Here is a 114,080-nt window from a genome sequence, read left to right on the forward strand (position 1 = left end):
CAGGCGGCGGACACGACGGTCTCCTCCGCGAACGCGGCGACGTTCAGCCCGGGGTGCAGGTCCGTGCCGTCCGCGCGGTGCGCGTACACGTTCGCCGCGCCGGACAGCGCGTCGGCGCACAGCCAGACCTCGCCGAGCGAGCAGGCGTGGCATGTCCCGCAGGAGGGCGCCCAGTTGAGGACGACGCCGTCACCGGGGGCGATGTGGGTGACGCCCTCGCCGACGGAGACGACGGTGCCGGCGCCCTCGTGGCCGAGGACGGCCGGGACCGGCACCCGCATCGTGCCGTCGGACAGGGAGAGGTCGGAGTGGCACACCCCGGCGGCGGCGAGCCGCACGCGGACCTGGCCGGGTCCGGGGTCGGGCAGCTCGATCTCGGTGATCTCCAGCGGAGCACCCACGGCGGGCAGTACAGCGGCGCGGACCATGATGAGGAAGGCTCCCGGATCTCGGCTAGAACTGCAGGGACTTGGTCTGGAGGTACTCGGACAGCCCGTGCGCGCCCAGTTCGCGGCCCACTCCAGACTGCTTGTAACCGCCGAAGGGCGCGAGGGGGTTGAAGCGTCCGCCGTTGATGTCGACCTGGCCGGTGTCGAGGCGGCGGGCGAAGGCGACGGCCTCCGACTCCTCGCCGGCCCAGACCGCGCCCGCGAGGCCGTACACCGTGCCGTTGGCGATCCGCAGGGCGTCCGCCTCGTCCTCGTACCGCAGGACGGTGAGCACCGGCCCGAAGATCTCCTCCTGCGCGACGGTCATGTCGGGGGTGACGTCGGCGAAGACGGTGGGCTGGACGAAGTAGCCCTGCTCACGCGGGGATTCGGGGCCGCCCGCGACGAGCCGCGCGCCCTCAGCGACGCCCTTCTCGATGTAACCGCGCACGCGCTCCTGCTGCTTGGCGTTGACGACGGGGCCGATGCGGTCGCCGTACTTCGCGGCGGCGGCCGCGGCCAGCTCGACGGCCTCCTCGTACTGGGAGGTGTGCACGAGCATGCGGGTCCAGGCGCTGCACGTCTGGCCGGAGTTGGACATCACGTTGGCGACGCCGACGTTGACGGCCTTGGCGAGGTCGGCGCTCGGCAGGATGACGTTGGCGGACTTGCCGCCGAGTTCCAGGGCGACCCGCTTCACCGCCGCGCCCGCGATGGCGCCGATGCGCCGGCCGACGGCCGTGGAGCCGGTGAAGGACACGAGGTCCACCCCCGGGTGCTCGGCGAGGGCCTGGCCCGCCACGGGACCCAGTCCGGTGACGAGGTTGAAGACGCCGGCCGGTACGCCCGCCTCGTGGACGGCCTCGGCGAAGAGCTGGGCGGTGAGCGGGGTGTCCTCGGCGGGCTTCAGCACCACGGTGCAGCCCGCGGCGAGCGCCGGGGCGACCTTGGCGACGATCTGGTGCAGCGGGTAGTTCCAGGGGGTGATGGCGCCGACGACGCCGACCGGCTCCTGGTAGACGGTCGAGTTCCCGACCTTCTCCTCGAAGGCGTACGTGGCGGCCAGCTCGGCGTACGAGCCGGCGACGAGGATCGGCACGGAGGCGTGCACCGCCTGCGAGAACGCCAGGGGCGAGCCCAGCTCGGCCGTCACGGTCTCGGCGATCTCGTCCTTGCGGGCCACGAGCACGTCGCGCAGGGCCGCGAGGCGGGCCGCCCGCTCGGCCGGTGGCGTCGCCGCCCAGTCCGGGAAGGCGGCACGCGCGGCCCGTACGGCGGCGTCGACGTCCTCGACGGTGCCCGCCGGGACCCGGCCGACGACCTGTTCGTCGGCGGGGTTCACGACCTCGATCGTGTCCGATCCGGCGGCGGGGCGCCAGGCACCGTCGATGTACATGTCGTCATGTGCCTTCATCGTGTTCCTCCCGGGAGGGGCCGCGTCGTCCGCACCCTAAACTAGCGATGATAGTTTTCGGGCGCCAGAGGGATCAGGCTCCGGGACACCTCGGACCCCACAGGCATCCTCGGCCGCGAGAGCCCGGAAGTCGACCCGTACCCGTCCACCCCGGCACACGACGGCGCCCCGCGCGCACTCCTCGCACGGGGCGGGCGCCGGCGGATCCGCTCGGCGCGGGGATCGCGGGACCCCGATGGGGTTCCCATGTGTGGACGTGCCGGGACCGGACACGGCTCCCGTGTACGGGCGGGGCATCCCCCGGCGGACTCACTCCTCCAGGTCGGGCAGCCGCGCCGGGGCGGGGCAGATGCGCTCGCCGTGCTGGTCGAAGACGAACAGGTGCGCGAGGTCCACCAGGAGCGGCACCTGCATGCCGTGCCGGAGCTCGATGTCCGGGGTGGTGCGGACGACGAGGTCGCCGGGCAGCCGTCCGTCCGGCGGCACGGGCTCGGCGGTCACGGGATCCGCGTCCCGGGGGTGTTCCAGGACCACGACGGGCCCGGCGCGCAGTGAACCGGCCCGCTCCCGCAGCCGGTTCAGGACGGTGCCGTCCCGGCGGCGGCGCCGCACCGGCCGCAGCGGACGCGGCGCCTCCAGCTCGGGTACGACGGCGGGCCGGGAGCCGGTGTTGAAGTGGACGAGGACCTCGTGGCCCTGGAACTCGACGTGCTCGACAAGCCCGGTGATCGCCACCTCGCCGGGGCGTGCCGCCGCGGGCTTGGCGATCCGTACGGCCTCGGAGCGCAGCCCGACGATGACCTCGCGCCCCTGCTGCACGCGCAGCAACTGGTGATCCAGGGAGAGGGGTTCGGGCAGCCGCAGGTACTGCCGGCCGAGGCTGATCGACATGGCGCCGTCGAGCGGGGCCCGCACGAAGCCGCGCAGCAGATTGATCCGGGGGGTGCCGATGAAGGCGGCCACGAAGACGTTGGCGGGCAGCGCGTAGACGTCGCGCGGTGTGCTCAGCTGCTGGAGGACACCGCCGCGCAGGACGGCGACCCGGTCGCCGAGCGACATCGCCTCGGCCTGGTCGTGGGTGACGTAGACGGTGGTGACGCCCAGGTCCCGGGTGAGCTTGGCGATCTCGGCGCGCAGGTGGTTGCGGAGTTTGGCGTCGAGGTTGGACAGCGGCTCGTCCATCAGGAAGGCGGAGGGGTGCCGGGCGATCGCGCGGCCCATGGCGACCCGCTGGCGTTCGCCGCCGGAGAGCTGGCTCGGGAAGCGGTCGAGCAGGTCCTCGATGCCGAGCATGCGGGCGGTGGCGTCGACGCGCGGACGGGGGTCGGCGCCGGGGCTCTCGATGCGCAGCGGGAAGCCGATGTTGTCGCGGCTGGTCATGCTCGGATAGAGGGCGAAGTTCTGGAAGACCATCGCCATGTCCCGTCCGGAGGGCGGCAGTTCGTTGGCGTACTCGCCGTCCAGCCGGATCTCGCCCTCGGTAACCTCCTCGAGCCCGGCGATCATCCTCAGGACCGTCGACTTGCCGCAGCCGGACGGGCCGAGCAGGACGAGGAACTCGCCGGGCCGGATGTCGAGCGACAGCCGTTCCACCACGCGGACGCCGCGGGTGTACGACTTGCTGACCTGGTGCAGGGAGATGGCGCGTGTCATGACTGGTGCCCCCGGGGGCTCACAGGGCGCTGGTGCTCCGCGGTGGAACGTCCCGTGCGGGTCGTACGGGACGTATGAGTCACGGAAGTTAACGGACCGCACACGCCCAGGGGAAGACGTGCGCCGGATCTGACGGACCGTCCGGCGTACGAGAAACCGGACGCTCCGGTTCGCCGGCCCCTGAGCGCCCTGCCCCGCCGTCGGCACACCGGCCGCCGGCCCGTCCCCGGCCGGGGCGCGGGCGGCCGGTTCCGAGGTCTCCCGGGAGCGGTCAGCGCGTCGCGGTGAGGTGGGCGAAGACCACGACGTTGCTCGCGTAGCCGGTCTTCGCGCTGTACGTGCCGCCGCAGGTGATCAGGCGCAGCTCCGGACGCCTGCTCGGCCCGTAGACCTTGCGGTCGGGAAAGCGCGACTTCTCGTACGTCCGCACCTCGTCGACCGTGTAGACGGCCGTCCGCCCGTCGGCGCGGCGGACCTCGACGACCTTGCCCGGCCGGAGCGCGGCGAGTCCGGCGAAGACGGCGGCGCCGGTCCTGGTGTCGCGGTGGCCGACGACGACGGAGGTGCCGGGTTCGCCGGGCGAGGGTCCGCCCGCGTACCAACCGACGAGTTTCGGGTTGTCGACCGGCGGGGTGCCGAGCTGCCCCCGGCGGTCGAGATGCAGGTCCATGACCGGCGCGTGCAGCCGCAGGTACCTGATGTCGAGCGTGGTCGGCCGGGACCGGGGCAGCGGCCGCGGTGCGGGCGCCGGCCGGGGGGCGACGGTGCGTTTCGGGGTGGGCTTGGGTGCGGGCGTCCGGGTGGGGGTGGGCTTGGGTGCGGGGGGCCGCCGGGTCTGCCGGGGCTGCTCGGGACGAGGCCGGGCCGCGCCGCGCGCGTCCGGGACGGCCGGGGCGGGGCGGGAGGACGCCTCGGCGCCTCCGTGCCCCGCCGCGCCGACGGTGGCCGGTTCCGTGGGCTCGTCGTCCTGAGCGCACTGGATGCCGACCGTCGCCAGGACGACGGTGAGCACCGTCGTCCTGGCGAGACGGTACGCGCGCGTCCGGTACCAGGGCCTGCGGCGCCTACGCCGCACCATCGGGGCGACGGCGCAGCAGGCGGAAGTACACGACTCCACCGGCGACGACCAACCCGACGGCCGCGGCACCGGCGAACGGCGAGATCGCGCTGGACTCGGCGAGACCGCCGCCGCCCGCGTGGACACCGCCGTGCGGGGCCTTGGACGGTGCCGCGGACGCGTCCTTGTCGCAGTCCACGCGGAACACCTTCTCCTTGGGTGCGCCGGTGCCGCCCGTCACCGTGACCTTGTACTGACCGTCCGGCAGCGCCAGCGGGTCGCTGTGACCGCCGCCCGAGGCGAGCGCGACGGTGCCGTTCAGGGTGGCGCCGCTCGCCGACGGGGGCTGCGACTGGATGGTGTAGGTGAGGCTCGGGGCCACGTCGAAGTTCGTGGCGTCGAGGTAGAACTCACACACCTTCGGCTCGTCGCGCGGGTCGCTGAAGGGCGTGCCCACCTTGTGGATCTTGACGTCACCGGCGGCACCGGGGACGGCCGGGGCGGGGGCGGCGATGGCGATCTGCGTCCCGGCCAGGGCGGTGCCGGCAAGGGTCAGCGCCGCGACGACGGCGGCACGGCGTGGAACGGTCGTGGTGGGCATGCGATTCCTCCGAGTCAGACGAGACGATTTTCATACAAATCGCTCTTTCACCTGACTCTCTTTCACATCCGCACCACCGGACACGTGAGCAGCGCCGGACGGCGCGTCAGATATCCCTCGCCCGGCCCAATCGCGCCCGGACCCGCCGTGGCGCGCCGTCCGGGTCCGGAGGCGGCGCGGGCCTGCCCGGCGCCCGTAGCGCGATCCCCGACGACAGCAGCAGCAGCGCGCCGAGCATCACGAACGGCGCGGCGACCCCCGCGAGGCCGGCGACCAGGCCCGCGGCGGCGGGCGCGGCGACCTGGCCGAGCCGGTTGCCGGTCAGCCGCAGGGCGAGGGCGGTGGAGCGGGCTCCGTCGGGGGCGGCCTGGACGACGGTCGTCATCGACAGGGGCTGCCCGACGCCGAGGCAGAAGCCGAGCACCGCGAGCATCACGGCGAGGGTCCACACCGGCACCGGCAGGGCGATGCCCGCGCACAGCACACCGGCGAGCAGGCAGGTCGCGGTGAGCAGCGCGGTCCTGCCGAGCAGGCGCAGCATCGGCGTCATGACCAGGCGGCAGGCGATGGTCGCCGCTGCGCGCAGGCTCAGCAGCAGACCGATCACCGACGGCGCGATGCCCCGGTGCTCGCCGACGACCGGCAGGTACGCGGTGAGGATGTCCGTCGCCGACAGCACTGCGAGGCTGATGAAGATGCCGGCGGGCACCCCCCGGGCGCCCAGGATGCGCCGGACCGGGACGCGATCCCCTTGTCCGGTACGGGACCTGGGCGTCGTACGGTGCTCGATGCGCCAGAGCGAGGCGCAGGAGACGGCCGCGACCGCCCCGGCGACCAGCAGGGCCAGCGCGCTGCTGCCCGCCCTGTCGTGGCCGCTGATCAGGGCGCCCGCGGCGATCGGCCCGACCATCTGGCCCAGGGACGCGCCGATGGTGAAGTGGCCGAAGTTGCGGTCCTGTTCGTGCGGCGCGGACTGGCGGGCGACGATCGACTGGGCGCCGATGACGAAGCAGAGATGACCGAGTCCCATCACGCCGCTCCAAACCGCCATCACCGTCGCCGAGTTCGCCGTACCGCTCAGGGCGCAGCCGCCGGCGATCAGGACCACCCCGAGGGGCAGCAGGGGCGCGCAACGGCCGTGGTCGGTGCGGCGGCCGAGCGGCACCGCGGCGAAGAGCGGGAGCAGCGCGTACACGCCCGCGATGACGCCGACGGCGCGCTCGTCGGCGCCCAGGGCGAGCGCCCGGTAGGAGACGGCGGGCCGCGCCATCGACACCGCCCCCTGCGCGAACCCGAAGGCGATGACGAGGCGCAGCAGCCAACTCCTGCCGGGCCGCACCTGACCGGAGGCGCCGGGCATCAGATGATGCCGAAGAGGATTCCGGCCGCGAGCACCACCAGCGAGGTGAGCGCCGCCCACTTGACCACGAAGCGGGTGTGGTCGCCGAACTCGACCTTGGCCATGCCCACGAGGACGTACACGGCGGGCACGAGCGGGCTCGACATGTGCAGCGGCTGGCCGACGATCGAGGCGCGGGCGATCTCCAGGGACGAGACGCCGTGGGCCTGGCCCGCCTCGGCGAGGACGGGGAGGATGCCGAAGTAGAAGCCGTCGTTGGACATGAAGTACGTGAGCGGGATGCTCAGGAGACCGGTGACGAAGGCCATGTGCGGACCCATGCCGTCGGGGATGTTGCCGACGAGCCACTCGGCCATGTGGTCGACCATGCCGGTGCCCTGGAGGACGCCGGTGAAGACGGCGGCGGCGAAGACCATGCCGGCGACGTTCAGGACGTTCTCGGCGTGGGCGCCGAGACGGGCCTTCTGCTCCGGCATCCTGGGGAAGTTGACGGTCAGGGCGAGCGCGGCGCCGAGCAGGAACAGCACCGGTATCGGCAGCCACTCCATGATCATGGCGGTGAGCAGGACGACCGTGAGCAGCGCGTTGAACCAGTAGAGACGGGGGCGCAGGGTGGTCCGGGTCGGGTCGAGGACCTGGAGTCCCTTGTCGTCCTCGTCGTCGGTCACGGAGTTCGGGTTCTCGGGACGCGCGGGACCGTCGGCGTCCGTGCCGGTCCCAGCGCCGCCGCTCGTCCCGGCCGGGCGGGTCGCGTCGGCGGAGCCGCCGGAACCGACCAGCACGGTCTGCGAGTTCGGCTCCTTCTCCTCGACGAGCACCTCGTCCAGGCTGAGCACACCGAGCCGGGTGCGCTCCCGGCGGCCGAGGACGTAGGCGAGGACGAAGACGCCGAGCAGTCCGACGGCGAGGGCCGGGATCATCGGCACGAAGATGTCGGCGGCGTCGACCTTCAGGGCGGTGGCGGCGCGGGCGGTCGGGCCGCCCCAGGGCAGGGTGTTCATCACGCCGTTGGCCATCGCGGCGACACCCGTCATCACGACCAGGCTCATCTTCAGGCGCTTGTACAGCGGGTACATCGCCGAGACCGTGATCATGAAGGTGGTCGAGCCGTCGCCGTCGAGCGAGACGATCGCGGCGAGCACGGCCGTCCCGACCACGATCCGCAGCGGATCGGCCTTGCAGAAGCGCAGGATACCCCGCACGATCGGGTCGAAGAGCCCGACGTCGATCATCACCCCGAAGTAGACGATCGCGAACATCAGCATCGCCGCCGTGGGGGCGAGGCTCGTGACGCCGTCGATGACGTAGTCACCGAGCTTGGCGCCCTTTCCGACGAAGACACAGAAGAGTGCCGGGATCAGCACGAGCGCCGCGATCGGCGACATCTTCTTCAGCATGATCAGGACCAGGAAGGTCGCGATCATGGCGAAGCCGAGGATGGTCAGCATGGATGGACACCTAACGTTCGCCCTTGAACTCCCGCCAGAGGCGGCGGTGCGAGCGACGTTAGGTCGGTTCCGCGAGCGTTAACAAGATGTTGACGCGCGAGCAATAAGCGCAAAACTCCAGGTCACAGCTTTGCTCAGGTCACGGGCGTCAGCTCGACCGCGATGCCGTTGAGGACGGCGGTCCCCGACAGCGGGTCGAGCAGGCTGCCGTCGATCAGCTGGTTGACGTTGACGCCCGGGTCCAGCGCGGCGTGGCCGAGGCGGGTGCCCGGCCGGTCGTGTCCCCAGCCGTGCGGCAGGCTGACCACACCGCGCCGGACCCCGTCGGTGATCTCCGCGGGGGCGGTGACCTCTCCCCCGGCGCCCTTGACGCGTACGGGCGCTCCGTCCGCGATCCCCAGACGTGCCGCGTCCTCGGGGTGGACGTGCAGCGAGCAGCGGTTGGAACCGCCGGTGAGCGCGGGGACGTTGTGCATCCAGCTGTTGTTGGACCGCAGATGACGGCGGCCGACGAGCACCAGTCCGTCCGGGCGCTCGCGCAGCGCGTCCCGCAACCTCGGCAGGTCGCCGGCGATGGGGCCCGGCAGCAGTTCGACGCGGCCGCTGCGGGTCTTCAGCACCTGCGGCAGGCGCGGGCGCAGCGGGCCGAGGTCGATGCCGTGCGGGTGGGCGAGCAGCTTCTCCAGGTTCAGGCCGTCGGGCCGGGCGCCGAAGCCGTCGCCGTACGGGCCGAGGCGCAGCATCATGTCCAGCCTCCGCTCGGGACCGGTCAGCCCCGTCAGCACGGCGGCGAGTTCGCCCGGATCGCGGCCGTGCACGGGCGAGTTCGGGTCGTCGACGGCCTTGGCGAGGGTGCCGTCGACGACCATCGTGTCGACGGCGGACGGGTCGGCGCCGTGCATGCCGGTCGCGGCGAGGACGAGCCGGGCGAGGATCTCGGTCTCGGCCATGCGGCCCGGCTCCAGCGGGACGGCCGCGCGGGTGTAGCGCACCTGGTTGTGCACGGCGAACGCGTTGAAGGCGAAGTCGTGGTGCGCGCTCTGCGAGGGCGGGGGCGGCGGCAGGACGACGTGCGCGTGGCGCGAGGTCTCGTTCAGGTACGGGTCGACGCTGACCATGAAGTCGAGCGTGCCGAGGGCCTTGTCGAGGCGGTCGCCGTCCGGGGCGGAGAGTACGGGGTTGGTGGCGACGGCGATGACGGCGCGGACCGGGGTGCCCTCGTCCGTGGCGGTGTCGATCTCCTCGGCCAGGGCGGACAGCGGCAGCTCGCCCTTGGCCTCGGGGTGACGGCTCACCCGGCTGTGCCAGCGTCCGAGGGCGAACCCGCGGCCGGGTCCGGCGGGCCGGGGCGCGCGGTCGGTGGCCGCCTGGGGGAAGAGGGCCCCGCCGGGCCGGTCGAGGTTGCCGGTGAGGATGTTCAGGACGTCGACGAGCCAGCTCGCGAGGGTGCCGTGCGGGACGGTGCAGCTGCCGATGCGGCCGTAGACGGCGGCGGTGGGCGCGGCGGCGAGTTCCCGGGCGAGCGCCCTGATGGTGTCGGCCGGTACGTCGCAGGCCTCGCTCGCCGCTTCGGGCGTGAAGTCCCGGAGGGCGGAGCCGAGTTCGTCGGTTCCCTCGACCCGGTCGGCCAGGTCGCCCAGGTCGACGAGCTTCTCCTCGAAGAGGACGTGGGCCACGGCGGCGAGCAGCAGGGCGTCGGTTCCGGGCCGGATGGCCACGTGCCGGTCGGCGAGCCGGGCGGTGCGCGTGCGCCGGGGGTCGATGACGGTGAGGGTGCCGCCGCGCGCCCGCAGCGCCTTGAGCTTGCCGGGGAAGTCGGGGGCGGTGCACAGACTCCCGTTGGACTCCAGGGGGTTGGCGCCGATGAGCAGCAGATGGTCGGTGCGGTCCAGGTCCGGTACGGGGATGGCCAGGGCGTCGCCGTACAGGAGGCCGCTCGACACGTGCTTGGGCATCTGGTCGACGGTGGACGCGGTGAAGAGGCTGTGGGTGCCCAGCGCGGAGAGCAGGACGGGCGGGTAGAGGGCCCCGGCCATGGTGTGCACGTTCGGGTTGCCGAGGACGACGCCGACGGCGTGCGGGCCGTGCCGTTCGACCACGGGGCGCAGTCCGGCGGCCACGGCGTCGAAGGCCTCCTCCCAGGTGGCCTCCCGCAGCTCGCCGTCCCGGCGCACCAGCGGCGTACGCAGCCGGTCGGGGTCCGCGTCGACCGCGCCGAACGAGGCGCCCTTCGGGCAGATGAACCCCTGACTGAAGACGTCCTCGCGGTCACCGCGCGCGCCGGTCACCCGGGTGCCCTCGATGGTGAGCGTCAGCCCGCAGGTCGCCTCGCAGAGCGGGCAGATCCGCAGGGCGGTGCGCGAGTCTGAGGTGGTTCCGGTGGTGCGGGACACGGGGTCCTCCCGGGTTGCGGCGGCAGCGGTGACGCACGGGCTGCGCCGAGCATACCGACCGGTATGCATCTCCGGGAGGGGCTGTCGGGGGTCAGGTCGGAAATCCGCGGGACGGCGACGGGGCCGACCCGGGCGCACGCGACCGCGACCGCGACCGCGGAGGAACGGACCGGGGCGCCCCGCCGGGAGGTTCACCGACGCACAGGGCGGCCGGTGTCAGTCCAGTACGCGGGACAGGTAGGCGCGCAGGAGGGCCCGGATCTCCTCGACGATCCGCTCGTCGCCGGCCGGGTCTAGGCGGAAGGCGAGGTGGACGAGTGTGTCGGCGGTCTCCACGGCGACCAGGAACGCCCGGCGCAGGTCCTCGTCGGGTTCGCGTACGAGGAACGCCGAGAGCAGGTCGGTGAGGCGGTCGGCGACGCGGGTGTTGGGCTCCGCGCACCCGGAGCCCACCGGGATCTGGTTGCCGAAGTCGACCAGCGTGAACCCCGGCGCGGTGCGCTTCATGGCGAGGAACTCGTCGAGCACGGCGTCCATGGCCGCGCGCCAGCCGCCCCCGGCCGGGGCCCCGGAGTCGCCCGCGCCCTCGCCTGGGGCACGGGCCGCGCCCGCCTCCTTGAGACGCGCCGTCACGCGCTCGACATAGCGGTCGAGGTTGCGCTGGGCCAGCGCGTCGGCCATGGCCCGCTTGTTGCCGAAGAAGCGGTAGACGGAGCCGATCGGGACGCCCGCGCGCTGGGCCACCGCCCGGGTGCTGAGGCCGTCGTAGCCGACCTCGTCGAGCAGCTCGGCGCAGGCGTCGAGGATCCTGGTCAGTCGTTCGGCACTGCGCCGCTGGACGGGCGCACGGCGCAGCGGGGTCGCTTGGGGCACGGTGTTCATGATGCCTTTCCGCCGGGGTCCGGTGAACCTTGCCCGTCTGTACGCGGATCGGTGCCCCTGCCACTCACCGCCGGGGGCTCGCAACCGGTCCGGCCGTCCGCTTTCGGCACCCTCCGGCCGGGCGGGCCCGGCCTCGCCGGCCGGCCTCAGCGCGCGCCCGACGCGGTGATGTCCGCCGTGCACTGCACGGGCCTGCCGTCGACCGCCCACACCGTGCGGTCGTCCGCGTACAGGCGGGCCGTGAGGTGGTGGGTGCCCCGGGGGATCAGGTCGCCGGAGAGGTGGTAGGTGAAGGCGCGGAGCCGGGTGAGGGTGCGCCCGTCCAGGAAGAGCACCGCGCTGCCGCGTCCGGGCAGCGCGACCGGGCGCGCGTCGCCGGGCGAGAACCGGAAGTTCCGTAAGGTCAGCCGGACGTCCCAGCCCTCGTCGGGGGCCGGCTGCACCTCGATGCCGACCCGCGGCGCGCCGCCCTCGCCGATCTCACGGTAGTGCCGTCCCTTCTCGTCGGTGTCGTCCAGCACCTTGCCCACGGGTGAGGCCGAGACCTCACCTTCACGCCCGTGCGCGTCGTCGGTGCCGCAGCTCGCGGATCCGCCGAGCAGCGCGCAGACCGCGAGCGCGGCGAGCAGTCCACGCGTCCACGACATGCCGGGAGGTTAGAACACGCGCTCCGTCCGCCGGATCCCCCTGAAGTCGGGTTCTCGAGTCGTCCGCAGGTCCCAGGACGTACTCCCTCCGGACGCCCGGCGCCCGCCCGGACCGGGCGCGGCTGCGGAGTGCGTCCCCCGCGCCGGGCGCCCGTCGCCTCTTGCGCGGGGAAACAGTGAATCCTACGGTGATGCATAGGAATCGGGAACGAGGGAGCGATCATGAGCGATGGGGGCACCGCCCGAGAGGGCGGGTTCGAGCGTGGGGAAGCACGGACGACCGCCGAGGGGCTGGCGTATCTCTCCGGATTCGGCAACGAGCACAGCTCGGAGGCGGTGCCGGGCGCGCTGCCGCACGGCCGCAACTCACCCCAGCGGGCACCGCTCGGGCTCTACGCGGAGCAGCTGAGCGGTACGGCCTTCACCGAGCCGCGGGCGCACAACCGGCGCTCGTGGCTGTACCGGATCCGGCCCTCGGCCGCGCACCCCGCGTTCACCCGCACGGACAACGGCACGATCCGCTCCGCCCCCTTCACGGAGACCGTCCCCGATCCCAACCGGCTGCGCTGGAACCCCCTGCCGGCGCCCGCCGCGGGCACCGACTTCCTCGCCGGCCTGTGGACCCTCGGCGGCAACGGCGACGCGGCCCAGCGCACCGGCATGGCCGTGCACCTCTACCACGCCGACGCCTCGATGGAGCGGGTGTTCAGCGACGCCGACGGCGAGCTTTTGATCGTCCCGGAGCACGGCGGACTCCTGCTGCGCACCGAGTTCGGGCTGCTGCATGTGGAGCCCGGCCATGTCGCGCTGATCCCTCGTGGTGTCCGCTTCCGTGTGGAGCTGCTGGACGGTTCCGCGCGCGGTTATGTGTGCGAGAACTATGGGGCGCCCTTCCAGCTGCCCGACCTCGGCCCGATCGGCGCCAACGGCCTGGCGAACGCCCGGGACTTCCTCGCCCCCGTCGCCGCGTACGAGGACGTGGAGGGGCCGGTGGAGGTGGTCAACAAGTTCTGCGGCAACCTCTGGACGGCGACGTACACCCACTCCCCGCTGGACGTGGTCGCCTGGCACGGCACCCATGTGCCGTACGTCTACGACCTGCGTCGTTTCAATGTGATCGGCACCATCAGCTACGACCACCCGGACCCCTCGATCTTCACGGTGCTGACCTCGCCGACCGACACGGCGGGCCTGGCCAACGTGGACTTCGTGGTCTTCGCGCCCCGCTGGCTGGTGGGCGAGGACACGTTCCGGCCGCCGTACTTCCACCGGAACGTGATGAGCGAGTACATGGGGCTCGTGGAGGGCGCCTACGACGCGAAGGCCGAGGGCTTCGTGCCGGGCGGCGGTTCGCTGCACAACATGATGTCGGCGCACGGCCCGGACCGGGAGACCTTCGACCGGGCCGGCGCCGCCGAGCTGCGCCCGCAGAAGATCGACGACGGTCTCGCCTTCATGTTCGAGACGCGCTGGCCGGTGACCGCGACGGCACAGGCGGCCCGCGCGGAACACCTGCAACACGGCTACGACGACGTGTGGCAGGGCCTCGAACGTCACTTCCGCCCGGCGGACTGACCGTCACCGCCCGTTGCACTGAACGCCCGCGACCGGTACGGATACCCTCGTGACCTCCTTCGCCCCGGACTCGATCGTCCTGAACCGCAAACTGCCGCTCTGGTATCAGGTGTCGCAGTCCCTGCGCGCCTCGATACTGGGGCGCTCCGCGCAGGACCCGCTCCGGCTGCCCACCGAGGAGCAGCTCGCGGTGCACTACGGGGTGAGCGTGCTGACCATGCGCCAGGCGCTCAAGGAGCTGGAGACCGAGGGGCTCATCACCCGGCACCGCAGGCGGGGCACGTTCATCGAGCCGAGCGCGCAGCGGGGCGCTCCCGTGCGGCTGCTCGGCTCGGTGGACGCGATCGTGGCCCAGCAGTCGGGGATGCGGACGGAGCTGCTGGCCCACGGCACGGAGGCCGTGCCGGCCGAACTCGCCGAGCACTTCCCGGATCTGGCCGAGGTGACGGCGTACCACCGGCTGCGCAGCGACGAGAAGACGGACGAGCCGACCAACCACGCCCGCAACTACGTCCGTCCGGAGCTGGCGGCCCTCATCGACCCCGAGGACCTGGTCCGCTGGCCGATGACGAAGGTGCTGCGCGACGTGGTGGGCGTGCGCATCAGCCGGATCACCGACACCGTCGAGGCCCGGCTCGCGGACCCGGAGACGGCACGGCTGCTGCGCGTGCCGCTGCTGAGCCCGATCCTGCACTACACGGGCGTCGTCCACGGTGAGGACGGGCGCGCCCTGGACGTGGCCCGCATCCACTACCGGGGCGACCGCTTCTCCTTCACCGTGACCCTGGACGCCCACTGACCGGCGCCGTCCTCCGTGCCCGGACGGCGCTGTGGACCCACGTCGTACGATGCGGTGCGTGACGCACGACGACGCTCCGCTGCTCGCGGACCTCATGCCGTGGTCGGTCGCACCCGTGCGGCCGGGCCGGGGGTGGCCGACGGCGCCCGACCCCGCGTCCCTGAAGGCCCGGTGGAACGCCCTGCTGAAGGCGCAAGGGCCGGACCGCGAGGCGTTGTTCGGGCCCACCCGCTCGCGCACCCTGCACTCGGCGGTGGCCCAGCTGCCGGGGCAGTCCAGCGGGACGGGCCGGCTGGCACGGGAGTCGGGGCCCTGCCCCGAGCCCGTACGGGTGCTCAGCGGTCCCTTCGACGAGCAGTGGCTGATACCGGACCACCGGCTGATCGACGCGGCGCGTCCGGAGCTGTGGCGGGTGGCCGACGAACGGCAGATGTTCGCGGTCGAGCAGCCGCTCGTGCCCGAGCCGTCGGGTCCGGCGCTGCTGGTGTCCTCCGTGCTGCCGGTGGGCGCCGGACGCGGCGGGCGCGTCCGCCCGCTGTTCCGCCGCCCCGGCGGTCTCGAACCGAACCTGGCGCCGGGCCTGCTGGACCACCTCGCCTCCCGCCTCGGTCACTCCCCCGGCGCCCTCGACGTCCTCGCCTGGTCGGTGGCGGTGGCCCGTCCCGGCCGGGACGGCTGCGCGGTGCCGCTCACCGGTGACGCCGATGTGTGGGAGCGGGGCGTGGAGCTGGGGCGCCGGATGCTGTGGCTGATGCGCCGCGACGGCGAGCGCCCCCGGCTCCCCGGCGGCCGTCGTCCCTACGTGCGCGCCCCCCTTCCCGGGCTGCCCCGCGCCCGGGTCCGCTCGGGCGCACCTGCTCCCGCCCTCGACCTGCGCTACGACCGCGACGAGGAGGTCCTGCACGTGGACGAGGGCCGGATCTCCCCCGTCCCGCCCGAGGCCTGGGACTTCGAGGCGGGCGGTGTGCGGGTGCTGGAGCGGTGGTTCACCGTCAGGACCGAACCGCCCGAGCCGGGCACCCTGGAGGCGATCCGGCCCACCGCCTGGCCGCAGGCCTGGACGTCCGAGGTGCTGGAGCTCGTCACGGTCCTGGCGCTGCTCGCGGAACTGCGGCCGCAGCTGGCCGAGTTGACCGTTCGGTCGCCGGTCACCCGGAGCGAGCTGCGCGGGGCGGGCGTGCTCCCCGTGCCGGACGCGGCCCGCAGACCCGCGTCGGTCCTGGACCACCACGAGGAGGGCCCCGACGGGCAGTTCGCGTTGATCTAGCGGGTGTGCCGGCGTTCCCCGGATGAAGGCGGCGGCGAGCCGCGGTAGGCGGCCACGTACGGCTCCGGCCACACCGCGCATGACAAAGGCGTCGCGGCCGGGACATGATCCGCGGCATGCAGCCACTTCCCCTGCCTCTGGAAGGCATCACCGTCGTCGCCGTCGAGCAGGCCGTCTCGGCCCCCTTCGCGACCCGTCAGCTGGCCGATCTCGGCGCCCGGGTGATCAAGGTCGAGCGGATCGACGGCGGGGACTTCGCCCGTGGTTACGACACCGCGGCGGCCGGTCTCGCCTCGCACTTCGTGTGGTGCAACCGGGGCAAGGAGTCCATCGCCCTCGACCTGAAGGACCCACGGGGTCTCGACGTGGTGCGGCGGCTGGTCGCGGACGCGGACGTCTTCGTGCAGAACCTCGCCCAGGGAGCGGCGGCCCGGCTCGGCCTGGACGCCGCCACCCTGTGCGCGGCGCACCCGCGGCTGGTCGCCGTGGACATCTCGGGGTACGGGTCGTCGGGTCCGTACGCGGACAAGCGCGCCTACGACATGCTCGTGCAGTGCGAGGCGGGCCTCGTGTCGGTGACGGGGACGCCGGAGCAGCCCGTGAAGGCGGGGATCCCGGCCGCCGACATCGCGGCGGCCATGTACGCCTTCTCCGGGGTGCTGGCGGCGCTGGTGCGGCGCGGCACGACGGGACGCGGCGGTCCGGTCCAGGTGTCGATGCTGGAGGCGCTCGCGGAGTGGATGGGACACCCGCTGCACCACGCGATGCACGGCGGCACGCCCCCGGCGCGCAGCGGTCTGGCGCACGCCGTCATCGCCCCCTACGACGCCTATCCGACGGCGGACGGGGGGCGGGTGCTGCTGTCGGTGCAGAACGACCGGGAGTGGCGCAGGCTGGCGGAACAGGTCCTGGGGAAGCCTGAGTTGGGGACCGATCCGGCGTACGCGACGAACGCGGCGCGGGTCGCGCACCGGGAGGGGACCGACGCGCTGGTCGGCACGGCGCTGGCCGCGCTGACGGCCGACGCGGCGGTGGCCCGGCTGGAGGAGGCGGGCATCGCGTGCGCACGCCTCAGGGACGTACGGGAGCTGGCGGAGCATCCGCAGCTGGCGGCCAGGGACCGGTGGCGGGAAGTGGAGTCACCGGTGGGGCCGTTGCGGGCGCTGCTGCCGCCGATCGATCTGCCGGGCGGGGACGACGCACGGATGGGAGCCGTACCCGCGCTCGGGGAGCACACCGAGGCGCTGCTGCGTGCCGTGGGGATGACGGACGATGAGATCGCAGCACTGCGCCGGGACGGTGTGACCGCCTGAGCGCGGGTCGGGAACTGCCTGACCCGCGCTGCTCAGCGACCGCCGAACAGGGAACGGCTGAGCCGCCGCAGCGGGGCGAAGAGCGAGACCCGCCTCACCCGTGCACCCAGACCACTGCGGTCGTGCGCGGTGTCACGCGCGGTGAGTTCACGCATCAGCGACGTCGCCTCGAGCGTCTCGCGCTGCGGGATGGCAGGACCACCCAGCACCGCCAGATGGCGGTCGAGGCGCGAGCTGGTCGCGCTGCTCCCACACGTGATCGCAGGGACTCGAGCCCTGCTGCGCACTGTTATCTGTTCCATGTCACTCCCCACCCATACGAGGGCACCCGGCCCGGGCAGGCTAACCCTATCGCTCCCTCATGGCACTCGTGTATCGCGGGCACAGGATTCACCTACCCCGTAAGGGCGTTGACGATTACTCTCCGAATCCGACAGATTCCAGGGCGAGTTGGACAACTGGCGTGGTTGTGGGCTGCGGTGAGCCCCCGTCGGGTTCGACGGTCACAGCGAGTGAGGAGGCCGCCGTGTTCAGACCGCTCGCCACCAAGGGCGTGTCGCCTTGCAGCAGGCCGAGGGAGCGTGGTTGCACGCCGGGGCGCATGAGCCACAGTTGATGCACGCGCCCCCCGGACGGCGTGCCGAGACCGCTCACGGTGACGACCGCGCGCCGTTGCGCGGCGGAGGCGACCACGCCGATGCCGCGTCCCCGTCCGTCCCGGTCACCCGTCGCACGGGCGTCCGGAGCGGCGAGAACGTGCGCGATCTCACGTGCCTGGGCGCGTTCCTGGTCCAGTTCGTCCTGGGTCCGCGTCGCCTGGACCGCGAAGAGGGAGGCGACGACGAGCGCGGCGGCGGCCGTGGCGGTGGCGAACGGGGCGAGCAGCGGGCGGAAACCGGGGGTCCGCGCCCGAGTGGGGCGGCGGGCCGCACGCGCGCGCTGCGGGCCGGGGTCCGCGTGCCCGCCGGGCGGCTCCTGCGGGGTCGTGCGTACGGCCGTGAGGACCCGGTCCCGCAGCGCGGGCGGCGCCGGGGCCGCCGTCGACCAGGCGAGGCGGACGGCGTCCTCGGTCAGCGCACGCACCTCGGCGGAGCAGCGGTCGCAGTGCCGCAGATGGCGTTCGAAGCGGCGCCGTTCGTCGGGTTCGAGGGCGTCCAGCGCGTAGGGCGCGGCGAGTGAGTGCAGGTCGCGGCGGAACAGCCGGTCGAGGAGGCTCATGCGACGCCTCCCGGACGGGCCGGGGCGTCGCCGGCGGGTATCGGGACGCTCACGCGGCACCTCCCAGGCAGTCGCGCAGCCGGGTCAGTCCGTCGCGCATACGGGTCTTGACGGTGCCGAGCGGCAGGGAGAGCCGTTCGGCGACCTCACGGTAGGTGTAGCCGTCGTAGTAGGCGAGGGTCACGGACTGGCGCTGCAGGGCGGTGAGCCGGTCGAGACAGCGGCGCACCCACTCCCGTTCGAGTCCAGCCTCGACCTCCTCGGCGACCTGGTCGAAGGCGGGCGCGTGCGCGCGCCGTCCCTCGCGCTGCTCGCGCTCGGTGGCGGCCCGGGCGCTGCGCACCCGGTCGACCGCGCGGCGGTGCGCGAGCGTGAGGATCCACGACAGGGCACTGCCCCGGCGGCGGTCGAACCGTGCGGCGGAGCGCCAGAGTTCGAGCAGCACCTCCTGCGCGACCTCCTCGGTCTGGGCCGGGTCCCGCACCACCCGGCGCACCAGACCGAACACCGGCCCGGACACCAGTCCGTACAGCTCCTCGAAAGCCTTCTGATCACCTCCGGCCACGAGCACCAGAAGTTCGTCCGCCTCCACCCCTCCCCCTCTCCGGCCGCGTACGGCCCGTGACTTCACCCATGTGTTCGCGGCGCGCGCGCCTCCGGATGGGTTACGGATCGCCGCGGTGAAAACGCGGGTCCCCGGGCGACGAAACCTGCGCGATGCGTGGGCGGCCCGCTGAGTCGTGCGGCGAAAGCCCACGTAAGAACGTTTGGGATTCGACCAATCCACCCCGGCGACCGCTCCGAATGGCGTGCGTCAGGCAAGTTGGACTTGAGGACGGACGGCATGACACCTATCTCCAGGAGTGGCGTGGGACGCAGGAGTTTCGCGACCCTCGTCTGTGGCGCGCTGGCAGCCGGGGGGCTCACAGCCGCCGGTGTGAGCGTGCTGGAACCGGGGGCGGCCGCCGCCTCCAGCCACCGGGAGGCCCCCCTGATCTCGGGGCAGCCGCAGTACGACAACACGGACGTGTACGCGTTCGTGAGCCCGGACAAGCCCGATACGACGACGATCGTGGCGAACTGGATCCCCTTCGAGGAACCGGCCGGCGGACCCAACTTCTTCACCTTCGCCGAGGACGCCCAGTACGACCTGCACATCGACAGCGACGGTGACGCGCAGGGCGAACTGGTCTACCGCTACACCTTCAAGACGCACCGCAAGAACGGCGACACCTTCCTCTACAACACGGGTCCGGTCACCAGTCTCGACGACCCCGACCTGAACATCACGCAGACGTACGACATCGACCTGCTGCGGCTGCACGACCAGAAGCTGGTCTCCCGCACCAAGGTCGCCGACGACATACCGGTGGCGCCGTCGAACGTCGGCAAGGCGTCCATGCCGGACTACGGCAAGCTGCGCGACCAGGCGGTCTACAAGCTCGCGGGCGGTTCCACCACGTTCGCCGGTCAGGCGGACGACCCGTTCTTCCTGGACCTGCGCGTCTTCGACCTGCTCTACGGCGGCGACCTGTCCGAGGTGGGCCGGGACACGCTCAAGGGCTACAACGTCAACTCCATCGCCCTCCAGGTGCCGACGGAGATGATCCAGGAGTCGGCCGAGCAGCCGATCGTCGGCATCTGGTCCACCACGCAGCGCAGGGACGCCCGCGGGCACTGGACCCAGGTCTCCCGGCTCGGCATGCCGCTGGTGAACGAGGTCGTCAACCCGCAGAAGGACAAGGACCGGTTCAACGCGTCCGCGCCCTGGAACGACGCCGACTTCCTGAAGAACGTCACCAACCCCGAACTGCCCAAGCTCATCGAGGCGATCTACAAGATCAAGGCGCCGGCCGAGCCGAGGAACGACCTGGTCGACGTGTTCCTGAAGGGCGTCGAGGGCCTCAACCAGCCCCCGCACGTCCGGCCCGCGGAGGAGCTGCGGCTCAACACGTCGATCAAGCCGGCCGAGCACCCCAAGCGGCTCGGTGTGCTCGACGGCGACAACGCGGGCTTCCCGAACGGGCGCCGGCTCACCGACGACGTGATCGACGCCTCGCTCCAGGTCGTCGAGGGCGAGCTGGTCGGCTCCAAGAACGATCTGGGCGACGCGGTCGACAAGAACGACAAGAAGTTCGGGCACTCCTTCCCGTACCTGGCCAAGCCGACGTCGGGCTCACGCGGGGCGACCGCCAAGAGCGGCAACAGCGTGCGCAACCAGCTCGGCGGCGGGCTGGTCCCGGCGGGCGCGGACGGCGGCACCGACACCGTGCTGATCGCGGGGTCGGCGGCGGCCGGTGCGGCCGGCTTCCTGCTCATCGGCACCGGGCTGATGTGGTGGCGCCGGCGCATGCACAACCGGGCCTACTGACCCGGCACACCGACCGGCGCGGCCCGCGTGAGCCCATCCCCCACGGCGCGGGCCGCGCCCTCCCACCCCCACGACGACCGTCACGGCCACGGACTCCTAGGAGAGGGCATGTCCCCGGGTACGAACGAGAGCGCGCCGACGGACGTCGGCGACGACGGCCTCCCCGCGAGCGGCGGCACCACCGGTGCCCCGGCGGGCCCGACCCCGGGGGCCGGCGAGGCGACGGGTACGGGTACGGGTACCGAGACCGGTACCGAGGCTGATGCCGGTACTGAGGCCAGTACCGGTGTCGGTACCGAGACTGATACCGGTACCGAGGCCAGTAGCGGTGCCGGTACCGAGGCCGATACCGGTACCAACGCTGATGCCGGTACTGACGCTGGTACCGGTACCGAGGCCAGTACAGGTGCCGGTGCCGAGGCCGGTGCCGGTACTGACGCTGATGCCGGTACCGAGACTGGTACCGCGACCGACGCTGGTACCGCTACCGGCGTCGGTACCGCTACCGGCGTCGGTGCCGCTACCGGCGTCGGTGCCGGTGCCGGTACCGGTACCGGTACCGACGCCGGTGACGGCGACTCGCACGCTGCGGATACCGGTACCGCGGCCGGCGACACGGCCCCTGCCGACGGCGACGGCGGTGTGCGGGCCGTGCCGGCGGGCGTCCCCTCGGGGGCCGCCGGGGTGGCCGACGGCCGGGTGGTGGCCGTGCGGCGGGTGGCCGCGGCGGGACGGCGGTGGCGGGCGGCGCAGCTCACCGGCTGCGTCGTCGCCCTGGCCGTGGCCCTCACCGCGGGCGGCGTGGTCCTGGGCGCCCGCGACGACCGTACGGCGCCCGTGGCGGCCGTACCCGGCACCGGGGTCTCGCCCCAGCTGCTCGCGAGCGCGGACCTCGACGCGGGCATCCGCTCCCTCCAGGCCCATCTCCGGTCGCAGCCAAGGGACTTCGGGTCCTGGGCGACCCTGGGACTCGCCTACGTGGAGCAGGCCCGCACGAAGGGCGACCCCTCCCGCTACCCGCAGGCCGAGCGCGCGCTGGACCGCTCCCTGCGGCTGCGCCCCGACAACGACCCGGCGCTCGCGGGCCACGCCGCCCTCGCCGCCGCCCGGCACCGGTTCCCGGAAGCCCTGAAGTGGGCCGACCGGGCGCTCGCCGAGAACCCGTACAGCGAGCGCGCGCTGTCCTCCCGGATCGACGCGCTGGTCGAACTCGGCCGCTACGACGAGGCGTCCGAGGCCGCCGACCTGGCCGACTCCCGGCGTCCGGGAGTACCGGTGTTCACGCGGTACGCGTACGTGCACGAGCTGCGCGGCGACGTGAAGACCGCCCGCCGGGTCCTCGAACAGGCCCTGGGCACGGCGACGTCCCGCGGCGACGTGGCGTACGTGGCCACGGCGCTTGCGCAACTCGCCTGGAACCAGGGCGAGTACGGCCCGGCGCTGACCTACTACGACCGGGCGCTGGCCGCCGACGAGGCGTACCTGCCCGCGCTGGAGGGCCGGGCCCGCACCCAGGCGGCCACGGGCGAGAACGCGAAGGCGATCCGCGGCATGGAGGACATCGTCTCCCGCTCCCCGCTGCCCCAAGCCCTCACCCTGCTGGGCGAGTTGTACGAGGCGCGCGGCGGGAAGGGCGACGCGCGCCGGGCCCGCGACCAGTACGCCCTCGTCGACGCCTGGACCGCGCTGGCCCGCGCCAACGGCGTCAACGCCGACCTGGACACCGCCCTCGCCGCCGCCGACCACGGCGACCGCGCCGCCGCCCTCACCGCCGCCCGCGCCGAGTGGTCCCGCCGCCGCACCGTGCACACCGCGGACGCCCTCGCCTGGGCCCTGCACGTCAACGGCCGTGACGAGGAGGCGCTTCCGTACGCCCGCCGGGCCACCGCCACCGGCTACCGCAACGCCGCCTTCCTCCAGCACCGCGGCACGATCGAGCGTGCGACCGGCCACCCCGGACAGGCCAGGTCCGCGCTGTCCCGGGCCCTGGAGCTCAACCCCGGCTTCTCGCCGTCGGGCGCCCGCGCGGCCCGTGCGGACCTGAAGGCTCTCGGGGAGGCCCGGTGAGCTCCCGTACGGCCCTGCGCCGCGCGTTCGCCTCCGGCGCGGCCGTCCTGGCCGCCGCCTCCGCGCTGGTGCTCGCGGGCGGCGCGAGCGCGAGCGCGCACCCGCTGGGCAACTTCACCGTCAACCGCTACGACGGTCTCGTCACCGCCCCCGGCCTGCTGCGGATCGACCACGTCGAGGACCTGGCTGAGATCCCCGCGACCCAGGCCGGGCCGGACATCGAGCGGCTGGGCAGGACGACCTGGGCCCGGCAGCGGTGCGCGACGGCGGCCCGGGGCAGCCGCGTCACCGTCGGCGGACGCGCGGTCCCGCTCACCGTCGGGGCGAGCGAGGCACGGGTGCGGCCCGGGCAGGCGGGGCTCGACACCCTGCGCGTGGAGTGCCGGCTGACGGCGCCCCTTCCCGGGCGGGCGGTCGCCGTGCGCTTCCGCGCCGCCGTCGACTCCGGGCCCGGCTGGCGCGAGGTCACCGCGCGCGGCGACCGCACGACGCTCACCCGGTCCGACGTGCCCACGCGGTCCGTGTCCCGGCGGCTGACCGAGTACCCGAAGCGGCTGCTGTCCTCGCCCGCGGACACCGCGTCCGCGTCCCTGCGGGTCCGTCCGGGCGGCCCGGCGCTCGCCGGGGGCGAGGAGCGGGACGCGCCCGCCGCCTCCGTGCTGCCGCGTGGGGCCGACCGCTGGACGCGGGCCCTGGACGGGCTGGTGGCCCGGCACGACCTCACCCTCGGCTTCGCCGCGCTCGCCCTGGTCGTCGCGCTCGCCCTCGGCGCGCTGCACGCGCTGGCGCCCGGGCACGGCAAGACGCTGATGGCCGCGACCGCCGCCGCGCGCGGACGGGCCACCCTGCGTGACGTGCTGCCGCTCGCGGCGTCGGTGACGGTCACCCACACCCTGGGCGTGGTGGCCCTGGGGCTCCTGATCACCGCGGGCTCGGCCGCGGCGCCGTCCGTGATCGCCTGGCTCGGCGTCACCAGCGGCGTGCTGGTGACCCTCGCGGGCGCCTCCCTCGTACGCCGCGCCTGGCGCAACCGCGTACCCGCACACGACCACGGGCCCCACGACTCCCCGCATCACGCGCACTCGGAGGGCCACGCCCACGGGCACCACCACGCGCACGACGACTCCCCTGAACACGGGCACGGGCACGCCCACGGCCACGAGCACACCCACGGCGGCTTCACCCACACCCACCCCACGGCCCCCACCCTGCGCGGCACGATCCTCCTCGGCTTCGCCGGCGGCCTGGTGCCCAGTCCTTCTGCCGTCGTCGTGCTCGTGGGCGCGGCGGCGCTGGGCCAGGCCTGGTTCGGCTTCCTGCTCGTCCTGGCCTACGGCGCCGGGCTCGCCCTCACGCTGACCGCCGCGGGCTTCGCCGTGGTCAGGCTCGGCGGCGGGGTGGCCCGGATGCTGGCACGGCGCCCGCGGTGGACGGGCGGGCCGGTGGCGGCCCTGATGCGCAGGGCGGCACCCTTCGGTTCGGCGTGCGTCGTCGTGGCCCTCGGTGCCGGATTGGTGTTCAAGGGGGCGGCATCCGCACTCGGCTGAGCTACTTTTGGGAGGAGATCGCGCGGATGCGAAGGGGGGACGCCCGTGTCCGAGGTGTCCGGCGGTGAACGGGTGATCGCGGGTCGCTACCGACTGCTGTCCCCCCTGGGCGAGGGCGGGATGGGCACCGTCTGGCGGGCCCGCGACGAGGTGCTGCACCGCGAGGTCGCCGTCAAGGAGGTGCGCGCCCCGGCCGGGATCCCGTCGAGCGACGTCGAGCGGATGTACGCCCGCCTGGAGCGGGAGGCCTGGGCCGCGGCGCGGGTCGCGAACCGCAACGTGGTGACGGTCTACGACGTGGCGACGCAGGACGGCCGCCCTTGGATCGTCATGGAGCTGATCCGGGGTCTGGCCCTCTCGGACCTCCTGGACGCCGAGGGCCCGATCCCGCCGCGGCGGGCCGCGTTCATCGGCGCCGAGGTGCTGTCCGCGCTGCGTGCCGCCCACGCGGCCGGGGTCCTGCACCGCGACGTGAAACCGGGGAACGTGCTGCTGTCGAACGACGGCCGGGTCGTCCTCACCGACTTCGGTATCGCCACGGTCGAGGGCAGTTCCGCGCTGACCATGACGGGCGAGGTCATCGGATCGCCCGAATTCCTCGCCCCCGAGCGGGCGTTGGGCCGCACCCCCGGGCCCGAGTCCGATCTGTGGTCCCTCGGGGTGCTGCTGTACGCGGCGGTGGAGGGCAACTCGCCCTTCCGCCACGACACTCCGCTGAGCACCCTGCGAGCCGTCGTGGACGAGGAGCTGCCGCCGCCGCGCCGCGCGGGTCCGCTGGCCCCCGTGATCGAGCAACTGCTGCGCAAGGACCCGGCGGACCGTATGCCCGCCGAGCGCGCCGAACAGGAGCTGCGGCTGGTCGGCGCGGGCGGCACGCCGCGGACCGGCTCGTCACCGGCGCCCTACGCGCCGACCGTCGCGACCCTGCCGCACGAGACGCCGACCACGCCACCCCGGCCGGTGCCCGCCTATACGGCCGGTACCCCGACGGCGTCCACGACCGGTACGAGGCGGCCCGACCGAAGCCGCCGGGCCGCCTACGCCGTGATCGCCGGACTGGCCGCGCTGGCGCTGGCCCTGGCCGGTCTGCTGTACGCGCTGACCCAGCGCGACGACGCAGGCGGGGGCGGCGGCTCGGCCGGGGCGAGCAGCGACGCCGGGGGTTCCGGCGGCTCGAGCGGGCAGAGCGGGGAGGACGACGGCGGCAGCGGCGACGGCGAGGGTGAGGGCGGCACGGGCGGGACCGACTCCTCCGGTGGCACGCCGAGCAGCGAGCACACGACCACGCCGCCCACCCAGTCGGTGAAGGTGACCGTCACCGGCGCGCACACCGACTACTCCGGGTCCTGCCCGCCGCCCGTGGGGCAGGCGCCCACGTTCACCGCGACGTTCACGGTGGGCGTCGTGCCGGTGGAGGTCGACTACCGGTGGGTGACGCGCAAGGGCGAGGTGTCCGATCCCGGCTGGAAGACGCTGTCGTTCCCCGCGGACGGCGGGAAGACCCGGCAGAGGTCGGTGGTGGTGACGACGTACGAGGCCGGGGGCACGTACGAGAACGGGATCAGGGTGGAGGTCCGCGACCCCGTGCGCACGACGTCCGGCTGGGTGCCGTTCTCGGTGACGTGCGAAACGGAGACCCCGACGGGCGGGGCCTCCACTTCCGCTTCTCCCTAGGACGGCGCCGGGCGGCGCGGCCGGGCCGGACGCCGGGGGTCAGGCCCCGGCGGTGAAGACCGGCAGGTAGCCACCGGAGTGGCCGGCCGCGGTCGGGTGGTACGACTCGCCGATGTTCAGCCAGTTGACGCTGTGCAGCCAGGCGCTGCCGGAGCAGATCTCATGGCCGGTGAAGGTGGTCCTGACATCGCCGAACGTGAAGCCGTGGGCGGCGGCACGCTTGGCGATCGCGCTGTCCAGGTAGTCGGCGGCACCGTTGATCGCGGACCGCTCCGTCTCGGAGAGGCCGGCGATGCAGCTGCCGCTCAGCTGGTAGAAGCGGGGGTAGCCGAGGACGACCACGTGGGCCGACGGGGCCCTGGAGGTGATCGCCGAGTAGACGCTGTCGAGTTTGCCGGGGAGCGTGGAGTCGACGTAGGCGCGGGCCGTGGCGATCCGCGACAGGCAGGAGCTCTCGGACTGGAGCACACAGGTCGTCATGACGTCGGAGAATCCCGCGTCGTTGCCGCCGATACTGATCGAGACGAGCCCCGTGCCGGCGTTGAGGGGGCTCAGCTGGTTGGCCAGAACATCACCCGTACGGGCGCCGGAACAGGCCGTGAAGTCGAAGGACGAGGGTGAGTGGGAGGCCGCCCAGAGGTAGGGGTAGGCCTTCGTGCTGCGCTTGCAGTCGCCGCTGGAGCTGATGTAACTGCCCGCGCCGACGCCGGAGGAGTAGGAGTCGCCGAGGGCCACATACCCGGTGGCCGCAGCGGTCTGGGACGCCTGCGCCGTCGCTGCCCCGGTGAGGGCGAGACCGACGGCGAGGAGGAGTGAGGTCACGTATGCCGTAATTCGGGAACGTCTCATGGAACCTCCGTTTAGCAGGATCTCTGCCATAACTTTGGTAGCAGCTACGCGTGTTGACAGGAAGTGTTCATGCCAATGCTTTTCGGCCCTTGCGGGAACCGGCACCGGTCGTTCATCTGACGGGCAATCAAGGGCGCCTGCGCGGACACCTCGCAGCCCGGCGCCCTTGGGCCGGGCGGGTGACGGGGGTGACGGGGTCCGGGAGAACGCATGTTTGAAGACAGCGGGGAGCGCGGGCGTGTCCTGGGAGCGGGACAGAGCCTCCTGAGTGACCGTCAGCATGCACCACCACGGCGAGCCGAGGGCCGCTGTGGCCGGGCGGCTTGAACCGCTCCGCGGCCGAAGGCGCACTCGGTGCTCCTCGGTCCGGCGAACCCCCGCTCCTGTCACCCGAGTTCACGCTCACCATGGACCGGCCGGAGCGGTCGGCTGATCGGGATCGCCGGGGGGGGAGGGCGAGCGGCCGCCCGTCGCCCTCGTCGGCACCGAAAGGGGTGTGGGTGAACCCCCGGCCCCACGCCGGGTTCCGGCGCGCCGGACGCAACGGCGGGGATCGGCGGGGGGACAGGACTCCTCGGCGCACAGCCTGGCAGGACGGAGGGGACACACCGGAAGGAGCGGGCAGAGCCGACACACGGGGCGCACTGCGGAAACCGGGTGCACGGCGGGTCCGCGTGACGGATCATGGCGGCATGTCCGCGAACCCATACGACGCTCTGCCGATCCGGCTCAACGTCGACGACAGCGACTCGCCGTCGGACGTCGTCGACGCGCTGTTCCTCGGCCGCTTCGCTACGGGCGAGCAGCCCCACTCGCACGCGGTGAACATCGACCGCGTCCGCTCCGGGGCGACCCTGCTCCCGCCGGGGTCCCGGGTGCTGCGCTCCGCCCGCGACGACGACCGCAGCGCGACCCTCGCCGAGGGCGACGGCTGGACCCTGCTGGTGTCCCGCTGGAACCGCGGCGCCGACGTCACCGTCACCGCCACCAGCCCCGAGCTGGCCGAGAAGATCCTCGGCCAGGCCACGGACGGCGCCGCCGACGAGCCCGAGCCGCAGCCGGAGAACGTGACCATGGGCTTCTGGTACGTGTCCCCGAGGCGGGGCCCGCACCGCACCACCCGCCAGATCTCCGCGGGCACGTGGGAGGAGGTGCGGCCGAACTACACCGCGCCGGTGGCGGACGCGATGGACCAGCTGATGAAGACGACACCGGAGGACATCGCGGGGCGCCTGCTGCTGCTCCACGGCCCGCCCGGCACGGGGAAGACGTCCGCGCTGCGCACGCTGGCGCGTTCCTGGCGCGACTGGTGCCAGGTCGACTGCGTCCTGGACCCGGAGCGCCTGTTCAGCGACGTCGGCTATCTGATGGACATCGCGATCGGCGAGGAGGACGGCACCGGCAAGGGCCGCTGGCGACTGCTCCTGCTGGAGGACTGCGACGAACTGATCCGCGGCGAGGCCAAGCACACCGCGGGCCAGGCCCTCTCGCGGCTGCTCAATCTGACCGACGGCCTGCTCGGCCAGGGCCGCAACGTGCTGGTGGGCGTCACCACGAACGAGGACCTGGAGCGCCTGCACCCCGCCGTCGTCCGCCCCGGCCGCTGCCTCGCCCGTATCGAGGTCGGCCCGCTGACCCGCCGGGAGGCCGTGGGCTGGCTGGGCACCGAGGAGGGCGTCGGACGCGAGGGCTCGACACTGGCCGAGCTGTACGCACTGCGCCGGGGGACGTCACCGACATCGGTACCGGACCAGCGGGAGGGCACGGACGCGGGCCTGTATCTGTGACGCGGGGTTGGGGCCGTGCGCCTGGCCGGGGCGCGGACGCGGGCCGGTGACTGCGACGCGGACGTGGGGCCTGTACACCTCACTGGGCTGCGGACATGGGCCTGCGTCCGTGACGCGGGCCCGGCAGCCCTCGCCAGGGTGCGGACGCAGGCCTGGACCCGTGACGCTCACGCGGGCCCGCAGTCCTCGCCGGGGCGCGGACGCAGGCCGGTGACTGCTACGCGGCCGCGGGTCGGTATCCCTCACCGGCGCCCGGGGCCGGTGCTCCGCCCGGACGCCTCACGGGGCCGGGCGGCGTACGGGTCGGCCGTACCGGCAGGTGCTTTCATGGGGGTATGACCGTGTTCCTGGGCACGTCCGGCTGGCAGTACAAGGACTGGCGTGACGTCCTCTACCCGGCCGGGCTGCCCACGCGGCTCTGGCTGGAGGCGTACGCGGCCCGCTTCGCCACCGTCGAGATCAACAACGCCTTCTACCGGCTGCCGGCCCGCGAGACCTTCGAGAACTGGCGGGACCGCACCCCGCAGGACTTCGTCGTCGCCGTCAAGGCGAGCCGTTTCCTCACCCACATCAAGCGGCTGCGCGAGCCGGAGGAACCGGTCCACCGGCTGATGAGTCACGCCGCCGGACTCGGCGACCGGCTCGGCCCCGTGCTGCTCCAGCTGCCGCCCACACTGCGCTGTGACGCCGGCCTCCTGGACGACTGCCTCGCCCGGTTCCCGGCCGGCACTCGCGTCGCGGTCGAACCGCGTCACGACTCCTGGTGGACACCCGCCGTGCGCGAGGTCCTGGAGTCACGGGGCGCCGCGCTCTGCTGGGCCGACGTGCTGGCCCGGCCGGTCACGCCGCTGTGGCGGACCACCGACTGGGGCTACGTGCGCTTCCACGTCGGACGCACCCGTCAATGGCCGCACTACGGACGGCAGTCCCTGATGACGTGGGCACGGCGGATCGCGGAGACCTGGAGCGACGGCGACGACGTGTTCGCGTACTTCAACAACGACCCGCACGCCGCCGCTGTCATGGACGCGGTGGTCTTCGCCAGGGCGGCGACGGCGGCGGGCCTGACGGTCACGCGGACGCCCAGACAGTTGCCGGCCCCGCCGGTCCCGAGCCGGTGACAGGTCTCCGGCGCCCGGACCCCGGCGCGACCGGGCGACGACCCCGGTTCCGCTCCGAGCGACCCGGGCGGGCAGCCGCACCCGACCAGCGACCGCCCGAGCGGGCTCGCGCGCCTGCCCCGACCGGGATCCGAGGGAACCCGGCGGACACGAATCCGGCTCCGCCGGCGCCCGGCCTCGGACTCCCGCTAGGCCCGCTCGGCGTACGACGCGCGCAGGGCGTCCCGTACGGCGGCGAGGGCGGCGTCCTCGGGGAGACCGAGGCGGTGGACGCGCTCGGCGTAGGACTGCGCCGCCGCGGCGGCCTCCCGCTCGGCGGCGGACCCCGCGGCGGCCACGACGGTGCCGTTGCGCCCGCGGGTCTCGATCACCCCGTCCGCCTCCAGGGCCCGGTACGCCTTGGCGACCGTGTTGGCCGCGAGGCCGAGGGACTCGGCGAGTCCGCGCACCGTGGGCAGCCGGTAGCCGACCGGCAGCGCGCCCGACCTGGCCTGCTCGGAGATCTGGGCGCGCACCTGCTCGTAGGGCGCGGCCCCCGCATCGATATGGATCTTCAAGGTCACGGGGTGATTGTCCCGCACGGGCGCGGAGTACGGGTCGGGCCGCCCCGGCGTGCGACCGGCGGCCGCCCTTCGAGGCACCCTCGCCGTGTGTCGTCCCCAGCGGGTGGCGTTCCCGAGGCGCGGCGTCCCCGGCGTACGGCGTCCCTGACGCACGGCGTTCCCGGCGCACTGAAAATGAGAGGCACCCCGGGCCGCCCGCGCGTAGCGTGCGGCTCCATGACAGTGATCGTTCGCGATGTCCGCCCGGACGACCGACGGGACACCGGGGCCTTCGCCCGGATCCGCAGCCTCGCGCTCCCCTACATGTTGTCCACCGCCGAATCCGTCGCGCACGACGCCGTCCACATGCATCCCGACGCGCGCTTCCGGCCCCTGCTCGCCGAACTCGACGGCGAACCGGTCGGCACGGCCCAGGTCGGCCTCGTGCACGACAGCCCGCAGCCGGGCCAGGGCTACGTCAACGTGTACGTGGACCCGGCACACGTCCGGCACGGCGCGGGCTCCCTGCTGGTGCGCACCGCCGAGGAGTACCTGGCGTCCCTGGGAGCCACCCGGCTGTTCGCCTGGGTGCTGGACGAACCGGCGAACCGCGCGTTCGCCGAGCGCCACGGCTACCGCGCGAGCCGCTCGGCGCACTTCCTCCGTCTCGACCTGGCGAAGGCCCCTCTGCCGCCGCTCCAGGAGCCCCCGCCGGACGTCGAACTGCGCACGGGCGCCGACTACGCCGACGACCCGCGCCCTCTCTTCCTGCTGGACGCGGAGACGATGACCGACGAACCGGGCGACATCGCGCACGAGTTCACGGACTACGAGGCCTGGCTCGCGGAGACCTGGAACCACCCGCTGTTCAGTCCCGAGCTGACCTCGGTCGCCGTCGTCGACGGCCGCCCGGCGGCGTTCAGCGCGGCGCGCACCGACGGAGACGTCCGCTACGGGACCGTGATGACGGGGACCGGCCGCGCCCACCGCGGGCGCGGACTGGCCAAGCTCGCCAAGAACGACTCGCTGCACCGCGCCCGCGCCGCCGGCTTCACCCAGGCGTTCACGGGCAACGACAGCGGCAACGAACCCATGCTGGCCATCAACAGGTGGTTCGGGTACGAGATCTGCGCGACGGAGGTGCGCCATGTCCGCGAACTCCTCTGACCCCCGCCCCGCGGCGCCGGGACGCGAGGTGGAGGTCGTCCTGGTCAAGTCCGGCCGGGTGAAGATCCGTTACCCGGCCGAGCTGCTCGGTGACGACGGCACCCGCGTCACCGTGCGCGCTCCCTGGGCGGGCGACGGCGTACGCGACTTCGGCTTCGTACGGTTCGAGCCGGGCGACGTCTTCACCGAGTACTACTGGCGGGACCGGTGGTACGCGGTGAAGGAGGTGCGCGACGCCGGGGGCGCCCTGAAGGGCTGGTACTGCGACGTCACGCGCCCGGCGGTGGTCCGCGAGGGCGAGCTGGTCGTGGAGGATCTCGACCTGGACCTGTGGCGCTCGGCCGACGGGACGGCCGTACTGCGCCTGGACGAGGACGAGTTCGCGGCGAGCGGTCTGACGACGACGGACCCGGGGGCCGCGGCGGCGGCTGAGGAGGCCCTCGACGAACTCGAACGCCGCGCCCGCCAAGGGGACTTCGAGCTGCTGCTCACGGAAGTGTGACGCCCCCTGGCCGTCTCCACGACTGTGCGCCGCCCTGCCGTAGGGAATGACTCGACGGCGACTCGGGCGTCGCTCGACGCATCCCGGCAGAACCACCGGAGGAACCACCCGAGAATCACTCGACACCCACTCGAAGCCCCCTCGAAGTCCGCTCGAAGTCCGCTGGAAAATCCCTCTGGGCGCGCCTTGGGGCTAGAGGGGCACCGCCACCACCGCGTACCGCTCGTCGTCGACCTCGCGGCCCCACAGCCGTGCGTCCTCGGACAGCCGCTCGACGCGGATGTCCTCGGCGAGCGAAGCGAGCAGGGCGGTCAGCCGGTCGACGGGTATCCCGACGGGGCTGACCGTGCCCCACACGCCCTCGACCAGCACGAGTCGGCCGCCGGGACGCAGCAGGCCACGCCAGTGACGCAGCACCCGGCCGGGCTCGGACAGGGTCCACAGCACGTGGCGTACTAGGACGACGTCGAACCGCTCTTCACCGACCGGCGGGTACGCGGCGTCACCGACCAGGAACACCGCGTCACGTCCCGCGAGTTTCGCGCGGGCATGGGAGACCATGGACGGAGAGAGGTCGACGCCGGTGACCCGGTGCCCCTGCTCGGACGCCAGCAGTGACAGGCTGCCCGTGCCACAGCCCAGATCGAGGACGTCCGAGGCCCGCTCCGGCAGCCACCCCCGCAGCCGGGCGGCCCAGGATTCGCGCACCAGGGGATCGCGCAAACCGTGATCCGGCTCGTCGTCGAAGGTGGAGGACTCCGCTTCCCAATCGACGCCTGACGTTTGGCTGTCGCTGTTACTGGTCATGTGGCCAGGGTGACACCCACCACTGACAGTCCGACGGACCGTCGGATCGTGACCACCGCCACTGACAGATCCCGACCGATGAGGAACGCTCCCCAGAAGGGTCTACCTCCGTGGAATCACGGAACCCGGTAGGCACAAGGAGGCAGCCATGCGCCGCGTGACCGTGCAGAAGCCCCTGAAGAGGTCGGACTCCCGTCGTGTGCGGGACGAGGCCGACGAGCGCCCGCGAGAGCGCCCGGAGGTCCGCAAGGACATCCATCGCACTTGGTGGCCGGACGGCTGAGCCGCGCCGACGCTCCCGTCCGATCCTCCAGCCACCCAGCCTCGACCGCCCCACCGACTCCGCAGAGCGTCAGAGCAGCCGCTTTCGGTAGTGGACGCGGTCATAGGGACCGTCGACACGGCGCTCCACCACCTCGTAGCCGAACTTCGGATAGATCTTCTGGTTCTCCCACATCATGGCGTTGGTGTAGAGCCTGACCTCGGACAGCCCGAGCGCACGCGCGTGTGCGTCGACGAAGGCGAGCAGCCGTCCCCCCACGCCCCTCCCATGGGCGTCGGGGTGGACGGCGATGCTGTCGAGGAAGAGATGGTCCGCGCGTGCCTCGACCACGACGAGTCCCGTGACGGGCTCCCCGGTGACGAAGACCCGCCCGGCCGCCACCTGTGCCGCGTGATCCGCCCGCATGGGCACGGGCACGACGCCGATGCGCTCGATGTACGGCCGGTACGCGGCGTCGGTCACGGCCTCGACGGCCCCCACGTCCGCGTCCCCGGCCCGACGGATCCCCCACGCCCCGGCACCGTTCACGTCATCGGTCATACCGGAAACGGTACCTACCTGAGCGCAGCCTGAGCACTCCCTTAACCGCACCATAAAGATCGCCGTCCCCCGCTCCCAGCAGGCGATTTCGTCGATTCCTCGGGCTAGCTTGCTGATCGCCCCAGCGTTCAGGAACCGTTTCGAGGAGTGCTCCATGCCCGCTCGCCGCAAGGCCGCCGTGTTCGCCGCCGTCGGTGCCGTCCCGCTCGCCCTGACCGCGCTGGGCACGGCGCCGGCCGTCGCGCACGGCACGATGGGCGATCCGGTGAGCCGGGTGTCGCAGTGCTACGCGGAGGGTCCGGAGAGCCCGAGGTCGGCCGCGTGCAAGGCGGCGGTAGCGGCGGGCGGCACGCAGGCCCTGTACGACTGGAACGGCATCCGGATCGGCGACGCGAACGGCCGGCACCGGGAGCTGATCGCGGACGGCGAGCTGTGCAGCGCGGGCAACGAGGAGTTCAAGGGCCTGGACCTGGTCCGGGCCGACTGGCCGGCGACGAGCGTGAGCAGCGGCTCGTACACGTTCCGATACCGGGTGACCGCCCCGCACAAGGGGACGTTCAAGGTCTACATCACGAAGGCCGGTTACGACCCGTCGAAGCCGCTGGCCTGGGACGACCTGGACCTGGCGCACCCGGTGGCGACGAAGACCGACCCGGCGGCGGAGAACGGCTTCTACACGTTCTCCGGGTCGCTTCCGCAGCGCTCCGGCAAGCAGGTGCTGTACGCGGTCTGGCAGCGTTCGGACAGCCCGGAGGCCTTCTACTCCTGCTCGGACGTCGCCTTCGGCGGTGGCGGTGGCGGTGGCACCGGTAGCGGCAGCGGCAGCGGCAGCGGGGGAAGCGGCGGCGAGGGCGACGGCTCCGCCGGCAGCGGCGGCTCCGCTCCCGCCCCGAGCGCCTCCTCGCCTTCCGAGGAGCAGATCGAGGACGGTGCCGACAAGTCGACCGTCGAGCACGACGGACACGGCGACGACGACGCCAGTACGTCGGCGGAGCCCACCGCGGCCGCGGGCGCGGACGACGCCGAGCCCGTCGCGGACACGGCCAACACCCCTGCCGCGAACGGCGCTTCGGAGAACCTCGCCGAGACCGGTGGCGACGCCGGCACCGCGTACGTCGCGATCGGCGGGGCGTCGGCCCTGGCCGTCGGCGCCGCGGCGCTGTTCGCCTCGGTCCGGCGCCGGGCGGCCGGCGGCGCTCGCCACGGCCGCTGACGGCGGGTCGCCCGGAGACGGCGGGCCGGGGTCCGTCCGGCGGCTCAGGCCGGACGGACCCCGCCCGCGGGTCAGTCGAACACGGACGCGCAGGTGGTGGTGGTGGCGTGTGCCGGATCGAGTGCGTTCGCCACCTCGTGATAGGCGACCCGGTCCAGGAGACCGATCGCCACGTGCCCGGAGAAGTCCGCGGCGCACAGGCTCTGCACCAGCACGTTGCGCACGCCCGTGCCGCTGAGGAACTGCGAGCCGTACGGGGTGACCACCTCGTCGTACTTGGTGGCGATGACGGTGTAGCGGACGCCGGGGACGGTGTCGCCGCCGGCGTTCAGCTTGGTGAGGAAGGCGGATCCGGCCACTTGGTCGGCGAGTCCCGGCGTGCTCGCGGACAGCAGGTCCTCGGCGCCCGGGAAGTACGGCAGCAGTTTGGTCAGTCCGTTCAGGGTGGTGCCGTGGTTGTCGGGCGCGATGCCGACGAGGGCGTTCACCTTGGCGGCACCGCCGAGGAACTTGAGGTAGTAGCGGGGCATCATCCCGCCCTGCGAGTGGCCGACGAGGTCGGTCTCGGCGGCGCCGGTCGCGGCGAGCACCTTGTCGACGAAGACCTGGAGCTGTCCGGCGGACTTGTCGATGGGCCCGAGTCCGTGGAAGAGCGGGACGCCCGGGAGCTGGCCGTAGTCGAGGGAGTAGACGCAGTAGCCCCGGTTCACCAGATAGGGCGCGAGGGCCAGCCAGTTGTCGACGGAGTTGCCGAGGGTGCCGTGAACGAGGACGACGGGGCGCGGGTGGGACGCGGAGGGCTTGCAGGAGTAGTTGTTCCAGCCCCGACTGGGGGCGGTGTCGGCCTGGGCGGTGGCGGCGGGGACGGCGGTGACGGCGGCGGCCAGCAGCACGGCGGCCAGGGGTCTGAGTGCACGCTTCCAGGGCAGCATCGTGTGATCTCCTTGCGGCTCAAGGGAGTTGCGACGGAGTACGCCCTGTGATCCGGATCACGAGGATGCTGTTCACTCGTCAAGTTACGAACGAGTAGCGCAAGTGTGAAGTTACGCGTCAGTAAAAACTTGCACTGGTAACCGGGGCTGCCGGTACGGCGTCACCAGGTGGGACGGATGGGACCCCGCGGCGCGATACGCGTCAACTGCTCCCGCAGGACGTCGACTTCGCGTTCGCCGAGCAGGTCCGCCCAGGGCCGTACGGCCTCCGCCGCCGCCTCCTCCGCGGCCCGCGTGCAGGCCCGGCCGCGCTCGGTCAGGACCAGCAGCCGGGCGCGCGCGTCCCCGGGATGCGGCAGGCGTTCGACGTAGCCCTTGCGGACCAGTTCGTCGACGAGCTGGCTCGCGGCCTGCTTGGTGATCCCGAGATGGACGGCGAGGTCGCCGGCCGTCGCCCCGTCCGGGGAGAGCCGGGCGAACGCGAAGCCGTGGGCGGGCCGCAGCCCCTCGAAGCCGCGGGCGACGACCCCGGCATGGATGCGTTGCGTCAGCTCGCCGGCGACGGCGAGCAGGGCGGCCGACAGGGCCATGGCCTCGGAGTTCTGCACAGGAGCATTGAAACACCCTTGACGAGATGGTCAAGCTGCCTGACTATATGGTCAAGCAACTTGACCATATTCCGGTGGAGGTTCCCCATGCCCGTCGTCCGTTCGTCCGAAGCCGTCGTCCACGAGATGCACGGCGCCCGTTTCGTCTCCTACGCCTCTCCCCGCAGCGGGAGCACGGAGCTGTGCGCCTGGCGGGGCGAGATCCCCGCAGGCACCGAAGCCCCGCCGCACAGCGTGAGCCGCGAGGAAATCTTCCACCTGCTCTCCGGCGAACTGCTGGTCACGCTCGACGGCCGCACCGAGCGGATCACGGAGGGCGACGTCCTGATCATCAGCCCGGGTGCGGTGTTCGGCGTCGAGAACCCCACCGGGCAGCCGGCGACCGCGTGGGTCACCACCTCCATCGGCCTGGAGGCGGAGCTGGCCGACGGCACCCGGATCGCTCCCCCGTGGGCCAACTGAGCCCGCGGCAAACGGAAAACGGAAACGGGTACGCCGGGGCCACCGCGGACAAGGGCGCGGGCTCCGGGCCACGGCGGCCAAGCCACCGGACTCCCCCACCGCGCCTCGGACGGTCACGCCGCCAGTGTCCCCGGCACGATCACATGCGCCCCGAATCTGGCCCGCGCCCGGTCCGCCGCCTCCTCGACCCGGCGGACCTTCTCGTCCACGGGGTCGAACGTGAGCTGGTGGGAGGCCAGTTCGGCGGGGGTCAGCCCCTCGGCGCGCAGGGCCATCGCACGGACGCGGGCGCGTTGCAGCCCGAGCGCCTCGTACATGCGGTACGCCGCCGAGGTGAGGGCCGAGGTATGGGCGGTCGGCTCCTCCAGCGTGCGGCTGCGGACCGTCGCGGAGCGGTCGGCGTAGCGCACGGTGAGCGTCAGCGTGCGGCACACCTGCTCCAGGGAGCGCAGCCGGGTGCCCAGTTCCTCGGTGGCGGACAGCAGGGCCCTGCGATGCAGGTCGGGGTCCAACTCGTCGCGTGAGAAGGGGCGTTCGGTGGCCAGGGAACGTGAGGCCGCGTTCGGCACGACCCGGCCGCGGTCGATCCCGGAGGCCTTCTCGTGCAGTTCGCGGCCCGCGCGGGCGGTGGTGAGCCGTTGCAGGGTGGACAGGGGCGCGGCGGCGACCTTGCCGACGGTGTCGAGGCCGTACTCGCCCAGGGTGCGGGCGGTCGCGGCGCCGACGCCGGGCAGCGCGGCGACCGGCTGGTCCGCGAGGAACTCCCCGACGGAGGCGGGATCGCCGGGCATTACACGGACGCTTCCGCGCGCGGCCTCCCGCAGGGCCATGCGGGCCAGCATCGGTCCGGGGCCGGCCCCGATCACGCAGTCCACCCCGTGATGGGCGAGGGCCCGCACCCGTATCACCGAGGCGAGTTCCACGACGCCCCGGCCGAAGTACCGTTCGGCGCCCCGCAGGTCCACCAGCGCGCCGTCGGGCGGCAGGGCCTCGACGACGGGGGTGAACTCCTCGAGCATGACGAGGAGTCGGGGCAGGGCCGCCTCGCACGTCGGAGGCAGCTGGAAACGTACGCAGAGGATGGTCATCCCGCACTCCCCGGACTCTGGTGCCACAACTTCTTTCCTCCCGCGGGCCCTTCGCCCGCGGGACGCAGATCCGCCCAGGGGTGCATCTGGAACCCCGTGGGCAGGCGGATGCTCCGGCTCCTCATCGGGTCCTCGGCCGCGGAACCGGTCGGGCGGGGCTGCCCGTCGGAACCCGCGACCCTGGCCCGGGACGGACCGTCGCCGTCCGACGGAGGGCCGGTGGAGCCGTCGCGGGCGGCGCCGTCCGCCTCGGCCAGCCGGGCGGCCACCCCCTCCAGGCCCTCCTCGCGGCGCACCTCCAGCAGGTCCGCGAGGTTCCAGGCGGCGGCCCCCACCACGCTGAAGCCGCGCGAGCCGCGGCGCTGGACCACTCCGCGCACGAGCAGCAGCCAGGAGTGGAAGACGGTGTGCGCGCAGGTGTCGTGGGAGTCGTCGAAGAAGGCGAGGTCGACCAGGCCCGTGCCGTCGTCCAGCGTGGAGAAGATGACGCGCTTGCCGGAGCGGATCGGCGGGGTCTGGGTGGCCGCCTTGGCGCCCGCGACCAGGACCGTCTCGCCGTTGCGCGCCTGCCGCAGCCGGCGGGCCGTGACCACGCCCAGCTCCTGGAGGAACTGCCGGTGGTCGTCCATCAGGTTGCGGGAGGTGTCCATGGAGAGGATGCCCAGCTCGGCGCTGAGCTTCTCCGCCTCGTCGAGGTCCGGCAGGCCCGCCGAGGCCGTGCGCCGGCCGCCGGCCAGCGGGAGCTGGTCGCCGCGTCCGCCGCGCGCGCCCCGGTGGAGTTCCGTCAAGTGCAGTTGCAGATCACGGCGGTTGGCGCCGAACGCGTCGAGGGCGCCGACCTGCGCCAGCCGCTGGGCGAGCGGCCGGCTCGGCCGGGCGCGCTCCCAGAAGTCGAGCAGTGAGGCATACGGCTGCCCGTCCGCGATCCGTGCGGCCTCGGCCTCGCTGATGCCGTGCACGTCGGAGAGGGCCAGGCGTACCCCCCACACGTTCCTGACACCCCTGTATTCAGACACCAGTTCGATACGGTGGGCGACCGCCGAGCGGTTCACGTCCAGCGGCAGGATCGGCACCCCTCTGCGCCGCGCATCCGCGAGCAGCAGCCGCTTCGGGTACATCCCGGGGTCGTGGGTGAGCAGCCCCGCGTAGAAGGCGGCCGGGTGATGGGCCTTCAGCCACGCCGACTGGTACGTCGGGACGGCGAAGGCGACGGCGTGCGCCTTGCAGAAGCCGTACGACCCGAACGCCTCGACGATCTCCCAGGTGCGTGCGATCGTCTCGGCGTCGTACCCCTTGGCCGCCGCGTGCTGGGCGAACCAGAAGCGGATCCGCCCCTGCGACTCCGGGTCGGACAGCCCGCGCCGCACCCGGTCCGCCTCGTCGCGCCCGCAGCCGGTCATGATGTCGACGATGTCGATGATCTGCTCGTGGAAGACGACGACCCCGTACGTCCCCTTCAGCGGTTCCTCCAGGTCCGGGTGGGGATAGCGGGCAGGTGCCCGGCCGTGCCGCGCCTCGATGAACGGCCGCACCATGTCGGCGGCGACCGGACCCGGCCGGAAGAGCGAGATGTCGACGACGAGATCGTGGAAGGTCGCGGGCTGGAGGCGTCCGACCAGGTCCCGCTGGCCCGGCGACTCGATCTGGAAGCAGCCCAGCGTCTCGGTGGACTGCACGAGCCGGTACGTCGCCGGGTCGCCCTGCGGTACGGCGTCCAGGTCCACGGCGTCCCCCGTCGCCCGCTCCACCTCGGCCACGGCGTGCGCCATCGCGGACTGCATCCGCACGCCGAGGACATCGAGCTTGAGCAGCCCGAGGTCCTCGACGTCCTCCTTGTCGAACTGCGACATGGGCAGGCCCTCGCCGCTGGTCGGCACGACCGGTGTACGGGCGAGGAGGGAGGCGTCGGACAGGAGCACCCCGCACGGGTGCATGGCGACGCCGCGCGGCAGGGCGTCGAGGGCCTCGACCAGTTCCCACAGGCGCCCGTACTTCTCCTTCTCCCCCGCCAGCTGCCGCAGTTCGGGCAGCTCGTCCAGCGCGGCACGGGCGTCGCGGGCGCGGATGTGCGGGAAGGACTTGGCGATCCGGTCGATGTCGGCCGGGTCCATGGACAGGGCGGCGCCCACGTCGCGGATGGCGTGCCGGACCCGGTAGGTCTCGGGCATCGCGACGGTCGCCACCCGCTCGGTGCCGAACCGGCCGATGATCGCGCGGTAGACCTCGATCCGGCGGGCGGACTCCACGTCGATGTCGATGTCGGGCAGCACCGGGCGGCGCTTGGACAGGAAGCGCTCCATCAGCAGCCCGTGCTCGACGGGGTCGGCGTGCGCGATGCCGAGGAGGTGGTTGACCAGCGAGCCGGCGCCGGAGCCACGCGCGGCGACCCGGATCCCCATCCCCCGTACGTCGTCCACGACCTGAGCGACCGTCAGGAAGTACGAGGCGAAGTTGTGGTGGGCGATGATGTCCAGCTCCCGGTGCATCCGCTCCCAGTAGTCCCGGCGTCCGGCGTAGCCGCGCAGCACCATGCCCGCCGCCGCCCGGGAGGCCAGGGCGCGCTGCGCGGTGCGCCGGCCGGCGCCGACGAGGTGCGGCTCGGGGAAGTGGACGGCGCCGATGCCGAGGTCTTCCTCGGGGTCGACGCGGCATTCGGCGGCGGTGGCCTGCGTCTGTTCGAGCAGCCGGTGCGCCGTCTCACGGCGGAAGCCGGCGGCCTCGACGATCCGCTCGGCGGCGCCCAGCATGGCGCCCGGGTCCTTGAGCCAGGCCTCGCCGCTGTCCAGCCCGCGCCGGGGGTCGACGGGGACGAGACGGCGGGCGGAGTCCAGGACGTCGGCGACCGGGCCGAGGCCGGGGTCGGCGTACCGGACGGCGTTGCTGAGCACCGGCCGCACACCCTGCTCGGCGGCGAAGCCGACGGTGCGCGCGGCCAGCCGCAGGGAGCCGGGGCCGGTGCCCTCGCGCCCGTGCCAGACGGCCTCCAGGCGCAGGGCGTCGCCGTACCCCTCCCGCCAGGGCACGAGCAGTTCCGCGGCCCGGTCGGGGCGCCCGGCGGCGAGGGCGCGGCCGACGTCCGAGGCGGGGCCGAGCAGGACGGTCAGGCCCTCGGCGTGGTTGTCCGCCCGGGGCAGCACGGCCGGGCCCTCGCCGGCCTGTGATGCCGTAACGATTCTGCAGAGGTCGGCCCAGCCGGCCGCCCCGTCCCGGGCGAGGAAGGTCACGCGCGGCGCCGACTCGTCGACGAAGGCACCGCCGCGGACCGGGGTGCGCCGCTTCTCCCCGCGCTCGGGCTCCCCCACCGCCAGCTCCGCGCCGAACAGGGGACGGACGCCCGCCTTCGCGCAGGCCTTGGCGAACCGGACCACGCCCGCGACGGTGTCCCGGTCGGTGAGCGCGAGGGTGTCCATGCCCCGCTCGGCGGCACGCTCGGCCAGCCGCTCCGGGTGCGAGGCCCCGTACCGCACGGAGAACCCGGAGACGGTGTGCAGATGCGTGAACCCCGGCACACGCACCTCCCGTACCCGTGAGCCCCTGGCCGGACCCTCGAACATTAGTTCCCAACTGCCTCACCACCACCATAGACCAATTTTCGAACAAGCGTGCTACATCCGTTCGGACCCGTCCCACCTGCGCAAACACCGTGCGCCCCGGAGCGTGAGGGCATGACGCAGAGAGCCGGAGCCGACGCGCCGCGTACGTCCTTTCTCGACGAGGTGAGGGACGCGGTCACCCCGCGGGCCACACTCCTGGTCATCGGTGTGATCGCCCTCCAGCTGCTCTTCATCGCCTCCTACGTGGGAGCGCTGCACGACCCGAAGCCCAAGGACGTGCCCTTCGGGGTCGTCGCACCGCAGGGGGCGGCCGAGCAGGCCGTCGACCGGCTGCGGCAGCTTCCGGGCGAGCCGCTGGATCCCCGGACGGTCGAGGACGCGGCCGAGGCCCGCCGACAGATCCTGAACCGCGACATCGACGGCGCCCTGGTCGTCGACCCGTCCGGCACCACCGACACCCTGCTGGTCGCCTCCGGCGGCGGGAGCGCCCTCGCCAACACCCTGGGGGCGCTCACCACCTCCCTGGAGAGGGGCGAGCGGCGCGACCTCAGGGTCGTCGATCTGGCGCCCGCCTCGGACCAGGACTTCGACGGGCTCTCGTCCTTCTACCTGGTCGTCGGCTGGTGCGTCGGCGGCTACCTCTCGGCGTCGATCCTGGCGATCAGCTCGGGCGCGCGGCCGGCCAACACGCGCCGCGCGACGATCCGGCTCGTCGTGATGGCCCTCATCGCGATCGTCGGCGGGCTCGGCGGCGCGGTCATCATCGGGCCGGTCCTCGGCGCCCTGCCGGGCAGTGTCTGGGCCCTGTGGGGTCTGGGCGCCCTGACCACCTTCGCGGTCGGCGCCGCCACGCTCGCCCTCCAGGGCGTCTTCGGGATCGTCGGCATCGGGCTCGCCATCCTGCTGATCGTGATCGCGGGCAACCCGAGCGCGGGCGGGGCCTTCCCGCTGCCCATGCTGCCGCCCTTCTGGAAGGCGATCGGACCGGCCCTGCCGCCCGGCGCCGGCACCTGGGCGGCCCGCTCGATCGCCTACTTCAAGGGCAACGACGTGACCGTCTCCCTGCTGGTGCTCTCGGCCTGGGCGGTGGTGGGCAGCGCGGTGACCCTGCTGGCCGCGGCCCTGCGCAGGAAGCACCACGCACCGGGGGAAGCCTCTCCCCGACCTGTCTAGGCCTTCGGCGAGCGCGGCTCTGGACGGGCGCCGACGACCGGACACGCGAAACGCCGAGGTCCCGCCCCCACAACCGGTGGGGGCGGGACCTCCGGACGGACGGTGCCGAGCCGTCAGCCGATCTGGGCGCCGAACACCGAGAGGGCCTCGGTGACCGGCTGGAAGAAGGTCTCGCCGCCCGAGGTGCAGTCACCGCTGCCGCCCGAGGTGAGGCCGATCGCGGTGTCGCCCGAGAAGAGCGAGCCGCCGCTGTCGCCGGGCTCGGCGCAGACGTCGGTCTGGATGAGGCCGTTGACGATGTCGCCGTTGCCGTAGTTCACGGTGGCGTCCAGGCCGGTGACCGTGCCGTCGTGCACCTGGGTCGTGGAGCCGCTGCGGGTCACCTTCTGGCCCACGGTGGCGTCGCCCGCCTTGGTGATGGCCTGCGCGGAGCCGTTGTAGAGGTCCACCTCGCTCGGGTGGGCGACGTCCGCGGTGTACTTCACCAGACCGAAGTCGTTGTCCGGGAAGCCGGACTGCTCGTTGGTGCCGATCTGGTTGCCGGCGGAGTCCGACCAGGTCGAGATCGACTCCGTGCAGTGCCCGGCGGTGATGAAGTACGGCCGGCCGTCCTTGACCACGTTGAAGCCGAGCGAGCAGCGTCCGCCGCCTCCGGTGATCGCGTCGCCGCCGGCGATGAAGGGTTTGAACTCCCCCTTCGTGCGCTGCAGTTCGGCCTTTCCGCCGAGTCCGTCGACGACCTCGGACAGCTTGGCCCACTCGGCCGCGGAGACCGTGCGGTCCGCGGTGACTACGACCTTGTTGGTGGCCGGGTCGGTGGCCCACGAGGTGCCGGGGATGCTCGCGTCCTGCTTCAGCGTCGTACGGGCGCCCTTCAGCTCGGCGAGGGAGTTCTCGACGACTCTGGCCTTCGCGCCGGCCGCCCGCGCGGCCTTCGCCGCGCTCTCGTCGAGCACGTTGACGACGAGGTGCTCGCCCTTCGCGTCGTAATACGTTCCCGCCGCGTCGGCGCCCAGGTCCTTGCCGAGGACCGAGGCGAGCTTTCCGGCCGCCGCGACCGAGAGCGTCCGCGGCTCGGACGACTTCGCGGTCTCGCTCGCGTTCGCAGTCTGGAAGGTGACTCCCGCGGTGACCAGTGCGGCGATGCCCGCACCTGCCACGGCGGCGCGCCGCCCGGATATGCGTCGGTGCTTCAACTGACGTCCTCCTGTGGGGGGTCGGTCGAGGAGGTTGTGGGGACCTCCGGGACCGGAAGGCGTACGGACATGAACCCGGCACACCGTAAAAAGCCGCGTTCATGCCAACGGTGCGGCGCCCACTATTCCGACGTCGGCGGGGCGCACACAAGGTCGACTTCCGGACGCGCCTACGCCAACGGTCGTGCGCCCTCTACGTCCTGACCGGCCGTGATCGGCCCCATGGATTCGCACTGCAAACACTGCGTGCGAGCACCGCCTGTGCAGCCTGTGAGGACTAGTCCTGTCCGGATATCGCCCCTGAACCGTCCGGCTTCTCGCGGGCCTCGACGAGCGGACGTTGCTCCCGCACCGGTTGCGGAGCGACCTCGGACGCCGGCGGCTCCGCGGGCTCCCGGGCCTCCGCGGGCGGCTGCGGCACGGCCGGCGCGGGCTGCTGCGCGGGCTGCTGCGCACCCGTCTGGGCGCGTTCGAGGAAGCGCAGGAGTTCGACGGGGAAGGGCAGGACGAGGGTGGAGTTCTTCTCGGCGGCGACGGCCACCACGGTCTGCAGGAGGCGCAGTTGGAGGGCGGCGGGCTGCTCGGACATGACACCGGCGGCCTCCGCGAGTTTCTTGGACGCCTGGAGTTCGGCGTCGGCGTTGATGATGCGGGCGCGGCGTTCGCGGTCGGCCTCGGCCTGGCGGGCCATGGAGCGTTTCATGGTCTCGGGCAGGGAGACGTCCTTGATCTCGACGCGGTCGATCTGCACGCCCCAGCCGATGGAGGGGCTGTCGATCATCAACTCCAGTCCCTGGTTGAGCTTTTCGCGGTTGGAGAGCAGGTCGTCCAGGTCGCTCTTGCCGATGATGGAGCGCAGGGAGGTCTGGGCCATCTGGGAGACCGCGAAGCGGTAGTCCTCGACCTGGACGACCGCGTCGGCGGCGTCGACGACCTTGAAGTAGATGACGGCGTCCACCCGGACCGTGACGTTGTCCCGGGTGATGCCGTCCTGCGCGGGCACCGGCATCGTGACGATCTGCATGTTCACCTTGCGAAGCCGGTCCACGAACGGAACGATCAGCGTGAACCCGGGCCCGCGCACCCCGGGCCTGAGCCGGCCGAGGCGCAGCACCACACCGCGTTCGTACTGCTTGACGACACGGGCCGCCGCCATCACGTAGACCGCTCCCACGGACGCGACGGACACTCCCGCGGCCACCAGTTCCTCGACCATCACGGCCCCCCAGGGTCCGGTGTGGGCGCATCAGGCATGTAGCTCGACGGTAACCCCGCCGCCGGGCAAGGGCGAGCCCCCGCACGCCGGTTGCGTGCGGGGGCTCTCCTGTGGCCGCGGGAGCGACCGTCGCGGTGGGGCGCGCCGGTCTCCGTGACGTGGGCCGGTCTAGTAGACGTGGACCCCGTAGGCGCTCAGGGCCTCGGTGACCGGCTGGAAGAAGGTCGTACCGCCGGAGGAGCAGTTGCCGCTGCCGCCGGAGGTCAGACCGTAGGCGGTGGTGCCGCCGTACAGCGGGCCGCCGGAGTCGCCGGGCTCGGCGCAGACCGTGGTCTGGATCATGCCGTAGACGACGTCGCCGCCGCCGTAGTTGACCGTCGCGTTGAGCGCGGTGACCCGGCCGCTGTGCGTGCCGGTCGTGGAGCCGCGGCGGTAGACGGTGGTGCCGACGGACGGGGTGGCGGCGCTGGTGATGTCCTGGCTGCCCACCGCGCCGGACTTGGTGCCGGTGTAGCTGGTGGAGTACCGGACGATGCCGTAGTCGTTCGTCGGGAAGCTGGAGCCCGCGGTCGAGCCGAGCGTGGTGGTGTGCCCGGAGTTCGACCACCAGGTGCCCGCGCCGTCGGTGCAGTGACCGGCGGTCAGGAAGTAGTAGTTCCCGCTGTTGTCCTGGACGTTGAAGCCCAGCGAGCAGCGCCAGCTACTCGCATAGATGGCGTCGCCGCCGGAGATCAGCTTGTTGAACTTGCCCGGGGTGCGCTTGATGGTGAGGGCGTCGGCGTTGCTGCCGGCGTCCCGCTTGATCTGCGCGATCTCGGCCTTCGACACCGTGCTGTCGACGGTGACGACGACGCGGTTGGTCTTCTGGTCGACAGCCCAGGCGGTGCCCGCGATGTCGGATTGGAGCACCGACTTGTTCACCTTGCTCAGCTGGGTGGCGCTGAAGGTGTGCACGTCGGACGCGCTCGCGTTGGGGACCGCGAACGATGCGGCGGCCACGAGTCCGGTGCTCACGGCGATCAGCCGAGTCCGTCTCGATATGCCGCTACGGGGGGTGGTGCGCTTGATCCTCACGTGTCGTTCCTCCGAAGGGAAGTCGGGGGCCCGCGTGGGGTCGGGGCCCGTGAGGCGCAGCCAGGGTTCTGTCCGGATTCCGAACAAGACGTGCCCCTGACAAGCGCTGAGGGGGAGTATTCGGCCGCACGGCCGACCGGCGCAAGGGCGCCTTTCGGCCGTGCAGCGTTCAACTTGCGCTCATCCCACGGGTGTTGATCACGGACCCTCCCTCGGTCCGCCGTCTCCCGGGCGGGTTCAGAGCAGCCTGCGCTCCCCCGCCTCGACCGCCGCGTGCAGCGTGTTCCCGGGCGGCGGGAAGGGGCAGATGAAGTGGTCCGCGAAGGCGCACGGGGGCAGCAGCGAACGGTTGAAGTCCACCGTCGTGGAGCCCTCGGCGTCGGGCGCCGCCGGGCGCAGGAAGCGGAAGCGGTAGCTGCTGTTCCCGCTGGTGGTGTCGGCGAAGACGGCCCAGAGCGAACCGTCGTCCTCCACCGACACCTGGAGGGTCAGGTCCTGCCCGTCGAGGGTGAAGGCGAGCACCCCGCCGAGCCCCAGACCGCGGGAACGCCCGTCCACGTTCTCGACCCGTACGGTGCGGCTCTCTCCGTACGGCGTGAAGTGTCCCGGCACCGACCAGCGCGCGTCGTACGGGGTGGCGTCGATGCCCTGGAAGGCCCGCCGCGCGGGGGCCGCCGGGTCGAAGTCGCGTACCCCCCAGACGCCTTCGCGGACCAGGACGACGAGGCGGCGCTCCCCGTACCCGACCCGGGCCGAGTCGGCCGGTCCCGAGTCGGCGACCAGCCGGACCTCCCCGGCGAAGGGCTCGCCGTCGAGGGTCAGACCGTCGTCGTCCCCTGCCGTCAGCACGACCGCGTCGCCCTCGGCGGCCCATCGCCCGGGGATGTCCGGAAGTCGACCCTCCGGATAGTCCTCCAGCCAGTGCGTGCCCGTGAGGGAGAGCGGGCCGTAGGGCGCGGCCACCGTCTCGGTGCGCTGCTCGTGCCAGTGCTTCCAGTCCTGGGATGCGTCCGTCGTCATGTGATCAACCTTTCCATACCGGATCCGGCAACCCGAGGTGCGAGCGCAGCGTCGTCCCGCCGTATTCCGTGCGGAACGCCCCCCGCTCCTGGAGCAGCGGGACCACCCGGTCCACGAACTCGTCGAGCCCGCCCGGCGTGAGATGCGGGACGAGGATGAAGCCGTCGGCGGCGTCGGTCTGCACGAACTCGTCCAGATCGGCGGCGACCGCCTCCGGGGTGCCGATGAAGGACTGCCGGCCGGTCGCCTCGATCACGGTCTCCCGGATGGACAGCCCCTTCTGACGCGACAGGGAGCGCCATCTCGCCGCGATGGCGAAGGGGTCGCCGAGCCGGGTCCTGCCCTGGGTGAGCCCGGAGTCCGGCACCGGGTCGATGTCGGGCAGCGGCCCGTCCGGGTCGTACGAGGACAGGTCGACGCCCCAGATCTGCTCCAGCGCGAGGATCGCGTTCTGCGGGGAGACCTGAAGGCGGCGGATCTCGGCCGCCTTCTCCTGGGCCTCGGCCGCCGTGTCGCCGAGTACGACCGTGACGCCGGGCATGATCTTCAGGTCCTCGGGGGCGCGCCCGTACCCCGCGAGCCGCCCCTTCACGTCGGCGTAGAACGCGCGGCCGGCCTCCAGCGTGCCGTGCCGGGTGAAGATGACGTCGGCGGCCGAGGCGGCGAACTCGCGTCCCTCCGGCGAGTCCCCGGCCTGGATGACGACGGGGTGCCCCTGCGGGGAGCGCGGGACGGTGAACTCACCCGCGATGTCGAAGTGCCGGCCCCGGTGGGCGAACGGGCGCGGCACGCCGTCCGGGGTCCAGGAGTCCCACAGCTCCCGTGCCGTCGCGACGAACTCGGCGGCCCGCGTGTACCGCTCGGCCCGGTCGAGGTAGCCGCCGCGCCGGAAGTTCTCGCCGGTGAACGCGTCGGAGGAGGTGACCACGTTCCAGGCCGCCCGGCCGCCGCTCAGGTGGTCCAGCGTGGCGAGCCTGCGGGCGAGTTCGTACGGCTCGTTGAAGGTGGCGTTGACCGTCGCGGCGAGTCCGAGCCGCTCGGTGACGCCGGCGAGGGCGTTCAGGACGGTGAGGGACTCGGGGCGGCCCACGACGTCGAGATCGTGGACGCGCCCCTTGTGCTCACGCAGCCGCAGCCCCTCGGCGAGGAAGAAGAAGTCGAACAGGCCGCGTTCGGCGGTGCGTGCGAGGTGTTCGAAGGAGCTGAAGTCGATCTGCGACCTCGACCGCGGATCGGCCCACACCGTCGTGTTGTTGACGCCCGGGAAGTGGGCGGCCAGGTGGATCTGTCTGCGCGCGGACGGACGGACGGTCATGACGCTCCCCCTGCCACGGCGTACTGGTTGGCGGGCCGCGCGAGGCCCAGGTGCTCCCTGAGCGTGCTGCCCGGATAGAAGGTGCGGAACAGGCCGCGGTGCTGGAGCAGCGCGACCGTGCCGTTCACGAGCCGCTCCAGGTCCCGGCGCGGCTCGACGGGCGTGAGGTGGAAGCCGTCGGCGGCCCCGGCCCCGTGCCAGTCGGCGATCAGCTCGGCGAGGTCCACGGGTCCGCCGCGGTACAGCGGGCCCTGGGCACTCGGCCGGGGTCCCCCGCCGCCGTGGCCCCGGTCCGCCGCGTGCTCGCCGTCCCCGAGGTCGACGACCAGGCCGGCGAGGACGCGCAGCGTGTCGGGGTCGCGTCCGGACCGTGCCGCCGCGTCCCGCAGTTCGGCGCGTACGGCACGGGCCTGGGCGGCGTCCACGGCCCGCACGAGCGCCACGTCGGCGTGGCGTGCCGCGACCCGCCGGGCGTGGCCCTCGGTGGCGTCGACGACCCGGACGGGGTGGCCCTGCGGGGGCCGCGGCACGATCGAGGGGCCCTTCACCGAGAAGGAGGTCCCCCGGAAGTCGACGTAGTGCAGCTTGTCCCGGTCGATGAAGCGGCCGGTCGCCTCGTCGCGTATCTCGGCGTCGTCCTCCCAGCTGTCCCAGAGCCGGGCGGCCACGTCGGCGACCTCGGCGGCCTCCTGCCACAGCGCCTCGGCGGGTGCTGCGTGGCGGCGCCCGAACAGCCGGGCCTCGCCCTCGGTCGTCGACACGTCGATCCGCCAGCCCGCCCGGCCGCGGCTGACCCAGTCGAGGGTCGCCACCGCCGCCTGGACGTGGAAGGGCTCGGTGTGCGTGGTCGTCACCGTCGGCACCAGGCCGATACGGGTCGTGGCGGGCGCGACGCGGGACAGGACGGAGAGCGCGTCGGGCCCGGGGCGCGCGAAGGTGTCGCCGAGCGTCACGAAGTCGAGGGCACCGCGCTCCGCGAGCCGGGCCAGTTCCACCGGGGGGCCGGCGTCGTAGGCCGCCTCCTGGTCGATGGCGGCGGCCAGGTGCAGGAGCCCCCGGCCGTTCGGTGCGGTCATGGGTCGAGCCTTTCCGGTGGGGGGACAGCCGGCCGCCGTGGCGGCCGGCTGAGGGGTGAGGGGACCGGCGGCCGCGCGGGGTGCGCGGCCGCCGGGGCGGGCTCAGGTCTTCGGGAGACCGGGCGGGTTGATCTCGGACTTCTTCACGGCCTCGCTGCTCAGTCCCCAGCGCTTGAGGACCTTGGCGTAGGAGCCGTTCTCGATGACGTGGTCGAGGGCCGCCGCGTAGGCGTCGACGAGGCCGCTGTCCTTCTTGGTGGTGGCGGCGATCTTGCCCTGGAGCTTGTCCCCGGCTCCGGAGAGCGTGCCGACGATCTCGCTCTGGCCGGCGGAGGCCACGTGGTACGCGGCGGACGGGCTGGGGCCGAGATAGGCGTCGATACGGCCCGACTGGAGCGCCAGGTAGTAGTCCGTGTCCTTCTGGAAGTACTTGATGGAGACCGGCTCACGTCCGGCCTTCTCGTTCTGTCTGCTCCAGTCGACGAGGATCTTCTCCTGGTTGGTCCCCGAGGACACGGCGATGGTCTTGCCCGCCACGTCCTCGGGCTTGTCGACCCGCCAGGACGTCCCCTTCTTCGCCTCGAACGCGATGTTGTCGAGGCGGTAGGTGGCGAAGTCGTACTTCTCCTTGCGCTCCTCGGTGACGGTCACGTTGGAGAAGACGGCGTCGAACTTGCCGCTGTCGAGGCCGACGAAGAGGTTCTCCCAGGAGACCTCGTCGTTGTCGAGCTTCAGGCCGAGGGTGTCGGCGACCAGGGTCGCGAGGTCGATCTCGGAGCCGATGCGGGTCTTGTCGTCGGTCGCGTAGAAGCCGAGCGGCGGCGAGGCGTCGGCGCTCTGGCCCAGCTTCAGCGTGCCGCGCTCACGGATCGCCGCCGGTACGAGCGCGGCGATGCTGTCGACCTTCTCGCCGCGGACACGGTGCTGGTCCGGGCCGATGTTGATGTCGCCGACCTTCTTGGTACCGGAGGCGCCCGTCCCGGTCGCCGCGTCGCTGTCACCGCCGCAGGCGCTGAGCAGCGGCGCGGCGACGAGCGCGGCGAGGGAGGCGGCGAGGACGCGTCGGGACAGCATGGTGGAACTCCTCATGGATGTGGGTGACTTGGTGGTGAGAGAGGTCAGGACGGTCAGAGGACCTTGGAGAGGAACGCGCGGGTGCGTTCGTGCCGCGGGTGGTCCAGTACGTCGCCGGGGGTGCCCTGTTCGACGATGCGGCCGTCGTCCATGAAGACGACGGTGTCGGCGACCTCCCGGGCGAAGCCGATCTCGTGGGTGACGACGATCATCGTGGTGCCCTGGTGGGCCAGGTCCTTGATGACGTCGAGCACCTCGCCGACCAGTTCGGGGTCGAGGGCCGAGGTCGGCTCGTCGAAGAGCAGCAGCCTCGGTTCCAGGGCGAGCGCGCGGGCGATGGCGACACGCTGCTGCTGGCCGCCCGAGAGCTGCTTCGGGTAGGCGTCGGCCTTGTCGGCGAGGCCGACGCGGTCGAGCAGGGCGCGCGCGGTCTCGACGACGGCCCGGCGCGGGCGCTTCAGCGCGGACACCGGGGCCTCGACGATGTTGTCCAGCACGGTGAGGTGCGGGAAGAGGTTGAAGTTCTGGAAGACGAAGCCGATCCGGGTGCGCTGCCGCAGGATCTCGCGTTCGCGCAGCTCGTACAGCTTGTCGCCGGAGCGCCGGTAGCCGACGAGTGTGCCGTCGACGCTGATCCAGCCCTGGTCGACCTTCTCCAGGTGGTTGATGGTGCGCAGCAGGGTCGACTTGCCGGAACCGGAGGGGCCGAGGATCACGGTGACCTCTCCCGCCCGTACCGCGAGGTCGACGCCCTTGAGCACCTCCAGCGAACCGAAGCTCTTGTGGACGGACTTGATGTCGACCATGGCGGTGGCCGTGCCGGCGGGTCCGGTGGGCGCGCTCATCGGGCGGTTCCCTTCGCGAAGTGGCGTTCGACGTAGTGCTGGAGGACGGAGAGCGCGGTGGTCAGGAGGATGTACCAGGCGGTGGCGACCATGAGCAGGGGGACGACGCGGCCGTTGCGCCCGTAGATCACCTGGACCTGGTAGAAGAGCTCACCGATCGCCATGACCGAGACGATCGAGGTGCCCTTGAAGAGGGAGATCACCTCGTTGGCGGCGTTCGGCAGGATCGAGCGCATCGCCTGCGGCAGGACGATCCGCCGGATCTGCCGGATCCTCGGGATGCCGAGGGCGGCCGCCGCCTCCAACTGGCCGCCGTCCACGGCGAGTACGCCGCCCCGGACGATCTCGGCCGCGTACGCCGCCTGGTGCAGGGCGAGTCCGAGCACGGCCGCGCTCATCGCGCCGACCAGGCCCATCGTGTCGAAGGAGAAGAACCCGGGCCCGAACGGGATGCCGAACTGCAGCTCCTTGTAGAGGTAGGCCAGGTTGAACCAGAAGAGCAGCTGCACGATCAGCGGGATGGAGCGGAACGCCCAGATGTAGGCGAACGCCACCGCCTTGAGGAACGGGCTGGCCGACAACCGCATGAAGGCGAGCACGATGCCGAGCGCGAACCCGAGGGCCGTGCCGTAGAAGGTCAGCTGGAGGGTGACCCAGACGGCCTTGAGGATCACGTCGGCCGTGAAGAACTCGGCGAACACCTCCCATTCCCAGCCGGAGTTGGTGGCCAGCCCGTGCGCGAACTGCGCGAGCAGGACGGCCGTCACGACGACGGCCGCCCAGCGCCAGGGGTGGCGGACGGGCACGACCTTGAGCGCGCCGAGGTCCTCCGGTTCGACGGCCGGCGCGGCGAGCGGTGATCGGGGTGGATCGCTGGTCAGAGACATGGGTTCCTCGGGCGGGGTGGGAAGCGGACGAAGGGCGTCGGGCGGGGCGGAGTCGGCGGTACATCGGAGCGGCGCCCGGTGGCGGTGCGCCGCGCCCTCGCGGTGGCCGAGCGGACGGGTTTGCCCGGCCACGGGTGGGCGGACGGACCGGCCCGCGACGAGCGCGGAGGGTGGGCCCTGGCCGGGGCGGGGCTGACGGACGGCACCCCCGGTCGGAGGCGGCGCGACCGGATCCGCCCGTCGGGGCGCGGTGGAGCGCGGCGGTGCCGTCAGGCGGCGATGCGACAGGAGAGCGCGCGCAGGAACGCCAGCGCGGCGCGGGCGGCGGCGTCGTTCTGCCGGAAGGCGGGGCCGCCGGTGCGCGGCCGGGTGAAGGCGCCCGAACCGCGGGCGTCGGTGTGCGGACCTAGCGCGAAGCGCCGGGGGTGCGGGGAGCCCGAGCGGTCCAGGATCCGCCCGTCGGCGGGGTCGACGGCGAGCAGCCCCTCGGGGGTCGCGGCGGCCCCCTCGGCGTACAGCTCGCGCAGCAGGGAGTCGCTGGTGCGCTCGACCGTGGGGTGCGGCAGCCGCGCCTCGACCAGTGCGCGGGCCTCGGTCACCGCGCCCGGCACCGTGGCACTGCGCGCCCGGAAGAGCCCGTCCTCGGCGGTGACGGTCATGTCCGCGCCGACGAACCTCAGGACGCCGGCCCGGGACAGCGCGAGCAGCTGGCGGAGCCGGGGCCCGGGCGGGCCGGACGCCAGGTAGCTGAAGAAGCCGTGCCACCAGGAGCCGATGTCGCCGAGCCGCACCAGCTGTCCGTAGACGGAGAGCAGCCCGAGGAAGACGGCCAGATCCGGGCTGTGCGACGGGTCGTGACGTCGCGTCAGATCGCGTTCGACGTAGGCGCGCACCCCGTGCTGGAGTTCCTCCGGGGAGGAGTACCGCACCCCGTCGAGCGGGCGGTCGAGAGCGGCGAGGTCCAGCCGGTCGGCGGGGTCGGGCACAGCGGACGCCACCAGCGCCTGGATCTCGGCGGCGTCCCCGGCCGCGTACTTCTCCTCGAAGTCCGTCCAGGCGACCCTGGTCCGCTCGGGGTGGGCCGTGAAGAGCCGGTGGTAGTGGGCGAACCCCAGCTCCTTCTCGACCAGGGGCCACACGTCGCGGTGGAAGTCGAACCCGCCCGGGCGGGCGAGCAGCGCGTCGATCTCGGCGGGGCCCAGGAACCGCGGCAGCGGCGGGCGTTCACCCTCCCAGTCGTACCCGATCTTCGAGTGGTAGGGGACGCCGCGCCGGGAGCCCACGTACAGGACCGGCTCACGCCCGGAGGGGACGTACTCCCCCTGTTCGTGGCGGCCGCCGCGCCCCTCGGTGAGGAGCACGACCAGGTCGACGAAGGCCAGCCCGAAGCCGCGCACGAGGACCGGCTCGCCGGGCGCGAGGGCGGACAGGTCGCTGTCGGCGGTGAATTCCGGGGGCAGGTGGACGAGCCCGTGCGCGTCGGCGTACGCGCTCAACGCCCGCTGTTCCGACTCGGGTTCGGCGTCCAGGTGACCGAGCGTCAGGACGACGACGTCGGCCGCGAGGGGCTCGGCGCGGCCCTCCAGCCACACCCGCTGCCGGCCCTCGCGGGGACCGTCGACGCGCAGCGCGCGCCGGGCGTGGTGGTGGACGGTGATGCCGGACGGCAGGGCGGCCACCGTCCGCTCGAACACCCAGCGCAGGTACGCGCCCTGCCGCTGCCGGTCCGCGAAGACGCGCCCGTCGATGCCGGCCCACTCGTGCAGGGTGGGACCCTCACGGACGGGGCCCGCCATGGCGACGCTCTCGTCGGTGAACATGGTGACGTCCTGGGCCTGCGAGTTCATCCAGAGCAGCGGTGACTGCTCCTCGCGCCAGATGCGTCCGCCGCCCGGCGGGTAGGGGTCGACCAGATGGATGTCGAGGCCGGAACCGGCGTACAGCTCGGGCGCGTTGGCGGCGATCCGCTCCAGCAGTCCGGTTCCCCTCGGGCCGGCGCCGACGATGACGAGGGAGGGCCGGTCCGCGGTTGGCAGGGCGCTCATCGGCTGCGCTCCGATCCGCGGGCGTAGTGCTTCTCGACGTAGTGCTGGCCGACGCCGAGCACCGAGGTGACGATGACGTACCAGAGGGTGGCGACCATCAGGAGCGGCATCACCTGGTAGGTGCGGTGGTAGACCAACTGGACGGAGTAGAGCAGGTCCTGGACGGCGATGACGCTGACGATGGACGTGCCCTTGAGGGTGCCGATCAGCATGTTCCCGGCCGGCGGCACGATGGCGCGCATGGCCTGCGGCAGCACGATCCGCCACCAGCGTCGCCACCGGCCGAGCCCGAGCGCCTCGGCGGCCTCGATCTGTCCGCGGTCGACGGAGAGGATGCCGCCGCGCACCACCTCGGCGGCGTAGGCGGCCTCGTGGAGGGTGAGGCCGACGATCGCGACGGTGACCGGACCGAGCAGGTCGACCGTCCGCACGCCGAGGATCCGCGGGTACAGCGCGCCGATGTTGAACCAGAACAGCAGCTGCACCAGGATCGGCATCGACCGGAAGAGCCAGACGTAGCCCCAACTCACCGACCTGAGAACGGGGTTGGCGGACAGCCGGCCCGCGGCGAGCAGTGCGCCCAGCGCGAAGCCTAGGACCATCACGAGCGCGGTCAGCCAGAGCGTGAGCCACAGGCCCCGCAGCACGGAGGCCGAGGTGAAGTAGTCGCCCACGACGTCCCACTGGAACGCCTCGTTGCGGACGACGGAGTTGACGGCGAGCCCGAGCAGGACCAGGACGACGACGGCGGCCGACCACTGGCCGGGACGGCGGCGCGGGACGATGCGCAAGGGCGACGCTTCGTGCGGCGGGGCCGTCTTGAGGAGGGTGTCGGAGGACATGCGAAGGCTCCGTGATGCGTCGGATCGAACACGGGTGATGCCTTCACACAGGTCACACGGGGCGCCGCGAAGGCGCCGCACGGCCGAGCCCCTCAGCAGGGCCGTCCGCCGAGAGTACGGGGGCGTTTCCCCCCGCTGTCAAGGCTGTCCACACTGTGAGCCGTGCGTCTCAGGGCAGTTGACGCGGAAACGGATGCCTGTTCCACTTGGCCCCATGCATCCGCAGCAGTGGCTGGTCACGCGCTCCCACATCGACTTCGGTCGAGTGTGGTCCTCTTCCTGTTGAGCTGACCGCCCGGCACCCCTTCCGACGGGTGCCTCCCTGCGTTTCCCCGGCGCCTGAGCGCCGTTCGCCCACGCCTTCACACGCGTACCCCGGCGCTCCCCTCGCGCCAGCTCTCCGCACCACCGCAGCCGTGCCCTCCGCCGCCTTCCCGCGAGCGGGGCGAGTCCGCCTGCCCGCCCACGCGCCCTCCGGCTTCCGCCTGTTCAGGAGACCCGTACGCCATGAGTACGCCCTCGCGGCCCCGCCGCCGCCATTTCGTCCCCTTCGCCCTGATCACCTCCGCGGCCCTGCTGCTCACGGCGTGCGGCGGTTCCCGCGATCCGGCGGGCGCCGCCGCCGGCGGTGACGCCGAGGCCGCGGCCGACAAGGACGGGATCCCGGTGAAGGACGTCGTCTCCTCGGTCCGCGAGGACCCGGCCGCCGCCGGCCTGCTGCCGCCCGGCGTGCACAGCCTCACCGTCGCGGTCAGCGTCTCCGGTCAGCCGCCGGGCACCTCCTACCTGGCCGACGGCAAGACCCTGGCCGGGCAGGACGTCGACTTCGCGGACGCGGTCGCAAGGACGCTCGGTATCGAGCTGAAGCACGAGGCCGCGAGTTTCGAGGCGATCCTGCCGGCCCTGGACAGCGGCAAGTACGACTTCGGGGTGGGCAACTTCGGGGTGACCGACGAACGCCGCCGGACGATCGACTTCGTGACCTACGTCAACGACGGCCAGGGCTTCGCCACCCGCAAGGACAGCAAGCTGGCCAAGGTGACCGACCTGAAGCAGCTGTGCGGACTGAACGTCGCGACGGGTGCCGGGACGACCTTCGAGGCGACGCTGGAGCAGAACAAGAAGGTGTGCACGGACGCGGGTGAGAAGGCGTACAAGGTGCAGACCTACAGCGAGCAGGGCGCGGTCTGGTCCTCGCTCCAGCAGGGCCGCAGCGACATCGTGATGAGCACGATCAACGGACTGCGCTACGCGGTCGCCCATCAGGAGGGCGTGAAGTTCCTCAACGAGTTCCACCGGCTCGACGTCGGCTTCGCCTTCGACAAGGGCACGAAGCTGGCGCCCGCGTTCCAGGCCGCCGTCAACAAGCTCATCGCCGACGGGACCTACCGGAAGATCCTCGGCAAGTGGGGGACGACCGGCTCGGGCATCGAGAAGTCGCAGATCTCGCCGCCCGAGATCAAGGACTGAGATCCGGGGCCGGTCCGGGCGGCCCGCGGGGCCCGGGGCCGCCTTCCCTGAGCCCCGGACCCCGCGCGCTCAGCAGTCGCAGCAGGAGCAGCACTCACAGCATTCGCAGCAGTCGCACCCGTCGCAGCAGTCGCAGTTGTTGCACCATCCCTCGCGCCGCTGCCGTGACCACGGTCCCTCGTACTCGTCGGCGCAGCACACCTTGCAGGTGCAGCACAGGCCGATCGCCGCGGCACACCCCGCCCAGAGGCCGCGCCTGCCCGGTCCCGGCGGCCGGAGCGAGGGCCCGCCGCCGAAGGGGTTGCCGGTGCCGTACGGATTCCGCGTGTCGGGTCCGTGCGGTGCTCCCTGCTGCGGCGGCGGTCCGAACGCGCCGTCCGCCCCGCCGGGGTGCCCGTCCCCGTGCCCGCACCCGGCCGTGCCGAAGGCGCGGTCCACCGAGCGCTCCAGCTCGTGCGCGAGCAGCACGTGCGCCAGCCGCCCGTCGGCGAACTCCACCTCGCGCAGGGCGAGCCGGATGCCGTGCAGCGCGTCGTCGGCGAGACGCCGCGCCTCGGTGAGCGGTGTGCCGGTGGCCGTCAGGGGGTTCCAGGCGCCCGAGGCGGCGTCGGCCTCCCGGTCCTCGACGGCGTCCAGCAGGTGCGCGAGCCGTCCGAAGAGGCGCCCGGCCTCGGCGAGGGGCGCCGCGTTGCCCGGGCGTCCGGCGAGGACGGCGGTGTGCGCGAAGGCCGCGGCGGTCGCGGTCTCGGTGGGCTCGGTGACCGCCAGGAGCGGGGTGCCGGGGCCGGCGAGCGCCTCGACACCGGCCTGCCGGTCCACGGCGTCGAGGAGGACGGCGGTGTCGAAGCCGACGGCCGAACCGGTGCGCGTCCCGGCCCTGTCCCAGCCGGCGGCGACCCGGCGTGCGGCGAGGGCGACCGGCCTGCGGGCCAAGAGGCCGTCACCGTCCGTGACATGGTCGCGGACCTTGGCGGCGGCCAGGACCAGCGAGACGGCGGCCGCGAGCCGCGCGCCCTCGCCCTGCGCGACGGACGCCGTCCGCATCCCGCGGAGCGGACAGGGCCCCGCGGTGCGCCTGCCGGCGGTGGCGCCGCCGGCCTGAGCTTCCGTCAGAACGGATATCAGCAGCCCGTCATAATTGGTGACGATCCTCGCGAACTGACCGTGGTCACCGCGCAGCGCGAGACAGAGTCCGCACAAATGCGCCATCCACTGCGTCTTCAGACCCTCCGTCAGGCGATGCCTGCAGGGCCGGACGATTCCGAACACGACACTCCCCCGTGTCTCGTACGACGTTGAGCTGCGGCATCGTATCGACCCCTCCGTTCACCCGTACGCACCTCTCGTCACCCGTACGCCGTGAAGAATCATATTTCACTCCTAGTCAGCAGCCGTTTACATCACGACCCTTGGGAAACGCGGGCTCTCGACGGATTCGCTGTGCACCAGTACCGTCACGAAACCCCCGCGCGGCGTCTATCCACTTGGCGCGACATCCGCATCATGGACGACCATGGGGATGCGGAAAGCAAGAAAGACCGCTGTGAGAGGAGGCGTCCATGGGATCGGTGCGCAAGGCGAGTGCCTGGCTTGGCCTCGTCGACGACAACGATGACGAGCGTTACTACGACGACGACTACGCCGAAGGACAGGAGTCCGGCGATGCCTGGGTCACCGACCCGCGCGTGAAGGTCGCTTCCGAGACGGCCGAGGAGAAGGGCCGCCGGATCGGCACGGTGACCCCCGACAGCTTCCGGGACGCACGCGGCATCGGCGAGCTCTTCCGGGACGGTGTCCCGGTCATCATGAACCTCACGTCCATGGAGCCCGCCGACGCCAAGCGCGTGGTGGACTTCGCGGCCGGCCTGACCTTCGGCCTGCGCGGCACGATCGAGCGGGTCGCCAACCGTGTCTTCCTGCTGACTCCCGCCCACACGGAGATCGTCAGCGGCGAGGCCGCGGGCCGTCCGGCGGACGGCTTCTTCAACCAGAGCTGAGGCAGGGCCGCTCACCGGCCCCGCCTTCCGGTGCACCGGTCACGGGGACCGTGTCACCGGAAGGCGTCGAGTCCGGTGAGCGCCTTGCCCAGCACGAGCTGGTGCATCTCGACGGTGCCCTCGTAGGTGAGCACCGACTCCAGGTTCGTGGCGTGCCGCATGACCGGGTACTCCAGCGAGATCCCGTTGGCGCCGAGGATCGTGCGCGCGGTGCGGCAGATCTCGATCGCCTCCCGGACGTTGTTCAGCTTGCCGAAGCTCACCTGCTCGGGACGCAGCCGTCCGGCGTCCATGCGCCGCCCCAGGTGATGGGCGAGCAGAATCCCCTTGTGCAGTTCGAGCGCCATGTCGGCGAGCTTGGCCTGGGTGAGCTGGAAGCCCCCGATGGGCCGTCCGAACTGCTCACGCGTCTTCGCGTAGGCGAGCGCGGACTCGAAACTGGCCCGCGCGGCGCCCATCGAGCCCCACACGATTCCGTAGCGCGCGTGCGAGAGGCAGCTGAGCGGCCCCTTCAGCCCGGTGACCTCGGGCAGTACCGCGTCGGCGGGCAGCCGTACGTCGTCCAGGACCAGCTCGCTGGTGACCGAGGCCCGCAGCGACCACTTGTGCTTGATCTCGGGTGCCGAGAAGCCGGGTGCGTCGGTGGGCACGACGAACCCGCGGATCCCGTCGTCGGTCCGCGCCCATACGACGGCGACCCCGGCGACCGACCCGTTGGTGATCCACATCTTGCGCCCGTTGAGCACCCAGTCCCCGCCGTCGCGCTTGGCGTGGGTCCGCATGCCGGCCGGGTCGGAGCCGTGGTCGGGTTCGGTGAGCCCGAAGCACCCGATGACCTCGCCCGAGGCCATCGACGGCAGCCAGCGCTGCTTCTGCTCCTCGGACCCGAAGCGGTGGATCGCGTACATCGCGAGGGAACCCTGCACGGAGACGAGCGAGCGGATACCGGAGTCCGCGGCCTCCAGCTCCAGGCAGGCGAGCCCGTACTGCACGGCGGTGGCCCCGGCGCACCCGTACCCCTGGAGGGACATCCCGAGCGCCCCGATCCCGCCGAGTTCCCGGGCCAGCTCGCGGATGCCCGGCAACTCGCCCTTCTCGTACCACTCGGCGACGTGCGGCAGCACGCGGTCCGCCGCCCAGGTCCGCACGGTGTCGCGGACCGCCAGATCCTCCGCGTCCAGCAGATCGTCGATGCCCAGCGGGTCGGCGGGGTCGAAGGACGGCGACTTCGAGGACGCGGACATGGCAGAACCTCCGGCACGCGAAAACTAGCGGTGTTAGTTACGGCTGCGGAGCCGACGTTACGAGGCAGTGTCCCGCAAGTCCAGAGCCACCCGACCCCGGGCGGCCTCCCGCAAGGCGGCCTACGCGGAGACGCGCGACTCCCGTGCGGTACGGGAATCGGCGGCCTCCCTGGGCGAGGGCACCTCGGCCGGGCCCGCGACCGGGGCCCCGCACTCCATGACCCGGGGCAGCCGCAGCGCCATGACGGCCCCGAGCAGCAGCAGCCCCGCGCTCACCAGCAGGGTCATGTGGAGCCCGTGCACGAAGGAGTCGCGCGCCGCGTGCCGCAGGGCCTCGCCCGTGGGACCGCCGAGCCGCGCCGCGACCTCGTACGCCTCGCCCAGCGAGTGGCCCGCCGCGGCGGAGTCGGCGGCCGGGACACCCGGCACGGACGAGAGCCCCGGGGTGTAGGCGGCGTTCATCACGCTGCCCAGCAGGGCGATACCGATACCGGCGCCCAGCTGGTACGAGGTCTCGCCGATCGCGGCGGCCCCGCCGGCCTGCGCGGGCGGCGCCTCGCTGAGCATGGACTCGTAGGCGCCGAAGAGCGTGGTCTCCAGGCCGAAGCCGAGCAGCACGAAGCCGAAGAGCAGCAGTCCGGGGTTGTCGTGCCCGCCCATCGCGGTGAGGGTGACCACCGCGGCCGCCGTGACGCAGAAGCCGACGCAGACCATCGTGCGCGGCCCGAACCGGCGCAGCATGTTGGCGCCGAACAGTCCCGCCGCCATCGCGGCGACGGTGAGCGGCAGCAGCCGCAGCCCGGTCTCCAGCGGAGAGAGGTCCAGCACGAGCTGGAGGTACTGGGCGGCGATCAGCTCCAGACCGACCAGCGCGAGCATGGCGAGGACGATGCAGCCGACCGAGGTGCTGAACGCGGGCCTCTTGAACATCCGCAGGTCGACCAGTGGCTGCTCGCGGCGCCGCTGCCGGCGTACGAAGGCGGCCAGCAGGACGCCGCCCACCAGCAGGGGCAGCAGCGTGACCGGGCTCAGGGGCGGCTCGCCGCCGCCGAGCCGCTTCACCCCGAAGACGACGCCGAAGAGACCGGCGGCGGCCATCAGGGCGCCGACGACGTCCCAGGGGCCGTTGCGGTCGCCGGTCGACTCGGGCAGCAGCCAGCGGCCGACCGGCAGGCTGACCAGCATCAGCGGGATGTTGACCAGGAAGACGGAGCCCCACCAGAAGTGCTCCAGGAGGAAGCCGCCGAGCAGCGGCCCGACGGCCGCGCCGACGGCGGCGACCGCGCTCCAGATGCCGATGGCGAGCGCCCGCTCGCGGCGGTCGGGGAAGACCTGGCGCAGGATCGACAGCGTCGCGGGCATGATCATCGCCCCGCCGACGCCGAGCAGCGCGCGGGCCGCGATCAGTATCTGCGCGGTGTCCGCGAAGGCCGCTAGGGCCGAGGCGACGCCGAAGAGGGCGTAACCGAGGAGCAGGATGCGTCTGCGCCCGACGCGGTCACCCAGCGTGCCGAAGAGGATGAGCAGCGAGGCGCAGACGAGTGGGTAGACGTCGACGATCCAGAGCAGTTCGATCCCACCGGGCCTGAGGTCCTCGGTGACGGCCGGCACCGCGACGTGCAGCACGGTCGCGTCGACGGCGACGAGCAGCAGGCTGACGCACAGCACCACGAGGACGACCCAGCGGTTGGCACCGGCCCCGGTCTCCCGACGGCGACGCGCAGCGGCCGTGGTCGTCCCGGACATGTACGTACCTCCCAGATGTTCCCTCGCCTCGGCGGAAACCGCGGGGTGGGGACTCCCTGCGGCTGCGGCGCGGAAGGAGCGGCTCCCGGGCCCACGCAACGAAAGGCGAGTGAACGGTCAGCGTACGCGAGTTCCGCCGGGTGTCACGTGGTGGACCTCTCACGTTCTCGCGGGCCCGGTGTGGCGTGCGCCACGCTCCGGGGCGCCGTTCTCCGAGGTCAGCGACGCACGGTGCCGGTCCGGTCACTCCTCGGGTCGTGAGCGGGCGGGGACCCTCGGTGAGCGTCCGGCCAATTCCGCCCCGACGCGCGGTGAACGAATTCATAAGAGCCAAATAACGACGACACGGAATGATCAAAGGAATTGAAGGCCGAACCCGCGCACGAATAGCGAAACCACAGAAACAATTCGCCCGCTGAGAGCAATCCCACATCACATCGTCATCACAAAGCCGGTGTATCGGGGAGGAGCACAGCTCACTCGCTGTAACGTCGATTGAGTGCGTACCGAACGAAACCTCACCCGTCTGGAGCGGGTCTTCGCCCGGCTGGACCGTGAGCCGGAACGGCCGGCCCACATCCCCGTACCGAGGATGAGCCGGCACAGGGTCGTGCTCCTCGCCGCGACCCTGGCCTTCTACGTGGCCATCGTGTGGGCCGTCGCGATCACCTCGTGGCTGGTCCGCTTCGACTGGCAGGTCATGTTCTTCCGCCCGTACCAGCAGTGGCCGGAGATCCACGCGTTCCTCGACTACTACGTGGTGCTAGGGCAGCGCGGCCCCACCGCCGTGATGGTCTGCGCCTGGCTCGGCTGGCGCTCCTGGCGGCAGCACACCCTGCGCCCGCTGCTCACGCTGGGCGCCTCGCTGCTCCTGTTGAACATCACGGTGGGCGCCGCGAAGATCGGCATGGGCCGCCTCGGACCGCACTACGCCATCACCATCGGCTCGAACGAGATGGGGCTCGGCGGCGACATATTTCCTTCGGGACACACCGCGAACGCCGTGGTGACCTGGGGCATCCTCGCCTATCTGGCGTCGACCCCGCGGGCCAGGCGCTGGCTGTCCGCCTTGTCGGCGGTCACCTCGCTCGGCGTCGGCCTCACCACCGTCTACCTCGGTACGCACTGGCTGAGCGACGTGCTCCTGGGCTGGGCCGCGGGTCTGCTGATCCTGCTGGCGCTGCCCTGGTTCGAGCCGCTGATCGCCCGCGCCGAGGACTGGATCTTCGCGCTGCGCGACGCCTGGCGCAGCCGTCGCGGCGGCACCGCCCCAGTCCCGGCCGCCTCGCCGGTCGGCGCGCCGGTCATGGTCACGCAGCCCGCCGCCGACGAGGGCCAGACCCTCGCCCGCGAGACCGCCCCGACCCGGCCGCCCCGGGCGCCCGCCCACCTGGCCCCCGGTCCGCACACCGCGCGCTCGGAACGCACCCCGGTCACCCCGGTCGGCAGCCGCAGGCCGCCGCACTCGGACCGCGCGCCGCGCACCACCGGCACCTCGGCCCGCCCCGTCACGGGCGGCTGAGCCAAGAACCGCGGGGCCGGTACGCACACCCCTCCCCGCACGACGAAGGCCCCCGGTACCTGACGAGCCGGGGGCCTTCGTCGTGCCGCGTGCCGTGCCGGGGCCGTCCGGGCCGTGCCCGGGGCGGTGCCCTCAGCCCTTCCAGCAGCGGGTGACCGTGCCGTCGGCGACCTCGAAGTTCAGCCGCCCCACGCGGTACTCCATGGTGATGATCGAGCCCGGGGGCAGCGAGCGCACCGTGGTCCAGCCGCGCTCGCGGGCGCGGTCCTCGGCGCTGTTCGCCTCCAGTCCGACGTAGCTGTCCGGGCTGTCGTCGGGCTCTGCGGGCGGGGTCGTGGGAATGGGTGCCATGCACGCCACGTTAGGCGGCGCCTCGCGGCCGGGGAAGCCCGGATCGGCCACCATGCGTCACACGTCCCCCCACGGTCACACTTCTGTCACAGGATCACGACACGCGTTTCGGCCTAACCGCGTCACACGTTCGAGGGGTTCCGGGCACGTTCCGCGAGCCGCCGCGGGGAATTCCCGGTGCGCTTCCGGAAGCCCTGAATTGGCCGCGCGAAAGAGCGTGCGTCGCCGTCCCACCGCACTTTTCCCGGGCCCAATCCGGGGCCCCTCACGGATACCTGCCGGGCAGGGAAATACGCGGTTCCCGGACAGAACCCCCGCACGCCCCCTGTCGGAGCACGGGCGGCGCGAGCATCATGGCGTCTGCTTCAGCGGGGCCCGGGACGCGACGAGCGAAGGGGCGGGCGATGGGCACGAGAACCGCGCGGGCGGCGGCACGACCCGTACCGGCGAGGCGGCCGGGACGGCTGGTCGTGGACTGGCTGACCACCACGGACCACAAGAAGATCGGGCACCTCTACCTGATCACGTCGTTCGCGTTCTTCCTCGTCGGAGGGGTCATGGCGCTGCTGATGCGCGCCGAACTGGCCCGGCCGGGACTCCAGGTGATGGACAACCACCAGTTCAACCAGATGTTCACGATGCACGGCACGATCATGCTGCTGCTCTTCGCGACGCCGACCTTCGCGGGCTTCGCCAACGAGATCATGCCGCTGCAGATCGGGTCGCCGGACGTCGCCTTCCCCCGGCTCAACATGCTGTCGTACTGGCTGTTCCTCTTCGGCGGCCTGATCGTCCTCAGCTCGCTGGCCGTGCCCGAGGGGCCCGCGGACTTCGGCTGGTTCGCCTACGCCCCGCTCAACGGCCTGGAACGGTCGCCGGGCATCGGCGCCGACCTGTGGATCATGGGCCTCGCGCTGGCCGGCTTCGGCACCATCCTCGGCGCGGTCAACTTCATCACGACCATCGTCGGCATGCGCGCCCCCGGCATGACGATGTTCCGCCTGCCGATCTTCACCTGGAACGTCCTCTTCACCTCGATCCTCGTCCTGTTCGCCTTCCCGGTGCTGGCGGCGGCGCTGCTGGTCCTGGAGGCGGACCGGCGCTTCGGATCGCAGGTGTTCGACGCGGGCAACGGCGGTGCGCTGCTGTGGCAGCACCTGTTCTGGTTCTTCGGGCATCCCGAGGTCTACATCATCGCGCTGCCGTTCTTCGGGATCATCACGGAGATCATCCCGGTCTTCAGCCGCAAGCCGGTCTTCGGCTATCTCACCCTGGTCGGCGCGACGATGGCGATCACCGGGCTCTCGGTGGTCGTGTGGGCGCACCACATGTTCGCGACGGGCGCGGTGCTGCTGCCGTTCTTCTCCTTCATGTCGTTCCTGATCGCGGTCCCGACGGGCGTCAAGTTCTTCAACTGGACCGGCACCATGCTCAAGGGCTCGCTGTCCTTCGAGACGCCGATGCTGTGGGCGACGGGCTTCCTGGTGTCGTTCCTCTTCGGCGGTCTGACCGGGGTGATCCTGGCCTCTCCGCCGCTCGACTTCCACGTCACCGACACGTACTTCGTCGTCGCGCACTTCCACTACGTGGTGTTCGGCACCGTGGTCTTCGCGACCTTCGCCGGATTCCACTTCTGGTGGCCCAAGTTCACCGGGAAGATGCTCGACGAACGGCTCGGGAAGATCCACTTCTGGACGCTGTTCATCGGCTTCCACACCACGTTCCTGGTGCAGCACTGGCTGGGCGCCGAGGGCATGCCGCGCCGGTACGCCGACTATCTGGCCGCCGACGGATTCACGGCGCTCAACACCGTCTCGACGATCGGTGCCTTCCTTCTCGGCACGTCCACCCTGCCGTTCCTCTACAACGTCTGGCGCACGGCGAAGCACGGCACGCCGGTCGGCGTCGACGACCCCTGGGGCTTCGGACGCTCGCTGGAGTGGGCGACCTCGTGCCCGCCCCCGAGGCACAACTTCGTGACGCTGCCCCGGATCCGCTCCGAGTCACCGGCGTTCGACCTGCACCATCCGGCGTTCTCGGCGATCACCCCGCCGCAGACCCGGTCGGGGCAGGAGGGGAGTCCGCAGCTGCGCTTCGGTCAAGAGCGTCCGTCAGACGGTCCCGGGCCGTCCTGACCGCGTCGAGGAGCTCGGGCGGTTCGAGCACCTCGAAGGCGAAGTCCATCATCAGGATGTGCACGACCATCAGCTCGATGCCGGCGGCCCCGGTGCGCAGCAGGCAGCTGTCCTCGCCCTCCGCCTCCAGCGTCCCGGCCGAGGGCGAGACGCGTTCCTGAGCCTCCTGGAGCGGCACGAGCAGCCGGACGACCGCGTGGGTGGCGTACGCGCGCGTGGAGACGCCCCGCGCGACGTGGTCGGCCAGGTCCCCGGCGGGCGGGGTGCGGGGCGTGAAGCGCGGTCCGTGCGGCGGCCTGGGCGTGATGCGGTCCACCCGGAACGTCCGCCAGTCGTCCCGGTCGACGTCCCAGGCGAACAGGTACCAGCGGCGCTCGGAGCAGACCAGGCGGTGCGGCTCCACGGTGCGCCGTGTCGGGGAGCCGCCGTGGTCGAGGTACTCGAAGCGCAGCCGCTCGCAGTCCCGGCAGGCGTTGGCGAGTTCGGTCAGCACGCCGGGGTCCACGGTGGACGCCTGCGGGCCCCGCAGCATCGGCACGGTGAACGCGGTCAAGGCGCCCACCCGGCGGCGCAGCCGGTGCGGCAGGACCTGTTCCAGCTTGGCGAGGGCGCGCACCGACGTCTCGCCGATGCCCTCGATGCCCTGCCCGGCGGCCTGCCGCAGTCCGACGGCCACGGCCACCGCCTCCTCGTCGTCCAGCAGCAGGGGCGGCAGCTCGGCTCCCGCGCCGAGCTGGTAGCCGCCTCCGGTGCCCGGACTGGCGTTGACCGGGTAGCCGAGTTCGCGCAGCCGGTCGACGTCGCGGCGGACGGTCCTGGGCGTGACACCGAGCCGGTCCGCCAGGTCGGCGCCGGACCACTCGCGGTGCGCCTGGAGCAGTGACAGCAGGCGCAGCAGGCGTGCCGAGGTCTCCAACATGGCGCCGAGTCTGCCAGCCCTCGCGGACAGGGACGGTCCGCGAGGCGACACCGGCGGGCCGAGGATCACCGTCGGTCAGCCGGCCGGGGTCACCGCCACGGACAGGTCGTTGTCCCGCGTGTAGTAGGGCCCGGCGCGCACCGGGCCGTGCTCCGTCTCCAGGCCGGTCCTGGGGTACGTGAAGATCCGCTTCTTGTCGGCGACGTCGTCGAGCAGCCGCGCGATCCGCACCCGGGGCCCGTCCTCCCCCGCCGGACGCAGCCACAGGTCCCAGATGCCGGGCGCCAGGGCCTCGTAGGACAGGGCGAGGGTGAACCGGGCCTGCGCCGCGTCCACTTCGGCGCGCACCACGGATCCGGCGTGCCGGTGCCGCAGCTCCGCGTACGCGTCCGGCGTGCACGAGGTGCCGTACACCCGGCCGTGCACCCTCAACTCGCTCTTCTCGATGAGCAGTTCACCGGCCTCGGCGTGCGGTGCGCGCAGCCAGCTGCGGACGGTGAGGTTGCCGTGCTTGGTCGTGTACGGGATGCGGACGGCGACGTGGCCGCGGGAGCCGCCGGGCATCCGGTCGACGAGCGAGCGCAGGTCGTTGACGCCCGGCGCGAGGCGCCGCGGTTCGCCGCCGGCAGCTCTGGCGTACGCGTCCCAGCGGCCCTCGGGCAGGGCGACGCTGCTGGGCAGCGCGGCGCGCAGCCGGCCGTCCGCCGCCGGGGTCAGCGGCAGGCTGATCTCCTCGGTGCCCTCGCGGCGGCGGAGCACCAGGAGCGCGTCGCCCGGTTCCCCCGTCTCCGTGACGTCGAAGGTCAGTCCGCCCGCGGAGTCGGCGATGCAGTCGGCGCGCGGCGGCACGGCGGTGTCCTCGCCGGATCGCCGGGGTGTGGTCCGTTCGGGCGTCCTCACGCGGCACTCCCCTTGGTCCGGGCCGGGCGTCCGGCATCCCGAACGGCATACGCACCGCTGAGCAGCGTTCCGCGCGTGCGGTGCAGCGATCCGCGCACCCGGCCGCCGAAGCCGGAGCCGCCCCGCCGCGACAGGCCGGAGAACATCGACTCGTAGCGCTCGGCGATGCGGGCCGGATCGAAGCGTTCGGAGTCCTTGAGCGCCGCGTCGGCCATCCGCAGCCGCAGCCCGTCGTCGTTGATGAGTTCCAGCAGTCCCTCGGCGACGGCCGCCGCGTTCCCGACCTCGACGAGACGGCCGTCGACACCGTTGTCGATGATCTCGCCGGGGCCGTGCGGGCAGTCCGTGGACACCACGGGCAGACCGCAGCGCATGGCCTCGACGATGGTCATGCCGAAGGACTCCAGGCTGGAGGTGACCGCGGCGATGGAGCCCTTGGCCCACTCCGGTTCGATGGGGTGGGCCGGGCCCATCAGGAACACGTGGTTGTAGAGGCCCAGTTCGTCGATCAGGGCGCGCAGCCGGTCCTTCTGCCTGCCGCCGCCGTAGATCCGCAGCCGCCAGTCCGGGCGCTGGGCGCGCACCCGGTCGAAGGCGCTGATCAGCAGGTCGTACCGCTTCACCGGCACGAGCCGGCCCGCGGCGACGACCCACTTGCCGAGGCCGTCCGCCGGCTCGACGCCGGGGGCGGGCACCGGGTTGGGCACGGCCTCGACCCGGACCCCGGGCAGCCGCATCCGGCTTCGGTAGGCGCGGGCGTCCGCCTCGGTGGTCGTGGTGAGGGCGTCGAGCCGCGGGTAGGCGGCGCGCAGTTGCCGGCGCAGTGCGGGCGAGTGGCTGTCCAGGGTGAGGTGCTCCTGCCCGACGCGCACCGGTCCGCGCCTTGTCTGGCGGGCCAGGTGGACGTTCAGACCGGGCCGGGTGCCGACCACGACGTCGGCCTCGACGCTCGTGAGGTGCTCGGCGATGCGCCGGTCGGTGAGCGCGCTGTACTGCTCGTAGCGGCCCTCGGCGCGCGGGAAGACGGCGGCCGGGCGACGCGCGGCCGGATCGTCGCCGTCGTGCCCGGCGCCGTCCGCGCGCAGGTCGACGAGGTGCCGCAGCCGGATACGCGGGTCGGGTGCGAAGACGGGCTCGTCGCGGTGGCGGAAGACGGAGACGATCTCGACGTCGTGCTGCTGCGCGAGCGTGCCGGCGAGGTTGTACGTCGTCCGGATGGTCCCTCCGATGCCGTACGCGTTGTGTATCAGGAAGGAAATATGCATGCGTCCCCGAATCCCCTGGGTTCTCCTGTCTCGTCCACCTACCGCATGGTCAGACCCATAGATCGGGTGCGGGGTTGGGCACCAACACCGTGTTGTGCCCGAACGGATGCCCTATCGGTAGGTGGATTCGGGAACCTTTGGGCGGTGTTGTGCATCAGGGGCGGTAGGACAGCTGCGGTACGTCGAAGCAGGTGCGGTTCATGTCGCCCTGGCTCACCCAGCCCTCGCCGTCCTTCCAGCGGGCCACCGAGACGCAGCTCCGGCGGCTCTTCGGGGGCTCGGTCAGCCGCTCGTAGGTGACGGGGAGCAGCAGTCCGCCGGCCGTGTACGGCGTGCCGCGGTTCATGAACCGGTCGACGCACGCGCGCGTGACGCCCGTCGGCGCGCACGACCGGGCGGCGTCGGTGAACCACCTGGCGGCGGCCCAGCCCTCCAGCTGCCACTGGGAGTGGCTGCCCAGCCCCTTGGTGGCGTCCCGGAACTCCCGTACGGCCGGGTGCCCGGTGTCCTCGTGGTTGCGGCTGGATCCGGTCGCCCACAGGGCGTTGCGGCAGCGCGGCGCGTCCTTGAAGTCCTCGGGGACGGTGGACGTCCAGTTCTGCACGTTGGTGACCTTGGCGGTCACCTCGGCGCCGACGTCGTCCATCGCCGCGCACAGCCTGCTGTTGCCGTGGGTGTCCAGGGCGTCGAAGACCAGGTCGGCGCCCTGTTTCTTCAGGTCGGCCGCAGCGGCCCGGAAGTTGGGCAGCGCGAAGTCGACCTGCTCGCCGACCACGCGGTACCCCTCGGCCTTCAGGCCCCGGACGACGAGGCGGGCGTAGGCGGCGGACGCGGCCTGGTTGTAGGAGACCACCGCGGCCGTGCGGGCGCCGTGCTCCCGCTTGAAGTAGCGGTAGACCTCGGTACCGCCGTAGAGCTTCCCGTCCCAGCCGGGACTGCCGGTGCGGGGCGCGAGGCTGCCGTAGATGCCGTACAGGTGCGGGTAGGTGTCGTAGGCGGCTCCGATGGGCTCGCCGCCGATGTCGGGCACGCCCGCGCGGGAGACGCGGGAGGCTCCGGCGTAGTCCAGCGCGGTGGTGGCGACGAGCGCGACGACGTGGTCCTCGTCGACGAGCCGGTGCACGCACTCGTTGTTGCCGACCCCGCTGCCGCCGTCGTCGCACGTGCGGACCTCGACCGTGCGGCCGGCGATGCCGCCGCGCGCGTTCAGCCGGTCGAAGAACGCCTTGGCGCCGTCGCGCGGGCCGGTGAACGCGGAGCCGCCGACGGGACTGGTGGCGCTCGTGAGGATGCCCACGCGGATCGGGGCGGCGTCCCGTCCGGTGGGCGTCGGCCGGTCCTCGAAGTCGCTCTCGGGGAGGCGGCTGCCGCAGGCCGTGCCCAGCAGCAGCACCAAGCCCGCGGCGAGGGCAGTCCCGGGCCGCACGCGGGTCAGCAGCCCGGCCCCGGGGACGTGTTGCCGCTCAGCTGGACCAGTGCGCAGAGCGTCTTGACGGAGACCTTCCAGGTGCCGTCCTGCTCGACGGCCGTCCCGGAGGCGCCGGGCAGCGCGGTGGCGCCCTTCAGGGTGAGCGCGTACGTCACGTCCGCCCCGGTCGCGGAGGTGAACTCGACCTTCTCGACCTTCGCCTCGACCTGCTCGCCCCGCTCGTCCCCGTCGAAGCCCTTGAGTACCCCGGTCATCTCGTCGCCGTTCTCCAGGACGGCCCGCTTGTCGGCGGTGGGGACGGCGGGGTCGAAGAACTTCCGCCAGTTCCGCCTGATCTCCTTCTCCGCCGCCGCCGTGTCGGACGGCGCCGTCGCGCCGGACTCCGTGCCGGTCGGCCGCTCGACGGAGGGCGTGGGGACGGTCGTGTCCCGGCCCCCGCTGTCGTCGCCGCACGCCGTGAGGGACGCGGCCAGCGCGAGCGCCACGGCCGCCGTCACCCCCCGCACACCGCTCCGCCTGGCATCGCTCCCGAGAACCATCTGGCTCACCACCGGGTGTCGGTCCGGACCGTGTGCGCCCGGAGCTTTCGGGGTCGGCTTCCAGAAGGCATAGTGCAAGCCATCGGCCGACATGGACAGACACATGACGTGACGACGTGGGAGCCCGGATGCGGACTGCTCGACTGCGGACTGCGCACCCCGTCCTGTGGGCCGGGTGGGCCGCACTCGCCGTCGGGGCGGTGCTGTGCGTCATCGGCTGGTACGGCGTCTCGGGCGAGCGGTTCGCGGAGCGGCAACTGCCGTACCTGGCCTCGTGCACGGTGCCCGGGGCCGCCCTGATCGTCGCGGGCGCGGTGCTGCTCGCCCACGCCGGGAACGCGCGGGCGGCGGCGCGGATCGAGGAGCTGTACGGCCTGCTGGTGGCGGACGAGCCGGCCGGTGCGGACGGGTCCGGGCAGGCCGGGGCCGCGCCTCTCGCCACGAGCGGCGAGCTGCTGACGCTGCCCGGCGGGACGCTGTGGCACCGCGCGGACTGTCCGCTGGTGGCCGGGAAGCCCGAGGCGGTGCCGGCGGACGCGCGGGACCTGGCGGGCGGCGGGCTCGGCCCCTGCCCGGTCTGCGAACCGCCCCCGGCCGCCCGGACCGACTGATGGCGTCCCTGACGTACGACCTGACCCTGGCCGGGCTCTCGGTCGGCGGCGCCGCCGCCCTGACCGGCATCGGACTGATCGTCACCCACCGCGCGACCGGGGTGCTGAACTTCGCGCACGGCGCGATCGCGATGGTCTGCGCGTACCTGCTGCGCCAGTTCACGGTCGAGTGGCACTGGCCCCTCGCCGTCTCGGCGGCGGTCACCCTGCTGGTCGTGGCGCCCGGTATCGGCGTGGTCCTGGAGCGGTTCGTCTTCCGGCCCCTGGCCGTGCTCGGCACCGACCCCGCCCGCACGCTCGTCGCCTCCCTCGGTGTCTTCGTGCTGCTGGTCGGCGGGGCCGCGCTGGTCTGGGGCACCGGAGCGCGCTCCGACGCGCCGGCGCCGGTGCCCGCCGACCCCTGGGGGCAGCTGGCCGCGGCGCTGGTGCTGGCCGCGGCCGTCACGGGGGTCACCCGCTCCACCCGCTTCGGCCGCGAGCTGCGGGCCGTCGTCGACGACCGCCGACTGGCCGCTTTGTGGGGCGTCGACGCCGACCGGGTGGCCGCGGCGGGCTGGGCGTTCGGCTCGTTCACGGCGGGGCTGACGGGCGTGCTGCTCGCGCCGTACGTGCGTCTCGACCCGTACGGCATGCCGCTCCTCGTCATGGAGGTGATGGCGGTCGCGGTGGCCGCCCGGATGCGCAGTCTGCCCGTGGCCGTCGTGGTGGCCCTCGGTGTCGGGGTGGCGCAGAGCCAGCTGACCCGGCTGCACCCGCCGGGAGGGGCCGAGCCGTTGCTTCAGGCGGTGGGCGCCAACCTCTTCGTGGTCGCCCTGCTGGTCGCCGCCCTCGTCCTGCCCGGCATCGGGGGCCGTACCGCCCTCCCCCGCACCGCCTCGGCACGCGTCCCGGTCCCGGCCGGCGCCCGGATCGTGGCGGTGGTCCTCTTCCTGCTCCCCCTCGGCTTCGCCGGTTCCGACCTGCACACGTCCGTCCAGGTCCCGGCCCTCGGGGTGGTGCTGCTCTCCCTGGTCGTCGTGACGGGCCGCGGCGGCCAGATCTCGCTCGGGCAGGCCGCGTACGCGGGTCTGGGTGCCCTGTTCACGGCGCTGCTCGCGGCGGGCCGCTTCCCCGGCGTGCCTGACCTGCCGGAACTCGCCGCGCTGGCCGTCGCCGTCGTCCTGGTGGCACCGCTGGGCCTGCTCACCGGCCGGCCGGCGATCAGCCGTCACGGTCTGGCCCTGGCGCTCGCGACCTTCGCGGTCGGGGTCGGCGTGAGCCGCTTCGTCTTCACCCAGCCGTACGCGACGTCGGGGCTGACGCTCGGCCGTCCGGCGGGCTTCGACGGCGACCGCGCGTACTACGTCCTCGAACTCGCCCTGCTGGCAGGCGCGTTATGGGCGGTCGGCGCCCTGCGCCGCGGCCGTACCGGCCGCGCCCTGGCGGCCATGCGCGACCACGAGTGGGGTGCCTCGGCCGCCGGAGTGCCCGTCCCGGCGCTGAAGCTGGCGGCGTTCGTCGCGGGCGCCGCGCTCGCCGCGCTCGGCGGCGGCATGCTCGGCGTGGGGCTGCGCGCCTTCGACCCCGCCGCCTACGACCCCGTCCGCGGCCTCCTCTGGTTCGCCGCGGTGGTCGTCCTCGGCGCCGACAGCGTGCTCGGCGCCCTCCTCGCGGCGGCACTGCTGGTGGGCCTCGACGCCGGCGCCCGGGGCGGGGTCGCCGCCGCCGTGATCGGCGTCCTCGCCGTCCTGGCGGGCCGTTTCCCCGACGGCCCGTACGAGGCCCTGCGGAGGGCGGCGGCCCGTGCGGGTCCTCCACGGCGGCCGGTGCTGACCGAGCGGGGAGCGCGGCTGCGCGAGCGGCTGCGGGCGGCGGGCGCACGGGCACCGGCACCGCCGCGGGGGCCCGTCCCGGCCGGTGCGACGGGCAGGCCGGCCGCCGTTCGTGCGGTAACGCCCCCCGCCCCGTCCCACGCCGGGGGTTCGCCCGCGCCACCCCCCGCACGGAAGGGCACGCCGACATCGGACGCCGGGCGCCCGGCCCCGTCCGTGCCGGTGTCCGCCGGCCCCCGGACCGACACCCCCCGGGGGTCCGGCGGTTCGCGCCCGGCACCTCCCCGCGGGGATTCGGCCCGCGTGCTCCGTGCCCGTCGTCTGCTCGTGCGCTACGGCGGCTTCACCGCTCTGGAGGGCGTGGACCTGGAGGTGCGGCCCGGGCGCGTCACGGCGGTCGTCGGGCCCAACGGCGCCGGCAAGAGCACCCTGTTCCACTGTCTGGCCGGGACCATGCGGCCGGACGCGGGAGCCGTGTCGTACGGCGCGCGCGACCTCACGGGGCTCGCGGCGCACGCCCGTACCCGGCTCGGCATCGCGCGCACCTTCCAGCAGCTCGCCGTCTTCCCGTCGTTGACCGTCGCCGACAACGTGCGGGTCGGCGCCGAGCGGGGCCGGGCCGGCGGTCCGGGCTCCGTGGAGCGGGCGTTGCGGCTGCTCGGGCTCGACGGGCCGGTGCGGGACCTGCCCGCGGCGGACCTGCCGACGGGGACCCTGCGCCGGGTCGAGCTGGCCCGGGCCCTGGCGGGGAGCCCGCGCGTCCTGCTGCTGGACGAGCCCGCCGCCGGGCTCGACAGCGCCGAAGTGGCCGCGCTGGCCCGCGTCCTGCGGGCCCTCGCGGCGGACGGCACCGCCCTGCTGGTCGTCGAGCACGACCTCGACCTGGTCGCCGAGCTCGCGCACACCGTCCACGTCATGGCCGCCGGACGGATCGTCACCTCCGGCCCCGCCGGGCGTGTGCTGCACACGGCGGGTGAGGCGTGAGCATCGCCCTGCGCCACGCGCGCGTGCGCTACGGCCCCCTGGAGGCCCTGCACGGCGTCAGCCTCGTCGCGCCGTCCTCCGGCCTCACCGTGCTGCTCGGCCGCAACGGCTCCGGTCGTACGACGGCGCTGCGCGCGCTCGCCGGGGTGGTCCCGCTGTCCGGGGGCGCCGTCGTGTGGGACGGCGCCGACGTGACCCGGCTGCCGGCGTACGAGCGGGCCCGGCGCGGGCTGTGCCTGGTCCCGGAACGGGGGGCGGTCTTCGGCTCGCTCACCGTCCGCGAGCACCTCCGGCTGGCGGCGTCCGGGCGGCCGTTCGAGGCCGCGCTCGCCGCCTACCCGCGGCTCGAACCGCTGCTCCCCCGCCGCGCGGGCACCCTCTCGGGCGGCGAGCAGCGGATGCTGGCGCTCTCCCGCGTCCTGCTGGCACACGCGCGCGTGGTCCTCGTCGACGAGCCCGCGCAGGGCATGTCCCCGGCGGTCGCGGCGCGCACGTACGCGCTGCTGGTCGGTCTCGACGCGTGTGTGGTCGTCGCCGAGCAGCGGCTGCCCCCGGAGCTGAGCGGGGCGGGGGCCCGGCCGGCGGTCGTGCACGAACTGCGGCGCGGGACGGTCGTGTTCAGCGGGGAGGCGGCAGAAGTGACAGCGCGGACAGATCGGGCGGCAGCGGATCCGAGGCGGGCGCCTGGGACGCGGGAGCATCCGGGGGCGGCAGCGGGGGACCGAACAGAACGCGGTCCGAACCCCGGGCGTGGCCGGCCCCCTTCGGGATGAGCAGCATCGTGCCGGGGTTCAGCGGGCCCGGACGCGGCCCGAGCATCTGCTTGTTGGCCTTCTTCAGCGCCTTGCGCCCGCCCTTGACACCGTACTTGCGGGCGATCGACGTCAGCGTCTCGCCGGGCTTGACCACGTGCACCCGGCCGGCGAGCCCGTACTTCCTCGAGCAGTGGGGCCAGGCACCCCAGCCCTGGACGGCCAGCACCTGGGCGGCGACCTTGATCTGCTCCTCGCGGGTGGCCAGGTCGGCGCGCGGGGCGTAGGCGAGGCCGCCGAACTCCTTCCAGGTGGACTGCCCGAACTGCAGCCCTCCGTAGTAGCCGTTCCCGGTGTTGGCGTGCCACCGGCCGCTGCTCTCGCACTCGGCGAGACAGCCCCAGGGCCAGTCCCGTGCCGCGCAGTCGTACGGCGCGGACACCTCCTGGGGACCGGGGAGCGGCGCGGGTGCGGCGGTCCCCCGCGCCGGGACGAGTACGGCCAGGGCGGCGGCGGCCACGGCCGCGTACCGGATGCGCTTGATCGACACGGCGAGCATCGCGCCACGCTAGGCGGCGGGCCCACGCCGGGCCGGGCACCGCGCCCGGGGCGGCGCGCGGGCCCACCCGGTCGGAGGACCGGGCGCGGCCCGCGTCCCCGGTGGGACGCGGGCCGCGCTGCGGCCGACGGCTCAGATGTCGAGCCGCAGCCCGGGCATGATCAGGTCGGGATCACCGCCGATGGCGGTCCTGTTGGCGGTGAAGAGCTGCCGCCAGGTGGTCCCGTGCCGCGCGGCGATGGTGCTCAGGGTGTCCCCGGCGCGGACGGTGTAGTCGCCGCGGGACGCGCCGCGGTTCGGGTGGCCCGGCTCCCGTGCCGGCGCCTTCGACGGCTTGGACGGCTTCGACGGCTGCGACACCTTCGGCTCCGGAGCCGGCTTCGCCGCGCCCGAGGACGCGGGCGCGCCGCCACTGGCTCCGGCGCGTGCCGAGCAGGTGGGCCAGGCGCCCCAGCCCTGGGCGCGCTGGACCTTGGTGGCGACGGCGATCTGCGCGCTCCTGGACGCCTTGTCCGCGGTCGGCGCGTACGCCGTGCCGCCGTAGGCGCGCCAGGTGCCCGCGGAGAACTGGAGTCCTCCGTAGTAGCCGTTGCCGGTGTTGATGTGCCAGTTCCCGCCGCTCTCGCACGAGGCGATGCGGTCCCACACTCCGGCGTCGGCCGCGGCGGCGTCGCCGGTCGCGGCGAGCAGTCCGAGCGGGGCGAGCAGCGCGGCCCCGGTGAGGACCGCCGTCGTACGGGTCGTACGGACCTTGCGGGTGTCATCGGCACATGCGGTCATGTGGTTCCCTCTCGCAGGACCCGGGGTCCCCCGAGGCGGGGTGCGGATCATGTCGCTCAGGACGCGGTCGGCGCACTCCGCCCCGTCCGTCGGCGTGGTGCGGTGGTGCGGGGCCGGCGGACGTACCCGAGCGGTGCTCGTTGCACACGGCGGTGGAATCTAGGCAGCCCGGCGCCCGATAACAACCACATCCTTGTCATTCCAGGCCAGTTGGCCGTTACCGCGGGTATCGTCGAATTCCGGCCACCCCCTTCATCGGAAGATTTCCTGATTTGTCGACCTGTCGCCCTGGTGATCTGTGACTCACCTCACCGCTCCAACTTCCGCGTCTGACCGATTGGTTGGCATGGAGTGACGGATTCCGGGTCCCGGTTCACCCTCCGCGCCGGTTGGTTCGATTCCGTTCGCTCTCGGGCGTGACTCCGGCCACAGATCACCCGTTGTCTTCTTCATGAGCCGGGGACCCCCCGGGTTCATGGGCCGGGAGCCACCCGGCATCGCCACGTACCGCATCCCGAGGAGCCACCCGTGCCGCGCATGCTCGACGTCAGCGACGACGTACGCGCCGAGATCGGCGACGAAGAAGCCGACCGGCTGCTCGCCGGAGAGAACGCCCCGGGCAGTTACGACTGCACGTCCTGCCGCACCCCGGGCGACTCGGAACAGGAGCGCACCAGCACCGTCCTGTTCATCGGCGACGAGACCGCCGTCCTGGCCTTCGCCCACGCCACCTGCCTGCCCTCACAGGTCGTCCAGGTCACCGAGGAGCAGCTCCAGGGCGCCGCCCGTTCCATCGGCGCCGACGACGCGCCCGCCCAGGGGGCACCGGCGCAGCCCGCCCCCGAGCAGGCCGTGCTCGGCGTCACCAGCGGACTCGTCCTGATCAGCGGCGAGCTGCACCCGGCGCTCGTCGTGGAGCCGACCGGACCGATCGTCCGCCCGGGCACGAACGGCGTGGGCGACGACTTCCTCCCGCTGCTCATCGAGCAGGGCTTCATGCCGGTCACCGAGCTGAACTCGGCGCCCTCCGTGCTGCACGGCTGGTCCGTCCTGCTCGCCATGGGCCAGCTGCACGCCGTGCTCCAGCCCGGCACCGGCGGCGGCTCCCCGGTCGCCTGGTGGCAGGCGCACCAGCCGCTCCAGGTCACCGAGAGCTGGCGCGCCGCCGCCAACAAGCACCAGCAGGTGCTGCTGTTCGCGGCGCCGGTCGGCTCGATCGGCCGACAGCCCCGCGAGGACCTGCTGCGGGACGCGCTCGACAAGGCCGCCGCGGGCGGTCAGCTGGTGGCCGCGGCCCTCCCCCTCGCCGGCACCTGAGCCCGTCGGCACCGCGTGCCGGGGCGCGCCCGCCGGTCGCGCGCCCCGGCTTCCCCGTGCCCCGGTAGACAACGGCTGACCTGCGAAAGCGGCGGCATGACCGCATCCGCTGGGCGGATGGGTCGTTGGCACGTACGTGCACACCTACGACGCCCCCCGCCGCCAGCCCTTCCAGCCGATCCCGTCCGCGCGGGCGGCCCAGGACCCGCCGGGCGGCCCTTCGGCCACGCCGATCTACGACGCGCTCTACGCGGAGTGGGTCCGGTCCCTCAGGGCGCTGCCCGGCGACCGGCACGGCGAGGAGGAGCCGGCCTTCACCGCCTTCGGGAGCCTCCCGCGCGGCGCCAGTTCGTACAACTCGTACAGCTCGTACAGCGCCGGAGCGCACTCCGCGCGTCAGGGCGGCGCCCCGCACACGAACACGCCCCGGGGCGCGCAGGAGTCGCAGCACGGGCAGCCCTCCGCGACCCCGGTCGTCTGGCAGGCGGGCGCGCGCCAGCACGGCACCGGGATGCACCACGTTCCGGCGGGCCTGCCGCCCGCGCCCCGCAAGGGGCTCTGAGCGGGACACGGGAAAGGGGCGGCTCCTTGACGGAGCCGCCCCTTTCCCGTGGTGTCACTTCTTCTTGCCGCGCTTCTCGCGCACGCGCACCGAGATGTGGATCGGCGTGCCGTCGAAGCCGAACTCCTCGCGCAGGCGGCGCTCGATGAAGCGCCGGTAGCCGTGCTCGATGAAGCCGGAGGCGAAGAGCACGAACCGCGGCGGCTTGGTGCCCGCCTGGGTGCCGAAGAGGATGCGGGGCTGCTTTCCGCCCCGGATCGGGTGCGGGTGGGCCGCGACCAGTTCGCCGAGGAAGGCGTTCAACCTGCCCGTGGGGACGCGGGTCTCCCAGCCGGCCAGCGCCGTCTCGATCGCCGGGACGAGCTTCTCCATGTGGCGGCCGGTGCGCGCCGAGACGTTCACCCGCGGCGCCCAGGCCACCTGGAGGAGCTCGGTCTCGATCTCCCGCTCCAGGTAGTACCGGCGCTCCTCGTCGAGGGTGTCCCACTTGTTGAACGCCAGGACGATCGCGCGGCCCGCCTCGACGGCCATCGTGACGATGCGCTGGTCCTGCACCGAGATGGTCTCGGACGCGTCGATCAGGATGACGGCGACCTCGGCCTTCTCGACGGCGGCGGCCGTGCGCAGGGAGGCGTAGTAGTCGGCGCCCTGCTGGAGGTGGACGCGCTTGCGGATGCCCGCGGTGTCGACGAACTTCCAGACGACGCCGCCGAGTTCGATGAGCTCGTCGACCGGGTCGCGGGTGGTGCCCGCGATCTCGTTGACGACCACGCGGTCCTCGTTCGCCACCTTGTTCAGCAGGGACGACTTGCCGACGTTCGGGCGGCCGATGAGGGCGATGCGGCGGGGGCCGCCGACGGCGGTGCCGAAGGTCTGGGCCGGCGCCTCGGGCAGCGCCTCCAGGACGGCGTCCAGCATGTCGCCGGTGCCGCGGCCGTGCAGCGCGGAGACAGGGTGCGGCTCGCCGAGGCCGAGGGCCCACAGGTAGGAGGCGTCGGCCTCGCCGCTCTGGCCGTCGACCTTGTTGGCGCACAGCACGACGGGCTTGCCGGCCTTGCGCAGCAGGCGGACGACGGCCTCGTCGGTGTCGGTGGCGCCGACCTTGGCGTCGACGACGAAGACGACCGCGTCGGCCGCCTCGATCGCGTACTCGGCCTGCGCGGCCACGGAGGCGTCGATGCCGAGGACGTCCTGCTCCCAGCCGCCGGTGTCGACGACCTTGAAGCGGCGGCCGGCCCACTCGGCCTCGTAGGTGACGCGGTCGCGGGTGACGCCGGGCTTGTCCTCGACGACGGCCTCGCGACGGCCGATGATGCGGTTCACCAGGGTCGACTTGCCGACATTGGGGCGGCCGACGACGGCGAGGACGGGCAGCGGGCCGTGGCCCGCCGCCTCCAGGGCGCCCTCGACGTCCGCGACGTCGAAGCCCTCTTCCGCGGCGAGCTCCATGAACTCCGCGTACTCGGCATCGCCAAGCGCCCCGTGCTCGTGCTCGGCCGAGCCCTCGGGCTGGATGTGGTCGTTCATGAAGTCCGTACCTCGTCGTTCATCGTGGTGATCGGTGGAAGCTCCCGGTGTCGGGTGATCCACTACTCAAGTGTCGCCCAGCGCTCGGTGGGGCGCCCGGCGTTCATTCCGCCGGGCGTCCGGTGAGACGTCTGGCGTGGTCCAGGTGCGCGCTGAGCTGCTTCTGGATGCGCAGGGTCGCCTCGTCCAGCGCCCTGCGCGTACGTCGTCCGCTGCCGTCGCCCGCTTCGAAGGGTTCGCCGAAGACGATGTCCACCCGGCTGCGCAGCGGCGGCAGCGCCTTGGTCAACCGGCTGCTCCTGCCGGAACTTCCCAGCACCGCCACCGGGACGATCGGGGCGCCGCTGCGGACGGCGAAGTACGCGAGCCCGGCCCGGAGCGAGGCGAAGTCGCCCTCGCCGCGGGTGCCCTCGGGGAAGATTCCGAGGACGCCCCCGTCGCCGAGGACACCGAGGGCCTGCGTGATGGCCGTGCGGTCGGTGGTCGTGCGGTCCACCTTCACCTGGCCGATGCCGAGCAGGAAGGGGTCGAGCGGTCCGATGAACGCTTCCTTCTTGATCAGGAAGTGCGTGGGCCGGGGCGCCACGCCCATGACCATCGGTCCGTCGATGTTGTGCGAGTGGTTGACGGCCAGGATGGCGGGCCCGGTCGCGGGCACCCTCCAGGCGCCGAGGACGCGCGGCTTCCACAGGCCGTACATCAGGCCGACGCCGATGCGGCGCCCGACCTCGGCACCGCGGAAGGACGGCGTCTGCGCCGAAGGGGCTTCGCTCACTTCGCGGCCCGCTTCTCCTCGACGAGGGTGACGACGCACTCGATGACCTGCTGGAGCGTGAGGTCGGAGGTGTCCACCTCGACCGCGTCGTCCGCCTTGGCGAGCGGGGAGGTCTTGCGGCTGGAGTCCGCCGCGTCCCGCTTGATCAGGGCCTCGCGGGTGGCGTTGACGTCGGCGCCCTTGAGCTCGCCGCTACGGCGGGCGGCACGCGCCTCCGGGGAGGCGGTGAGGAAGATCTTCAGGTCGGCGTCGGGCAGCACCGTGGTGCCGATGTCACGCCCCTCGACGACGATCCCGGCGTGCGCGGCGCCCGCGATGGAGCGCTGGAGCTCGGTGATCCGGGAGCGGACCTCGGGCACCGCGCTGACCGCGCTGACCTTGGAGGTGACCTCCTGGCTGCGGATCGGGCCCGCGACGTCGGTCCCGTCGACGGTGATGGTCGGCGCGGACGGGTCGGTCCCGGAGACGATCTCCGGCTTCCCGGCCACCGCGGCGATCGCCGTCGGGTCGGTGATGTCGATGCCGTTGTTCACCATCCACCAGGTGATCGCCCGGTACTGGGCACCGGTGTCCAGGTAGCTGAGCCCCAGCTGCGCGGCGACGGCCTTGGAGGTGCTGGACTTGCCCGTGCCGGAGGGGCCGTCGATGGCGACAATCACTGCCGGGGCGGTCCGGGCGGCGCCGTTTTCCACGGTGGAGACACCTTCCTGGTGCGTGGTGGAGGTCTGTGCGGGGCACGAGCGCGCCCCGCACAAGGTTACTGGCTCCGCGGACCCCGTATTACTGGCCCGTCCCCGCGCCCGTCACCGGCCGTGCCCGCGCCGGGCGCCGGGCGCTACTGCCGCAGGGCCCAGCCGCGCTCGCGCAGGGCCGCGCTCAGCACCGGCGCCGCCTTGGGCTCCACCATGAGCTGGACCAGGCCGGCCTGCTGACCGGTGGCGTGCTCGATGCGTACGTCCTCGATGTTGACCCCGGCCATCCCCGCGTCGGCGAAGATGCGGGCCAGCTGGCCGGGCTGGTCGTCGATCAGGACGGCGACGACCTCGTACGCCCGCGGGGCGGAGCCGTGCTTGCCGGGGACCCGGACCTGGCCCGCGTTGCCGCGCCGCAGGACGTTCTCGACGCCGGAGGCTCCCTCGCGGCGCTTCGACTCGTCGGAGGACTGGAGGGCTCGCAGCGCCTGGACCGTCTCCTCCAGGTCGGCGGAGACCTCGGCGAGGAGGTCGGCCACCGGACCCGGGTTCGCGGACAGGATGTCGATCCACATCCGGGGGTCGGAGGCCGCGATGCGGGTCACGTCGCGGATGCCCTGCCCGCACAGTCGTACCGCCGCCTCCTCCGCGTGCTCCAGGCGCGCGGCGACCATGCTGGAGACGAGGTGGGGCATGTGCGAGACGAGCGCCACGGCCCGGTCGTGGGCGTCGGCGTCCATGACGACGGGTACGGCGCGGCAGTGCGACACCAGTTCCAGGGCGAGGTTCAGCACCTCGGTGTCCGTGTCGCGGGTGGGCGTCAGGACCCAGGGGCGGCCCTCGAAGAGGTCACCGGTGGCGGCCAGCGGGCCCGACTTCTCGCGGCCCGACATGGGGTGCGTGCCGATGTACGAGGAGAGGTCGAGTCCGAGTGCCTCCAGCTCGCGCCGGGGGCCGCCCTTCACGCTGGCCACGTCGAGGTAGCCGCGCGCGAGGCCGCGTCGCAGGGCGTCCGCGAGGGTGGCCGCGACATGGGCGGGCGGGGCCGCGACGATCGCGAGGTCGACGGGGCCGTCCGGCGCCTCGTCCGTGCCGGCGCCCAGCGCGGCGGCCGTACGCGCCTGCTCGGGGTCGGGGTCGACGAGGTGGACGACGACGCCGCGGGCGGTGAGCGCCAGCGCGGCCGAGGTGCCGATGAGGCCCGTTCCGACGACGAGTGCGGTCCTCACTGGGCGATGTCCTTGCGCAGCGCGCCCGCGGCACCCAGGTACACGTGGGCGATGTCGGCACGGGGCTTGTCGGACTCGATGTGCGCGAGGAGACGGACGACCCGGGGCATCGCGCCCTCGATGTCGAGTTCCTGCGCGCAGATCAGCGGCACGTCGACGATGCCGAGCTTGCGGGCCGCCGCCGCCGGGAAGTCGCTGTGGAGGTCGGGCGTCGCGGTGAACCAGATGCTGATCAGGTCGTCCGTGGTGAGGCCGTTCCGTTCCAGGACGGCGGTGAGCAGCTCGCTGACCTGCTCGTCCATGTGGCCGGCCTCGTCCCGTTCCAGTTGGACGGCGCCCCGGACCGCTCGTACCGCCACGGTGATGCTCCTCGCTGACTTGCGTGCACGTCTTGTCGCACCAGCGTAGTCAGCCCGCGACCGGCAGGAGTGCGGCGCCCGCCTGCCGAGACGCCCGCGGACGGCCCGCCCGCGGCGCCCGCAACACATCCGTGCGCCTCTGGACGCCGGGGCGCGCGTCCGCTCTGATGGCAGGAGGCCGGTGGCCGCGGCCCACGATCCGCGGCGAAAGGCCCGACTCGGGGGAGACACACATGAGGCGTTCCGGACCCCTCCTGACCCTGCTCGCCGGACTGCTGCTCGGTGTCTTCATGCTGTCGCTGAACGCGACGACCGGCACGGAGGGCTCCTCCTACGAGAGCCGGGCGACGCCCAGTGCGACCCCGGGAAGCCCGTCCCCCGCCGCGTCGACGACGCCACCGCCGCCCACCCCTTCGCGGACCGCCCCGGTCAACGCCGACTACGCGGGCCGCACCGACGACGACTCCTCGGCGATCGCGGTCTCCCTGCGTGACGGCAGGGCGATCGCGTACTTCTGCGACGGCCGCGACCAGGAGTCGTGGCTCAAGGGCGACGTCGAGGACGACGGCACGATGCGCCTGACCGGCAAGCACGGAGCGAAGCTCGACGGCACGCTGGAGGAGGGCCGGCGCATCCGCGGCACCGTCGTCCTGAAGGGCGGGCGGCACGCCTTCACCGCGGACAAGGCCGTCAAGCCGTCGGGGCTGTACCGGGCGACGGCGACCGTGCGCGACGCGAAGATCGACGGTGGCTGGATCGTGCTGCCCGGCGGGAAGCAGGTCGGCGTCCTCACGCGCGACGGCGAGCCCGGGGCCGCGCCCAGGATCGACCCCGCGACCGGCGCCGTGACCGTCGACGGCGAACAGCTCACCGCCCGGCCCGTCACCCCCTGACCGCCTCTTCCGCAGGGAGCCGTAGATGACCGTCGACCCGAACGCCGCCACCCGGAGCTTCCCCCCGGCCGGTCCCGCCCGCCACGGCCCGCACCCCGCCCGCTATCTCGTCCCGGCCCTGGTCGCCGCCGCGGTCGCGGTGGGGCTCGGGGTGTACGGCAAGGTGCACGACCCCGCCGGGACCGCCTTCAACCTGGCCGGCTTCAGCAGCACGGGCGCGGTCAAGAGCTGGCTCGCGACGGCGGCCTTCGGGTTCGCGGTCGTCCAGGTCGTCTCGGCACTCATGGTGTACGGCAGGCTCCCCGGTCCCCGCTGGTCTCCGGCGCTGCACCGCTGGTCGGGCCGGATCGCGTTCCTGCTGGCCGTGCCGGTCGCCGTGCACTGCCTCTACGCCTTCGGCTACCAGTCGTACGAGCCGCGCGTGTGGTGGCACTCGCTCCTGGGTTGCTTCTTCTTCGGGGCTTTCAGTGCCAAAATGCTCCTGCTCCGCTCGGAGCGACTGCCCGGCCGGCTGCTGCCGATCGTGGGGGGACTCGTCTTCACCGTCCTCACGGTCGTCTGGCTGACGTCGGCTCTCTGGTTCTTCCGCACCTTCGGAGTGAGCACATGACCAACCCCTCGGCGCGGCGCACCGTTCTCGTGACGGGCGCGGCGGCGCTGCTCGTCGGCTGCAGCAAGTACGGCGACGAGGGCGGCGACGGCACGCCGGAGTCGTCCTCCGCGGGGTCCTCGAAGACGGGGGTCGCGCCCGGCGGCGAGGAGTTGGCCGGCACCGGCGACATCCCGGTCGGGGGCGGCAAGATCTTCAAGGAGCAGAAGATCGTGGTCACCCAGCCGGAGAAGGGTGACTTCAAGGCCTTCTCGGCGGTCTGCACCCACGCCGGCTGCACGGTCGCCAGCGTGTCGGACGGCACCATCAACTGCCCGTGCCACGGGAGCAAGTTCCGCATCGAGGACGCCTCGGTGGCCGACGGTCCGGCCCCGCGTCCGCTGCCCGCGGAGAAGATCACGGTGAGCGGAAACTCGATTCGCCGCGGCTGAGACGGCACGTACGCTCCGGGACATGCATCCCGAGGCCCTGGTACGCGATCACACCGTCTACGCCTGCGTGATGGGCTCACGCGCCTTCGGGCTGGCCACGGACGGCAGCGACACCGACCGGCGGGGCGTGTTCCTCGCGCCGACTCCCCTGTTCTGGCGGTTCGACAAGCCGCCGACCCACGTCGAGGGCCCGGCCGAGGAGCAGTTCAGCTGGGAGCTGGAGCGCTTCTGCTCCCTCGCCCTGCGCGCCAACCCGAACGTCCTGGAGTGCCTCCACTCACCGCTGGTGGAGCACGCCGACGACACGGGCCGCGAACTGCTCGCCCTGCGCGGGGCGTTCCTCTCCCGGCAGGTCCACGAGACCTTCGCCCGCTACGCTCTCGGGCAGCGACGGAAGCTGGAGGCCGACGTCCGCAGGCACGGCGCGCCCCGCTGGAAGCACGCCATGCACCTGCTGCGGCTGCTGATGACCTCCCGCGACCTGCTGCGCACGGGGACGCTGACGATCGACGTGGGCGACCAGCGCGAGCCGCTGCTCGCCGTGAAGCACGGCGAGGTCCCGTGGCCGCGCGTCGAGACCTGGATGTCCGCCCTGTCCCGGGAGGCCGACGCGGCGGCGGGCCGCAGCCCGCTCCCCGCCGAGCCCGACCGGGCGCGTGTCGAGGACTTCCTCGTCCGCGTCCGCCGCGCCTCAGCCCTGAGCAGCGCCGCCGGGCCCCGCCAGCCGGACCCGGACCACGAGGTCGTGCAGGGCGTCGCGCGCGGCCGGGGCGTCGGGCAGCGCTGAGGACCGCTGCGCCTCGTCCAGCACGGCGTGCAGCCGCTCCACGTCCTCCCGGACCCGCGCCTCGGCGACGTCCGCCGGTCCGTGCTCGCGTTCCGCCTTCGCCGCGATCAGGTCCGGCAGGTACGCGGGAGCCTCCACCTGTCCGAGGAGCGTGGGCAGATGGGCCTGCACCTCGCCGCTGCGCATCAGGTGGATACCGGTGAGCAGGACCCTGAACGTGTAGAGCAGCGGCTTGAGTTCACCGGTCCGCTCGAAGAGCCGCCACTGCGTGGTCGCGAAACCCCGGTAATGGTGGGCGTGATGGCCGGTCAGGACGCCGGGTGCGAGCGCGGCCAGTTCGCGGTGCGCGTCGGTGGTGTGCACGACCAGCGGGGAGAGCAGCTGCTCCAGCACATAGCCGTTGCGCCGCAGCATCAGCCGTACGAACTTGCGCAGGTCGTGGGTGACCAGGTCCATCTCGACGCCGTCCCGGTCCCACATCCGGGACCGGGTCTCGTCCGGCTCCCGCAGGCCCACCAGGGCGTCCACCGGCAGCAGATGGACGCCCCTGAGGTCGACGTCCGAGTCGCGCGAGGGGAAGCCGTAGAGGTGCGCTCCGGAGACGGTGGCGAAGAGCACCGGGTCGGGCTGCTCCGCCACCACGGGGCCGAGATCGAATTCCAGGACGTCGGTCATCCCTCAATCGTCCCAGAGCGCTCCCAGCGACATGAGGTCGCTCTGGTACTCGATGCGGTCGGCCCATTCGCGCGGCCAGGCGTCCGAGCCGTGGTGGGCGCCCGCGAAGGCACCCGCCAGGCAGGCGATCGAGTCGGAGTCGCCGGAGGTGCAGGCGGCCCGGCGCAGCGCGGTGACCGGCTCGTCGACGAACAGCAGGAAGCACAACAGGCCGGTGGCGAGGGCCTCTTCGGCGATCCAGCCCTCCCCGGTGGCCAGGCACGGGTCGGTCTCCGGGGAGACGGTGTGCACGGCGTACCTCAGGCGGTCCAGGGCGTCCAGGCACTCGTCCCAGCCGCGCGCCATGAAGTGCTCGGCCGAGGGGTCCTGGCTGCGGGTCCACAGGTCGCCGAGCCACCGCTCGTGGTAGCGGCCGCGGTTCTCGTAGGCGTAGGAGCGCAGCAGGCCGATCAGTCCGGTCGGCTCGGCTCCCTGGGCAAGCAGCCGGACCGCGTGCACGGTGAGGTCCGAGGCGGCGAGCGCCGTCGGGTGCCCGTGGGTGAGCGCGGCCTGCAACTGGGCGGCTCCGGCGCGCTGTTCGTCGCTGAGGCCGCGGATGAGCCCGAGTGGGGCGACGCGCATGTTGGCCCCGCAGCCCTTGGAGTGGATCTGGCTGGCGTCCTGCCAGAGGCGGCGTTCGGAGGCGAGGAGGTCGCAGGCGACGAGGCAGGTGCGGCCGGGGGCGCGGTTGTTCTCGGGCGAGCGGGACCAGTCGACGAACTCCCGGCGCACGGACCGCTCCAGTGCCTCGGCGCCGAGTGAGCCGCGGTCCATCGCCGTACGCAGTCCGCGTCCCAGGGCCAGCGTCATCTGGGTGTCGTCCGTGACGATGGCGGGCCGGGGCAGGTCCATCTCCCGCCAGGGGCCGCACTTGGCGAGGATCGCCGGCACGTCGTCGAACTCCGTCGGGAAGCCCATCGCGTCACCGAGGGCGAGACCGATCAGGGATCCGGTGGCAGCGCGTTTCGCGAGCGTCGTGGTGGTCATGAAGTCCGTCCTTCCGAGGCGGGGCGCAGCAGGGGCGGGTGCAGGGCGGTGGCGCCGCCCGCGCGGTAGAGCGCGGCCGGCTTGCCCCGGCCGCCGGTCAGGCGTGCGGCGCCGGGGACCGGTTCGACGAAACCCGGCGTGGCGAGCACCTTGCGCCGGAAGTTGGGCCGGTCGAGGGCGGTGCCCCACACGGTCTCGTAGACCTGCTGCAGCTCACCGAGGGTGAACTCGGGTGGGCAGAAGGACGTGGCGAGACAGGTGTACTCGAGCTTGGCGCCGACGCGTTCGTGGGCGTCGGCGAGGATCCGGTCGTGGTCGAAGGCGAGCGGGCCGAGCGCGTTGAACCGCAGCCACTGGGCCTGGGCCGCGTCGCCGCCGCCGCGCGGCCGGGGAGGGTCGGGGAGCAGTGCGGCGAAGGCGATGGAGACGACCCGCATCCTCGGGTCGCGCCCGGGTTCGCTGTAGGTCCGCAGCTGCTCCAGGTGGAGGCCGGAGATGTCCGACAGGCCGGTCTCCTCGGCGAGTTCGCGCCGGGCGGCGGTCTCCGCGGACTCGTCCGGCAGCACGAACCCCCCGGGCAGCGCCCAGCAGCCCTCGTACGGCTCCTGCCCCCGCTCGACCAGCAGCACCTGGAGCGCGCCCGCGCGGACGGTGAGGACGGCCAGGTCGACGGTGACGGCGAAGGGCTCGAAGGCGTACTTGTCGTAGCCCTCTGGCGCCTTGCCGCCGGGAGCCCGGCCCTCATGCGTGCGCACGTCCGCCCGCCCCCTTTATGGTCAGCATGACTAATAGTCACTCAGACTATAAAGAGGGCGGGCGGTGTCCACAAGCCTTTTGTCCGTGGGGATTTGAGCGAGAGGCCCCCTGCGAACACCAGCGCCGGTGCGGGCACGCGATCCGGGTGCCGGCCTGTCAGCGCCCGGGCGGCCGGCTCACCCACCGCTGGTCCTCACGCGCGGGACGGCGCGAACGCCGCCACCACCGCTCCGGCCGCGGCCGCTCCCGCCGACACCCACAGCGCGGGCCCGCATCCGTCGACGAACGTCTCCGGCGAGCCGTAGCCCCCGAACCGCGTGAACACGGCCGCGGCGACGGCGACTCCGAACACCCCGCCCAGCTCGCGCAGCGCGTTGTTGACGCCCGCGGCGACCCCCGCGTCGCCGGGCGGCACGGACGACGTGACCGCGTTCACCACGGTGGGGAAGACCATGGAGACGCCGATGCCGGCGATGATCAGCGGCAGCACCAGGCGCTCGTAGCCGACGCCGGGCCCGACCTCCCGGGCCACCAGCCCGAGCCCCACCGCCTGGAGGGCCAGACCTCCCAGCATGAACGGCCGGTTGCCGAACCGGTCCGCGAGCGCGCCCGCAAGCGGCGCGACCAGCAGCGGCATCCCGGTCCAGACGAGGATGCGGACGCCCGTCTGCAGGGGCGAGCTGCCCAGACCCAGCTGGAACAGCTGCGTGACCATGAAGAGCGCGCCCAGCAGCGACATGAACTGCAGGAAGATCGCGCCGTTGGCGGTGGCGAATCCGCGCCTTCGGAAGTACGCGAGCGGCAGCATGGGATGGTGGGCCCGCGTGTGCTCCCAGCCGAGGAAGGCCGTCAGGAAGACGAGACCGACGGCGAGCGCGCCGCCCACCTCCGCGCTCCCCCACCCGGCCTCGGGCGCCCGCACCGGAGCCCACGCCAGCCCGGTCAGCCCCACGGCCGCCAACAGCATCCCCACGACGTCGAGTTGGGGACGGGGTCCGCGGCTCTCCCGGAGCTTCGTGGCGGCGGAGGGCAGCATCGCGACCCCGATCGGCACGTTCAGCCAGAAGATCCACTGCCAGGACAGGCCCTCGGTGACGGCGCCGCCCAGCACGGGCCCGGCGGCGACCCCGACGCCGGTCACCCCGCCCCACACGCCGATCGCGACGCCCCGCTTCTCCGCCGGGAACGCCTCACTGATCAGGGTCAGCGTGAGCGGCAGCAGGACGGCCGCCCCGGCGCCCTGGAGCACCCGCGCGGCGATGAGCTGCCCAGGACCGCCCGCGAGCGCGGCGAGGGCCGAGGCCAGGGTGAAGACGGCGAGTCCGGCGACGTAGGTCCGGCGCCGTCCGAAACGGTCCCCGAGGGCGGCACCGGTCAGGGTGAGGCAGGCGAAGACGAGGTTGTACGCGTTGATCGTCCATTCCAGCTGGGACAGGCTCGCCCCGAAGTCGGCCCGCAGCGCGGGCAGCGCGGTGGCGACGACCACGACGTCGAGCGAGCACAGCAGTGCGCCGAGCCCGGCCAGGGCGACGGTCCAGCCACGCCGTGCGGGCGCGGTGGCGGCGGGCCCCGGACGGACGCCGGCACGCAGCGTGTCAGCCATGACGGTTCCTTTCGTGAGATCACTCGATCACTCACGGAAGGCAGACCGGCCGGGGTCCGGAAAGGAATCGCCCGGACCCCGGCCGGACGGTGATCCGCCGCGCGCCGTCCGCGCGGGGCCGCCGGGCAGGCCGCGGCGCCGGGCGTCGCGGCCGAGGAAGGCCAGCAGCCGCTCGTCCGGCCCCACCCCCGCGGGGACCTCGACCGGCGCGGCGAAGCGCGTCCCCCGGTCCGCGTCCGCGACGACGCACCGCGCGAGGGGCAGCAGCGCGAGCGCCAAAGCGGCCGGGACCGGCCGCCGCCCTCCGCACGCCCGCCCCACGTCCCAGCCGTGCGCGGTGACCTCCACCGCGCCCACGACGGCCACCACGCCCAGCTCCAGCGCGCCGTCGCCCACCGCCACCCGCGTGCGTGCCGACGGGACCTCCCCGGACGCGACCGCCCAGGCCCCCAGCACCGCGCACGCCCGCTCCCGGAACGCGCACACCGGATCGGCGGCGGCCGGGGCGGGGCACAGGCCCACCCGTCCTCTGGTCACGGCCTCGTGCAGGGCGTCCACCGAGTCGTCGAGGTGGCGGAGCAGCTCGCCCAGGTCCCAGCCGGCACAGGGGGTCGGCCGGTCCAGGGTCCCCGGCGCCACCAGCGCGACACTGCCCAGCGCGTACGCCAGGGACCGCTCCAGCAGCTCCCCCGGGTTCACGACAGCACCCGCGGCAACCCGAAGCGCGCGAACAGCTCCGGATCGAGGAACACCGTGATCCGGGAGATCTCCCCCGTCCCGGCGTCCCCGGGGCGTGCGGGGGTGAGCACGTGCACGGAGTCCGCCCGGTGCACGCGGTCCGCGCCGCGTTCGAACACCGCCACGGCGGGCTGGCCGTTGGCACGCACCGGCAGCATCCGCATGGCGCCCTCGCCCCGGACCCTCGGCTCCAGGAAGCGCATCACGTCCTTGCGTCCGCTGAACCACTCCAGGTGCGGCGGCATCTCCAGCTCGACCCCGTCCCGGAGCAGACCCAGGAGGGCGTCCATGTCGGCGCGTTCGAAGGCGGCCACGTAGCGGTCGACCAGCGCGCGGTCCCCGGTGCGGTCGGGCTCGGTCACCAGGTCCTCCTCTGGGGCCACCTCGTCGAGCCGGGCACGCGCGCGCTGGAGGCTGCTCTTGACGGCCGCCGTCGAGGTGCCGAGCAGCGCGGCGACCTCGGCGGCCCGCCAGGCCGGCGCGTCCCGCAGGATCAGCACGGCCCGCTGCCGGGCGGGCAGATGCTGGAGCGCTGCCACCAGGGCGAGCCGCAGGCTCCCCCGCGCCGCGACGACGGTCGCCGGGTCCACGAGGGCGTCGGGCAGCGGCTGGAGCCACGGGACGTCCGTGGCAGGGGCCCTCAGCGGCTCCTCGGGCGTCTCTCCCGGCCCGCCGAGCCCGGAGGGCAGGGGACGGCGCCCACGCCCCTCCAGGGCCGTCAGACACGTGTTGGTGGCGATCCGGTGCAGCCAGGTGCGCAGCGACGCCCGGCCCTCGTGGCCGCCGTACGCCCGCCAGGCCCGCAGATACGTCTCCTGGACCAGGTCCTCGGCGTCGTCCACCGAGCCCAGCATCCGGTAGCAGTGCGCGAGCAGCTCCCGGCGGTACGGATCGGTCAGCCGGACGAACTCGTCGCGGTCGGACGTCGGCGCTCCCATGGCGGCACTCCTTCGCTCGCTCTCGGGAGTACGGACTCGCCGCGCGGCGAAAACGAATCGGCCGGCCCCGGGGGAACCCGGAACCGGCCGACGCGTGCGGGGCGACCTAGAGGTCGACCTCCTGCATGAGCATGCCGACCTCGGTGTTCGACAGACGGCGCAGCCAGCCCGACTTCTGGTCCCCGAGGGTGATCGGGCCGAAGGCGACGCGCACCAGCTTGTCGACCGGGAAGCCGGCCTCGGCGAGCATGCGGCGCACGATGTGCTTGCGGCCCTCGTGCAGGGTCACCTCGACCAGGTAGTTCTTGCCGGTCTGCTCCACGACCCGGAAGTGGTCCGCCTTGGCGTACCCGTCCTCCAGCTGGATGCCGTCCTTGAGCTGCTTGCCGAGGTCCCGCGGGATCGGGCCCACGATGTGCGCGAGGTAGACCTTCTTCACGCCGTACTTGGGGTGCGTGAGGCGGTGCGCCAGCTCACCGTGGTTGGTGAGCAGGATGACGCCCTCGGTCTCGGTGTCGAGACGCCCGACGTGGAACAGGCGGGTCTCCCGGTTGGTGACGTAGTCACCGAGGCACTGCCGGCCCTCCGGGTCCTCCATGCTCGACACGACGCCGGCCGGCTTGTTCAGCGCGAAGAACTGGTACGACTGCGTCGCCACCGTCAGTCCGTCGACCCTGATCTCGTCGTGCTCGGGGTCCACCCGCAGCCCCTGCTCGACGACGATCTCGCCGTTGACCTCGACCCGCGACTGCTCGATGAGCTCCTCGCAGGAACGCCGGGAACCGTAGCCCGCGCGCGCGAGCACCTTCTGCAGGCGCTCGCCCTCCTGCTCGGCGCCGGGGAACGTCTTCGGCGGCTTCACGTCCGGCTTGCCGGCGTACCGCTCGCGGTTGCGCTCCTCGGCCCGCGCCTCGTACTCGCGCGAGCGCGCCGGGGCGGTGCGGCCGCCGCGCTGCTGGCTCTGCTTCGGGCCGCCCTTGGCACCGCCGCGCGCGCCGTTGCCGCGCCCGGACTTCGGGCCCTCGTGGGAGGCGCCGGGACCTACGTCGTAGCGGCGCTCCTCGGGACGGGGCTTGCCCGCACGCTTCGGCTTGTCGTCGCGCCCTCCCCCGCTCCTGGGCTGGGAGCCGCCCCCGCCGGCCCCGCGGGGGTTGCCGCCCCCACCGGTCCCCCGGGGGTTGCCGCGCCCGCTGTTCCTGCCACTGCCGCTGCCACTGCTTCGCATCAAAGTTCCGTCGTCGTCGTGTCGTCTGCGTCTGCGTCCGGTGCATCCGGATCGAACGACGGAACCCCTTCCAGCGTCTCTGCCTCGATCGCGTCCGCCTCCGGAAGGAAGGGCGCGAGCTCCGGGAGCTCGTCCAGACCGCGCAGGCCCATTCGCTCCAGGAAGTAGTTCGTCGTCCTGTACAGGATCGCACCTGTTTCGGGTTCCGCGCCCGCCTCCTCCACGAGACCGCGCTGGAGGAGGGTGCGCATCACGCCGTCGCAGTTCACTCCGCGGACCGCCGAGACCCGGGAACGGCTGACCGGCTGGCGGTACGCGACGACCGCCAGGGTCTCCAGAGCCGCCTGGGTGAGCCGCGCCTGCTGCCCGTCGAGGACGAAGCGTTCGACGGCCGCCGCGTACGCGGGCCGGGTGTAGAACCGCCATCCGCCCGCGATGAGCCGCAGCTCGAAACCGCGGCCCTGGACGGTGTACTCGTCGGCCAGCTCCCGCAGCGCGTCCGCGATCTGCCGCCGGGGCCGCTCCAGGATCTTGGCGAGGTGCTCCTCGGTCGCGGGCTCGTCCACGACCATGAGGACGGCCTCCAGGGCGGGCCTGAGGTCGAGGTCGGAGACGGCGCCCGGCGCCGCCGGTGCCCCGCTGGTCTGCTCGCTCACGCCTTCTTCTCCTCCTTGGCATCCTCGGGGGGCCGGTCGAACTCGTCGGTGACCCTCGGCTGCTCCTCGCCGTCCCCGCCGGTCCAGCGCACGAGCAGTTCCCCGAGCGCTTCCTCCTGGTCGAGCGCCACGGCCTTCTCGCGGTACAGCTCCAGCAGGGCGAGGAAGCGGGCGACGACGGTCAGGGTGTCCTCGGTGTCCTCGACGAGGACGCGGAAACTGACCTCGCCGCGCTCCCGCAGCCGCGCCACCACGATCTCGGCCTGCTCGCGCACGCTGACCAGGGGCGCGTGGATGTGGTCCACGTACACCTGCGGCTTGGGCTTCGGCTGCATCGCCTTCACGGCGAGCCTGGCGAATCCTTCCGCCCCGATGCTGATGACGACCTCGGGGAGCAGCTCGGCGTGCTGCGGTTCCAGGCCGACGGTACGGGGGTAGCGGCGGCCCTCCTCCAGGAGGCGGGTGTTGAAGATGTCGGCGATCTGCTTGTAGGCGCGGTACTGGAGGAGCCGCGCGAACAGCAGGTCCCGTGCCTCCAGGAGCGCGAGGTCGGCCTCGTCCTCGACCTCGGCGGCGGGCAGCAGACGGGCCGCCTTGAGATCCAGCAGGGTGGCTGCGATCACGAGGAACTCGGTCGTCTGGTCGAGGTCCCAGTCCGGGCCCATGGCCCTGATGTGCGCCATGAACTCGTCCGTCACCCGGGACAGCGCCACTTCCGTGACGTCCATCTTGTGCCGGGAGATCAGCTGGAGCAGCAGGTCGAAGGGGCCCTCGAAGTTCGCGAGCCGCACCTTGAAGACCCCGTCACCGGGTTCGGCCCCGGCGGCGGGCCCGGACTCCGCGAGCGCTTCGGTCGCGCCCGAAGCCTCGGCGCCCACGGGGACGGCCGGGTCACCTTCCGGTGCGGCCGGGGGCCCGGGGGGCTCCGGGGCGGAGGGCGCGGCCTCGGCCGGAGGCTCGGGCGCCGGACCGACGGGAGGCTCGGGTGCCGGTCCGGCCGCAGGCTCGGGCGCCGGACCGGCGGGAGGTGCGGGTACCGGGCCGGCCGCAGGCTCTGGCGCCGGACCGGCGGGAGGTGCCGGTGCCAAGACCGACGGCCCCGACTCGGCCTCGGTCTCGGTCTCCGCTTCCGTGGGAGGCGGCGCCGGAAGGGCCCCGGGACCGCGTCCGAGCGCGCGCCGGCGTCCGGCGGGGCCGCCGGCGGAGGCAGGGGCGTCGTTCGAGGTCATAGCCGTCGCAGGCTACCGCTACCGCCCGCGAAGTCGTCGTACGAGGATGCTCGCGTCCCCGCGGGACTCGAGATCGGCCAGCACCACCGCGACCGCCTCGCGGACGATCCGTCCGCGGTCGACCGCGAGCCCGTGCTCACCCCGAAGCACCAGACGGGCGTGTTCGAGGTCCATGAGTTCCTCGGCGGACACGTACACCGTGATCTTCTCGTCGTGCCGCTCGCGCCCGCTGGGCCGGCGGTTCGCGCCGCGGCCCCGCTTGCCGCGGGAGGACTGACCGGCGGCAGAACCTTCCTGCGCCGTCTGGCGCCGCCCGGAGCCGGACCGCTCGCCGCCGGAGCCCCGGCTGCGGGACTCCCCGGAGTCGGACTCGGCGTCGGCCGCCACATGCTCGTCGCCCTCGCCGTCGCCGCCCTGCACGGGCACCGACTGCGGCGCATCGTCCGCGGCGCCCGCCGCGTCGCTCTCGCCCGCCGGGGCCGGCACCCTGGCCTCGCCGTTGGTCCGGCGCGAGGGCGTGGACGCCTGGAGCGCCATTCCCCCGGTCGTACGGAACAGTTCGTCGGCCCCCGGCAGACTCACTCGGCGTGACACCGGGCGAGCACCTCCCTGGCGAGCTGGCGGTAGGCGGCGGCACCGACGGAGTTGGAGGCGTACGTGGTGATCGGCTCACCGGCGACCGTGGTCTCCGGGAAGCGGACCGTGCGTCCGATGACCGTGTGGTACACGTGATCGTCGAAGGCCTCGACGACCCGGGCGAGCACCTCGCGGCTGTGCACCGTGCGCGAGTCGTACATCGTGGCGAGGATGCCGTCGAGCTCCAGCTCGGGGTTGAGCCGCTCCTGGACCTTCTCGATGGTCTCGGTGAGCAGCGCGACCCCGCGCAGCGCGAAGAACTCGCACTCGAGCGGCACGATCACCTTGTGGGCCGCCGTCAGGGCGTTCACGGTGAGCAGGCCGAGCGAGGGCTGGCAGTCGATCACGATGTAGTCGTAGTCGGCCATCAGCGGCTTGAGGGCGCGCTGGAGCGTGGACTCGCGCGCGACCTCGGAGACGAGCTGCACCTCGGCGGCGGACAGGTCGATGTTGCTGGGCAGCAGGTCCATGTTCGGGACCGCCGTCTTCAGGAGCACCTCGTCGGCCGCCATGCCCCGCTCCATGAGCAGGTTGTAGACGGTGAGGTCGAGCTCCATCGGGTTGACGCCGAGGCCGACCGAGAGCGCGCCCTGCGGGTCGAAGTCGACGAGCAGGACCCGGCGTCCGTACTCCGCGAGCGCGGCACCCAGGTTGATGGTCGACGTCGTCTTGCCGACGCCGCCCTTCTGGTTGCACATCGCGATGATCTTCGCGGGCCCGTGGTCGGTCAGCGGCCCCGGGATCGGGAAGTACGGGAGCGGACGCCCGGTCGGGCCGATGCGCTCGCGGCGCTGGCGGGCCGCGTCGGGCGCGAGCGTGGCCGCGTACTCGGGATCGGGCTCGTACTCGGCGTCGGGGTCGTAGAAGTGCCCCTCGGGCAGTTCGTCGTAGTCGGCGAAGTGGGTGTGGTTCTCGCCACTTCCGTTGCCGGCCATGGCGTTCACGTGATGGCCATCCATGCTCTGGTGTGCTGGCTGGGTCAGCCCTGTTCTAGGGGGACTCTGGTGGGCTGCGAAGGTGCGGACAGCGACGGAGCCGACAGCCTCGAGCCCCGTAGGGCCCTGGCCCCGCGTCGGCATTCCTGGTTGACCACCCCCGGGAGTAAATGTCGACTCATTCACAAGTCGTCTTACCTCCTTGGTGACCAGGAAACTTCTAGATAGGTCAGCGTGGCACCATGCCGACGATTGGCGACTCTATGGCGTGTCACCGCTCCGCAGCAACACAATCCGCCGGACCCGACCCGATGTGTCGGTAACCGAACACCCCTCTGTCAAGGGCGTAGGGCCGTCGCACAGCAGGTTTCACCGGTGTACGAATCGGTTAAAGAGTTACGTTCGCGGCGAGTTGAACGAGTGTCGCAAAGTGACCCGACACACACCCGGCCGGACCTTGTCGAGCAAGGTCCGGCCGGGTACGCGATGTTGACGACCTCTGTTGACGTATCGCCTTTTGCGGACGGGCAATCCGCCGCTGATCTGCCGAAAAGTCGACTAGTGGAGCCGGCGACCTCGTCAGCCGAGCAGCGAGTCCAGTTCGACGTGCTCCAGGCCGTGCGCCTCGGCGACCTCGCGGTAAACCACCTTGCCGTCATGGGTGTTGAGGCCCTTGGCGAGCGCGGCGTCGCGGCGCAGCGCCTCCACCCAGCCGCGGTTCGCCAGTTCGACGATGTACGGCAGCGTGGCGTTGGTCAGCGCGTAGGTCGACGTGTTGGGCACCGCGCCGGGCATGTTGGCGACGCAGTAGAAGACCGAGTTGTGGATCGGGAAGGTCGGCTCGGCGTGCGTGGTCGGACGCGAGTCCTCGAAGCAGCCGCCCTGGTCGATGGCGATGTCGACAAGGACACTTCCGGGCTTCATGCGCGAGACGAGCTCGTTGGTGACCAGCTTCGGGGCCTTGGCGCCCGGGATGAGCACCGCGCCGATGACGAGGTCGGCCTCCAGGACGGCCTTCTCCAGCTCGAAGGAGTTGGACATGATCGCCCGGACCTTGGTGCCGAAGACCTTGTCGGCCTCGCGGAGCTTGTTGATGTCGCGGTCGAGCAGCGTGACGTGGAAGCCCATGCCCACCGCGATCTGGGTGGCGTTCCAGCCGGAGACCCCGCCGCCGATGACGACGGCCTTCGCGGGCTGGGTGCCGGGGACGCCGCCGGGGAGCACGCCGCGGCCGCCGGCCGAGCGCATCAGGTGGTAGGCGCCGACCTGCGGGGCCAGGCGGCCCGCGACCTCGGACATCGGGGCGAGCAGCGGCAGGGCGCGGCTCGGCAGCTCGACGGTCTCGTAGGCGATCGCGGTGGTGCCGGACTCGATGAGCGCGTCCGTGCACTCCTTGGAGGCGGCCAGGTGCAGGTAGGTGAAGAGCGTCTGGTCCTTGCGGAGGCGGTGGTACTCCTCGGCGATGGGCTCCTTGACCTTCAGCAGCAGGTCGGCGGTGGCCCACACCTCGTCGGCGGTGGGGAGGATGCGGGCGCCCGCGGCGACGTACTCCTCGTCCGGGATCGACGAGCCGACACCGGCGCCCTGCTCGATGACGACCTGGTGGCCGTTGCGCACCAGCTCGTGCACGCCGGCGGGGGTGATGGCCACCCGGAACTCGTTGTTCTTGACCTCGCGGGGGATGCCGACCTTCACGTCGATCACGGTCCTTGGCTCAGAGGGTTCTGGGGCTGCGCATGCCAGGGCGATGCACATGAGGGCAATGCCCGTCATACCCGGCGACAGGGGGGCACACCGGGAGACACCACGAAACAACGCGGCGGAGCCAGTCTAATGAAGGGATTCTCTCTGTCTAGCCTTTCAAAGCATCAATCTTCGACGGATGTACTGCGGATTTCGCAGGCGTTAGGGCCTTGTTCCATGGCGGAAGCGTTCTCCGGCAGCTCATCTCCCAGCATGCGCTCGGCCTGACTGCGGTGCAGCCCGGCGGCGACGGGGTCGCCGAGCCGGTCGAGGGTGTCCGCCAGCCGCAGCTGCAGAGCGGCCTGGAGCCGCACGTCCTCGGCCCGGCGGGCCCACTCCACCGCCTCGTGACAGGTGTACAGCGACTCCTCCGGCCGCCCGGCGTACTCCTGGACCCGGGCCAGCTCGCTCAACGCCCTTGCCTGCGCGGCGACATCGCCGTTCCTGCGGTGCCCGGTGACCGCCGAGCGCCAGTTGCGCAGCGCCTCCCCGTAGCGGCCCGCGTAGGTGTGCACGGTGGCGATACGGCCGTAGAGCCGGGCGGCGTCCACCCGCTCGTCGCGGGCCAGGCGCTGCGCCAGCGCCCTGCCGTACCAGTCGGCGGCCCGCTCGTAGTCCCCGAGCTCCTGGTGGGCACCGCCTACGGATTCCATCGCGCGCCCGGTCGCATAGGGGTCGTCCGCCTCGCGTCCGGCGTCCAGCGCGGCCCGGTAGCGGACGAGCGCCTCCGCCGTGCGGCCGGTCTGCGCGTCGAGGTCGGCGAGATTCAGCAGGGCCGCCGCCTTCTCGCGGGGCAGGTCACGGCGCTCGGCGACGTCCAGGACGAGCTGATGGATGCCGTACAGGTCGGGGGCCGCCGCCTGCGTGCCGATGTGGGCGACCATGGCCCGCACGAGTGCCGCCATCAGCCGGCGGGCCAGGGTGTCCAGCTCGCCGTCGGCCACCGCGGCGCGGGCGGAGGCCAGCAGGGCGGGCCGGCGGATGCGCAGCCAGTCGGCGGCCGCCCGGGGGTGCGGGAAGCGCAGGGAGCGGGGCATGCCGGCGAGCTTCTCGCGGGCGGGCGAGCTGTCCGTCTCGGTGATCGCGCGGCAGGACACCAGCAGCCGTACGGTCCGCTCCAGCATCCGGGCGCGGGCCAGCTGGAGCTCGGAGGGCCGGTCGTGGGTCTCGGTGAGGGCCAGCAGCAGGGGCAGCAGGCAGCCGGGCACCTCGAACTGCGGCAGAGGCGAGTCCACCGGCCGCAGCAGGCCGAGCCCGGCGAAGTCGTCCAGGGTGGTGCGGGCCGCGTGGATCGAGCAGCCGGCCAGGGCGGAGGCGGTGTGCGGGTCGACCATGCCGGCGGGGGCCAGGGAGAGCAGCCGCAGTATCCGGGCGGCGGCACTGGGCAGGGAGGCGTACACGAGCCGGAAGGCCCGGGTCAGCGGCGGTCCCTCGTCCCCCTCGCTGCGCAGGTGCTTGGCCAGGTCCGCGACGGCGGCCTGCGGCCGGGCGGCGAGCCAGCCGCCCGCCAGCACCAGGGCGGCGGGCTGGCCCGCGCACTCCTCGACCAGTTCCTCGGCGGCGCGCGGGTCGACGGTGATGCGCACCGAGCCGGTGTGCCGGGCGAGCAGGTCCAGGGCGGACTTGGTGTCCAGGCCGCCCAGCGTGCAGGGGCGGACGTCGGCGATACCGGTCAGCGGGCCCTGGGAGACGGCGACGACCAGGCAGTCGGGGCTGTCCGGGAGCAGCGAGTCGACCTGTCCCGCGGTCGCCGCGTCGTCCAGCAGGAGTACGGCGCGGCGGTCGGCGAGGGCGCCGCGCAGGGCCTCGGTGAGGTCGTCCTCGGCGGCGCCGGGCGGGGTGGCCACGTCCAGGGCGGTGAGCAGTTCCCGCGCCGTGCGCTCGGTGGGGACCGGGGTGCCGTCGGGCTCGGTGAGCCGGGCCCGCAGCACGCCGTCGGGGTAGTCCCCGGCGACCTGCTCCACGAGTTCCTCGGCGAGCGCCGTACGGCCGAATCCGGGTCGCCCGGCGATGAGCAGCACCCGGGCGCGGGGCGCCTTGCGGCCGGAGAGGGTGTCCAGCCCGGCCCGTTCGATGTCGGCCCGGAGTTCCTTCAACTCACGTGACCGGCCCAGGAACTGACCCGTCGTAGGAGCGGACTCGGCAGCCGCCGGCTGCTCCTGTGCCGACACGTCCGTGCCGTCGGTGTCCACCGCCTGATCCGTCACGGGCCACACTCCCGTCCCACTGCGCGCACAAGCCCGCCGGGACTCCGGACGGGGCGTTTTCCGAGCCTAGGTCGTGTCCGCGGAGTCCCGTCGTCCGCCCGGAGGGCGGGTTCCGCGGCCGGGACTCTATGAACACGGCCCAGGGCCCTTCCGACGGATCTCCGCGGCCTCGCAAAGACCCGACACGAGGACCCTAGTTCACGCTCTGCGACGATCCGTGTGGAGCACGGCGGCAGGGTCCCCCGATCGGATCAGCCGATCGTCACACCGGATCCACCGGATCCACCGGATCCTGCGAGTGGACGCGCGCGAGACTCAGGACTCGAACGGCCGGGCGGGCCAGGGGGCCTCGGCCGGGCGCAGCGCGTCGAGCCCGTCGCCGTTCCTGGCGGCCACGAGGGACAGGACGCCGACGACGAGGCAGTTGTTGTGCAGTTCCCCGGCGAGGACCCCGCGGACGAGTTCGTCGACGGACAGGCGCGCGAGCTCCATGTCGGCCTCCTCCTCCTCGACCTCGAAGCGCTCGCCCTCGGCCTCGGACAGATCGCGGGCGAGGAAGATGCGCACCGCCTCGTCGCAGCCGCCGGGCGTCGTGTAGACATCGGTCAGCACGCGCCAGTCCTCGGCCTTGACGTGCGCCTCCTCGTACAGCTCGCGCTGGGCCGCGTGCAGCGGGTTCTCACCGGGGACGTCGAGCAGTCCGGCCGGGATCTCCCAGAGCTTGTGGCGCACGGGGTGGCGGTACTGGCGGATCACCAGCACGCGGTCCTGGTCGTCGAGGGCGAGGACGGCCACGGAGCCCGGGTGGACCTGGTAGTCGCGGCGGACGACCGATCCGTCGGGCATGACCACGTCGTCCGTGCGGACGGAGGTCTTGTTCCCGACGAAGGGGGTCTCGCTCGCGCGGACCTCCCACTCCTCGGCGGTGTCCTTGATCGTCATGCCCTGTGTCCTCCCACACGTGCGTGAAGACGCCGGTCACGGCCGACGGGAATCGGCCACGGTGCACCGGCGACAGAAACCGGGGCACGCGCCTCGAAAAGACGCGTACCCCGGCAACCGTACAACCCTCGTGTCACTTGCCCGTCTTGCGCTCCACGGCCGCCTTCACCAGGCCCGCGAAGAGCGGGTGCGGGCGGGTCGGGCGCGAGCGCAGCTCGGGGTGCGCCTGCGTCGCCACCAGGTAGGGGTGCACCTCACGGGGGTACTCGACGTACTCCACGAGCTTGCCGTCCGGGGAGGTGCCGGAGAACTGGAGGCCCGCCTTCTTCTCCAGCTCGGCGCGGTAGGCGTTGTTCACCTCGTAGCGGTGACGGTGGCGCTCCTCGACGTACTCCTTGTTGTCGTACACCTCGCGCACGATCGAGCCCTCGGCGAGCTTGGCCGGATACATGCCCAGCCGCATCGTGCCGCCCATGTCGCCCTCGCCGGCCACGATGTCCAGCTGCTCGGCCATCGTGGAGATGACCGGGTGGCCGGTGGCGGAGTCGAACTCGGTGGAGTTGGCGTCGGGGATGTCGGCGAGGTTCCGCGCGGCCTCGATCACGATGCACTGCAGGCCCAGGCAGAGGCCGAGCAGCGGGATCTTGTTCTCGCGGGCGTACTGGATGGCGCCGACCTTGCCGGAGACACCGCGGTCGCCGAAGCCGCCGGGGATGCAGATCGCGTCCACGTCGCCGAGCTGCTTGGCCGCGCCCGCCGGGGTCTTGCAGTCGTCCGAGGTGACCCACTTGATCTTGACGCGGGCCTTGTTCGCGAAGCCGCCCGCGCGCAGCGCCTCGGTCACCGAGAGGTAGGCGTCGGGCAGGTCGATGTACTTGCCGACCAGCGCGAGGTTGATCTCGTGCAGCGGGTTGTGGACCCGGTCGAGCAGGTCGTCCCAGGTCGTCCAGTCCACGTCGCGGAAGGGCAGGTCCAGCTTGCGGACGACGTAGGCGTCCAGGCCCTCGGTGTGCAGCACCTTCGGGATGTCGTAGATCGACTTGGCGTCGATCGCCGCCACCACGGCGGCCTCGTCGACGTCGCACATCAGCGAGATCTTGCGCTTGATGGCGGTCGGCACGTCCCGGTCGGCGCGCAGCACGATGGCGTCCGGCTGGATACCGATGTTGCGCAGCGCCGCGACCGAGTGCTGCGTCGGCTTGGTCTTCAGCTCACCGGACGGACCGATGTAGGGAAGGAGCGAGATGTGCACCACGAACACGTTGTCGCGGCCGACCTCGTGACGGACCTGGCGGACCGTCTCCAGGAACGGCAGCGACTCGATGTCGCCGACCGTGCCGCCGACCTCCGTGATGACGACGTCGACGTCGTCGGTGGCCATGCGCCGGATGCGGTGCTTGATCTCGTTGGTGATGTGCGGGATGACCTGCACGGTGTCGCCCAGGTACTCGCCGCGCCGCTCCTTGGCGATGACCGTCGAGTACACCTGCCCGGTGGTGACGTTGGCGCTGCCGTCGAGGTCGACGTCGAGGAAGCGCTCGTAGTGCCCGATGTCCAGGTCGGTCTCGGCGCCGTCGTTGGTGACGAACACCTCACCGTGCTGGAACGGGTTCATGGTGCCGGGGTCGACGTTCAGGTACGGGTCGAGCTTCTGCATCGTGACCCGCAGACCCCGCGCCTTGAGCAGCGCGCCCAGGCTGGAGGCCGTCAGTCCCTTGCCGAGGGAGGAGGCGACACCCCCGGTGACGAAGATGTGCTTGGTCGTCGTGGCGGTGCTGTTTCGGAAAGCAGCGGGCGGCATGGCCAAGAGGGGGCTCCCGTGGTCGCGGTCTGGGGTGCGTACCGGCGGTCCGACCCGGAAGTACCGGATTTTCGGGGGGCGCCGTCGCTGCGGTTCGGGGGTTTCTCGCCCTCCGGTCCACGGGCTACCAGGGTATCAGCGCCGGAACCGGAGTGCTTCCGGCCACGCTCTGCGCACACATCGACACGGAGCCCGCACAGACCCGCTCACGGCTCCCCCACCCCTCACCCTCTGCTCACTCGTTCGGCCGAGTCCGGTTGCCGGGAGGGGCACGCGGATCATCGAGGTGCGTCGTATCCTGCTCGGACACTCACTGCCGAGACCGGCCGGTAGACGGCACCACCCACGCCCGCATCCCGGAACACGAGAGCTCGTCAGTTCGTTTCGCAACGACATTCGCATAAGCCTTCCGTCGTTTCGCGACGACGCTTAACACAGACCCCTTGACCGCAAGAGCGACCGCCCCCCGGGGGCGACGTGGCCGTTCGACTGGAGATGCACGTGGCCGGGCGCATCGAGGACTACGCACTCATCGGAGACATGCAGACAGCGGCGCTGGTCTGCCGGGACGGCACAGTCGACTGGCTGTGCCTGCCCCGCTTCGACTCGCATGCCATCTTCGCCGGGCTGCTGGGCACCGAGGAGCACGGCTTCTGGAGGCTCGGACCGGCGCACGCGGCCGACGCCGAGCCGCCCACCGCGGCCCGGCGCAGGTACCGCGGCGACTCACTGATCCTCGAATCCGAGTGGGACACCCCACGCGGCACGGTTCGGGTGATCGATTTCATGCCCCCGCGTGACGGCGCGCCGCAGCTGATCCGGATCGTCGAGGGCGTCACCGGCCGGGTGCCGATGCGCTCCGCCCTGCGGATGCGTTTCTCGTACGGCCGCGTGGTGCCCTGGGTGCACAAGCACGAGGGCCGGACGGTGGCCGTGGCGGGCCCCGACTCCGTGTGGTTCGACACAGCCTGCGAGACCTACGGCAAGGCGCTCACCACGTACGCCGACTTCACGGTGGCGCCGGGTGAGCGGATCGCGTTCACCATCTCCTGGGAGCCCTCGCACAAGCAGCCGCCCGCGCTGCCCGAGCCCGAGCAGTCCCTGGAGGCGACGGAGGAGTTCTGGCGCGACTGGGTGGACCAATGTACGTACCACGGCCCCTACCGGGAGGCCGTGGTCCGTTCCCTGATCACGCTGAAGGCCCTGACGTACGCCCCGACGGGCGGCATCGTCGCGGCGCCCACGACCTCCCTGCCCGAGGAGATCGGCGGCGTCCGCAACTGGGACTACCGCTACACCTGGCTGCGCGACGCGGCGATCACCCTGTCCTCCCTGCTGCGCACCGGATACCGCGAGGAGGCCCGCGCCTGGCGCGAGTGGCTGCTGCGCGCGGTGGCCGGCGACCCCGAGAACCTGCAGATCATGTACGGCATCGCGGGTGAGCGGGAGCTGGGCGAGGCGGAGCTGGACTGGCTGCCCGGGTACGAGAAGTCGGCGCCGGTGCGGGTGGGCAACGGCGCCGCGCACCAGCTTCAGCTGGACGTGTACGGCGAGGTCACCGAGGCCCTGCACCTGGCGCACATGACGGGCCTGTCCCGCAACGACTACGCCTCGCTGCTCCAGCTCAAGCTGATCCGCTACCTGGAGGACCACTGGGACCAGCCGGACGAGGGCATCTGGGAGGTGCGCGGGCCGCGCCGGCACTTCGTGCACTCCAAGGTGATGGCCTGGGTCGCCGTCGACCGGACGATCAAGCTCATCGAGTCGGGCGACGCGGACGGGCCGCTGGAGAAGTGGCGCGAGCTGCGCGACGACATCCACCGGGACGTGTGCGAGAAGGGCTACGACAAGGAGCGCAACACGTTCACGCAGTCGTACGGCTCCCAGGAGCTGGACGCCTCGCTGCTGCTGATCCCGCAGATGGGCTTCCTGCCGCCGGACGACAAGCGCGTGATCGGCACGATCGAGGCGATCCAGCGCGAGCTGTCCACCGAGGACGGCTTCATCCTGCGCTACCCGACGTCCGGTGAGCACGCGGGCGTGGACGGTCTGGAGGGCGACGAGGGCGCGTTCCTCGCCTGCTCGTTCTGGATGGCGGACGACCTCGCGATGATCGGCCGGGTCGACGAGGCCCGCAAGCTGTTCGAGAAGCTGCTCGCCCTGCGCAACGACCTGGGTCTGCTCGCCGAGGAGTGGGACTCCCGGCTCCAGCGCCAGGTCGGCAACTTCCCGCAGGCCTTCAGCCACGTGCCGCTGATCGACACGGCGCTGCGGCTGACGGCGAGCGGCGCCTACGGCGGCTGACCCGCGGTTCCGAGCGGCGGCCCCGCTCCCTCCGGTACGTCCGGGAGGGAGCGGGGCCGCCGTGCTGTGCGGGGGTCACGAGTCGGCGGAGGTCACAGGACGGCCGAGATCACCTCCCGGGCCGCCCGCTCGCCCTCGGTCGCGCCGCCCTCCATGAACCCCTGGAAGTCGTACGAGCAGTGCTCGCCGCCGATGTGCACGTTGCCCTGGGCGACGCCCTCGTAGCCCGCGTACCGGTGGAGGTAGCCCACGGGCCAGTACGAATAGGCGCCCAGGGCATAGGGGTTGAGGTGCCAGGCGGAGAGCTGGGCCTTCCCGGTCCAGGCCGCCGACGTACCGGGGAAGAAGGCGTCGATGCCCTTGAGGTGCTTCTTCGCCAGGGCCGTGACGTAGGGGTCGCTCTCGCGGGAGAACGGGCCGGCCGGGGTGAGGGACCTGGCGAGGCTGCCGCCGCCGTACTGGAGGAGGATGCCGCCGGTGCCGGGCTGCACCTTGGTGGTGTCCCAGGTCTGCTGGACGTCGCTGTCGGTGAAGCAGTCGCCCGCGGAGACGCCCGGCCAGGCACCGGTGCCGCGCCAGGGGCGGCTGGAGAACTGCATGTTGAGCTTGGTGCAGTACCCCATGCGGGCGTCGCGCAGCAGGTTCCTCATGCGCGGGTCGAAGCCGGCCCTGCTCAGGTCGAGTCCCTGCAGGACCGGCAGCGGCACGCACAGGACGGTGTGGTCGGCGGTGACGGTGCGTGTGGCGCCGGCCTCCGTGAACGTCAGGGTCTGCGTCCCGTCGGAATTGGCCCTGAGCGCGGTGAGCGACCAGCCGTGGCGGATCGTCCCGTCGGGCAGGAAGTCCGCGATGGCCCGCGGCAGTCGGTCGTTGCCTCCGGTGATGTGGTAGCGCTCGTTGGACAGCCCCCAGACGTTGAAGTTGCCCGGATTGGTCTGGTAGCCCATCAGCAGGACCAGGGCGAGCGCGGACTGTTCGACGGTGTCGGCGCCGTACTCGACGTTGTACGCGACGTCGAAGAACCGGCCGAGCCGGGAGCCGTGACCGCCCGGCACACGGGACTCGACCCAGTCGTACAGGGACATGTCGTCCAGGGCGGTGCCGGTGGGCGTGGTCCGGTTCCACAGCACCTCCCCCGCCTCCGACAGGTCGCGACGCAGGGCCTGGTAGACGCCCTTGAAGTCCTCGTCGGCCTGCTCGCGCGGGTAGTACGCGCCGCCGAACCAGAGCACCTCCTCTGCCCCGTTGGGCCCGCCGCCGAGGAAGTCCTCGGTGGGGAGCCCGAAGCGGCGGCATAGTTCCAGCATCTTCTTGTGGCTGGTGTCGATCAGCTCCCCGCCGATCTCGGAGCTCTGGCCGTACGCCCAGTGGTCGCGCTGGGTGTACATCCGGCCGCCTACGCGGTCCGGGTTCGCCTCGTAGAGCGTGCAGGCCAGGCCCGCGTCGCGCAGGGTGAGGGCGGCGGTGAGCCCGGCGATGCCGGCGCCCACGACCGCGATGCGGGGTGCCGTCGCCGTGGCGGCCGCCGCGGGCGCGACGGCTGTTCCGGTGGCGGCCGCGGTGGCGAGACCCGCCGCGGCGGCGCCCTTGAGGACGGACCGGCGGCTCGTGCGCAGGCCGCGCGCCTCCGCCACGGGGACGCCGAGCCGGTGGGCGGCGGCGTGGTCGGCGGCGAGGCCTCGCAGGACGTGCATCAGGTGCGTACGGGACACGGCAGAGCTCCTCAGACGGTGGCGGAGGGTTCCTTGACGTCGTGCGTGCGCTCGGCCGCGTCCTCCAGGACGATGCGGCCGATGATCTCGTAGCGCTCCGGGTGCCGGGCCTTCAGGTACCAGCCGAGGCCGAGGCCGCCGAAGAAGACGAGGCCGACGATCCACGGGATGGCCTCGAAGAACAGCGAGTCCGCCGCCGTGCCGGCCGCGGTGTCCAGGTTCAGCACCAGCAGCACGACCACGGCGATCATGCCGATCCCGCCGATCAGCGGTGCCGTGAAGGTCCTGAACCAGTGCCGGTCCTCGGGGTGGTTGCGGCGGAAGTAGCCGATGACCGCGAAGGAGCACAGGGTCTGCACGATGAGGATCGCCATCGTGCCGAGGATCGCGAGCAGCGTGTAGAGGTGGATGTACGGGTCCTGCCCGGTGACCCAGAAGGCGCCGACCAGCGCCACGGCGATGACGGACTGCACGAAGGAGGCGAGGTACGGGGAGCCGTGCTTCGGGTGCGTGCGCCCGAGCGCCGGGTGCAGGAAGCCCTCGCGTCCGATCGCGTACAGGTAGCGCGACGCGCACTGGTGGAAGGCCATGCCGCAGGCGAACGAGCCGGTGATCAGCAGCCATTGGAAGGTGTCAACGGCCCAGGCCCCGATGAATGCGTGCGCCGGGTCGAAGAAGAGGTCGAGCGGGCTGGTGCCGGAGGAGACCTCGACCGAGCCCTTGAGGCCGTTGCCGGCGATCGTCATCCAGGAGACGTAGATGTAGAAGAGGCCGACGCCGACCACCGAGATGATCGTGGCGCGCGGGATGACGCGCTTCGGGTCGCGGGACTCCTCGCCGTACATCGCGGTCGACTCGAAGCCGACCCACGACCAGAACGCGAAGAACAGGCCGAGTCCGGCGGAGGTGCCGGTGAACGCGTTCTTCGGGTTGACCGGCTCCAGCGGGATGCCGTCCGGGCCGCCGCCCTGGAGCAGCACGGCCGTGGCCACCGCGAAGAGCACCGCGATCTCGGCGATCAGCATCACGCCGAGCGCCTTCGCGGTGAGGTTGATGTCGAAGAACGACAGCACGGCGGTGACCGCGAGCATGGCGGCCGCGTACACGATCCAGGGCAGGTCGGCGCCGAGCTGGTCGTGCACGGTGGTCTTCGCGAAGTACGAGAAGACGCCGACGATCGACGCCTCGAAGACGACGTAGGCGAGGACGGCCAGCATTCCGGAGGCCATACCGGCGATCCGGCCCAGGCCGTGCGAGATGTAGCCGTAGAAGGCGCCCGCCGCCGTGATCCGCTTGGCCATCGCGACGTAGCCGACCGAGAAGACCGTCAGCACGACCGTGGCGAAGAGGTACCCGGCGGGCGCTCCGGTGCCGTTGCCGAAGCCGACCGCGATGGGCAGGTTGCCGGTCATCGCGGTGATCGGCGCCGCGGTGGCGACCGCCATGAAGACGACGCCGACCAGTCCTACGGAATTCGCCTTGAGCCGGTGTACCTCTCGCCTGGGTGTTTCTGCCATTCCCGCCCCTCTCTGCGCGCCGACGCGACGGAATCCGAAGATCCGATCGCGGTTGTGCAACGGATGCGACAGTGTGGCGGCGGCGTGACGCACGCCACAACAGACAGCAGGTCGTGCAATTGCCGTGCAGGGGCGACGCATTGTCGGGCCCCGGGGGCCGCTGATCGTTCCCGTAACGGGCCGGAGATGTTCCCGGAACCCGCGCGCCGGTAGCGTCCGCTGCATGGACAGCCGTTACGACACCGAGGGCGCCGGGATCACCGTGCAGCGCGCGCTGGAGCTGCCCGGACTGCGCAGCGGGCTGCCGGAGATCCTGGCGGGGGCCGACCGGCTGCAACGCACGGTGCGCTGGGTCCACGCGGGCGAGGTCCCGAACATCGCCTCGCTCCTCAAGGGCGGCGAACTGCTGCTGACCACGGGGTACGGCCTCGGCACCCGCCCCGCCGAGCAGCGCGCCTTCGTGCGCACCCTGGCCGAGCGCGGGATCGCCGCGCTGGTCGTCGAGCTCGGGCCGCGCTTCTCCCGGCTTCCCGCGGCCCTGGTGGAGACGGCACGCGCGGCCGGTCTCCCGCTGGTCCAGCTGCACCGCGAGGTGCCCTTCGTGACGGTGACGGAGGAGGTCCACACCGAGATCGTCAACGGCCACTACGCGCTGCTCCAGCAGGCCGAGGAGGTGCACCGGCGCTGCACGGAGGCGCTGCTCGGCGGGGGCGGCATCCCGCAGGTCCTCGGCATCCTCGCGGACTTCGCCGGCAACCCGGTCTTCCTGGAGACGGCGGACGGCCGGCTCCTGTACGCGGCCGGCGCCGGTCCCGCAGGCGCCGACCCGCTCCAGGTGTGGGAGGGGCTGCGCGGCCAGCACAAGGACGAGCCGGCCGCGGGCACGACCGTCGTGGACGTGCCCGGCGGCGGCCCCGGCACCGGCTCGGTCCGCGCCCGGCTGGTCCTCACGCCGGTGAGCGCCCCGACGGCGCCCGTGCACCGGATGGCGGCCGAGCGGGCGGCGGGCATCCTGGCGGTCGTCCTGATGCAGGCCCGCCAGGAGGAGGAGCTGGCGGCACGCGGCCGCGGCGACTTCCTCACCGACCTCGCCGAGGGGCGTATCCGGGCCGAGGACGCGCCCGCGCAGGCCCGCGTCCTGGGGTTCAAGCCGGGCAGCAGTCCACTGCTGCCGGTCGTGATGCGCCTCGCGGACGGACTCTCGCCGGGCGGCGGCTGGGCGGTCCTCGCCCGCGCGGTCGCCGAGGAACTGGCCTCGGTGGGGGTGCCGGTGCTCCTGGGCGTACGTCCCGTCGAGGGCCGCGTGCCCCTGCTGCTCGGCCTGCGGTCGGAGTCCGAGCGCGCGGCCGTCGCGGACCGGGTCGCCGCGGCGCTGCGGGCCGGGGTGGAGCGCGCGGGCATGCAGCGGCCGGGCGCGCAGCCGCCGGTGGTGGTGGTCGGCGTCGCGGGCGGCTGGGCGGCGGCCTCGGCGGGCCTGCGGCACGCGGCGGAGACGGCGACGGCCGCGCAGGGCCTGTCGGACCGCCCCTGGTACGACGCCCGGCGCCTCGACATCGACCTGCTGCTGTGGCGGCTCCGCGACCATCCCGACCTGGCGGCCTTCGTGGACCGCGCGATCGGTCCGCTCCGTGAGCACGACCAGCGGTCGAAGCCGCCGCTTCTGCCCACGCTCCAGACGTACTTGGCGCACGCCGGACGCAAGGCGGAGACGGCACGCGAACTGCACCTCAACCGCCAGACGCTCTACAACCGCCTCGCGAGGATCGGGGAGTTGCTCGGCACCGACCTGGACGACCCGCAGACGGTACTGGCGTTGAGCCTGGCGCTGCGGGCCCGCCGGCACGTGCCGTAGCCGTCACCGGCGGGGGCGTGAGCGCGCCGGCCGGTCAGGGCAGCGGGCGCGGCTGGGTCAACTCGTCGTAGACGCTGAGGACCTGGGCGACCGTGTCGTCCTCGGTGGGCCAGGTGGCCGCCTGCCGCACGCCCCTGTCCTTGAGGAGTTCGCGGCGCGCGGGGTCCTCCAGGAGCCGTACGACGGCGGCGGCCAGGGCGTCCGCGTTCCCGTACGGGACGAGTTCGGCGGCGTCGCCGACCAGTTCGGGGATGCCTCCGACCTCGGTCGCCACCAGCGGCACGCGGGCGTGCAGGGCTTCCTGGGCGAGGACGGAGCGCGATTCCCAACTGATGGGCAGGAGCGCCAGATCGGCGCCCGCGAGCAGCTCGGCGATGTCGTCGCGGCGTCCGACCAGACGCACCGGCAGGCCCTCGTCCTCGATGCGGTGCTGGAGTTCGGCCCGCAGCGGCCCCTCGCCCGCGATGACGAGCAGGGGCGCGGGCGTCAGGTGGCGCCAGGCACGCGCGGCGCTCAGCAGGGTGCCGTAGCCGCGGTGCCGGTTCAGGGAGCCGACGGCGACGAGCAACGGGCGTCCGGTGGCGCCGAGTTCGGCCCGCGCCTTGTGCCGCAGCCGGTCCTGGTCGTCGTGCTCGACGGGCTTGCGTGGCGCCGGGAGGGCGACCGCGGCCAGCCGCGCGTCCCGGGCTCCCCTCCTGCGGGCCCGGTCCACCAGGTCGGAGGAGGTGCCGAGGACGACGGTCGCGGCCCGGGCGACGCGCCGCTCCAGCAGCCGCAGCAGCCTGGCCCGCGCTCCTTCGGCCCGGGCCCGGGTGTGCCAGGTGACCACGAGCGGGACGCTCCGGCCGCTGAGCGCGAGCGCGGCCCGCAGCGCCGCGTGCAGTCCGTGCGCGTGCACCAGGTCCGCCTCGGCGCAGGCGGCGCGCAGAGCGGCCACGGAGGCGGGGTCGCCGCTGCGGGGTACGGGGGCGTGCTGGGCGCCCACCGCCGTGAAGCCGTAGGCGTGTTCGGCTTCGGCGGGGGCGCACACGGTGACCCGCACGCCCCGGGCGACGAGTCCCGACGCCAGGGACCGCACATGCGCGCTGCTGCCCGCGCTGCCGCCGCCGAGCACCTGCACGGTGCGCAGCGGCGACTGTCCGTGCGGTGCGTGGCTGCTCACGAGGCTCACGTGGCCGGGGCTCCTGGTTCGGCGTCGGACGGTCACGAAGAAACGTACAGAAGGTCGCGCGGAGGGGGTGTACCGCACGTCGTGCTTCGCGTACTGCGTCAAGGATGCCAGGACACCCGCCCGTTCCGGCACCACCGGGCGGCCGCAGCCGCGCCGCGGTGGGCAACTCTACGGGCGTGGTCACTCACATGAGTGAGGGATGCGGCCTTTTCGTCCCGGGGTTCGAGAGCCGGAGTGAACGGCACGGTCCGCTCCGCGTACCGAGGGCGCCCCGGCAGGCGGGGCGACTCGTTGTTCGGCCCCCGTCCAGGGGCGCGCGGCCTCCAGTGCGCGCCCGCCCTCGCGCCGGTCGCGCCGTCGTCCTCAGTGCCGCCCGCGCAGGGGCGTACGCGCCCGCGCGCTCACTCGCTCGCCGAAGGCCGCCGCGGCCACCAGTGCCGCCGCGTGGGCGGCCAGCCCGGCCCTGCCGTTGCCGGCCGCGACGGCGCTGCCCAGGGCGGCGCCGAGCGCGTGGGCGCCTGTGTCGCCGATCATCGCGCGCTCGCCGAGGTCGTCGGGGAGGACGGCCGCGGCCGCGCCCACGGCGGCGGCGGACAGCCCGGCCGCCGCGCCCTTCCGCAGCAGCCCCGGCGCCCCGAGGACGAGCACCGCGCCGGCGGCCCTTCCCGGGCGTACGTCCACGAGGTTGACGAGGTGCGCGGTCCCGGCGATCACCACTCCCGCCAGCACCTTGTCCACGGGACGCTCCTTGAGCAGCGCCCCCGCGACCAGGCCCGCGGCCGAGATGCCGAACAACTTGACGGCGCCGCTGGTCACTTCGCCGTGGCGCAGGGCACCGAGATGCGCCCGGAAGCCGCGCCGCGGGTCGCCGGCCCCAATGATGTCGTCGTAGGCGCCGCAGGCACCGGCGGCGAGTACGGCGAACCCGGCGGCACGGTCGGCGCGCCCGGCGGCGAGCGCCGCCCCGAGGGCCGCGGCGGGGCCCGCGTACACCTCGACGGTCCGCCCGGCGTAGTTCGTCCGCTCCCAACGCCCGCGCCCGCCGGGCGCCTTGACGCGCAGCGCGGCGATCCCCGCGCGCGTGACACCGGCGGCGAGCCCGAGTGCGGTGCTCATGCGTGTGACCATGACCGCCACCCTACGAACCGGCGGCCGCCCCCGGACCCGGCGGGGAGCGACGACCCCGTGGGGCCGCCGCAACCGCAGGGAGCGAAGTTGCCCCCCCGCTCCCGCACCGCCTGTGCCCCGATCCCGGGGTTATCCGTCCGCCCTGGCCGTCGCCAGGAGTTCCTCCGCGTGGGCGCGGGCCGTCTCCGAGTCCTCCTGGCCCGCGAGCATGCGGGACAGCTCGCGGATGCGGTCCTCGCCCTCCAGGACCTTCACCCCGGACCGGGTCACCGAACCGTCGTTCGTCTTCTCGACCAGGAGCTGACGGTCGGCGAACGCGGCCACCTGCGGCAGGTGCGTCACGACGACGACCTGCGCGGACTTGGCCAGCTTGGCCAGCCGCCGCCCGATCTCGACCGCGGCCTTGCCGCCGACGCCCGCGTCGACCTCGTCGAAGAGGTACGTCGGCACGGGGTCGGTCCCCGCGAAGACGACCTCGACCGCGAGCATCACCCGCGACAGCTCACCGCCCGAGGCGCCCTTGGCGATGGGCCGCGGCGGGGCCCCGGGGTGCGGGGCCAGCAGCAGCTCGACCTCGTCGACACCGGCCGGCCCGTACGCGACCGTGCGCCCGCCGACCTCCACACCCTCCGGGTCCTCGGTCTGCCGGAGGTCGAAGGACACGCGCGCGTGCGGCATGGCGAGCGAGGCCAGCTCGGCGGTGACGGCGGCGGCGAAGCGCTCGGCGGCCTCCGTGCGGGCGTCCGTCAGCGCCTGCGCCAGTCCGCCCAGTTCGGCCCGCAGCGCGTCCCGCTCCGCGGTCAGTTCACCGAGCCGCTCGTCGTCGCCGTCCAGCTCGGTCAGCCGCACGGCGCTCCGCTCGGACCAGTCGAGCACGGCGTCGATGTCCTCGCCGTACTTGCGGGTCAGCTGCGTGAGGGCGGCGCGCCGCTCCTCGACCGCCGCGAGCCGCAGCGGGTCGGCGTCGAGGTCGTCGGCGTACCCGGCCAGCTCCCCGGCGACGTCGCCCAGCAAGATGCCGATCTCGCCGATCCGCCCGGCCAGCGCGCCCAGCGCGGAGTCGTGGGACCTGACCGCCTCCAGCGCCCGGTGCGCGCCCGCGACGAGGGTCGTGGCGTCGATGCCCTCCGGGTCCTCCGGGTTTCCCGCGAGCGCGGCGTGCGCGACGGTCGCGGCCGAGGCCAGCGCCTCCGCGTGCCCCAGCCGCTCGGCCTCGGCGGCCAGCTCCACGTCCTCGCCCCGGCGCGGTTCGACGGCGGCGATCTCGTCGAGCCCGAACCGCAGCAGGTCGGCCTCCTGAGCGCGTTCCCGCGCGCGCGTGGTGATCTCGTCCAGCTCGGCCGAGATCGCGCGCAGCCTGCGGTAGGCGCCCGTGTACTTGGCGAGCGGCACGGCCACCGCGTCACCGGCGTACCGGTCGAGGGCCTGCCGCTGCCGGGACAGCTTGAGCAGCCCCTGCTGGTCGGTCTGCCCGTGCACGGCGACCAGCTCGTCGGCCAGTTCCGCGAGCACGCCCACGGGGACCGAGCGGCCGCCCAGGTGGGCCCGGGAGCGCCCCTCGGCCGAAACGGTACGGCTGATGAGCAGCGCGCCGTCGTCGAGCTCGGCTCCCGCCTCCTCGGCCCGCACGATCGCCGTCCCGCCCGCGGGTACGGAGATCCTCCCCTCGACGACCGCGTTCTTCGCGCCGATCCGTACGAGGGCCGGGTCCGCGCGCCCGCCGAGCAGCAGGCCGAGGCTCGTGACCACCATCGTCTTGCCCGCGCCGGTCTCGCCGGTCACGGCGGTGAAGCCTGGTGACAGCTCGACGACCGCGTCGTCGATGACTCCGAGCGACCGTATCCGCATCTCCTCCAACACGGACACGACCTTACGAGGTCAGGGACCCGATGTGCGACGGGCCCTGCCCTCCTTCCGCGAAGGCGCAGGTGACGGACGCCCGCGAAGGGGCCGTGTCACCCGCGGGAGTGGGCTTCCCACCCGGGACGCCGGGAGGCCGCCGGGCTCCGGGAGGCTCACTCCGGCCAGGGACCGACGGTCACCGGCTCCCGGCCCCGGAACCGGCCCGGAGGTGGCACCACGGCGTCCGGACGGTCCCGGACCGCCCTCTCCCCCTCCGGGGCGCCGGGCGGGCTCCTGGCCCGCCTCCCGGCCCCTG

Annotated in this window: 98 protein-coding genes and 1 pseudogene (1 of these 99 running past the window's edge); 31 read left to right on the forward strand and 68 right to left on the reverse strand. The window is 72.9% G+C overall.

Features of this window, described 5'->3' with window-relative positions; genetic code table 11:
* The 10 genes from ACZ4VA_RS16200 to ACZ4VA_RS16245 form a co-directional block, all read right to left on the reverse strand.
* Positions 1-428, reverse strand: partial view of a Zn-dependent alcohol dehydrogenase gene (locus tag ACZ4VA_RS16200; protein WP_356174412.1) — the 5' portion only. The gene continues 652 nt to the left of window position 1, outside the view; only the first 428 of its 1,080 coding nucleotides appear in the window; its start codon is at positions 426-428; the stop codon falls past the left edge of the window.
* A gap of 25 nt (positions 429-453) precedes the next feature.
* A complete protein-coding gene (locus ACZ4VA_RS16205) occupies positions 454-1,842 on the reverse strand; it encodes an aldehyde dehydrogenase family protein (RefSeq protein WP_356243358.1) in 1,389 nt (462 codons plus the stop codon).
* A gap of 309 nt (positions 1,843-2,151) precedes the next feature.
* Positions 2,152-3,495 carry an ABC transporter ATP-binding protein gene (locus ACZ4VA_RS16210; RefSeq protein WP_356174406.1) on the reverse strand — a complete coding sequence of 448 codons (1,344 nt, stop codon included), beginning with the start codon at positions 3,493-3,495 and terminating at the stop codon, positions 2,152-2,154.
* Positions 3,496-3,766: 271 nt separating this feature from the next.
* Positions 3,767-4,573 carry a class F sortase gene (locus ACZ4VA_RS16215; protein ID WP_356174403.1) on the reverse strand — a complete coding sequence of 269 codons (807 nt, stop codon included), beginning with the start codon at positions 4,571-4,573 and terminating at the stop codon, positions 3,767-3,769.
* The gene (locus ACZ4VA_RS16220) at positions 4,560-5,153 is read right to left on the reverse strand and encodes a hypothetical protein (RefSeq protein WP_356174400.1); all 594 of its coding nucleotides are present in this window, start codon (positions 5,151-5,153) and stop codon (positions 4,560-4,562) included. Before ACZ4VA_RS16220 ends, ACZ4VA_RS16215 begins: the two co-directional genes overlap by 14 nt.
* Before the next feature lie 106 nt (positions 5,154-5,259).
* Positions 5,260-6,513 carry an MFS transporter gene (locus tag ACZ4VA_RS16225; protein ID WP_468081739.1) on the reverse strand — a complete coding sequence of 418 codons (1,254 nt, stop codon included), beginning with the start codon at positions 6,511-6,513 and terminating at the stop codon, positions 5,260-5,262.
* Complete coding sequence (locus tag ACZ4VA_RS16230) at positions 6,513-7,961, reverse strand: CitMHS family transporter (protein WP_468081741.1); 1,449 nt, start codon at positions 7,959-7,961, stop codon at positions 6,513-6,515. Before ACZ4VA_RS16230 ends, ACZ4VA_RS16225 begins: the two co-directional genes overlap by 1 nt.
* A gap of 134 nt (positions 7,962-8,095) precedes the next feature.
* On the reverse strand, positions 8,096-10,423 hold the full coding sequence (locus ACZ4VA_RS16235; RefSeq protein ID WP_388906387.1) for a molybdopterin oxidoreductase family protein: 2,328 nt from the start codon (positions 10,421-10,423) through the stop codon (positions 8,096-8,098).
* A 147-nt stretch (positions 10,424-10,570) separates the two neighbouring features.
* Complete coding sequence (locus ACZ4VA_RS16240; RefSeq protein WP_452923766.1) at positions 10,571-11,236, reverse strand: TetR/AcrR family transcriptional regulator; 666 nt, start codon at positions 11,234-11,236, stop codon at positions 10,571-10,573.
* A gap of 146 nt (positions 11,237-11,382) precedes the next feature.
* Positions 11,383-11,883 carry a hypothetical protein gene (locus ACZ4VA_RS16245; protein ID WP_356174390.1) on the reverse strand — a complete coding sequence of 167 codons (501 nt, stop codon included), beginning with the start codon at positions 11,881-11,883 and terminating at the stop codon, positions 11,383-11,385.
* A 222-nt stretch (positions 11,884-12,105) separates the two neighbouring features.
* Between ACZ4VA_RS16245 and hmgA the strand changes: the two genes are divergently transcribed.
* From hmgA to ACZ4VA_RS16265, 4 genes are all read left to right on the forward strand, one after another.
* A complete protein-coding gene (gene hmgA, locus ACZ4VA_RS16250; RefSeq protein WP_468081745.1) occupies positions 12,106-13,458 on the forward strand; it encodes a homogentisate 1,2-dioxygenase in 1,353 nt (450 codons plus the stop codon).
* Positions 13,459-13,507: 49 nt separating this feature from the next.
* Positions 13,508-14,257 (forward strand): GntR family transcriptional regulator, encoded by a 750-nt coding sequence (locus tag ACZ4VA_RS16255; RefSeq protein ID WP_355791542.1) that lies wholly within the window; start codon positions 13,508-13,510, stop codon positions 14,255-14,257.
* A gap of 49 nt (positions 14,258-14,306) precedes the next feature.
* Positions 14,307-15,524 (forward strand): type ISP restriction/modification enzyme, encoded by a 1,218-nt coding sequence (locus ACZ4VA_RS16260; RefSeq protein ID WP_356174443.1) that lies wholly within the window; start codon positions 14,307-14,309, stop codon positions 15,522-15,524.
* 104 nt (positions 15,525-15,628) lie between these two features.
* On the forward strand, positions 15,629-16,837 hold the full coding sequence (locus ACZ4VA_RS16265; RefSeq protein WP_355793691.1) for a CaiB/BaiF CoA transferase family protein: 1,209 nt from the start codon (positions 15,629-15,631) through the stop codon (positions 16,835-16,837).
* A 32-nt stretch (positions 16,838-16,869) separates the two neighbouring features.
* Here the strand turns inward: ACZ4VA_RS16265 and ACZ4VA_RS16270 are convergent, their stop codons facing one another.
* The 3 genes from ACZ4VA_RS16270 to ACZ4VA_RS16280 form a co-directional block, all read right to left on the reverse strand.
* Positions 16,870-17,139: a hypothetical protein gene (locus tag ACZ4VA_RS16270; RefSeq protein WP_355793693.1), complete on the reverse strand. Its 270-nt coding sequence runs from the start codon at positions 17,137-17,139 to the stop codon at positions 16,870-16,872.
* Between the two features lie 115 nt (positions 17,140-17,254).
* A complete protein-coding gene (locus tag ACZ4VA_RS16275) occupies positions 17,255-18,055 on the reverse strand; it encodes an anti-sigma factor (RefSeq protein WP_356174383.1) in 801 nt (266 codons plus the stop codon).
* A 49-nt stretch (positions 18,056-18,104) separates the two neighbouring features.
* A complete protein-coding gene (locus ACZ4VA_RS16280) occupies positions 18,105-18,647 on the reverse strand; it encodes a sigma-70 family RNA polymerase sigma factor (RefSeq protein WP_356174380.1) in 543 nt (180 codons plus the stop codon).
* 252 nt (positions 18,648-18,899) lie between these two features.
* Here ACZ4VA_RS16280 and ACZ4VA_RS16285 point away from each other — a divergent pair, with 252 nt between their 5' ends.
* From ACZ4VA_RS16285 to ACZ4VA_RS16300, 4 genes are all read left to right on the forward strand, one after another.
* Positions 18,900-20,426: a DUF4331 domain-containing protein gene (locus tag ACZ4VA_RS16285; protein ID WP_355794138.1), complete on the forward strand. Its 1,527-nt coding sequence runs from the start codon at positions 18,900-18,902 to the stop codon at positions 20,424-20,426.
* 642 nt (positions 20,427-21,068) lie between these two features.
* Positions 21,069-22,493 carry a tetratricopeptide repeat protein gene (locus ACZ4VA_RS16290; protein ID WP_468081749.1) on the forward strand — a complete coding sequence of 475 codons (1,425 nt, stop codon included), beginning with the start codon at positions 21,069-21,071 and terminating at the stop codon, positions 22,491-22,493.
* A complete protein-coding gene (locus ACZ4VA_RS16295; RefSeq protein ID WP_356174374.1) occupies positions 22,490-24,040 on the forward strand; it encodes a nickel transporter in 1,551 nt (516 codons plus the stop codon). The genes ACZ4VA_RS16290 and ACZ4VA_RS16295 overlap by 4 nt, the downstream gene beginning before the upstream one ends.
* A 45-nt stretch (positions 24,041-24,085) precedes the next feature.
* Complete coding sequence (locus ACZ4VA_RS16300; protein ID WP_468081751.1) at positions 24,086-25,714, forward strand: serine/threonine-protein kinase; 1,629 nt, start codon at positions 24,086-24,088, stop codon at positions 25,712-25,714.
* A 39-nt stretch (positions 25,715-25,753) separates the two neighbouring features.
* On the opposite strand, the gene ACZ4VA_RS16305 is transcribed toward ACZ4VA_RS16300, so the two are convergent.
* Positions 25,754-26,563 carry an SGNH/GDSL hydrolase family protein gene (locus ACZ4VA_RS16305; RefSeq protein ID WP_355792471.1) on the reverse strand — a complete coding sequence of 270 codons (810 nt, stop codon included), beginning with the start codon at positions 26,561-26,563 and terminating at the stop codon, positions 25,754-25,756.
* Positions 26,564-27,255: 692 nt separating this feature from the next.
* Here ACZ4VA_RS16305 and ACZ4VA_RS16310 point away from each other — a divergent pair.
* A complete protein-coding gene (locus ACZ4VA_RS16310) occupies positions 27,256-28,350 on the forward strand; it encodes a DUF5925 domain-containing protein (protein ID WP_356174368.1) in 1,095 nt (364 codons plus the stop codon).
* 335 nt (positions 28,351-28,685) lie between these two features.
* Positions 28,686-29,471 (forward strand): DUF72 domain-containing protein, encoded by a 786-nt coding sequence (locus ACZ4VA_RS16315; RefSeq protein WP_356174365.1) that lies wholly within the window; start codon positions 28,686-28,688, stop codon positions 29,469-29,471.
* 188 nt (positions 29,472-29,659) lie between these two features.
* Here the strand turns inward: ACZ4VA_RS16315 and ACZ4VA_RS16320 are convergent, their stop codons facing one another.
* On the reverse strand, positions 29,660-30,034 hold the full coding sequence (locus ACZ4VA_RS16320; protein WP_356174362.1) for a GntR family transcriptional regulator: 375 nt from the start codon (positions 30,032-30,034) through the stop codon (positions 29,660-29,662).
* Between the two features lie 216 nt (positions 30,035-30,250).
* Between ACZ4VA_RS16320 and ACZ4VA_RS16325 the strand changes: the two genes are divergently transcribed.
* A complete protein-coding gene (locus ACZ4VA_RS16325; RefSeq protein ID WP_355781005.1) occupies positions 30,251-31,180 on the forward strand; it encodes a GNAT family N-acetyltransferase in 930 nt (309 codons plus the stop codon).
* Positions 31,161-31,682: a ribonuclease FAU-1 family protein gene (locus ACZ4VA_RS16330; RefSeq protein ID WP_355781002.1), complete on the forward strand. Its 522-nt coding sequence runs from the start codon at positions 31,161-31,163 to the stop codon at positions 31,680-31,682. The genes ACZ4VA_RS16325 and ACZ4VA_RS16330 overlap by 20 nt, the downstream gene beginning before the upstream one ends.
* A 192-nt stretch (positions 31,683-31,874) precedes the next feature.
* Here the strand turns inward: ACZ4VA_RS16330 and ACZ4VA_RS16335 are convergent, their stop codons facing one another.
* On the reverse strand, positions 31,875-32,489 hold the full coding sequence (locus tag ACZ4VA_RS16335; protein ID WP_355781000.1) for a class I SAM-dependent methyltransferase: 615 nt from the start codon (positions 32,487-32,489) through the stop codon (positions 31,875-31,877).
* A 148-nt stretch (positions 32,490-32,637) separates the two neighbouring features.
* Between ACZ4VA_RS16335 and ACZ4VA_RS16340 the strand changes: the two genes are divergently transcribed.
* The gene (locus tag ACZ4VA_RS16340; protein ID WP_355780997.1) at positions 32,638-32,772 is read left to right on the forward strand and encodes a hypothetical protein; all 135 of its coding nucleotides are present in this window, start codon (positions 32,638-32,640) and stop codon (positions 32,770-32,772) included.
* A 69-nt stretch (positions 32,773-32,841) separates the two neighbouring features.
* On the opposite strand, the gene ACZ4VA_RS16345 is transcribed toward ACZ4VA_RS16340, so the two are convergent.
* Complete coding sequence (locus ACZ4VA_RS16345; RefSeq protein ID WP_355780994.1) at positions 32,842-33,312, reverse strand: GNAT family N-acetyltransferase; 471 nt, start codon at positions 33,310-33,312, stop codon at positions 32,842-32,844.
* Between the two features lie 154 nt (positions 33,313-33,466).
* Here ACZ4VA_RS16345 and ACZ4VA_RS16350 point away from each other — a divergent pair, with 154 nt between their 5' ends.
* Entirely contained in the window at positions 33,467-34,525 is a 1,059-nt protein-coding gene (locus ACZ4VA_RS16350) for a lytic polysaccharide monooxygenase auxiliary activity family 9 protein (protein ID WP_356243382.1), read from the forward strand.
* A gap of 71 nt (positions 34,526-34,596) precedes the next feature.
* On the opposite strand, the gene ACZ4VA_RS16355 is transcribed toward ACZ4VA_RS16350, so the two are convergent.
* A complete protein-coding gene (locus ACZ4VA_RS16355; protein WP_468081758.1) occupies positions 34,597-35,457 on the reverse strand; it encodes an esterase/lipase family protein in 861 nt (286 codons plus the stop codon).
* Positions 35,458-35,618: 161 nt separating this feature from the next.
* Complete coding sequence (locus ACZ4VA_RS16360) at positions 35,619-36,065, reverse strand: MarR family winged helix-turn-helix transcriptional regulator (RefSeq protein ID WP_355792279.1); 447 nt, start codon at positions 36,063-36,065, stop codon at positions 35,619-35,621.
* 87 nt (positions 36,066-36,152) lie between these two features.
* On the opposite strand from ACZ4VA_RS16360, the gene ACZ4VA_RS16365 reads away from it, so the two are divergent.
* On the forward strand, positions 36,153-36,527 hold the full coding sequence (locus ACZ4VA_RS16365) for a cupin domain-containing protein (RefSeq protein ID WP_355792276.1): 375 nt from the start codon (positions 36,153-36,155) through the stop codon (positions 36,525-36,527).
* A 113-nt stretch (positions 36,528-36,640) separates the two neighbouring features.
* Here the strand turns inward: ACZ4VA_RS16365 and ACZ4VA_RS16370 are convergent, their stop codons facing one another.
* Together ACZ4VA_RS16370 and ACZ4VA_RS16375 are read right to left on the reverse strand one after the other, a co-directional pair.
* On the reverse strand, positions 36,641-37,615 hold the full coding sequence (locus tag ACZ4VA_RS16370) for a DNA polymerase Y family protein (protein WP_468081761.1): 975 nt from the start codon (positions 37,613-37,615) through the stop codon (positions 36,641-36,643).
* Positions 37,612-41,124 (reverse strand): DNA polymerase III subunit alpha, encoded by a 3,513-nt coding sequence (locus tag ACZ4VA_RS16375; protein ID WP_356174343.1) that lies wholly within the window; start codon positions 41,122-41,124, stop codon positions 37,612-37,614. The genes ACZ4VA_RS16370 and ACZ4VA_RS16375 overlap by 4 nt, the downstream gene beginning before the upstream one ends.
* Positions 41,125-41,280: 156 nt before the next feature.
* Between ACZ4VA_RS16375 and ACZ4VA_RS16380 the strand changes: the two genes are divergently transcribed.
* A complete protein-coding gene (locus ACZ4VA_RS16380) occupies positions 41,281-42,342 on the forward strand; it encodes an ABC-2 transporter permease (RefSeq protein ID WP_468081763.1) in 1,062 nt (353 codons plus the stop codon).
* Positions 42,343-42,455: 113 nt separating this feature from the next.
* On the opposite strand, the gene ACZ4VA_RS16385 is transcribed toward ACZ4VA_RS16380, so the two are convergent.
* From ACZ4VA_RS16385 to ACZ4VA_RS16435, 11 genes are all read right to left on the reverse strand, one after another.
* The gene (locus ACZ4VA_RS16385) at positions 42,456-43,538 is read right to left on the reverse strand and encodes a S1 family peptidase (RefSeq protein WP_355791672.1); all 1,083 of its coding nucleotides are present in this window, start codon (positions 43,536-43,538) and stop codon (positions 42,456-42,458) included.
* Between the two features lie 277 nt (positions 43,539-43,815).
* On the reverse strand, positions 43,816-44,754 hold the full coding sequence (locus tag ACZ4VA_RS16390; RefSeq protein ID WP_388906472.1) for a slipin family protein: 939 nt from the start codon (positions 44,752-44,754) through the stop codon (positions 43,816-43,818).
* 168 nt (positions 44,755-44,922) lie between these two features.
* Positions 44,923-45,828, reverse strand: a complete 906-nt coding sequence (locus tag ACZ4VA_RS16395; protein ID WP_356173392.1) for a S1 family peptidase — start codon at positions 45,826-45,828, stop codon at positions 44,923-44,925.
* Between the two features lie 237 nt (positions 45,829-46,065).
* Positions 46,066-46,848, reverse strand: coding sequence for a DUF1684 domain-containing protein (locus ACZ4VA_RS16400; protein ID WP_355793060.1), 783 nt, complete (start codon positions 46,846-46,848; stop codon positions 46,066-46,068).
* Between the two features lie 4 nt (positions 46,849-46,852).
* A complete protein-coding gene (locus ACZ4VA_RS16405; protein ID WP_355793062.1) occupies positions 46,853-48,163 on the reverse strand; it encodes an NtaA/DmoA family FMN-dependent monooxygenase in 1,311 nt (436 codons plus the stop codon).
* Positions 48,160-49,239, reverse strand: a complete 1,080-nt coding sequence (locus ACZ4VA_RS16410; RefSeq protein WP_356173388.1) for an LLM class flavin-dependent oxidoreductase — start codon at positions 49,237-49,239, stop codon at positions 48,160-48,162. The genes ACZ4VA_RS16405 and ACZ4VA_RS16410 overlap by 4 nt, the downstream gene beginning before the upstream one ends.
* Before the next feature lie 102 nt (positions 49,240-49,341).
* Entirely contained in the window at positions 49,342-50,313 is a 972-nt protein-coding gene (locus ACZ4VA_RS16415; protein WP_468081767.1) for an ABC transporter substrate-binding protein, read from the reverse strand.
* Between the two features lie 53 nt (positions 50,314-50,366).
* Positions 50,367-51,119: an amino acid ABC transporter ATP-binding protein gene (locus tag ACZ4VA_RS16420; protein ID WP_355782462.1), complete on the reverse strand. Its 753-nt coding sequence runs from the start codon at positions 51,117-51,119 to the stop codon at positions 50,367-50,369.
* A 35-nt stretch (positions 51,120-51,154) separates the two neighbouring features.
* The gene (locus ACZ4VA_RS16425) at positions 51,155-52,045 is read right to left on the reverse strand and encodes an amino acid ABC transporter permease (protein ID WP_355782451.1); all 891 of its coding nucleotides are present in this window, start codon (positions 52,043-52,045) and stop codon (positions 51,155-51,157) included.
* Positions 52,046-52,314: 269 nt separating this feature from the next.
* Positions 52,315-54,090, reverse strand: a complete 1,776-nt coding sequence (locus tag ACZ4VA_RS16430; RefSeq protein ID WP_468081770.1) for an FAD/NAD(P)-binding protein — start codon at positions 54,088-54,090, stop codon at positions 52,315-52,317.
* Positions 54,087-54,932: an amino acid ABC transporter permease gene (locus ACZ4VA_RS16435; RefSeq protein ID WP_356173376.1), complete on the reverse strand. Its 846-nt coding sequence runs from the start codon at positions 54,930-54,932 to the stop codon at positions 54,087-54,089. Before ACZ4VA_RS16435 ends, ACZ4VA_RS16430 begins: the two co-directional genes overlap by 4 nt.
* A gap of 507 nt (positions 54,933-55,439) precedes the next feature.
* On the opposite strand from ACZ4VA_RS16435, the gene ACZ4VA_RS16440 reads away from it, so the two are divergent.
* Positions 55,440-56,402, forward strand: coding sequence for an ABC transporter substrate-binding protein (locus ACZ4VA_RS16440; RefSeq protein ID WP_355782442.1), 963 nt, complete (start codon positions 55,440-55,442; stop codon positions 56,400-56,402).
* A gap of 69 nt (positions 56,403-56,471) precedes the next feature.
* Here ACZ4VA_RS16440 and ACZ4VA_RS16445 read toward each other — a convergent pair whose 3' ends face one another.
* The gene (locus tag ACZ4VA_RS16445; protein ID WP_388906418.1) at positions 56,472-57,671 is read right to left on the reverse strand and encodes a DUF5685 family protein; all 1,200 of its coding nucleotides are present in this window, start codon (positions 57,669-57,671) and stop codon (positions 56,472-56,474) included.
* 290 nt (positions 57,672-57,961) lie between these two features.
* Here ACZ4VA_RS16445 and ACZ4VA_RS16450 point away from each other — a divergent pair, with 290 nt between their 5' ends.
* Entirely contained in the window at positions 57,962-58,399 is a 438-nt protein-coding gene (locus ACZ4VA_RS16450) for a cell division protein SepF (RefSeq protein WP_355793185.1), read from the forward strand.
* A 53-nt stretch (positions 58,400-58,452) separates the two neighbouring features.
* Here the strand turns inward: ACZ4VA_RS16450 and ACZ4VA_RS16455 are convergent, their stop codons facing one another.
* Together ACZ4VA_RS16455 and ACZ4VA_RS16460 are read right to left on the reverse strand one after the other, a co-directional pair.
* On the reverse strand, positions 58,453-59,643 hold the full coding sequence (locus ACZ4VA_RS16455) for an acyl-CoA dehydrogenase family protein (protein WP_355793187.1): 1,191 nt from the start codon (positions 59,641-59,643) through the stop codon (positions 58,453-58,455).
* 120 nt (positions 59,644-59,763) lie between these two features.
* Positions 59,764-61,389 carry an MFS transporter gene (locus ACZ4VA_RS16460; protein ID WP_468081774.1) on the reverse strand — a complete coding sequence of 542 codons (1,626 nt, stop codon included), beginning with the start codon at positions 61,387-61,389 and terminating at the stop codon, positions 59,764-59,766.
* A 499-nt stretch (positions 61,390-61,888) separates the two neighbouring features.
* On the opposite strand from ACZ4VA_RS16460, the gene ACZ4VA_RS16465 reads away from it, so the two are divergent.
* Entirely contained in the window at positions 61,889-62,911 is a 1,023-nt protein-coding gene (locus tag ACZ4VA_RS16465) for a phosphatase PAP2 family protein (protein WP_356173365.1), read from the forward strand.
* A gap of 132 nt (positions 62,912-63,043) precedes the next feature.
* Here the strand turns inward: ACZ4VA_RS16465 and ACZ4VA_RS16470 are convergent, their stop codons facing one another.
* The gene (locus ACZ4VA_RS16470) at positions 63,044-63,262 is read right to left on the reverse strand and encodes an I78 family peptidase inhibitor (RefSeq protein WP_356173362.1); all 219 of its coding nucleotides are present in this window, start codon (positions 63,260-63,262) and stop codon (positions 63,044-63,046) included.
* A gap of 404 nt (positions 63,263-63,666) precedes the next feature.
* Here ACZ4VA_RS16470 and ctaD point away from each other — a divergent pair, with 404 nt between their 5' ends.
* Complete coding sequence (gene ctaD / locus ACZ4VA_RS16475; protein ID WP_355793465.1) at positions 63,667-65,397, forward strand: aa3-type cytochrome oxidase subunit I; 1,731 nt, start codon at positions 63,667-63,669, stop codon at positions 65,395-65,397.
* Here the strand turns inward: ctaD and ACZ4VA_RS16480 are convergent.
* From ACZ4VA_RS16480 to ACZ4VA_RS16500, 5 genes are all read right to left on the reverse strand, one after another.
* Positions 65,306-66,316: a helix-turn-helix transcriptional regulator gene (locus ACZ4VA_RS16480; protein WP_468081777.1), complete on the reverse strand. Its 1,011-nt coding sequence runs from the start codon at positions 66,314-66,316 to the stop codon at positions 65,306-65,308. The genes ctaD and ACZ4VA_RS16480 overlap by 92 nt on opposite strands.
* Positions 66,317-66,391: 75 nt before the next feature.
* On the reverse strand, positions 66,392-67,216 hold the full coding sequence (locus ACZ4VA_RS16485; RefSeq protein ID WP_468081779.1) for a hypothetical protein: 825 nt from the start codon (positions 67,214-67,216) through the stop codon (positions 66,392-66,394).
* Positions 67,213-68,481, reverse strand: coding sequence for a glycosyltransferase family 4 protein (locus ACZ4VA_RS16490; protein WP_356173355.1), 1,269 nt, complete (start codon positions 68,479-68,481; stop codon positions 67,213-67,215). Before ACZ4VA_RS16490 ends, ACZ4VA_RS16485 begins: the two co-directional genes overlap by 4 nt.
* 154 nt (positions 68,482-68,635) lie before the next feature.
* Positions 68,636-69,907 (reverse strand): ABC transporter substrate-binding protein, encoded by a 1,272-nt coding sequence (locus ACZ4VA_RS16495; protein ID WP_468081782.1) that lies wholly within the window; start codon positions 69,905-69,907, stop codon positions 68,636-68,638.
* Between the two features lie 5 nt (positions 69,908-69,912).
* Entirely contained in the window at positions 69,913-70,449 is a 537-nt protein-coding gene (locus ACZ4VA_RS16500) for an MTB12 C-terminal domain-containing protein (RefSeq protein ID WP_355793862.1), read from the reverse strand.
* Positions 70,450-70,577: 128 nt separating this feature from the next.
* Between ACZ4VA_RS16500 and ACZ4VA_RS16505 the strand changes: the two genes are divergently transcribed.
* From ACZ4VA_RS16505 to ACZ4VA_RS16515, 3 genes are read left to right on the forward strand one after another with little or no spacing between them, the layout of a single operon-like run.
* Entirely contained in the window at positions 70,578-71,060 is a 483-nt protein-coding gene (locus ACZ4VA_RS16505; RefSeq protein ID WP_468081784.1) for a hypothetical protein, read from the forward strand.
* Positions 71,060-73,855, forward strand: coding sequence for an ABC transporter permease subunit (locus ACZ4VA_RS16510; RefSeq protein WP_468081786.1), 2,796 nt, complete (start codon positions 71,060-71,062; stop codon positions 73,853-73,855). Before ACZ4VA_RS16505 ends, ACZ4VA_RS16510 begins: the two co-directional genes overlap by 1 nt.
* Positions 73,852-74,628, forward strand: coding sequence for an ATP-binding cassette domain-containing protein (locus tag ACZ4VA_RS16515; RefSeq protein ID WP_468081788.1), 777 nt, complete (start codon positions 73,852-73,854; stop codon positions 74,626-74,628). The genes ACZ4VA_RS16510 and ACZ4VA_RS16515 overlap by 4 nt, the downstream gene beginning before the upstream one ends.
* Positions 74,629-74,809: 181 nt before the next feature.
* Here ACZ4VA_RS16515 and ACZ4VA_RS16520 read toward each other — a convergent pair.
* A pseudogene (locus ACZ4VA_RS16520) lies at positions 74,810-75,166 on the reverse strand (transglycosylase family protein); the annotation flags it as partial.
* A gap of 132 nt (positions 75,167-75,298) precedes the next feature.
* Positions 75,299-75,946 carry a LysM peptidoglycan-binding domain-containing protein gene (locus ACZ4VA_RS16525; RefSeq protein WP_389390913.1) on the reverse strand — a complete coding sequence of 216 codons (648 nt, stop codon included), beginning with the start codon at positions 75,944-75,946 and terminating at the stop codon, positions 75,299-75,301.
* Between the two features lie 528 nt (positions 75,947-76,474).
* On the opposite strand from ACZ4VA_RS16525, the gene ACZ4VA_RS16530 reads away from it, so the two are divergent.
* A complete protein-coding gene (locus tag ACZ4VA_RS16530; RefSeq protein WP_356173338.1) occupies positions 76,475-77,263 on the forward strand; it encodes a hypothetical protein in 789 nt (262 codons plus the stop codon).
* Positions 77,264-77,399: 136 nt separating this feature from the next.
* On the forward strand, positions 77,400-77,825 hold the full coding sequence (locus ACZ4VA_RS16535) for a hypothetical protein (RefSeq protein WP_356244116.1): 426 nt from the start codon (positions 77,400-77,402) through the stop codon (positions 77,823-77,825).
* 54 nt (positions 77,826-77,879) lie between these two features.
* Here ACZ4VA_RS16535 and der read toward each other — a convergent pair whose 3' ends face one another.
* From der to aroH, 5 genes are all read right to left on the reverse strand, one after another.
* Positions 77,880-79,352 carry a ribosome biogenesis GTPase Der gene (gene der / locus ACZ4VA_RS16540; protein ID WP_355791039.1) on the reverse strand — a complete coding sequence of 491 codons (1,473 nt, stop codon included), beginning with the start codon at positions 79,350-79,352 and terminating at the stop codon, positions 77,880-77,882.
* Between the two features lie 103 nt (positions 79,353-79,455).
* The gene (locus tag ACZ4VA_RS16545; RefSeq protein WP_356244119.1) at positions 79,456-80,166 is read right to left on the reverse strand and encodes a lysophospholipid acyltransferase family protein; all 711 of its coding nucleotides are present in this window, start codon (positions 80,164-80,166) and stop codon (positions 79,456-79,458) included.
* Complete coding sequence (gene cmk, locus ACZ4VA_RS16550) at positions 80,124-80,819, reverse strand: (d)CMP kinase (protein WP_468081792.1); 696 nt, start codon at positions 80,817-80,819, stop codon at positions 80,124-80,126. Before cmk ends, ACZ4VA_RS16545 begins: the two co-directional genes overlap by 43 nt.
* Before the next feature lie 143 nt (positions 80,820-80,962).
* On the reverse strand, positions 80,963-82,048 hold the full coding sequence (locus ACZ4VA_RS16555; RefSeq protein ID WP_356173332.1) for a prephenate dehydrogenase: 1,086 nt from the start codon (positions 82,046-82,048) through the stop codon (positions 80,963-80,965).
* On the reverse strand, positions 82,045-82,407 hold the full coding sequence (gene aroH / locus ACZ4VA_RS16560; protein ID WP_319744618.1) for a chorismate mutase: 363 nt from the start codon (positions 82,405-82,407) through the stop codon (positions 82,045-82,047). The genes ACZ4VA_RS16555 and aroH overlap by 4 nt, the downstream gene beginning before the upstream one ends.
* A 233-nt stretch (positions 82,408-82,640) precedes the next feature.
* Here aroH and ACZ4VA_RS16565 point away from each other — a divergent pair, with 233 nt between their 5' ends.
* From ACZ4VA_RS16565 to ACZ4VA_RS16580, 4 genes are read left to right on the forward strand one after another with little or no spacing between them, the layout of a single operon-like run.
* Positions 82,641-83,300 (forward strand): hypothetical protein, encoded by a 660-nt coding sequence (locus ACZ4VA_RS16565; protein WP_355785484.1) that lies wholly within the window; start codon positions 82,641-82,643, stop codon positions 83,298-83,300.
* Between the two features lie 25 nt (positions 83,301-83,325).
* A complete protein-coding gene (locus ACZ4VA_RS16570) occupies positions 83,326-83,910 on the forward strand; it encodes a DUF6529 family protein (RefSeq protein ID WP_468081795.1) in 585 nt (194 codons plus the stop codon).
* Positions 83,907-84,341: a Rieske (2Fe-2S) protein gene (locus tag ACZ4VA_RS16575; protein WP_468081797.1), complete on the forward strand. Its 435-nt coding sequence runs from the start codon at positions 83,907-83,909 to the stop codon at positions 84,339-84,341. Before ACZ4VA_RS16570 ends, ACZ4VA_RS16575 begins: the two co-directional genes overlap by 4 nt.
* Positions 84,342-84,363: 22 nt before the next feature.
* Complete coding sequence (locus tag ACZ4VA_RS16580; protein ID WP_468081799.1) at positions 84,364-85,128, forward strand: nucleotidyltransferase domain-containing protein; 765 nt, start codon at positions 84,364-84,366, stop codon at positions 85,126-85,128.
* On the opposite strand, the gene ACZ4VA_RS16585 is transcribed toward ACZ4VA_RS16580, so the two are convergent.
* From ACZ4VA_RS16585 to ACZ4VA_RS16655, 15 genes are all read right to left on the reverse strand, one after another.
* Positions 85,033-85,803, reverse strand: a complete 771-nt coding sequence (locus ACZ4VA_RS16585; RefSeq protein WP_468081801.1) for a nucleotidyltransferase domain-containing protein — start codon at positions 85,801-85,803, stop codon at positions 85,033-85,035. The genes ACZ4VA_RS16580 and ACZ4VA_RS16585 overlap by 96 nt on opposite strands.
* 3 nt (positions 85,804-85,806) lie before the next feature.
* Positions 85,807-86,829 (reverse strand): ADP-ribosylglycohydrolase family protein, encoded by a 1,023-nt coding sequence (locus tag ACZ4VA_RS16590; RefSeq protein ID WP_356173322.1) that lies wholly within the window; start codon positions 86,827-86,829, stop codon positions 85,807-85,809.
* Positions 86,826-87,584 (reverse strand): NUDIX hydrolase, encoded by a 759-nt coding sequence (locus tag ACZ4VA_RS16595; RefSeq protein WP_356173319.1) that lies wholly within the window; start codon positions 87,582-87,584, stop codon positions 86,826-86,828. The genes ACZ4VA_RS16590 and ACZ4VA_RS16595 overlap by 4 nt, the downstream gene beginning before the upstream one ends.
* Before the next feature lie 194 nt (positions 87,585-87,778).
* Positions 87,779-89,188, reverse strand: a complete 1,410-nt coding sequence (locus tag ACZ4VA_RS16600) for an MFS transporter (RefSeq protein WP_356244127.1) — start codon at positions 89,186-89,188, stop codon at positions 87,779-87,781.
* A gap of 27 nt (positions 89,189-89,215) precedes the next feature.
* Entirely contained in the window at positions 89,216-89,887 is a 672-nt protein-coding gene (locus ACZ4VA_RS16605; protein ID WP_468081805.1) for a TIGR03086 family metal-binding protein, read from the reverse strand.
* The gene (locus tag ACZ4VA_RS16610; protein ID WP_452923723.1) at positions 89,884-90,864 is read right to left on the reverse strand and encodes a sigma-70 family RNA polymerase sigma factor; all 981 of its coding nucleotides are present in this window, start codon (positions 90,862-90,864) and stop codon (positions 89,884-89,886) included. The genes ACZ4VA_RS16605 and ACZ4VA_RS16610 overlap by 4 nt, the downstream gene beginning before the upstream one ends.
* Positions 90,865-90,970: 106 nt before the next feature.
* Positions 90,971-92,089 (reverse strand): pseudouridine synthase, encoded by a 1,119-nt coding sequence (locus ACZ4VA_RS16615; protein WP_356173306.1) that lies wholly within the window; start codon positions 92,087-92,089, stop codon positions 90,971-90,973.
* Entirely contained in the window at positions 92,089-92,745 is a 657-nt protein-coding gene (scpB, locus tag ACZ4VA_RS16620) for an SMC-Scp complex subunit ScpB (RefSeq protein WP_355783386.1), read from the reverse strand. Before scpB ends, ACZ4VA_RS16615 begins: the two co-directional genes overlap by 1 nt.
* Positions 92,742-93,974, reverse strand: coding sequence for a segregation and condensation protein A (locus tag ACZ4VA_RS16625; RefSeq protein ID WP_468081808.1), 1,233 nt, complete (start codon positions 93,972-93,974; stop codon positions 92,742-92,744). Before ACZ4VA_RS16625 ends, scpB begins: the two co-directional genes overlap by 4 nt.
* Positions 93,975-93,992: 18 nt before the next feature.
* Entirely contained in the window at positions 93,993-94,568 is a 576-nt protein-coding gene (locus ACZ4VA_RS16630) for a hypothetical protein (RefSeq protein ID WP_356244138.1), read from the reverse strand.
* Positions 94,553-95,689, reverse strand: a complete 1,137-nt coding sequence (locus ACZ4VA_RS16635) for a ParA family protein (protein ID WP_355783148.1) — start codon at positions 95,687-95,689, stop codon at positions 94,553-94,555. The genes ACZ4VA_RS16630 and ACZ4VA_RS16635 overlap by 16 nt, the downstream gene beginning before the upstream one ends.
* Positions 95,690-96,124: 435 nt before the next feature.
* Complete coding sequence (gene ald / locus ACZ4VA_RS16640) at positions 96,125-97,240, reverse strand: alanine dehydrogenase (RefSeq protein WP_355783159.1); 1,116 nt, start codon at positions 97,238-97,240, stop codon at positions 96,125-96,127.
* A gap of 173 nt (positions 97,241-97,413) precedes the next feature.
* Complete coding sequence (locus ACZ4VA_RS16645; protein WP_468081811.1) at positions 97,414-99,495, reverse strand: tetratricopeptide repeat protein; 2,082 nt, start codon at positions 99,493-99,495, stop codon at positions 97,414-97,416.
* A gap of 315 nt (positions 99,496-99,810) precedes the next feature.
* A complete protein-coding gene (locus ACZ4VA_RS16650; RefSeq protein WP_355783154.1) occupies positions 99,811-100,437 on the reverse strand; it encodes an NUDIX hydrolase in 627 nt (208 codons plus the stop codon).
* Positions 100,438-100,570: 133 nt separating this feature from the next.
* Complete coding sequence (locus ACZ4VA_RS16655) at positions 100,571-102,238, reverse strand: CTP synthase (RefSeq protein WP_355783157.1); 1,668 nt, start codon at positions 102,236-102,238, stop codon at positions 100,571-100,573.
* A gap of 501 nt (positions 102,239-102,739) precedes the next feature.
* On the opposite strand from ACZ4VA_RS16655, the gene ACZ4VA_RS16660 reads away from it, so the two are divergent.
* Positions 102,740-104,542 (forward strand): glycoside hydrolase family 15 protein, encoded by a 1,803-nt coding sequence (locus ACZ4VA_RS16660; protein ID WP_356173404.1) that lies wholly within the window; start codon positions 102,740-102,742, stop codon positions 104,540-104,542.
* Positions 104,543-104,634: 92 nt separating this feature from the next.
* Here ACZ4VA_RS16660 and ACZ4VA_RS16665 read toward each other — a convergent pair whose 3' ends face one another.
* A complete protein-coding gene (locus tag ACZ4VA_RS16665; RefSeq protein ID WP_356244144.1) occupies positions 104,635-106,254 on the reverse strand; it encodes a flavin monoamine oxidase family protein in 1,620 nt (539 codons plus the stop codon).
* An 11-nt stretch (positions 106,255-106,265) separates the two neighbouring features.
* Positions 106,266-107,771 (reverse strand): APC family permease, encoded by a 1,506-nt coding sequence (locus ACZ4VA_RS16670; protein ID WP_468081815.1) that lies wholly within the window; start codon positions 107,769-107,771, stop codon positions 106,266-106,268.
* Positions 107,772-107,994: 223 nt separating this feature from the next.
* Here ACZ4VA_RS16670 and ACZ4VA_RS16675 point away from each other — a divergent pair, with 223 nt between their 5' ends.
* Positions 107,995-109,623 (forward strand): PucR family transcriptional regulator, encoded by a 1,629-nt coding sequence (locus tag ACZ4VA_RS16675; protein ID WP_356173292.1) that lies wholly within the window; start codon positions 107,995-107,997, stop codon positions 109,621-109,623.
* Positions 109,624-109,657: 34 nt separating this feature from the next.
* Here the strand turns inward: ACZ4VA_RS16675 and ACZ4VA_RS16680 are convergent, their stop codons facing one another.
* The 3 genes from ACZ4VA_RS16680 to recN form a co-directional block, all read right to left on the reverse strand.
* Positions 109,658-110,794, reverse strand: a complete 1,137-nt coding sequence (locus ACZ4VA_RS16680; RefSeq protein ID WP_468081818.1) for a glycosyltransferase family 4 protein — start codon at positions 110,792-110,794, stop codon at positions 109,658-109,660.
* Positions 110,795-111,157: 363 nt separating this feature from the next.
* Positions 111,158-111,910, reverse strand: coding sequence for a hypothetical protein (locus tag ACZ4VA_RS16685; protein WP_388906463.1), 753 nt, complete (start codon positions 111,908-111,910; stop codon positions 111,158-111,160).
* A gap of 141 nt (positions 111,911-112,051) precedes the next feature.
* Positions 112,052-113,782: a DNA repair protein RecN gene (gene recN / locus ACZ4VA_RS16690; RefSeq protein WP_356173283.1), complete on the reverse strand. Its 1,731-nt coding sequence runs from the start codon at positions 113,780-113,782 to the stop codon at positions 112,052-112,054.
* Positions 113,783-114,080: the final 298 nt, after the last annotated feature.

This window comes from Streptomyces sp. NPDC028308, from assembly GCF_055565855.1.

Coding starts and splice junctions, on each gene's coding strand:
- ACZ4VA_RS16575 (WP_468081797.1), top strand. CDS start 83,907: ATGACCAACCCCTCGGCGCGGCGCACCGTTCTCGTGACGGGCGCGGCG.
- ACZ4VA_RS16565 (WP_355785484.1), top strand. CDS start 82,641: ATGAGGCGTTCCGGACCCCTCCTGACCCTGCTCGCCGGACTGCTGCTC.
- ACZ4VA_RS16310 (WP_356174368.1), top strand. CDS start 27,256: ATGTCCGCGAACCCATACGACGCTCTGCCGATCCGGCTCAACGTCGAC.
- ACZ4VA_RS16325 (WP_355781005.1), top strand. CDS start 30,251: ATGACAGTGATCGTTCGCGATGTCCGCCCGGACGACCGACGGGACACC.
- ACZ4VA_RS16265 (WP_355793691.1), top strand. CDS start 15,629: ATGATCCGCGGCATGCAGCCACTTCCCCTGCCTCTGGAAGGCATCACC.
- ACZ4VA_RS16440 (WP_355782442.1), top strand. CDS start 55,440: ATGAGTACGCCCTCGCGGCCCCGCCGCCGCCATTTCGTCCCCTTCGCC.
- ACZ4VA_RS16380 (WP_468081763.1), top strand. CDS start 41,281: ATGACGCAGAGAGCCGGAGCCGACGCGCCGCGTACGTCCTTTCTCGAC.
- ACZ4VA_RS16490 (WP_356173355.1), bottom strand. CDS start 68,481: ATGCATATTTCCTTCCTGATACACAACGCGTACGGCATCGGAGGGACC.
- ACZ4VA_RS16275 (WP_356174383.1), bottom strand. CDS start 18,055: ATGAGCCTCCTCGACCGGCTGTTCCGCCGCGACCTGCACTCACTCGCC.
- ACZ4VA_RS16455 (WP_355793187.1), bottom strand. CDS start 59,643: ATGTCCGCGTCCTCGAAGTCGCCGTCCTTCGACCCCGCCGACCCGCTG.
- ACZ4VA_RS16240 (WP_452923766.1), bottom strand. CDS start 11,236: ATGAACACCGTGCCCCAAGCGACCCCGCTGCGCCGTGCGCCCGTCCAG.
- ACZ4VA_RS16610 (WP_452923723.1), bottom strand. CDS start 90,864: ATGGGAGCGCCGACGTCCGACCGCGACGAGTTCGTCCGGCTGACCGAT.
- ACZ4VA_RS16335 (WP_355781000.1), bottom strand. CDS start 32,489: ATGACCAGTAACAGCGACAGCCAAACGTCAGGCGTCGATTGGGAAGCG.
- ACZ4VA_RS16500 (WP_355793862.1), bottom strand. CDS start 70,449: ATGGTTCTCGGGAGCGATGCCAGGCGGAGCGGTGTGCGGGGGGTGACG.
- ACZ4VA_RS16415 (WP_468081767.1), bottom strand. CDS start 50,313: ATGCTGTCCCGACGCGTCCTCGCCGCCTCCCTCGCCGCGCTCGTCGCC.
- ACZ4VA_RS16480 (WP_468081777.1), bottom strand. CDS start 66,316: ATGTTGGAGACCTCGGCACGCCTGCTGCGCCTGCTGTCACTGCTCCAG.
- der (WP_355791039.1), bottom strand. CDS start 79,352: ATGAACGACCACATCCAGCCCGAGGGCTCGGCCGAGCACGAGCACGGG.
- ACZ4VA_RS16210 (WP_356174406.1), bottom strand. CDS start 3,495: ATGACACGCGCCATCTCCCTGCACCAGGTCAGCAAGTCGTACACCCGC.
- ACZ4VA_RS16225 (WP_468081739.1), bottom strand. CDS start 6,513: ATGCCCGGCGCCTCCGGTCAGGTGCGGCCCGGCAGGAGTTGGCTGCTG.
- ACZ4VA_RS16670 (WP_468081815.1), bottom strand. CDS start 107,771: ATGGCAGAAACACCCAGGCGAGAGGTACACCGGCTCAAGGCGAATTCC.
- ACZ4VA_RS16505 (WP_468081784.1), top strand. CDS start 70,578: ATGCGGACTGCTCGACTGCGGACTGCGCACCCCGTCCTGTGGGCCGGG.
- ACZ4VA_RS16470 (WP_356173362.1), bottom strand. CDS start 63,262: ATGGCACCCATTCCCACGACCCCGCCCGCAGAGCCCGACGACAGCCCG.
- ACZ4VA_RS16685 (WP_388906463.1), bottom strand. CDS start 111,910: ATGAGCACCGCACTCGGGCTCGCCGCCGGTGTCACGCGCGCGGGGATC.
- ACZ4VA_RS16205 (WP_356243358.1), bottom strand. CDS start 1,842: ATGAAGGCACATGACGACATGTACATCGACGGTGCCTGGCGCCCCGCC.
- ACZ4VA_RS16235 (WP_388906387.1), bottom strand. CDS start 10,423: ATGCATACCGGTCGGTATGCTCGGCGCAGCCCGTGCGTCACCGCTGCC.
- ACZ4VA_RS16615 (WP_356173306.1), bottom strand. CDS start 92,089: ATGCGAAGCAGTGGCAGCGGCAGTGGCAGGAACAGCGGGCGCGGCAAC.
- ACZ4VA_RS16675 (WP_356173292.1), top strand. CDS start 107,995: ATGGACAGCCGTTACGACACCGAGGGCGCCGGGATCACCGTGCAGCGC.
- ACZ4VA_RS16260 (WP_356174443.1), top strand. CDS start 14,307: ATGCGGTGCGTGACGCACGACGACGCTCCGCTGCTCGCGGACCTCATG.
- ACZ4VA_RS16315 (WP_356174365.1), top strand. CDS start 28,686: ATGACCGTGTTCCTGGGCACGTCCGGCTGGCAGTACAAGGACTGGCGT.
- ACZ4VA_RS16340 (WP_355780997.1), top strand. CDS start 32,638: ATGCGCCGCGTGACCGTGCAGAAGCCCCTGAAGAGGTCGGACTCCCGT.
- ACZ4VA_RS16355 (WP_468081758.1), bottom strand. CDS start 35,457: ATGCTGCCCTGGAAGCGTGCACTCAGACCCCTGGCCGCCGTGCTGCTG.
- ACZ4VA_RS16350 (WP_356243382.1), top strand. CDS start 33,467: ATGCCCGCTCGCCGCAAGGCCGCCGTGTTCGCCGCCGTCGGTGCCGTC.
- ACZ4VA_RS16435 (WP_356173376.1), bottom strand. CDS start 54,932: ATGTCCTCCGACACCCTCCTCAAGACGGCCCCGCCGCACGAAGCGTCG.
- ACZ4VA_RS16570 (WP_468081795.1), top strand. CDS start 83,326: ATGACCGTCGACCCGAACGCCGCCACCCGGAGCTTCCCCCCGGCCGGT.
- ACZ4VA_RS16330 (WP_355781002.1), top strand. CDS start 31,161: ATGTCCGCGAACTCCTCTGACCCCCGCCCCGCGGCGCCGGGACGCGAG.
- ACZ4VA_RS16655 (WP_355783157.1), bottom strand. CDS start 102,238: ATGCCGCCCGCTGCTTTCCGAAACAGCACCGCCACGACGACCAAGCAC.
- ACZ4VA_RS16650 (WP_355783154.1), bottom strand. CDS start 100,437: ATGACGATCAAGGACACCGCCGAGGAGTGGGAGGTCCGCGCGAGCGAG.
- ACZ4VA_RS16245 (WP_356174390.1), bottom strand. CDS start 11,883: ATGTCGTGGACGCGTGGACTGCTCGCCGCGCTCGCGGTCTGCGCGCTG.
- ACZ4VA_RS16285 (WP_355794138.1), top strand. CDS start 18,900: ATGACACCTATCTCCAGGAGTGGCGTGGGACGCAGGAGTTTCGCGACC.
- ACZ4VA_RS16215 (WP_356174403.1), bottom strand. CDS start 4,573: ATGGTGCGGCGTAGGCGCCGCAGGCCCTGGTACCGGACGCGCGCGTAC.
- ACZ4VA_RS16590 (WP_356173322.1), bottom strand. CDS start 86,829: ATGACCACCACGACGCTCGCGAAACGCGCTGCCACCGGATCCCTGATC.
- ACZ4VA_RS16390 (WP_388906472.1), bottom strand. CDS start 44,754: ATGGTCGAGGAACTGGTGGCCGCGGGAGTGTCCGTCGCGTCCGTGGGA.
- ACZ4VA_RS16580 (WP_468081799.1), top strand. CDS start 84,364: ATGCATCCCGAGGCCCTGGTACGCGATCACACCGTCTACGCCTGCGTG.
- ACZ4VA_RS16420 (WP_355782462.1), bottom strand. CDS start 51,119: ATGGTCGACATCAAGTCCGTCCACAAGAGCTTCGGTTCGCTGGAGGTG.
- ACZ4VA_RS16525 (WP_389390913.1), bottom strand. CDS start 75,946: ATGACCGCATGTGCCGATGACACCCGCAAGGTCCGTACGACCCGTACG.
- ACZ4VA_RS16635 (WP_355783148.1), bottom strand. CDS start 95,689: ATGCCGACGCGGGGCCAGGGCCCTACGGGGCTCGAGGCTGTCGGCTCC.
- ctaD (WP_355793465.1), top strand. CDS start 63,667: ATGGGCACGAGAACCGCGCGGGCGGCGGCACGACCCGTACCGGCGAGG.
- ACZ4VA_RS16305 (WP_355792471.1), bottom strand. CDS start 26,563: ATGAGACGTTCCCGAATTACGGCATACGTGACCTCACTCCTCCTCGCC.
- ACZ4VA_RS16450 (WP_355793185.1), top strand. CDS start 57,962: ATGGGATCGGTGCGCAAGGCGAGTGCCTGGCTTGGCCTCGTCGACGAC.
- ACZ4VA_RS16430 (WP_468081770.1), bottom strand. CDS start 54,090: ATGAGCGCCCTGCCAACCGCGGACCGGCCCTCCCTCGTCATCGTCGGC.
- ACZ4VA_RS16460 (WP_468081774.1), bottom strand. CDS start 61,389: ATGTCCGGGACGACCACGGCCGCTGCGCGTCGCCGTCGGGAGACCGGG.
- ACZ4VA_RS16410 (WP_356173388.1), bottom strand. CDS start 49,239: ATGACCGCACCGAACGGCCGGGGGCTCCTGCACCTGGCCGCCGCCATC.
- ACZ4VA_RS16625 (WP_468081808.1), bottom strand. CDS start 93,974: ATGACCTCGAACGACGCCCCTGCCTCCGCCGGCGGCCCCGCCGGACGC.
- ACZ4VA_RS16345 (WP_355780994.1), bottom strand. CDS start 33,312: ATGACCGATGACGTGAACGGTGCCGGGGCGTGGGGGATCCGTCGGGCC.
- ACZ4VA_RS16370 (WP_468081761.1), bottom strand. CDS start 37,615: ATGACCATCCTCTGCGTACGTTTCCAGCTGCCTCCGACGTGCGAGGCG.
- ACZ4VA_RS16230 (WP_468081741.1), bottom strand. CDS start 7,961: ATGCTGACCATCCTCGGCTTCGCCATGATCGCGACCTTCCTGGTCCTG.
- ACZ4VA_RS16365 (WP_355792276.1), top strand. CDS start 36,153: ATGCCCGTCGTCCGTTCGTCCGAAGCCGTCGTCCACGAGATGCACGGC.
- ACZ4VA_RS16510 (WP_468081786.1), top strand. CDS start 71,060: ATGGCGTCCCTGACGTACGACCTGACCCTGGCCGGGCTCTCGGTCGGC.
- ACZ4VA_RS16600 (WP_356244127.1), bottom strand. CDS start 89,188: ATGGCTGACACGCTGCGTGCCGGCGTCCGTCCGGGGCCCGCCGCCACC.
- ACZ4VA_RS16270 (WP_355793693.1), bottom strand. CDS start 17,139: ATGGAACAGATAACAGTGCGCAGCAGGGCTCGAGTCCCTGCGATCACG.
- ACZ4VA_RS16220 (WP_356174400.1), bottom strand. CDS start 5,153: ATGCCCACCACGACCGTTCCACGCCGTGCCGCCGTCGTCGCGGCGCTG.
- ACZ4VA_RS16425 (WP_355782451.1), bottom strand. CDS start 52,045: ATGTCTCTGACCAGCGATCCACCCCGATCACCGCTCGCCGCGCCGGCC.
- ACZ4VA_RS16405 (WP_355793062.1), bottom strand. CDS start 48,163: ATGACCGTCCGTCCGTCCGCGCGCAGACAGATCCACCTGGCCGCCCAC.
- hmgA (WP_468081745.1), top strand. CDS start 12,106: ATGAGCGATGGGGGCACCGCCCGAGAGGGCGGGTTCGAGCGTGGGGAA.
- ACZ4VA_RS16400 (WP_355793060.1), bottom strand. CDS start 46,848: ATGACGACGGACGCATCCCAGGACTGGAAGCACTGGCACGAGCAGCGC.
- ACZ4VA_RS16585 (WP_468081801.1), bottom strand. CDS start 85,803: ATGACCGACGTCCTGGAATTCGATCTCGGCCCCGTGGTGGCGGAGCAG.